This is a genomic window from Mesorhizobium sp. USDA 4132, from assembly GCF_056279545.1.
Genome location: NZ_JBWCCP010000002.1, coordinates 1,477,682 through 1,590,222 on the forward strand (window position 1 = coordinate 1,477,682; position 112,541 = coordinate 1,590,222).

The 112,541-nt window shown below is 59.7% G+C and carries 106 protein-coding genes, 1 tRNA gene and 5 pseudogenes (2 of these 112 running past the window's edge); 51 read left to right on the forward strand and 61 right to left on the reverse strand.

The window, feature by feature from the left end; translation table 11 throughout:
* On the reverse strand, window positions 1-1,452 hold the 5' portion of the coding sequence (gene pdxR, locus ACZ9IU_RS29680; RefSeq protein WP_065814810.1) for a MocR-like pyridoxine biosynthesis transcription factor PdxR. 57 nt of this gene lie to the left of the window's left edge; the window shows 1,452 of its 1,509 coding nt (coding positions 1-1,452); the start codon lies at window positions 1,450-1,452; its stop codon lies beyond the left edge, outside the window.
* Window positions 1,453-1,580: 128 nt separating this feature from the next.
* Here pdxR and ACZ9IU_RS29685 point away from each other — a divergent pair, with 128 nt between their 5' ends.
* Both ACZ9IU_RS29685 and ACZ9IU_RS29690 read left to right on the forward strand, forming a co-directional pair.
* The gene (locus ACZ9IU_RS29685) at window positions 1,581-2,219 is read left to right on the forward strand and encodes a LysE family translocator (RefSeq protein ID WP_040124238.1); all 639 of its coding nucleotides are present in this window, start codon (window positions 1,581-1,583) and stop codon (window positions 2,217-2,219) included.
* A gap of 17 nt (window positions 2,220-2,236) precedes the next feature.
* Window positions 2,237-3,145, forward strand: coding sequence for a dihydrodipicolinate synthase family protein (locus ACZ9IU_RS29690; protein WP_040124236.1), 909 nt, complete (start codon window positions 2,237-2,239; stop codon window positions 3,143-3,145).
* Window positions 3,146-3,327: 182 nt separating this feature from the next.
* Here the strand turns inward: ACZ9IU_RS29690 and ACZ9IU_RS29695 are convergent, their stop codons facing one another.
* Complete coding sequence (locus ACZ9IU_RS29695; RefSeq protein WP_040124235.1) at window positions 3,328-3,861, reverse strand: hypothetical protein; 534 nt, start codon at window positions 3,859-3,861, stop codon at window positions 3,328-3,330.
* A gap of 377 nt (window positions 3,862-4,238) precedes the next feature.
* Here ACZ9IU_RS29695 and ACZ9IU_RS29700 point away from each other — a divergent pair, with 377 nt between their 5' ends.
* The 7 genes from ACZ9IU_RS29700 to ACZ9IU_RS29730 all read left to right on the forward strand — a co-directional run bounded on the left by ACZ9IU_RS29700 (window position 4,239) and on the right by ACZ9IU_RS29730 (window position 12,794).
* Complete coding sequence (locus ACZ9IU_RS29700) at window positions 4,239-5,249, forward strand: LacI family DNA-binding transcriptional regulator (protein ID WP_040124234.1); 1,011 nt, start codon at window positions 4,239-4,241, stop codon at window positions 5,247-5,249.
* A gap of 6 nt (window positions 5,250-5,255) precedes the next feature.
* Window positions 5,256-6,566 (forward strand): ABC transporter substrate-binding protein, encoded by a 1,311-nt coding sequence (locus ACZ9IU_RS29705; protein WP_437179071.1) that lies wholly within the window; start codon window positions 5,256-5,258, stop codon window positions 6,564-6,566.
* Window positions 6,567-6,748: 182 nt separating this feature from the next.
* Window positions 6,749-7,600 carry a carbohydrate ABC transporter permease gene (locus ACZ9IU_RS29710; protein ID WP_040124232.1) on the forward strand — a complete coding sequence of 284 codons (852 nt, stop codon included), beginning with the start codon at window positions 6,749-6,751 and terminating at the stop codon, window positions 7,598-7,600.
* Window positions 7,597-8,454, forward strand: a complete 858-nt coding sequence (locus tag ACZ9IU_RS29715; RefSeq protein WP_040124231.1) for a carbohydrate ABC transporter permease — start codon at window positions 7,597-7,599, stop codon at window positions 8,452-8,454. The genes ACZ9IU_RS29710 and ACZ9IU_RS29715 overlap by 4 nt, the downstream gene beginning before the upstream one ends.
* 13 nt (window positions 8,455-8,467) lie before the next feature.
* Complete coding sequence (locus tag ACZ9IU_RS29720; RefSeq protein WP_040124229.1) at window positions 8,468-9,526, forward strand: ABC transporter ATP-binding protein; 1,059 nt, start codon at window positions 8,468-8,470, stop codon at window positions 9,524-9,526.
* A 19-nt stretch (window positions 9,527-9,545) separates the two neighbouring features.
* On the forward strand, window positions 9,546-10,802 hold the full coding sequence (locus ACZ9IU_RS29725) for an MGH1-like glycoside hydrolase domain-containing protein (RefSeq protein WP_040124227.1): 1,257 nt from the start codon (window positions 9,546-9,548) through the stop codon (window positions 10,800-10,802).
* Window positions 10,803-11,228: 426 nt separating this feature from the next.
* On the forward strand, window positions 11,229-12,794 hold the full coding sequence (locus ACZ9IU_RS29730; protein WP_040124226.1) for a sensor domain-containing diguanylate cyclase: 1,566 nt from the start codon (window positions 11,229-11,231) through the stop codon (window positions 12,792-12,794).
* 85 nt (window positions 12,795-12,879) lie between these two features.
* On the opposite strand, the gene ACZ9IU_RS29735 is transcribed toward ACZ9IU_RS29730, so the two are convergent.
* Window positions 12,880-13,539: a TetR/AcrR family transcriptional regulator gene (locus tag ACZ9IU_RS29735; RefSeq protein WP_040124224.1), complete on the reverse strand. Its 660-nt coding sequence runs from the start codon at window positions 13,537-13,539 to the stop codon at window positions 12,880-12,882.
* A gap of 163 nt (window positions 13,540-13,702) precedes the next feature.
* Between ACZ9IU_RS29735 and ACZ9IU_RS29740 the strand changes: the two genes are divergently transcribed.
* The 3 genes from ACZ9IU_RS29740 (at window position 13,703) to ACZ9IU_RS29750 (ending at window position 15,734) form a co-directional block, all read left to right on the forward strand.
* A complete protein-coding gene (locus ACZ9IU_RS29740) occupies window positions 13,703-14,392 on the forward strand; it encodes a hypothetical protein (RefSeq protein WP_244447592.1) in 690 nt (229 codons plus the stop codon).
* Between the two features lie 250 nt (window positions 14,393-14,642).
* Window positions 14,643-15,101 (forward strand): hypothetical protein, encoded by a 459-nt coding sequence (locus tag ACZ9IU_RS29745; RefSeq protein ID WP_040124223.1) that lies wholly within the window; start codon window positions 14,643-14,645, stop codon window positions 15,099-15,101.
* A gap of 102 nt (window positions 15,102-15,203) precedes the next feature.
* Window positions 15,204-15,734: an imm11 family protein gene (locus tag ACZ9IU_RS29750; protein ID WP_040124222.1), complete on the forward strand. Its 531-nt coding sequence runs from the start codon at window positions 15,204-15,206 to the stop codon at window positions 15,732-15,734.
* 88 nt (window positions 15,735-15,822) lie between these two features.
* Here the strand turns inward: ACZ9IU_RS29750 and ACZ9IU_RS29755 are convergent, their stop codons facing one another.
* Both ACZ9IU_RS29755 and ACZ9IU_RS29760 read right to left on the reverse strand, forming a co-directional pair.
* Window positions 15,823-16,155 carry a YciI family protein gene (locus ACZ9IU_RS29755; protein ID WP_040124220.1) on the reverse strand — a complete coding sequence of 111 codons (333 nt, stop codon included), beginning with the start codon at window positions 16,153-16,155 and terminating at the stop codon, window positions 15,823-15,825.
* A 95-nt stretch (window positions 16,156-16,250) separates the two neighbouring features.
* Complete coding sequence (locus ACZ9IU_RS29760; RefSeq protein WP_051900318.1) at window positions 16,251-16,796, reverse strand: GNAT family N-acetyltransferase; 546 nt, start codon at window positions 16,794-16,796, stop codon at window positions 16,251-16,253.
* 709 nt (window positions 16,797-17,505) lie between these two features.
* On the opposite strand from ACZ9IU_RS29760, the gene ACZ9IU_RS29765 reads away from it, so the two are divergent.
* The gene (locus tag ACZ9IU_RS29765) at window positions 17,506-17,964 is read left to right on the forward strand and encodes a mobile mystery protein A (RefSeq protein ID WP_040124219.1); all 459 of its coding nucleotides are present in this window, start codon (window positions 17,506-17,508) and stop codon (window positions 17,962-17,964) included.
* On the forward strand, window positions 17,961-18,563 hold the full coding sequence (locus ACZ9IU_RS29770; protein ID WP_040124217.1) for a mobile mystery protein B: 603 nt from the start codon (window positions 17,961-17,963) through the stop codon (window positions 18,561-18,563). The genes ACZ9IU_RS29765 and ACZ9IU_RS29770 overlap by 4 nt, the downstream gene beginning before the upstream one ends.
* A 138-nt stretch (window positions 18,564-18,701) precedes the next feature.
* Here the strand turns inward: ACZ9IU_RS29770 and ACZ9IU_RS29775 are convergent.
* Window positions 18,702-18,896 (reverse strand): annotated as a pseudogene (locus tag ACZ9IU_RS29775) (ATP-binding protein); the annotation flags it as partial.
* 243 nt (window positions 18,897-19,139) lie between these two features.
* Here ACZ9IU_RS29775 and ACZ9IU_RS29780 point away from each other — a divergent pair.
* Window positions 19,140-20,045 carry a LysR substrate-binding domain-containing protein gene (locus tag ACZ9IU_RS29780; RefSeq protein WP_040124214.1) on the forward strand — a complete coding sequence of 302 codons (906 nt, stop codon included), beginning with the start codon at window positions 19,140-19,142 and terminating at the stop codon, window positions 20,043-20,045.
* Between the two features lie 58 nt (window positions 20,046-20,103).
* On the opposite strand, the gene ACZ9IU_RS29785 is transcribed toward ACZ9IU_RS29780, so the two are convergent.
* From ACZ9IU_RS29785 to ACZ9IU_RS29870, 18 genes are all read right to left on the reverse strand, one after another.
* Window positions 20,104-21,384 (reverse strand): TRAP transporter large permease, encoded by a 1,281-nt coding sequence (locus tag ACZ9IU_RS29785; protein WP_040124213.1) that lies wholly within the window; start codon window positions 21,382-21,384, stop codon window positions 20,104-20,106.
* Entirely contained in the window at window positions 21,381-21,938 is a 558-nt protein-coding gene (locus ACZ9IU_RS29790) for a TRAP transporter small permease (protein ID WP_040124211.1), read from the reverse strand. Before ACZ9IU_RS29790 ends, ACZ9IU_RS29785 begins: the two co-directional genes overlap by 4 nt.
* Window positions 21,939-21,992: 54 nt before the next feature.
* On the reverse strand, window positions 21,993-22,988 hold the full coding sequence (locus ACZ9IU_RS29795) for a DctP family TRAP transporter solute-binding subunit (protein ID WP_040124210.1): 996 nt from the start codon (window positions 22,986-22,988) through the stop codon (window positions 21,993-21,995).
* Window positions 22,989-23,032: 44 nt separating this feature from the next.
* A complete protein-coding gene (locus ACZ9IU_RS29800) occupies window positions 23,033-23,923 on the reverse strand; it encodes an NAD(P)-dependent oxidoreductase (protein WP_040124208.1) in 891 nt (296 codons plus the stop codon).
* A gap of 17 nt (window positions 23,924-23,940) precedes the next feature.
* Window positions 23,941-24,246 (reverse strand): putative quinol monooxygenase, encoded by a 306-nt coding sequence (locus ACZ9IU_RS29805; RefSeq protein WP_040124207.1) that lies wholly within the window; start codon window positions 24,244-24,246, stop codon window positions 23,941-23,943.
* Between the two features lie 14 nt (window positions 24,247-24,260).
* On the reverse strand, window positions 24,261-25,619 hold the full coding sequence (locus ACZ9IU_RS29810) for an NAD(P)H-dependent oxidoreductase (RefSeq protein WP_040124206.1): 1,359 nt from the start codon (window positions 25,617-25,619) through the stop codon (window positions 24,261-24,263).
* A gap of 425 nt (window positions 25,620-26,044) precedes the next feature.
* The gene (locus tag ACZ9IU_RS29815) at window positions 26,045-26,935 is read right to left on the reverse strand and encodes a ribokinase (RefSeq protein WP_040124204.1); all 891 of its coding nucleotides are present in this window, start codon (window positions 26,933-26,935) and stop codon (window positions 26,045-26,047) included.
* Window positions 26,932-27,807, reverse strand: a complete 876-nt coding sequence (locus ACZ9IU_RS29820; RefSeq protein WP_040124202.1) for a MurR/RpiR family transcriptional regulator — start codon at window positions 27,805-27,807, stop codon at window positions 26,932-26,934. The genes ACZ9IU_RS29815 and ACZ9IU_RS29820 overlap by 4 nt, the downstream gene beginning before the upstream one ends.
* Window positions 27,804-28,778, reverse strand: a complete 975-nt coding sequence (locus tag ACZ9IU_RS29825; protein ID WP_040124200.1) for an ABC transporter permease — start codon at window positions 28,776-28,778, stop codon at window positions 27,804-27,806. The genes ACZ9IU_RS29820 and ACZ9IU_RS29825 overlap by 4 nt, the downstream gene beginning before the upstream one ends.
* A gap of 17 nt (window positions 28,779-28,795) precedes the next feature.
* Entirely contained in the window at window positions 28,796-30,322 is a 1,527-nt protein-coding gene (locus ACZ9IU_RS29830; protein WP_040124199.1) for a sugar ABC transporter ATP-binding protein, read from the reverse strand.
* A gap of 63 nt (window positions 30,323-30,385) precedes the next feature.
* Entirely contained in the window at window positions 30,386-31,450 is a 1,065-nt protein-coding gene (locus ACZ9IU_RS29835; protein ID WP_040124198.1) for a sugar ABC transporter substrate-binding protein, read from the reverse strand.
* Window positions 31,451-31,542: 92 nt separating this feature from the next.
* Window positions 31,543-32,523, reverse strand: coding sequence for a TIM barrel protein (locus ACZ9IU_RS29840; RefSeq protein ID WP_040124197.1), 981 nt, complete (start codon window positions 32,521-32,523; stop codon window positions 31,543-31,545).
* Window positions 32,524-32,767: 244 nt separating this feature from the next.
* Window positions 32,768-33,688, reverse strand: coding sequence for a ribokinase (rbsK, locus tag ACZ9IU_RS29845; protein ID WP_040124196.1), 921 nt, complete (start codon window positions 33,686-33,688; stop codon window positions 32,768-32,770).
* A gap of 9 nt (window positions 33,689-33,697) precedes the next feature.
* A complete protein-coding gene (locus tag ACZ9IU_RS29850; RefSeq protein WP_040124194.1) occupies window positions 33,698-34,153 on the reverse strand; it encodes an RbsD/FucU family protein in 456 nt (151 codons plus the stop codon).
* Window positions 34,154-34,173: 20 nt separating this feature from the next.
* The gene (locus tag ACZ9IU_RS29855; protein WP_040124192.1) at window positions 34,174-35,097 is read right to left on the reverse strand and encodes a carbohydrate ABC transporter permease; all 924 of its coding nucleotides are present in this window, start codon (window positions 35,095-35,097) and stop codon (window positions 34,174-34,176) included.
* A gap of 10 nt (window positions 35,098-35,107) precedes the next feature.
* Window positions 35,108-36,217, reverse strand: coding sequence for a carbohydrate ABC transporter permease (locus ACZ9IU_RS29860; protein WP_040124190.1), 1,110 nt, complete (start codon window positions 36,215-36,217; stop codon window positions 35,108-35,110).
* A gap of 111 nt (window positions 36,218-36,328) precedes the next feature.
* The gene (locus ACZ9IU_RS29865) at window positions 36,329-37,990 is read right to left on the reverse strand and encodes an ABC transporter substrate-binding protein (RefSeq protein ID WP_040124189.1); all 1,662 of its coding nucleotides are present in this window, start codon (window positions 37,988-37,990) and stop codon (window positions 36,329-36,331) included.
* A gap of 76 nt (window positions 37,991-38,066) precedes the next feature.
* Entirely contained in the window at window positions 38,067-39,128 is a 1,062-nt protein-coding gene (locus tag ACZ9IU_RS29870; protein WP_040124187.1) for an ABC transporter ATP-binding protein, read from the reverse strand.
* Window positions 39,129-39,492: 364 nt separating this feature from the next.
* Here ACZ9IU_RS29870 and ACZ9IU_RS29875 point away from each other — a divergent pair, with 364 nt between their 5' ends.
* The 3 genes from ACZ9IU_RS29875 (at window position 39,493) to ACZ9IU_RS29885 (ending at window position 40,708) form a co-directional block, all read left to right on the forward strand.
* Window positions 39,493-39,933 carry an RbsD/FucU family protein gene (locus ACZ9IU_RS29875; RefSeq protein ID WP_040124186.1) on the forward strand — a complete coding sequence of 147 codons (441 nt, stop codon included), beginning with the start codon at window positions 39,493-39,495 and terminating at the stop codon, window positions 39,931-39,933.
* Window positions 39,934-40,022: 89 nt separating this feature from the next.
* Window positions 40,023-40,289, forward strand: a complete 267-nt coding sequence (locus tag ACZ9IU_RS29880) for a type II toxin-antitoxin system Phd/YefM family antitoxin (protein ID WP_040124185.1) — start codon at window positions 40,023-40,025, stop codon at window positions 40,287-40,289.
* Window positions 40,286-40,708 (forward strand): type II toxin-antitoxin system VapC family toxin, encoded by a 423-nt coding sequence (locus tag ACZ9IU_RS29885; protein WP_040124183.1) that lies wholly within the window; start codon window positions 40,286-40,288, stop codon window positions 40,706-40,708. The genes ACZ9IU_RS29880 and ACZ9IU_RS29885 overlap by 4 nt, the downstream gene beginning before the upstream one ends.
* A 331-nt stretch (window positions 40,709-41,039) precedes the next feature.
* Here ACZ9IU_RS29885 and ACZ9IU_RS29890 read toward each other — a convergent pair whose 3' ends face one another.
* Entirely contained in the window at window positions 41,040-41,762 is a 723-nt protein-coding gene (locus tag ACZ9IU_RS29890; protein WP_040124182.1) for a ribonuclease activity regulator RraA, read from the reverse strand.
* Between the two features lie 72 nt (window positions 41,763-41,834).
* Window positions 41,835-42,620, reverse strand: a complete 786-nt coding sequence (locus ACZ9IU_RS29895) for an IclR family transcriptional regulator (RefSeq protein ID WP_040125697.1) — start codon at window positions 42,618-42,620, stop codon at window positions 41,835-41,837.
* A 211-nt stretch (window positions 42,621-42,831) separates the two neighbouring features.
* Here ACZ9IU_RS29895 and ACZ9IU_RS29900 point away from each other — a divergent pair, with 211 nt between their 5' ends.
* The 5 genes from ACZ9IU_RS29900 to ACZ9IU_RS29920 are packed head-to-tail and all read left to right on the forward strand — an operon-like array spanning window position 42,832 to window position 48,194.
* The gene (locus ACZ9IU_RS29900) at window positions 42,832-44,352 is read left to right on the forward strand and encodes an ABC transporter substrate-binding protein (protein ID WP_040124180.1); all 1,521 of its coding nucleotides are present in this window, start codon (window positions 42,832-42,834) and stop codon (window positions 44,350-44,352) included.
* A 41-nt stretch (window positions 44,353-44,393) separates the two neighbouring features.
* Window positions 44,394-45,314, forward strand: a complete 921-nt coding sequence (locus ACZ9IU_RS29905; protein ID WP_040124178.1) for an ABC transporter permease — start codon at window positions 44,394-44,396, stop codon at window positions 45,312-45,314.
* Window positions 45,311-46,228, forward strand: coding sequence for an ABC transporter permease (locus ACZ9IU_RS29910; protein ID WP_040124176.1), 918 nt, complete (start codon window positions 45,311-45,313; stop codon window positions 46,226-46,228). Before ACZ9IU_RS29905 ends, ACZ9IU_RS29910 begins: the two co-directional genes overlap by 4 nt.
* On the forward strand, window positions 46,228-47,199 hold the full coding sequence (locus tag ACZ9IU_RS29915; RefSeq protein ID WP_040124174.1) for an ABC transporter ATP-binding protein: 972 nt from the start codon (window positions 46,228-46,230) through the stop codon (window positions 47,197-47,199). Before ACZ9IU_RS29910 ends, ACZ9IU_RS29915 begins: the two co-directional genes overlap by 1 nt.
* Window positions 47,196-48,194 carry an ABC transporter ATP-binding protein gene (locus ACZ9IU_RS29920; protein ID WP_040124173.1) on the forward strand — a complete coding sequence of 333 codons (999 nt, stop codon included), beginning with the start codon at window positions 47,196-47,198 and terminating at the stop codon, window positions 48,192-48,194. The genes ACZ9IU_RS29915 and ACZ9IU_RS29920 overlap by 4 nt, the downstream gene beginning before the upstream one ends.
* Here the strand turns inward: ACZ9IU_RS29920 and ACZ9IU_RS29925 are convergent.
* Window positions 48,152-48,292, reverse strand: a pseudogene (locus tag ACZ9IU_RS29925) (L-idonate 5-dehydrogenase); the annotation flags it as partial. The gene ACZ9IU_RS29920 and the pseudogene ACZ9IU_RS29925 sit on opposite strands and share 43 nt — an antisense overlap.
* A gap of 176 nt (window positions 48,293-48,468) precedes the next feature.
* Here ACZ9IU_RS29925 and ACZ9IU_RS29930 point away from each other — a divergent pair.
* From ACZ9IU_RS29930 to ACZ9IU_RS29965, 8 genes are all read left to right on the forward strand, one after another.
* Window positions 48,469-49,404 carry a helix-turn-helix domain-containing protein gene (locus ACZ9IU_RS29930; RefSeq protein ID WP_498957840.1) on the forward strand — a complete coding sequence of 312 codons (936 nt, stop codon included), beginning with the start codon at window positions 48,469-48,471 and terminating at the stop codon, window positions 49,402-49,404.
* 138 nt (window positions 49,405-49,542) lie between these two features.
* The gene (gene adh, locus ACZ9IU_RS29935; RefSeq protein WP_498957853.1) at window positions 49,543-51,054 is read left to right on the forward strand and encodes an aldehyde dehydrogenase; all 1,512 of its coding nucleotides are present in this window, start codon (window positions 49,543-49,545) and stop codon (window positions 51,052-51,054) included.
* A 553-nt stretch (window positions 51,055-51,607) separates the two neighbouring features.
* Window positions 51,608-52,540, forward strand: coding sequence for a LacI family DNA-binding transcriptional regulator (locus tag ACZ9IU_RS29940; RefSeq protein ID WP_477489908.1), 933 nt, complete (start codon window positions 51,608-51,610; stop codon window positions 52,538-52,540).
* A 42-nt stretch (window positions 52,541-52,582) separates the two neighbouring features.
* A complete protein-coding gene (locus ACZ9IU_RS29945) occupies window positions 52,583-53,821 on the forward strand; it encodes an ABC transporter substrate-binding protein (RefSeq protein ID WP_040124168.1) in 1,239 nt (412 codons plus the stop codon).
* A 78-nt stretch (window positions 53,822-53,899) separates the two neighbouring features.
* Window positions 53,900-54,817 carry a carbohydrate ABC transporter permease gene (locus tag ACZ9IU_RS29950; RefSeq protein ID WP_040124167.1) on the forward strand — a complete coding sequence of 306 codons (918 nt, stop codon included), beginning with the start codon at window positions 53,900-53,902 and terminating at the stop codon, window positions 54,815-54,817.
* Entirely contained in the window at window positions 54,814-55,692 is an 879-nt protein-coding gene (locus ACZ9IU_RS29955) for a carbohydrate ABC transporter permease (RefSeq protein WP_040124165.1), read from the forward strand. The genes ACZ9IU_RS29950 and ACZ9IU_RS29955 overlap by 4 nt, the downstream gene beginning before the upstream one ends.
* Window positions 55,693-55,713: 21 nt before the next feature.
* Window positions 55,714-57,642: a glycoside hydrolase family 127 protein gene (locus ACZ9IU_RS29960; protein WP_040124164.1), complete on the forward strand. Its 1,929-nt coding sequence runs from the start codon at window positions 55,714-55,716 to the stop codon at window positions 57,640-57,642.
* Window positions 57,635-58,768: an ABC transporter ATP-binding protein gene (locus tag ACZ9IU_RS29965; RefSeq protein ID WP_051900314.1), complete on the forward strand. Its 1,134-nt coding sequence runs from the start codon at window positions 57,635-57,637 to the stop codon at window positions 58,766-58,768. Before ACZ9IU_RS29960 ends, ACZ9IU_RS29965 begins: the two co-directional genes overlap by 8 nt.
* A 336-nt stretch (window positions 58,769-59,104) precedes the next feature.
* On the opposite strand, the gene ACZ9IU_RS29970 is transcribed toward ACZ9IU_RS29965, so the two are convergent.
* The gene (locus tag ACZ9IU_RS29970; RefSeq protein WP_040124163.1) at window positions 59,105-59,821 is read right to left on the reverse strand and encodes a FadR/GntR family transcriptional regulator; all 717 of its coding nucleotides are present in this window, start codon (window positions 59,819-59,821) and stop codon (window positions 59,105-59,107) included.
* Between the two features lie 622 nt (window positions 59,822-60,443).
* Between ACZ9IU_RS29970 and ACZ9IU_RS29975 the strand changes: the two genes are divergently transcribed.
* The 6 genes from ACZ9IU_RS29975 to ACZ9IU_RS30000 all read left to right on the forward strand — a co-directional run bounded on the left by ACZ9IU_RS29975 (window position 60,444) and on the right by ACZ9IU_RS30000 (window position 66,758).
* On the forward strand, window positions 60,444-62,027 hold the full coding sequence (locus ACZ9IU_RS29975) for an ABC transporter substrate-binding protein (RefSeq protein WP_244447613.1): 1,584 nt from the start codon (window positions 60,444-60,446) through the stop codon (window positions 62,025-62,027).
* Window positions 62,028-62,034: 7 nt separating this feature from the next.
* On the forward strand, window positions 62,035-63,147 hold the full coding sequence (locus ACZ9IU_RS29980) for an ABC transporter permease (RefSeq protein ID WP_040124159.1): 1,113 nt from the start codon (window positions 62,035-62,037) through the stop codon (window positions 63,145-63,147).
* A 5-nt stretch (window positions 63,148-63,152) separates the two neighbouring features.
* Window positions 63,153-64,085, forward strand: a complete 933-nt coding sequence (locus ACZ9IU_RS29985) for an ABC transporter permease (RefSeq protein ID WP_051900311.1) — start codon at window positions 63,153-63,155, stop codon at window positions 64,083-64,085.
* Window positions 64,082-64,939, forward strand: a complete 858-nt coding sequence (locus ACZ9IU_RS29990) for an ABC transporter ATP-binding protein (protein WP_040124157.1) — start codon at window positions 64,082-64,084, stop codon at window positions 64,937-64,939. The genes ACZ9IU_RS29985 and ACZ9IU_RS29990 overlap by 4 nt, the downstream gene beginning before the upstream one ends.
* Entirely contained in the window at window positions 64,936-65,712 is a 777-nt protein-coding gene (locus ACZ9IU_RS29995) for an ABC transporter ATP-binding protein (RefSeq protein ID WP_040124156.1), read from the forward strand. The genes ACZ9IU_RS29990 and ACZ9IU_RS29995 overlap by 4 nt, the downstream gene beginning before the upstream one ends.
* Before the next feature lie 86 nt (window positions 65,713-65,798).
* Window positions 65,799-66,758: a dihydrodipicolinate synthase family protein gene (locus tag ACZ9IU_RS30000; RefSeq protein WP_051900684.1), complete on the forward strand. Its 960-nt coding sequence runs from the start codon at window positions 65,799-65,801 to the stop codon at window positions 66,756-66,758.
* 111 nt (window positions 66,759-66,869) lie between these two features.
* On the opposite strand, the gene ACZ9IU_RS30005 is transcribed toward ACZ9IU_RS30000, so the two are convergent.
* From ACZ9IU_RS30005 to ACZ9IU_RS30035, 7 genes are read right to left on the reverse strand one after another with little or no spacing between them, the layout of a single operon-like run.
* A complete protein-coding gene (locus ACZ9IU_RS30005; protein ID WP_040124154.1) occupies window positions 66,870-68,675 on the reverse strand; it encodes an ABC transporter ATP-binding protein in 1,806 nt (601 codons plus the stop codon).
* Between the two features lie 3 nt (window positions 68,676-68,678).
* On the reverse strand, window positions 68,679-69,617 hold the full coding sequence (locus ACZ9IU_RS30010; protein WP_040124152.1) for an ABC transporter permease: 939 nt from the start codon (window positions 69,615-69,617) through the stop codon (window positions 68,679-68,681).
* Entirely contained in the window at window positions 69,617-70,591 is a 975-nt protein-coding gene (locus ACZ9IU_RS30015) for an ABC transporter permease (protein WP_040124151.1), read from the reverse strand. Before ACZ9IU_RS30015 ends, ACZ9IU_RS30010 begins: the two co-directional genes overlap by 1 nt.
* A 5-nt stretch (window positions 70,592-70,596) precedes the next feature.
* On the reverse strand, window positions 70,597-71,571 hold the full coding sequence (locus ACZ9IU_RS30020) for a nucleoside hydrolase (protein ID WP_040124150.1): 975 nt from the start codon (window positions 71,569-71,571) through the stop codon (window positions 70,597-70,599).
* Window positions 71,568-72,527: a nucleoside hydrolase gene (locus ACZ9IU_RS30025; protein ID WP_040124149.1), complete on the reverse strand. Its 960-nt coding sequence runs from the start codon at window positions 72,525-72,527 to the stop codon at window positions 71,568-71,570. Before ACZ9IU_RS30025 ends, ACZ9IU_RS30020 begins: the two co-directional genes overlap by 4 nt.
* A gap of 39 nt (window positions 72,528-72,566) precedes the next feature.
* Entirely contained in the window at window positions 72,567-73,448 is an 882-nt protein-coding gene (locus tag ACZ9IU_RS30030) for a dihydrodipicolinate synthase family protein (RefSeq protein ID WP_040124148.1), read from the reverse strand.
* Between the two features lie 21 nt (window positions 73,449-73,469).
* Window positions 73,470-75,020 (reverse strand): ABC transporter substrate-binding protein, encoded by a 1,551-nt coding sequence (locus ACZ9IU_RS30035; protein WP_040124147.1) that lies wholly within the window; start codon window positions 75,018-75,020, stop codon window positions 73,470-73,472.
* Window positions 75,021-75,155: 135 nt separating this feature from the next.
* Here ACZ9IU_RS30035 and ACZ9IU_RS30040 point away from each other — a divergent pair, with 135 nt between their 5' ends.
* Window positions 75,156-76,052 carry a LysR family transcriptional regulator gene (locus tag ACZ9IU_RS30040; RefSeq protein WP_040124146.1) on the forward strand — a complete coding sequence of 299 codons (897 nt, stop codon included), beginning with the start codon at window positions 75,156-75,158 and terminating at the stop codon, window positions 76,050-76,052.
* A 126-nt stretch (window positions 76,053-76,178) separates the two neighbouring features.
* Here the strand turns inward: ACZ9IU_RS30040 and ACZ9IU_RS30045 are convergent, their stop codons facing one another.
* Entirely contained in the window at window positions 76,179-77,273 is a 1,095-nt protein-coding gene (locus ACZ9IU_RS30045; RefSeq protein WP_040125693.1) for a nucleotidyltransferase family protein, read from the reverse strand.
* Between the two features lie 60 nt (window positions 77,274-77,333).
* Window positions 77,334-77,459 (reverse strand): annotated as a pseudogene (locus ACZ9IU_RS30050) (IS5/IS1182 family transposase); the annotation flags it as partial.
* Window positions 77,460-77,851: 392 nt separating this feature from the next.
* Between ACZ9IU_RS30050 and ACZ9IU_RS30055 the strand changes: the two are divergent.
* The 4 genes from ACZ9IU_RS30055 (at window position 77,852) to ACZ9IU_RS30070 (ending at window position 80,801) form a co-directional block, all read left to right on the forward strand.
* Window positions 77,852-78,688 (forward strand): alpha/beta fold hydrolase, encoded by an 837-nt coding sequence (locus ACZ9IU_RS30055; RefSeq protein WP_040125692.1) that lies wholly within the window; start codon window positions 77,852-77,854, stop codon window positions 78,686-78,688.
* A gap of 343 nt (window positions 78,689-79,031) precedes the next feature.
* Window positions 79,032-79,967: an AraC family transcriptional regulator gene (locus ACZ9IU_RS30060; protein WP_040124145.1), complete on the forward strand. Its 936-nt coding sequence runs from the start codon at window positions 79,032-79,034 to the stop codon at window positions 79,965-79,967.
* A 280-nt stretch (window positions 79,968-80,247) separates the two neighbouring features.
* Window positions 80,248-80,463 (forward strand): hypothetical protein, encoded by a 216-nt coding sequence (locus tag ACZ9IU_RS30065; RefSeq protein ID WP_157885287.1) that lies wholly within the window; start codon window positions 80,248-80,250, stop codon window positions 80,461-80,463.
* Window positions 80,464-80,552: 89 nt separating this feature from the next.
* A complete protein-coding gene (locus tag ACZ9IU_RS30070) occupies window positions 80,553-80,801 on the forward strand; it encodes a hypothetical protein (RefSeq protein ID WP_040124144.1) in 249 nt (82 codons plus the stop codon).
* A 54-nt stretch (window positions 80,802-80,855) separates the two neighbouring features.
* On the opposite strand, the gene ACZ9IU_RS30075 is transcribed toward ACZ9IU_RS30070, so the two are convergent.
* Window positions 80,856-81,605: an SDR family NAD(P)-dependent oxidoreductase gene (locus ACZ9IU_RS30075; protein WP_040124143.1), complete on the reverse strand. Its 750-nt coding sequence runs from the start codon at window positions 81,603-81,605 to the stop codon at window positions 80,856-80,858.
* Between the two features lie 97 nt (window positions 81,606-81,702).
* Between ACZ9IU_RS30075 and ACZ9IU_RS30080 the strand changes: the two genes are divergently transcribed.
* Entirely contained in the window at window positions 81,703-82,599 is an 897-nt protein-coding gene (locus ACZ9IU_RS30080) for a LysR family transcriptional regulator (RefSeq protein WP_040124141.1), read from the forward strand.
* A gap of 94 nt (window positions 82,600-82,693) precedes the next feature.
* Here the strand turns inward: ACZ9IU_RS30080 and ACZ9IU_RS30085 are convergent, their stop codons facing one another.
* From ACZ9IU_RS30085 to ACZ9IU_RS30165, 17 genes and pseudogenes are all read right to left on the reverse strand, one after another.
* On the reverse strand, window positions 82,694-83,341 hold the full coding sequence (locus tag ACZ9IU_RS30085) for an HD domain-containing protein (protein WP_040124139.1): 648 nt from the start codon (window positions 83,339-83,341) through the stop codon (window positions 82,694-82,696).
* 134 nt (window positions 83,342-83,475) lie between these two features.
* The gene (locus ACZ9IU_RS30090) at window positions 83,476-84,393 is read right to left on the reverse strand and encodes an MBL fold metallo-hydrolase (protein WP_437179070.1); all 918 of its coding nucleotides are present in this window, start codon (window positions 84,391-84,393) and stop codon (window positions 83,476-83,478) included.
* A gap of 397 nt (window positions 84,394-84,790) precedes the next feature.
* Complete coding sequence (locus ACZ9IU_RS30095) at window positions 84,791-85,156, reverse strand: response regulator transcription factor (protein WP_040124136.1); 366 nt, start codon at window positions 85,154-85,156, stop codon at window positions 84,791-84,793.
* A 57-nt stretch (window positions 85,157-85,213) separates the two neighbouring features.
* Window positions 85,214-86,932, reverse strand: a pseudogene (locus ACZ9IU_RS30100) (PAS domain-containing protein); the annotation flags it as partial.
* A gap of 339 nt (window positions 86,933-87,271) precedes the next feature.
* Window positions 87,272-87,862, reverse strand: a pseudogene (locus tag ACZ9IU_RS30105) (PAS domain-containing protein); the annotation flags it as partial.
* Between the two features lie 243 nt (window positions 87,863-88,105).
* Complete coding sequence (locus tag ACZ9IU_RS30110) at window positions 88,106-89,596, reverse strand: mechanosensitive ion channel family protein (protein WP_040124134.1); 1,491 nt, start codon at window positions 89,594-89,596, stop codon at window positions 88,106-88,108.
* 24 nt (window positions 89,597-89,620) lie between these two features.
* The gene (locus ACZ9IU_RS30115; RefSeq protein ID WP_040124133.1) at window positions 89,621-90,052 is read right to left on the reverse strand and encodes a CBS domain-containing protein; all 432 of its coding nucleotides are present in this window, start codon (window positions 90,050-90,052) and stop codon (window positions 89,621-89,623) included.
* 135 nt (window positions 90,053-90,187) lie between these two features.
* Entirely contained in the window at window positions 90,188-90,601 is a 414-nt protein-coding gene (locus ACZ9IU_RS30120) for a cupin domain-containing protein (RefSeq protein WP_040124131.1), read from the reverse strand.
* A gap of 74 nt (window positions 90,602-90,675) precedes the next feature.
* Window positions 90,676-91,434, reverse strand: a complete 759-nt coding sequence (locus tag ACZ9IU_RS30125) for an SDR family oxidoreductase (RefSeq protein ID WP_040124129.1) — start codon at window positions 91,432-91,434, stop codon at window positions 90,676-90,678.
* A gap of 53 nt (window positions 91,435-91,487) precedes the next feature.
* Window positions 91,488-92,273 carry an alpha/beta fold hydrolase gene (locus ACZ9IU_RS30130; protein ID WP_157885286.1) on the reverse strand — a complete coding sequence of 262 codons (786 nt, stop codon included), beginning with the start codon at window positions 92,271-92,273 and terminating at the stop codon, window positions 91,488-91,490.
* Between the two features lie 325 nt (window positions 92,274-92,598).
* Complete coding sequence (locus ACZ9IU_RS30135; protein ID WP_040124127.1) at window positions 92,599-93,249, reverse strand: response regulator transcription factor; 651 nt, start codon at window positions 93,247-93,249, stop codon at window positions 92,599-92,601.
* 223 nt (window positions 93,250-93,472) lie between these two features.
* Window positions 93,473-94,012 (reverse strand): RrF2 family transcriptional regulator, encoded by a 540-nt coding sequence (locus ACZ9IU_RS30140; protein WP_040124126.1) that lies wholly within the window; start codon window positions 94,010-94,012, stop codon window positions 93,473-93,475.
* A gap of 131 nt (window positions 94,013-94,143) precedes the next feature.
* On the reverse strand, window positions 94,144-94,893 hold the full coding sequence (locus ACZ9IU_RS30145) for a sensor histidine kinase (protein ID WP_040124125.1): 750 nt from the start codon (window positions 94,891-94,893) through the stop codon (window positions 94,144-94,146).
* Window positions 94,894-95,579: 686 nt separating this feature from the next.
* Complete coding sequence (locus ACZ9IU_RS30150) at window positions 95,580-96,524, reverse strand: lysozyme inhibitor LprI family protein (protein WP_040124124.1); 945 nt, start codon at window positions 96,522-96,524, stop codon at window positions 95,580-95,582.
* 158 nt (window positions 96,525-96,682) lie between these two features.
* On the reverse strand, window positions 96,683-97,459 hold the full coding sequence (locus tag ACZ9IU_RS30155) for a hypothetical protein (RefSeq protein WP_162182358.1): 777 nt from the start codon (window positions 97,457-97,459) through the stop codon (window positions 96,683-96,685).
* An 856-nt stretch (window positions 97,460-98,315) separates the two neighbouring features.
* Window positions 98,316-98,969 (reverse strand): hypothetical protein, encoded by a 654-nt coding sequence (locus ACZ9IU_RS30160; protein WP_051900308.1) that lies wholly within the window; start codon window positions 98,967-98,969, stop codon window positions 98,316-98,318.
* Window positions 98,970-99,255: 286 nt separating this feature from the next.
* Window positions 99,256-99,651, reverse strand: coding sequence for a hypothetical protein (locus tag ACZ9IU_RS30165; protein WP_040124118.1), 396 nt, complete (start codon window positions 99,649-99,651; stop codon window positions 99,256-99,258).
* Between the two features lie 228 nt (window positions 99,652-99,879).
* Between ACZ9IU_RS30165 and ACZ9IU_RS30170 the strand changes: the two genes are divergently transcribed.
* The gene (locus tag ACZ9IU_RS30170; RefSeq protein WP_040125689.1) at window positions 99,880-100,512 is read left to right on the forward strand and encodes a recombinase family protein; all 633 of its coding nucleotides are present in this window, start codon (window positions 99,880-99,882) and stop codon (window positions 100,510-100,512) included.
* A 304-nt stretch (window positions 100,513-100,816) separates the two neighbouring features.
* Here the strand turns inward: ACZ9IU_RS30170 and ACZ9IU_RS30175 are convergent, their stop codons facing one another.
* Window positions 100,817-101,128: a hypothetical protein gene (locus ACZ9IU_RS30175; protein ID WP_157885284.1), complete on the reverse strand. Its 312-nt coding sequence runs from the start codon at window positions 101,126-101,128 to the stop codon at window positions 100,817-100,819.
* A gap of 1,000 nt (window positions 101,129-102,128) precedes the next feature.
* Between ACZ9IU_RS30175 and ACZ9IU_RS30180 the strand changes: the two genes are divergently transcribed.
* The 5 genes from ACZ9IU_RS30180 (at window position 102,129) to ACZ9IU_RS30200 (ending at window position 106,852) form a co-directional block, all read left to right on the forward strand.
* Window positions 102,129-102,608: a hypothetical protein gene (locus ACZ9IU_RS30180; protein WP_040124115.1), complete on the forward strand. Its 480-nt coding sequence runs from the start codon at window positions 102,129-102,131 to the stop codon at window positions 102,606-102,608.
* A gap of 338 nt (window positions 102,609-102,946) precedes the next feature.
* Window positions 102,947-103,381 carry a hypothetical protein gene (locus ACZ9IU_RS30185; protein ID WP_157885283.1) on the forward strand — a complete coding sequence of 145 codons (435 nt, stop codon included), beginning with the start codon at window positions 102,947-102,949 and terminating at the stop codon, window positions 103,379-103,381.
* 367 nt (window positions 103,382-103,748) lie between these two features.
* Window positions 103,749-104,747, forward strand: coding sequence for a hypothetical protein (locus ACZ9IU_RS30190; protein WP_051900305.1), 999 nt, complete (start codon window positions 103,749-103,751; stop codon window positions 104,745-104,747).
* Between the two features lie 596 nt (window positions 104,748-105,343).
* Window positions 105,344-106,255, forward strand: coding sequence for a COG3904 family protein (locus ACZ9IU_RS30195; RefSeq protein ID WP_040124109.1), 912 nt, complete (start codon window positions 105,344-105,346; stop codon window positions 106,253-106,255).
* 111 nt (window positions 106,256-106,366) lie between these two features.
* Entirely contained in the window at window positions 106,367-106,852 is a 486-nt protein-coding gene (locus ACZ9IU_RS30200) for a CC0125/CC1285 family lipoprotein (RefSeq protein WP_051900303.1), read from the forward strand.
* Window position 106,853: 1 nt separating this feature from the next.
* On the opposite strand, the gene ACZ9IU_RS30205 is transcribed toward ACZ9IU_RS30200, so the two are convergent.
* The 4 genes from ACZ9IU_RS30205 to ACZ9IU_RS30220 form a co-directional block, all read right to left on the reverse strand.
* Window positions 106,854-108,071: an SH3 domain-containing protein gene (locus ACZ9IU_RS30205; protein ID WP_040125686.1), complete on the reverse strand. Its 1,218-nt coding sequence runs from the start codon at window positions 108,069-108,071 to the stop codon at window positions 106,854-106,856.
* A 93-nt stretch (window positions 108,072-108,164) separates the two neighbouring features.
* Window positions 108,165-109,892, reverse strand: coding sequence for a tyrosine-type recombinase/integrase (locus ACZ9IU_RS30210; protein WP_080719317.1), 1,728 nt, complete (start codon window positions 109,890-109,892; stop codon window positions 108,165-108,167).
* Between the two features lie 86 nt (window positions 109,893-109,978).
* Window positions 109,979-110,065 (reverse strand) — tRNA-Leu (locus ACZ9IU_RS30215).
* A 102-nt stretch (window positions 110,066-110,167) separates the two neighbouring features.
* Window positions 110,168-110,470 (reverse strand): Rdx family protein, encoded by a 303-nt coding sequence (locus tag ACZ9IU_RS30220; protein WP_040125684.1) that lies wholly within the window; start codon window positions 110,468-110,470, stop codon window positions 110,168-110,170.
* Window positions 110,471-110,622: 152 nt separating this feature from the next.
* On the opposite strand from ACZ9IU_RS30220, the gene ACZ9IU_RS30225 reads away from it, so the two are divergent.
* Entirely contained in the window at window positions 110,623-111,072 is a 450-nt protein-coding gene (locus tag ACZ9IU_RS30225; protein WP_040124108.1) for a DoxX family protein, read from the forward strand.
* Between the two features lie 30 nt (window positions 111,073-111,102).
* Here the strand turns inward: ACZ9IU_RS30225 and ACZ9IU_RS30230 are convergent, their stop codons facing one another.
* The gene (locus ACZ9IU_RS30230) at window positions 111,103-111,972 is read right to left on the reverse strand and encodes an NAD(P)-dependent oxidoreductase (RefSeq protein ID WP_040124106.1); all 870 of its coding nucleotides are present in this window, start codon (window positions 111,970-111,972) and stop codon (window positions 111,103-111,105) included.
* Window positions 111,973-112,109: 137 nt separating this feature from the next.
* On the opposite strand from ACZ9IU_RS30230, the gene ACZ9IU_RS30235 reads away from it, so the two are divergent.
* Window positions 112,110-112,541: the 5' portion of a GFA family protein gene (locus tag ACZ9IU_RS30235; RefSeq protein WP_040124105.1), read on the forward strand. Its footprint extends 54 nt past the window's final position; only the first 432 of its 486 coding nucleotides appear in the window; its start codon is at window positions 112,110-112,112; the stop codon falls past the right edge of the window.

Here is a 112,541-nt window from a genome sequence, read left to right on the forward strand (position 1 = left end):
TTCGCCGATGAAGCCGAGGTATGCGCGATGCAACCTTTCCACTCCTTTGGCGAGTTGATCGACAGACATGGACGCATAGCCAAAGATATATCCGGCTCGTTCATCGCTCGGCGATGAGAACAGGCGAGCGATAGGATAGATTCCAATGTCGTGGCTTCGGGCAATATCCGCGAAACGCGCCTCTTGTCGGCAGGAGATGGTGTTGAACCAGACGACCACGTGAAGTCCCGCAGTCGTGCCGACAATCTCGATATGGTCCACAAAAGCGCTGGCCATCGACGCTAAAAATACGGCGCGTCGCTCGGCGTTGAGCCTCCGCATCCTGCGGACATGCCGCTCGTAAGCACCGGTCTCGATCAACGCGGCGAGCGCCTCCTGCTCGAACGTGGATGTGTGCCGATCGGCAATCCGCTTGCATTCGATGAAGGCTTCGACGAGTGGATGCGGAAGTATGATGTATCCGAGCCGGAGCGTCGGCGACAGGGTTTTTGAGACCGTTCCGACATAGATGACGCGCCCTTGCCCAGAGAGATAGAGGGGCGGGATGGGGCTGACATCGTACCGATACTCGCTGTCGTAGTCATCCTCGATGACATAAGCGTTCGCCGCCATGGACCACTCCATCAAGGCTTGGCGATGCGCAGCAGGTAAAACTCCTCCCAGGGGAAACTGGTGGCTGGGCGTCACATAGGCGACCGCGATGTCGCTGACCTCGGGAAGTCTGGTGGTGTCTATGCCATGAGCGCCACAAGGCACGGCAACGATGTTTGCTCCGACGGCATGCATCACGTTCCTGGCCATGGCATAGCACGGATCTTCGACCACGACCCCGTCTCCGGGATTGACGAGGACCCGAGCACAGAGGTCCAGCGCCTGCTGCGATCCGTTCACAACGATGATCTGGCCGAGATCGCAGCTGATGCCCCTTGAGCGCCAGACATAGCCCTGCAACGCCTCCCGCAAGGATCGGCTTCCAGCTGGGTCATCGTATCCCAATCTGTCGCGATGCCTGAGGAAAGCGGTATTCAGCGCTTTTCGCCAGGGAGCCTTTGGAAAGTCCTCTGCCGCGATATCGCCGTAGCGGAAATCGAATTTGAGCGGCGGCCTCCCGGCGGTGCTGTTCGGCGGCAGAGCCATCGCTCGAGTTGCATAGGCGGAAAGCCGGCGGGCGGGGATCGCCGAACAGTCGGGCGGAGCAATTTGGCTCACCCGCCCTGCCGAAGCGACACACGCTTTCCGTCCCTGCTGTACCCGGACATACCCCTCCGAAACAAGCTGGTCGAATGCGGCGGTCACCGTCGTCCTCGAAACACCCAGTTCTTCCGCAAGCGAGCGGCTTGAAGGCAGAGCGTCACCGACACCATAGACACCAGCCTCGATCTGGTTGAGCAGTGAATGATAGATACGGCGCGTCGCTCCGGTCCTGCGAGACCCTTCTCCGTACTGGACCAATGAAAATCTCCAAAACTGGCAGTTTAGTTTGTGCCAATGAACTGCAATAGGTCATTTGCAGTCAAGACAATCGTCACCGATAGCAATTGCATCTTTCGATGCTGGATAGGTTTAAAGGGTGTCCAGGAATGAATTCCGACCTGCATCAGTTGCTCATAGTCTATGCCGCATATGTCATCGCCGCTGGTAGCCCCGGCCCGAGCAATATGCGTATCATGGGCGTGGCGATGGCTCGTGGCAGAGGTGCTGCGCTCATGCTCGCCTCCGGCGTTGTCAGCGGCTCGATCTTCTGGGGTCTGATGGCCTCGACGGGCATCTCCGCCTTGTTGGCCAGGTATGCCCAGGCTCTGATCGTTCTCCAGATTTTCGGGGGCTTGTATCTGCTGTTCCTCGCCATCAAGGCCGGACGTTCGGCGCTGACGTCGAACGAGAAGCTGGCGGCACGCATGTCGGCGGATGACGTTGCTCTTTCTCGGGCTGCTCTCTACCGGCGGGGCCTCCTGATGCATTTGGCGAACCCGAAATCCGTGCTGGCATGGATCGCGCTGGTCACGCTGGGCATCGGCCCGAGTTCTTCATGGCAAAGCATCGCCGCCATATTGGCTGGCTGCGCCGTCTTGAGCGTCGTGATCTTCTGTGGCTACGCCATTGTCTTCTCCACAGCGCCGATGGTGGCTCTGTACCGCCGCTGCCGCCGTTGGATCGAAAGCCTGCTGTCGCTGTTCTTTGCGTTCGCGGGGCTACGCATGCTGCTTTCCCGTATTTAGTTTGAAAAGGTTGGATCATGACTTTGTTCAATGGCCTGTCTGCGTTCCCCCTGACCCCGACCGATGCTGAGGGGCGCATTGACGCCGAGGCGCTGGCCCGCTTTCTCGAGCGTATCCATCACGCGGGAGCAGATTCCATCGGGTTGCTCGGCAGCACGGGCGGCTATGCATACCTCACGAAGGAAGAGCGCAGGCGCGCCGTCGCGGTGGCTGTTGAATGTATTGGCGGCAAGACTCCTCTTGTGGTGGGTGTAGGAGCATTGCGCACCGACGACGCTCAGGCTTTGGCGCGCGATGCCAAAGCCGCTGGCGCCGACGGTCTGCTCCTGGCGCCCATGTCATACGTTCCCCTGCACGAGGACGAAGTCTTTCAACACTTTGTCGCTGTGGCCGAGGCGGGGGAATTGCCTTTATGCATCTACAACAATCCAACCACTACGCGCTTCACGTTCAGCGAGGCGTTGATCGCCCGGCTGTCGGCGGTGTCCAACATCGTCGCCGTGAAAATGCCCCTGGTGGCCGGTGGCGATTACGCCGGGGAACTCGCACGCCTGCGACAGGTCACCCCTGACAGGTTCGCAATCGGATATAGCGGCGATTGGGGGGCAGCCGATGCGTTGCTTGCCGGATGTGACACCTGGTACAGCGTTGCGGCAGGCCTGCTGCCGGGCCCGGCGCTTGCGTTGACGCGGGCCGCGCGCGCCGGCGATATTGTCGAGACCGCGCGGTTGAATAAAGCTTTCGAACCCCTCTGGACCTTGTTCAAACGCTATGGCAGCTTCCGCGTTATGTTCGTCATTGCGGACCTTCTGGGTCTGGCGCATGTCCAGCCGCCGCGTCCGATTTTGCCATTGCCGAAGGACGCCGGAGATGACGTCAGGCTGGCATTGGAGATGATCGAGGTCGCGGGCCGGCAGAGGCTTTAGCGCGCCGGGCGCGGTTGGGACATCTTCCATTTATCTACCGCCTTTACTCAGCCAAGGTTCCGAGCCGGAAGAAGGCACGGTCACGGCTCTCGACCTTGCACCTGAAAAGGTACGACGAGCAGAAGGAAGATGGGCAAGGTGAATGCCGGCTCTGCCGGCGGGCGGCTTGAAGGGAACGGCGCTTAGTTCGGAGACACTCCGGAGGAGCCGTCGAATATCTTTCGGCAGATGGCCAGCATATGCCGGTTGTAATCCTGGTTGCGCATGGCGTTTTCAAAAATCCGACGCATGATCGGGTGCTCCCGATACTTGAGCAATGTATTCTCCCAATCGACAATCAGGTCGTCACGATCCTTCTGCGACATGCCGAGATCGATGGCCTGGTTATGGGCAATAAAGACCATGCGCGAAACCTGCCCAAACAGTCGCTTCATGAAAATAAATGCTGCCAGATCCTCGTCCTTCCAGGAAGGGTCGATCTCGGGCGCATAAGCCTGCCTGATAACTGCTGGCGGAGCATTGATGAGCGTTTCCATAGCGCGGTCGAACTGACCTTCTGCCTGCAGGATGAAGTTGACGGCGGCAGTGTCGGATTGTTTTTTTGCCTGCCGGCGAACCAGCCGAAACTGCCGAATGGCAAGAAGTATAGCGATGGGCGTCGAGATGCTCGCGAGTGCCTGCGCCACCATCAACACGGTCTGAAGCGAAAATTGCATGTGATCCTCCAGGAACGGCCTGCGCTTACCACGAAGCTTATGGAGGGACAACGATGGCGGCTCGTCCGACCCCCTCGGAGGCGGACGTAGACATTGGCGCGGACCAACGTTCAGCCGGCCTTAAACTCCTGAGGGAGTAGAACTGGCGACCACTGCCAAAGAGCCGTCTAAATCGTAGAACCCATTGAATAAGCCGCTCAGCTTGTGACTGCCGGCTAATGGCTTTCTTCGAGATTTCCATGAGCAATGCGCCGTCCGACAAAACCTGGCCGTACCGCCGGCTGGGCCGGCGATGGCGCCGGGCTAAGCCTCCAAAACGTTTTGGTTGACTCCCAAAACGTTTTGGAGGATGTTTATTTCAATTCGGGAGGAAGATCTTGGCAAATCTGAAACAGCTGGCACATTCGCTCGGACTGTCGATTACCACTGTGTCCCGAGCACTTGATGGCTATTCCGACGTGTCCGCGGCCACCCGCGAGCGGGTTCGCGAGGCGGCAGAGGCCGCAGGTTATCGGCCGAATGCCTCCGCTCGTCGGTTGCGCAAGCAGCGCGCTGAGCTGGTCGCCGTGACGCTGCCGAGTGACCCTGGCCACGTCGGCCCTCCTCATTTCCTCGACATGTTGTCGGGCTGCGCCGAACATCTCGCCGCGGCCGGTCTCAATCTCGTCATCGCGCCTGTGCCGCGGGGTGTCAGCGAACTTGAAATATGCCAGCGCTTCGTCGATGGGCGCCGCGTCGACGCCATGCTGCTGGTCCGCACCAAACGCCAGGACGAGCGCGTCGAATACCTCCAGTCGCGGGGCATTCCCTTCGTCACCAACGGCCGCACCGAAAGCCAGATCCCCCATCCGTTCATCGACGGCGATGGTTTTGCCGGGTTCCGCGCCGCAACGCTGCGCTTCCATGCAGCGGGGCATCGGCGCATCGGCCATATCGCCGGGCCGCAGGAATATTACTTCGCGCATGTCCGTCGCCGCGGTTGGCAGGCGGCGATGGAGGAGTGCGGGCTTGCGGCCGATCTCTGCGCCGAAGGAGCGCCGCTCGAACAGGGCGGTTATCTCGCAGCCCTGGAACTGCTGCGCCAGCCGTCGCGTCCGACGGCCCTTGTCTGCGCCACCGACGAAATGGCGATCGGCGCGTTGCGGGCACTGCGCGAGGTCGACGGCGGCAACCAGATCAGCATCGTGGGGCATGACGACCTGTCGATGGGCGCCTTCACCAGCCCGCCGCTCTCGACCATGCGCATGACCGGCGAGAACCTCGGCGCGACCTTCGCCTCGTTGCTCCTGCGCGCCATCGCCGGAGAGCCCGCCGAAGACCTTCAGGAGCTTCACGCGATCGAATTTGTCGACCGCGACAGCCACCGCCGCCCACCGGTGGCCGCATAGACAGCCATGCATTTCAAGACGAACAAAATGAAGGAGGAGAAGATGAAACATATCGTGTCACTTACAATTCTGGCTTCGACGGTGGTGGCGTTTGCCTCGCCGGTGCTTGCCCAGACGGTTTTCGTATCCACCCAGCTTCGCCCGATCGAGGAGGCGACCGTGGTCCGGCAGGACCTTTTGAAGGATGCCGGCAAGGTCGATTACGTGGTCGAGGAGCCGCCGCAGTTTGCGGTGCGCATGCAGGCAGAAGCGCAGGCCGGCAAGCACACCGTCAGCCTCGTCGGCGCGCTGCATGGCGAGCTTTCGCCGCTCGCCGACAAGGGCCAGCTCGAACCGCTCGACGAGCTTGCCAAGAAGCTTGCCGCCGGCGGCATGCCGCAATCGGTTCTTGATCTCGGCAAGCTTGGCAAGCCCACGCAGCAGTATATTCCGTGGATGCAGGCGACCTATGTCATGGCCGCCAAGAAGGAAGCCCTGCAATACCTGCCGAAGGGTGTGGATATCAATGCGCTGACCTACGACCAGCTGATCGAATGGGGCAAGAACATGCAAGCTGCCACCGGCCAGCCGCAGATCGGGTTTCCGGCCGGTCCGAAGGGCCTGATGGCGCGTTATTTCCAGGGCTATTTCTATCCGTCCTTCACCGGCGGCGTGGTGCGCACCTTCAAGAATGCGGATGCCGCAGCCGGCTGGGAGAAGCTGAAGGCGCTCTGGGCCTATGTCACTCCGAACTCGACCAATTACGACTTCATGCAGGAGCCGCTGGCCTCGGGCGAAGTCATGGTCGCCTGGGACCATGTCGCCCGCCTGAAGAACGCCATCTCGGCCGCCCCGGATGACTATGTCGTCTTCCCGGCACCGGCCGGCCCGAAGGGGCGTGGCTACATGCCGGTTCTGGCCGGGCTTGCGATCCCGAAGGGCGCACCCGACACGGCAGGGGCCATGAAGGTCATCGAAACGCTGACGACAGAGAAGACCCAGCTGCTGACGGCTTCGAAGGTTGGCTTCTTCCCGACCCTCAACGTCCAGCTGCCGCCCGACCTCGACAAGGGCGTGGCGCTTCTCGCCGGTGCGGTCACCAAGACGCAAGGCTCCAAGGATGCCGTGATCTCGCTTCTCCCGGTCGGTCTCGGCGACAAGGGCGGCGAATTCAACAAGGTCTACATGGACGCCTTCCAGCGCATCGTGCTGCAGAACGAGCCCGTCGCCGACGTGCTCGCCAAGCAGGGTGCCACCATGGCCAAACTGATGACCGACGCCAAGGCGCCTTGCTGGGCCCCGGACGCCAAGAGCGACGGCGCCTGCCCGGTTCAATAAGGCACCATCCGACAAGCCTCCCAAGGCTGATGGCATCCGGGCGCGAATGCCCGGATGCCAAATCCGAAGGAGGCGGGAGCAGCGGACCGCACGGTGCCTGCATTCCGTCGCGATACGGGTGGCGGAGAGAGGAACAAGCCGATGTATGATCAATTCTCAAAGCCCCCTTGCGAGGGCAATCGATGACCCAAAACCGACCCTGGATCCCCTATCTGCTGATCCTGCCGTCAGTCGCCTTTCTGGCGCTGCTCTTTGTCGTGCCGCTGGTGCAGACGATCTGGCTGGCTCTCTCGGACAATGGTGCACCGTCGCTGGCGAATGCCGAGCGCATGGTGACCGACATCAATTTCACCCGCTCGGTCAGGAACACGTTCCTTTTAACGATCGTCGTCGTGCCGGTGCAGATCGCCATCGCCCTCGCCATGGGCACGATGGTCGCCAAGGTCGGCCGCGGCCGCGAGACCATTCTCTGGATCTGGACCATCCCGCTTGGCATTTCCGATCTTGCTGCCGGCCTTGTCTGGCTGTCGATCCTGCAGAATACCGGCTATTTCAACTCGCTCCTCTTCAGTCTCGGTGTGATCGGCCGGCAAGCGAGTTGGCTGTCCTACCAGACGCCGGTGGCGCTTTTCATCGCCATCGCGGTTGCGGAAATCTGGCGCGGCACGGCGATCGTCATGGTCATCATCGTCGCCGGTCTCAACCAGGTGCCGAAGGAATTCAAGGAAGCTGCCGAGATCTTCGGCGCTGGCCCATGGACGCGTTTCTGGCGCATCACCCTGCCGTTGATCCGGCCCGCCCTGCAATCGGCGCTGATCCTGCGTACCGTGCTCGCCTTCGAGGTGTTCGCGGTTGTCTACGCGCTCGGCGGGCGCAATTTCCCGGTCCTCGTCGGCGAGGCCTATAACTGGCAGAACCAGAACCAGAATTACAGCGTCGCGGCGGTCTACGCGGTGCTGATCATGATCATCTCGCTTGCCGCGACACTGATCTATCTGAAGGCCCTGAAAGTCGATCCGGAGCGCCTGCCATGAGTACGGAAACCATGAGCGGGACGGAAACGGCTTCCCGTCCCGCAAGCTTTGCCTCCTCCCGCCGCTGGCTCCTCTGGAGCGGCATCGCGGCGCTCTGCGCCTGGGTTCTGGTGCCGATCTATCTGGTGGCGTTGGGGGCACTCGGCGGTCGCCAAGGTGTCTATATCTGGCCGAAGACGGGCCTGCCGACCGGGATTTCGCTCGAACCCTTCATTCTGTTCCTGAAGACCGAAGGCGTTGTACAGTCCTTCCTCAATTCACTCGGAGCGGCGGGCATCACGGTGGCGCTTTCCATCCTGCTGGGTGCGCCGGCCGGCTATGCTTTGGCCCGCTACGATTTTCGGGGCAAGGACAGCTACCGGCTCCTGGTCCTGCTGACCCGCGCCTTCCCCTTGGCGATCCTGGCGCTGCCGCTTACCGTCTCCTTCATCCGGCTCGGGCTCTATGACACGATCATCGGCGTCGGCCTGATCCACACGGTCCTGGCTCTGCCCTTTGCGGCGCTCGTGACCCAAGGCATATTCCTTGGCGTTCCGAAGGAACTCGAGGAGGCCGCATGGGTGTTCGGCTGCACCCGCGTCCAGGCTTTTTTCAAGGTGGTCGCGCCGCTGGCTTTGCCCGGCATCGTCGCCACGGCCGTGTTCGCCTTCGTCATCTCCTGGAACGAGGTGTTCGCCGCCTCGGTACTGACGGTGCGCAACCGCACGCTCACGGCCTATCTGCTGACGGTGCTGTCGGAAAGCCCGATGCATTACCGCTTTGCCGGCGGGCTTATGCTCATTCTTCCTTCCGTTGTCTTCATCTTCGCGGTCAGGCGTTACCTCTTCGCGATCTGGGGCATTTCCTCCAAATAACGGGACCATTGACATGGCCAATATTGTCATCGACCGCATCCGCAAGAGTTTTGGCGCGTTCCAGGCGCTGAAGGAGGTCTCGCTGACGATCAACGATGGCGAGTTCGTCTCGCTGCTCGGGCCGTCGGGATGCGGCAAGACCACGCTCCTGCGCATTATCGCCGGTCTCGAAACATCGACCTCGGGCGATGTCCGCATCGGCGACAGGTCGATCATCGGGCTGGCGCCCAAGGATCGCGGGCTGGCGATGGTCTTCCAGAACTATGCGGTCTTCCCGCATATGACGGTCTACGAAAACGTCGCCTTCGGCCTGCGCATGCAGAAGGCCGACGATGCGCGGGTGAAGGCGCAGGTGGAGAAGGCGGCCGGCCTGCTGCATATCGAGCCGTATCTCGACCGTTATCCGAACAAGCTTTCGGGCGGCCAGCGCCAGCGCGTGGCGGTCGCCCGCGCGCTGGCTGTCGAGCCGAAGGTGCTGCTGATGGACGAGCCGCTCTCCAATCTCGACGCCCTGCTGCGGCTCGAAATGCGCACCGAACTGAAAACCGTGCTGCAATCGGCCGGTACGACGACGATCTACGTCACCCACGACCAGACCGAGGCGATGGGCCTGTCGGATCGCATCGCGGTCATGCACAACGGCGTCGTCGAGCAGGTCGGTCACCCGGTCGAGATCTACAATCATCCGGCCACACGGTTCGTCGGCGGTTTCATCGGCAATCCTCCAATGAACTTCATCAAGGTGCCGGTCTCGAACGGCCAGGTGGCGGCGGGCGCGGAACAGCTCGCGGTGCCGGAAGATGTCGGCAATGAAATCGTGCTTGGCTTGCGCGGCGAGGCGGTGGAACTCGCGCCGCTGCCGCAGGGGATCGAGATGAAGGTGCGGGTCGCCGAGCCAATGGGATCGCATCTGCTCCTGACCGGCTCGATCCACGACCAGCCGGTGCGGGTCATCCTGCCGGCGTCCGAAACTGTGAAGAGCGGTGACACGATCGGCCTGAAGCTCGACCGCAAGCGCATTACCTGGCTTTCGCCCGAAAGCGGCAAGTCCTTTCCGGCCGTTTCGGCCTGAGCATACCGGAGTACCCGACATGAACGTGCATATCACCGAGGCGAAGCGCATCCTCGTCGCCAACGACCGCGGCGGCTATACGGTGCCGACCGACCGGCTCTACCCATTCCAGTGGAACTGGGATTCCGCCTTCGTCGCGATGGGTTTCGCGCTTTATGATACCGACCGAGCCTATCGCGAACTGGAGCGGCTGATCGAGGGGCAGTGGGCGGACGGCATGATCCCGCATATCGTTTTCCACCAGCCGAGCGACACCTATTTCCCCGGTCCGAACGTCTGGCGCACCCGTCACACGATCCCGACCTCCGGCATCACCCAACCGCCGGTCTTTGCGATCGCGCTGCGCAAGGTCTTCGAAGCGGCCGGCAGCGGCGCCGAAGCGCGCACCCTGCCGCTCTACGAGGCCGCGCTGAAATGGCATCGCTGGTGGTATTCCGCCCGCGATCCGGAAGGCACCGGTCTGGTCGCCCTGCTGCACCCTTGGGAAAGCGGCAGCGACAACTCGCCGGCCTGGGACATCGCACTCGCGCGTGTACCGACCACCACCGACACGCCGGTCGTGCGCAAGGATACCGGCCATGTGAACGCCTCGATGCGCCCGCGCGACGAGGACTATAACCGCTTCATATACCTGGTCGACACCTATGCCGCCTGCGGCTGGGATCCCGCGAAGCAATGGGAAAAGGCACCGTTCAAGGTGGCCGAGATCCAGACCACCGCCATCCTGCTGAAGGCCGGCGAGGACCTTGAACATCTCGCCCGCGAATTCGGCCGGATGGAGGACGCCGCCGAGATCGCCGCCTTCAACGACCTCACCCGCAAGGCGATACTCGCGCAGTGGCGCCCGGCCCTGTCACGCTTCGTATCGCGCGACCTGATCTCCGGCGAGGATGTCGAAGCCGCGACACAGGCAGGCTTCATCCCCCTCCTGTCGCTCGACCTGGAAAAGAATATCGCCGACGCGCTGGTCGACGAGATGAAAGCCTGGTCGAAGGATCTCAAGGTCGCCTTTCCGACCACCAAACCGGGCATCGCAGGCTGGGAACCGAAACGCTACTGGCGCGGCCCGGCCTGGGCGATCATCAACTGGCTGCTGATCGACGGCTTCAAGCGCAACGGTCATCCGGAAGCGGCGGAAGAGCTGCGCAGATCGACGGTCGCGGCGATCGAGACGGAAGGTTTTGCCGAATATTTCGACCCAGTAACGGGCGAAGGCTGCGGCGGCCTCGGCTTTTCCTGGACCGCCGCCGCTTATATGTGGCTTGCGTGGACATAAGATCAGCGGAAAGCGGCAGATTGCGACATAGTCGAACGACTCGAGTGCTTGTTGCCTGACATGCGCACCAGGCAAGATAAAAAATTCCAGTGCCCGTCTGATGCCAGGAGACGCCCGATGGAAAGGAATTGCCCCGACGGAAAAGGAGTCACGCAACGCCGGAACTCAACACCGGCAGGCGGCAGGCTTTTTCCACAGAATATACTGACCCGTTTGGAGCAAAAGCATTTCCATTTTTTCAGCCTCTTGCGTCCGGATGCATAAAAATCTTTCTATAAATTTAGAGCAATATTAAGGGCCGCGCCGATCGTTGGGTCGACAGTGTTTCCGCGGCATAGCCATAATCCCCGATCGTGAGTCCCTTTTATCTCGAGTGAGACATGGCTCCCGCTCAGCAGTCGATTTCAGCCAGTAGCGGAGTTTCACATGTTCATTCGTGTACTCGATTGCATCAGCACCGATCATAATCCGACGCTTGTCGTCCTGGCGATTGTTGTCGCGCTCTTTTCGGGCTTTGCACTGTTCACCATCCTCGACCATGCCAGAGCGCGACATGGACGTATGAAGACCGTTTGGGCATTTGTGGCTGCTTTCGCGGCGGGTGGCGGAATTTGGTCGACGCACTTCATCGCCATGCTGGGTTTTCAACCTGCTGCGTTTGTGAGCTACGATGTAGGTCTCACGGCAATGTCGGCCTTTTTTGCAATTGCCTTTGCCGCAGCTGCGACGCCCCTGTTACTGTCGCCTGGTCTTGTCAACGCTCTCGCGGGCGGTCTTCTTCTCAGCGGCGCAATTGGCACCATGCACTTCATCGGCATGAGGGCTTTGCTATTTGCCGGCACTCTCGAGTGGCATTTGCCTCTCGTTGCGCTTTCGCTCTGCGCGGGCAGCTTACTGGTGATCGCGGCTACATTCGCTGGACGACGACGTGCTTCGGTCGGATCTCGCCTTGCTGCGGGAACCTTATTCGGTGCAGCTATCTGCACACTGCATTTCACCGCCATGAGTGCCGCCCTTCTTAAGACAGACCCATCTCTTCGAGTTGCGGATGGGAACCTGTCGGAATTTCTCCTCGGGCTCTCCGTTGCCGTGGTCACAACATTGATCGTGGTCTTCAGTCTGGTGACGGTTATGTTTGATCGACGTGCTCACGACGCGACCGCCGATGCCCAACAGATGCGATCCATTCTTGAGGCCGCACAGATCGGCATCCTTGTTTGTCAGGATGATGAGGTCATCTCGGCAAACAAGGCATTCGAGCGGCTCGTGGGCTGTGAAGGGTCGAGTATCGAAGGTCGTGCCGTTGCCGACTTTTTTGAACTCCCGGCATGCGTCAATCCTCACACACCTCGCCTTTACGAGACCGAAGGGCAACTAAGGACGGCCAATGGGGTGCGGGTGGACGTTGCGCTCAACACAACACCGATCCTGTCCGGAGACACGTTGCGACATCTCGTCGAAGTTCGCGATATTGGCGATCATAAACGCGCTCGCGATCGCTTGGACTACCTCGCCAACCATGACGAGTTGACGGGACTTCCAAATCGCAGGCTGTTAAATGCCGAGCTGCGAAAAGAGGCGCTGTCCAATCAGGAGTTTGGGCTACTCTGGGTCGATCTCGATCGTTTCAAGGAGATTAACGACACGCATGGGCATGCGATCGGAGATGCTCTTCTCCACGCGGTGGCGCAACGCTTCCGCTCGGTTCTGGACGAGCGGCATTTGCTTGCGCGTGTCGGTGGAGATGAGTTTGTCGTTCTGTTCAAGCACTCATCAAGACAACGCGATCCCGCCAGCGCGGCTGAAAGCCTGTTGAAGGCAATGGTCAATCCGGTTGTCGTCGACGGCCAAATGCTGGAGGTCGGGATTTCTATCGGTCTGGCAAGATACCCCCATGACGCGAAGTCGACAGACGCTTTGATGCGCCGAGCCGATCTTGCTCTTTATGAGGCAAAAAAGACCGGCCGCAGCCGCTACGCCGCCGCATCGTGAGCCTTGCGTTGTCGGTTAGGTGGCGATACTGCCATGGCTCCTTCGCTGTTGCGCATCCACGGCCACCACCATCGCCAGTTGGCGATCAGATCGTCTCCTCTGGCAGTGTGATCGGGGCTCTCCTGATTGACGAAATATAGTTCTTTAGGACCGTCTGGACGGTATCTTCTGCCGTCTGTCCAGGTATCGCCCATTGCGCGAAATGACCATCGATGTACATACGGGCAAGCCCGTAAACGAGCGCCCTTGCGGCAATTTGTGTTTCCATGATGTCGTTTGACTGAAGCAAATTTCGCCGCCTGGCCTCCAGCATCGCTGCTTCGACAAGCAGACGCACGGCGTCGTTGTCCCGGCGTAGAGGTTCAGAATTTTCCCAATCAATCAGGCTCCGCGTCGAGATGATCTGGAAGTGTGTCGGGTTTCGAATCGCCCATCGCAGATAGGCCACTCCCACCGCTGCAAACCGATCGACCGGATCGTCAGTGATAACAGCCTCCACCGCGTTGACGATCTCCAGCCTAAAACGCGCCATCGCCTGCTCAGCAACAGCTGTCATCAAAGCGGTCTTGTTGCTGAAGTGCCGGAAAGGGGCACCTGGGGAAACGCCAGCCCGTTTTGCGACTTCTCGAACACTGACGTTGGCGGGGCCGTCCTCCTCGACAAGTTGAACAGCCGCATTGATCAGCGCCTGCCGGAGATTTCCGTGATGATAGCTTGGGCGATCTTTGCCCTGGTCTTCGCTCATAGGTGTTTCCGTTCGGTTGGATGGCATTTGATATCACGACGAAGCGAGAAATGTAATCACTGTTTACACACCCGACAAATGAATGTAATCAGTGATTACCGGCGGGAACTGGAACACCTTGCGATCCTCGCAACTCTCTACTTTCCCGGATGGAGGAACCATCATGCTCGCGAAAAACGCCCCTGCTTTATCGCCTACGCCATCCAGCAACCTCGCAGTCTCCAGCTCCAGCACAAGGTTTCGGCCAATTTCGGCGATGGCCGGCGCTTCGGACGGTATCCTTTACCGTGTCGCAGCTGTCTGTGGAGTAGGAAGTGCAATCATACTGCTGATCAATGCGGCCAAGCGTAGCGGACTGATCGCGACCTCCAATCTCACCCAAATTCTCGCACCCCTTGCCGAAATTCTGGCGCTTGGACTGATCGTCGGTTTGTTTCTATCCGTCGGCCGCCGTACCGGCCTGTTTGGGCTGATTGCCTTCGTTCTCAACTTCGCGGCCCTTGCGAGCCTGGAAGGGGTGGAAGTCGTCATCAATCTGGTATTTTCCAAACTTCCAATGGCAACCATTGTTGAGCTTCAGGCGGGACCGCTCGGGTTGGTCCTCGTGGCGAGTTCATTGCTGTTTCTCTTCGGGACGTGCGCGTTTGTAATCTCGCTTGTGATCGCAAAGGACGTACCCCGGATTCCACTTGCGCTTTATTTCCTAAGTGCGATGCCGATTGCCCTTCGCGCTTTCGTACCGGAACTAGCACTTGACCTCGGCCTGGCAGGCCTGGCAGCCGCGTTGATTTGTCTTTCGACGTGGCTATGGACGCGCGCAAGCACATTCGCCCAGCCGGCCTACGAAGTGTAGCCTCTGTGCGCTCACGCCGAAGCGATTGGCTTATGAGTGTGGCACGGCGCTGCGTTTATCGCCCTGGCGATCGGCGCTGTTCTCCTCCATCCTGCCGACCTTCCCCGCGAAAGCGTGCTCGTCGCCCTCCGGACATGCTTTCGCGACCGCCTTCCTCAAATGCGTCAATTCCTTCCATTGCGTTGCATCTGCTTCAAGCCTACGTAGGGGCAATGAAGACAATCATCAGCCACAACGTGCAGAGGCCATAATGGGTTGGCTGATCGGCGGCGCGATAGTTTTGATAACTTTCTTGTTTTCGCGCAGAGCTGGCGCTGTTGTGGTCGCTTCGCTCGCCGTTGCCTGGGTCGGACTTTGGCTCGTCACGGATCGTAAAAGCGAGCAGGAGCCCTCGAACCAATCCGTCTCTATCAATGCGAACCCCGATCCCCAGCTGTGTCCAAATCCGGATATGCCGATCTCGGTCCGGATTACCAATCATGCGGACACGGCCCTTCAGACTGTCTCATTCAGCCTAGTTGCCAAACAACGCAAATCGATCGTTTACAGGGCGTCCCATACGAGTGATGAAGTCATCGCGCCGGGAGAGACCTTCTCGACGTGCTACGGACTAAACCCTCTTTCCTTTGCGATCCGCACTGTCCGTTATGAGCCGCGAGAACTGGATTGGGTGGGCGAAACTTCCCTAACCCGGTTTGCGAGCTCGTAAGCCGCGCTGCACGCCCGTGCACGACCTTCGACATTGGTCGCGCCAGCCTTCGCGCTGCCTGATCGGCCAGTTCTGACCATTGACCGCCAGGAGAAACGCGCGATGCCGCCGACAGTCTACAAGTTCGAGGTCATCGAAGGTCAGGAGTGGATATTCCCGGCCGATGATGACGACTATGAGACCTTCTCTGCGATGGATGGGCGCGTCATTCAGGATTGGATCGCTCCTGTCATGAAACTGGACACGGCGGATCGGACCTATTCCGATTTCCCCTGGTTAGGCGAGCACGCGCCGATCCTGAAAAGACCCGCAGTCGACGCACTGGCGCCGGTTCTCGCAGAGCATGGGCAGCTTCTGCCCATGAAGGGGGAAGAGGTTTGGCTTTTCAACACCACGACGGTCCTCGACGCCCTCGATCATGAACAGTCACGCATCGCCTATTTCGACAACGGAGACATTCTCGATATCGAGCGTCATATCTTCAGGAGGGAGAAAATTGGAGCCGCACAGCTCTTCAAACTGCCGATGCGGGCTTCGGCTGTCTATGTCACCGATAGTTTCGTGGAACAGGTCAGCAGCGCTGGACTTCGCGGTGTCTCGTTCATCCGCGTGTGGACGTCGGCAGAGAAATGAGCGGGCGCGCCAGGCTGGCTGAGCCCATAAATCTGCCGTTCGAGATTCGACATATCCAATCTCCTGTATCTTGAATAATGAGCTCTGATCAGGGTACTTCTTTCAGGGGCCAAACTTCAACGACGCCGTGTGCAATCGCGCACGGTACGTGGGAAACCTTCTCTATGGCGTCGGCCAGGTCGGTGGCCTCGATGACGGCAAATCCCGCAATCGGGAGGGCTGACGACATGAACGGTCCATCACGGGTTTCCACCCCGCGCGCCTCGGGATTGCGGACCTGCACCGGTGTGCCGGCGATCCCGATCACGGCGCCCTCGGACCGCAGTTTTGCGTCCTGGGCATGTGCTACGTCTTTGACGGGTCCGGGCGTGCGATCATAGCCAGCCGGGTCGCCATATCCGATTGTGATAAACTTCGGCATGGTCTCGTCTCCTTTCCTTTCAGTGGTATGCGGCGGGCCGGCCACAACGGCGTCAGGTGCGGCTGCAGACCGTCTGGCGGTCAGTAGCCAGGCGCCTATCCGGCGTCCTTGAGTGGCAGGGCGTACGCTATGATCTTCTGATCGGTCAGACCGGGACTGAACCCGAGAACATTCGACGCCGTCACGTCGTGCGAAGGGCATCTGCGAAAACCAAGGCCCTCATACAGTTTGCACGCCGCCATCATGAACTCGGCGGTGTGCAGCGTGAGAGCACGTGCTCCATCTTGTTGGGCGCGTCCTATGCACCACAAACAAAGTGCCCGACCGTAGCCACGTCCGTGAGCGGAGGGCGCGACGGCCAATGTTCGAAGCCCCGCAACACCGGAAGGCCACCCCATTCCCTCGCGCGACGCCTCTGCGTAATAGGTGACCGTTCCAACGAGCCGCCCTTGCATCTCAAGCACCGCAATATCCGCCTGCCCCCACCGGCTCGTGAAGTCGCGCGAGTCTCTCAAATAGGGATCGAAGATGTGGGCGGGCAAAACTCCGCGATATTGCGCGAAAGCGTCGGTGACGAGAGCGGCCGTGGCGCCAAGTTCCCGAGGCTCCGCAAGGCGAACCCTATATTCAGTGTCGATCATTCCGTGTCCTCGTCCAAGGTGAAGGAAAAAGACTGTTTCCCTCAAGGCTCGCGGCGCTCAACCTTTGGCGATCTCCCATAGTCCGGAGCAAGGCCGGCCAGGCTTGCATAATCGCGCACGACCTATGATGAGAAGATAGCGCGCCAACGTCCGGCGCTCCGATCTGCATTACAGCCATCGCCAAGGTATCGAACGAGTCTTGTGGCGGGAATGACAAAAAGATTGCATTTTCTGCCAATGCCTGGCGTTACCGTCATTGTCTCTTCAATATGATGATCAGCCTGATAACCCGCCCCATGGCATTCTGCTCTTCATCAGATAGCGGCAACGCCGGGCGCGAGGGAGCTAAGGCAGTCATGCCTGGGACAGCATACGCCGCAGGATCTCCGCAGCGTCCGGATAGGCAAGCACGGCTCGCCAGGCGCTCGATCGCCACCACGCAGGAGCACGCGAAAAATTCGCCGGGAAGCCGCCACCGCCATGATCGCGATCGCTTCGCTTGGAAAAGCCTCGTTCAATTCAGCGATCGCCTCGCAGGTCAGCAGCGAGACGGGGCGACTGCCAACGAGGAAGAACAGCTTGGTCGTCTCCAGTGAAGGCCATTATAAGTGACGCACCAAGAGCGTCAATAAATATATTGACATTTTGTCACAGATTGTATAGCTTTTTATTGACGAGATGATTTAATCCGTCAATATACGAGTCTCCAATGAGCGTGAAGCAAACCGTACGTCGGCAGTATCAGGCGATTGTAGATACGGCGCATGGAAACGATATCGAGAGACCCGCTGAAGGCTGGATCCGAACCGTGCGCAGAGCTTTGGGCATGTCGGGCGCGCAACTCGCCAAGAAAATGGGCGTCACGCGCTCGCGCATCGCGCAGGCCGAAAAAGCCGAGCTTGATGGCGGTGTGACCTTGAAGTCCATGGAGGCGATCGCAGAAGCGATGGGTTGCCGCTTCGTCTACGCCTTTGTCCCACCTCAGACGATCGAAAATGTCATTATCGCCCAGGCCAGGAAAAAAGCACAAGCGATCGTCGGTAGGGCCGCAAAGCATATGGCGTTGGAAGACCAAACTGTTTCGCACAGCCTGACCCAGCAGGAAGTCGCGCGCCTGATGAACGAGCTGATGTACCAGATGCCCTCCGATTTCTGGGAGGATAAGTGACCTTTGAGTTCGTATATCCCGATGGTGCGACCCCTCTCGACCCAAACGAAATCGGCGGGCTGAAATTTAAGCATCTTAAAACGCAGAGTGAGCTGGACGAGCTCGAACAGGCGAACATCGCTTCTGGACTGCGCTGGATTTCTCGTATGCGCCGAAAAGATATTCTGACCGATGACTTTGCAATCGAGCTTCATCGGCGCCTTTTTGGCGATGTTTGGGATTGGGCGGGCGCATTTCGCAAAACGGGGAAAAACATTGGTATCGATCCCGTGCAGATAGGAGTCCAACTGCGGGGGCTCATGGATGATGCCCGGTATTGGGCTGATAACAACACGTACTCTGCGATCGAGGTGGCTGTCCGGCTACATCATAAGCTGGTATTCATTCATCCGTTTCCGAACGGTAATGGCCGGCATGCGCGCATCATGGCGGATGTCGTTCTTGAAAAGATATATGGAGCCGAACCTATCGATTGGACGTCGGGCTCCAATCTTCAAAAGATGAGCGAGAGACGCGCCGCCTATATCGCGGCGCTGAAAGCGGCAGATAATTACGATTTGGAACCGCTGCTGGCTTTTGTGGCGCCCGAGGTCTCTTGACTTCCTGCGACGCATTTCACGTCGACGCCAAGGCGGTCGCCGGGCGATGACAGGCTTCCTGGTGATGCCGTGCACGACATCTCCAACTGTCTCGACGGAATATTCCAATCCCACGATGAACTCCTCGATCAAAACATCCCGGGCCGTTCCCTCGCCGCCGCTCGACAGCAGATGGGCCACCTGCTCTCCAACATCTCGACCGTCCAGACAAAAACGCACGCCCGTGCTTCCACTTCCGACCACCGGCTTGACGATCACCGGAAAGCCGATCCGGATCGCTGCTTCGACAGCGGGCGGGACATTGTGGACCAGTTCATAAGCCGGGGCGAGCAATCCGGCATTCTTGAGCGTTCCCCGCTGGCTCTGCTGGTGGCTAGTTCCTGATCACCTATGTCCCGGACCTGGTGCTTTGGCTCCCGCGTTTGGCCGGTGCGATGCTATGACGATGGGAAAAGCCGGCTTGACGTCGCCTTCTTCTTATTGTCCATTTGCTCAACGAAATTAAGGCCATTCGTGATTACAGCATTCTCTGAACGACGAACACCGCTTCAGCGCCGTCGTCAGCGCAGGTAGAAAATGCAGCTTCCGATCAAGGCCATCCTGGTTTTTCACGCCGCAGCTCGTGCCGGCAGCATTTCACGCGCAGCCGCTGAACTGAGCGTGACGCCATCGGCGGTCAGCCAGCAGATCCAGTTGCTGGAGGTTCAACTTGGCATCTCCCTGCTTGCCAAAGCCGGCCGAGGCGTCGTGTTGACGGAGGCCGGCGAACGTTATTTCTCGATGATCTCCGAGCAGATCGAGCGCATCGAGGAAGCAACCGGCACGATCCAAGGGTTTCGCTCGGTCACGACGCTGACTGTTCGCGCTACCCCCACGTTGTCCAACAAGTGGCTGCTGCCACGGCTCGGCAAGCTGCTCGACCAGCACCCCGATCTCGAAGTTCGCCTTGACGGCACCAATGAGCCTACCGATTTTAACCAGGAACTGGTGGACATTGAACTCCGCCACGGCAATGGACGCTGGCCGGGACTGTTCGTGGAAGGTATCGCCGACGAACAGTTCATGCCGGTCTGCTCGCCCGGTTATGCCGCAGCAGGCAGCCTCCAGCCGCAGGACCTGCTCGATCACCGCCTGATCCATTCGGTCAAGTCACAGGCGCAATGGACGACCTGGTTTCAGCTGACCGAGGTTGCGCCGCAGGAGCGCTGGTCACGGATTCTCTTTGACCGCAGCCATATGGCGATCGACGCCGCGATACGCGGCATGGGCATTGCCCTGGAGAGCACGCTGATGATGGGCGACGAATTGAAGAGCGGGCGGCTGGTCTGCCCGGTCGCAGCGCCACCGGAAATCCGCATTGTCACACAGTGGATCGTCTGCCCGCGGGACCATCTGCGTCAGAAGAAAGTGCGGATCTTTCTCGATTGGCTGCGTGCCGAGCGGGATGTCTGGCAGGCTGCCCAGCGCGACGCTGTCTCCTGACGGCAGATCCCGTAAGGGCCGAGGGCCGCCACGGGATCGCTCGTATTTCGCTGCCGCTTCAGTAGAGGCCCAGCAGCCGGATGGGCGTCAGCGTCAGCTGCGGGAACAGCACCAGTGCGAGAATGGCCCCGACCAGGATGGACATTGGTGCAAGCGAGCCCTTGATCACATCCTCGATCGACATCTTCGCCACTTGCGCCACGGCAAACAGGCAAACCCCGACCGGCGGCGTCACCAGACCAAGCGTCAGGGTGATGACCATGACGATCAGGAAGTGAATCGGATCGACCCCGAGGGAGACGGCCGACGGCATCAGCACCGGGATCAGGATGAACATGGCGGCGATGGCATCCATGAACATGCCCACGACGATCAGGAACAGAAAGATCAGGACGAGAACCATGGTCGGACCGGTGCTGATCGCGGCGAGGAACGTCGCCACCTGCGCCGGCAGACCGTCGAAAGTGAAGACCCAGGCGGCCAATTTGGCGGTGGCGGCAATGAAGAGGATCGTGCCCGAGGTCCGTGCCGTTTCGATGAAGATCGTGGGCAGTTCACGCGGCGAAATTGTGCGGTAAAGGATGACCGATAGAAACAGGGTATAGAGCACGGCGATACCGGCTGCTTCCGTTGGCGTGAAATAGCCATCGACGATACCGATCAGCAGAATGACGGGCGTCAGCATCGGCAGGATGGCCGCGATGCCCGTCGTCACCACCAGGCGCATGTTGAACGGCTTGGACGGGTTGTAGCCGTACCTTACCGCGTAAAAATGGTTAAACACCATGAACATCAGCGCGATAAACAGGCCGGGTATGAGGCCCGCGACCAGCAGCGTGCCGATGGAGGCATTGGCGATCGATCCCGCAATCACAATCAGGATTGACGGCGGAATGATCGACGAGAGGGTGGAGGTACAGAGCGTCATCCCCACGGCATAACCCTTGGGAAATCCATGGCGCTCCATCGCCTTGATCTCGATTGCGCCGATGGAAGCAATATCGGCAACAGACGACCCGGACACGCCGCCGAAAATGACGGACGACGCCACGTTCACATGGCCGAGTCCGCCCGGCAGCCAGCCGACGATGGCTTCAGCAAAGTCGAAGAGCTTTTCGGCAACGTGGCCGCGCTCCATCAGCACCCCGACCAGAATGAACAGCGGCACCGCGACCAGCAGGAACGAATTCATCGCCGAGAACATGCTTTGCGCCAGAAGATCGATCGGCGTCGAGGTAAAGACCACGATGGCCAGCACGCTGGCGAGGCCTAGAGCAACGGCAAGCGGAACGCCAAACGCACTCATCACCAGGAAAAGGACAAGAAGAACGAGGCTCATGGCTGCTTCTCCGGTTTGGGCAGTACAGTTTCGGCGAGCGTGATTTCCGGCATGCCTTGGGCGGGATCGGAAATTTCAATGAGGTCGCGGCGTGTCCGTAAGGATTCGGAGATGGCAAGTACTGCCAAGACGGAGCTAAGAGGCATGATGAGGCCGATCACCCACATGGGCACGATCAGCGTGGCCGTGGTTTCGTTCATCATGAACTGCTGCTTGACCAGATGATAACCGGTCCATCCGGTCAGGACGAAGAAGATGACCGATGTCGTCACATAGATCGGCACCGAGAGCCGCTGGACCGCGCGCGGCAGCATCGCCAGAAAGACAACCACGCGCGCGGTTTCCACCGTGCGAAAGCCCGCCGCCAGTCCCAGGAAGATCATCCACACGAAAAGATAACGCGTAGCCTCCTCGGTCCATGAGACCGGAACGCCGAGAAGACGGCTTGCGACCTGGAGAAGGACGACGATCAGCACACCGAACACGGCGATGCCGGCGACGACATCGGTCATGCCCTTGATGATCTTGTTTAAGAGAGAACTGTTTTTAACCATGGCTTATTCTCCTGTCCGGACCGGTGCTGTACCGGTCCGGCTTGGGACGAAGGATCAGTTCTTTCCGACGAAGGCGATGGTCTTGTCGAAGAAGGCCTGGTCTTTCACCAGTCCGGCAAAGACCGGGTAAAGGCCCTTCGAGATCGCCACGAACGCCTTTTGCTGCTCGGGCGTCAGGCGGTTGATTTCCATACCGTGCTTCTGCAACTCCGCGATGGTAGTCTCCGCCGTTGCGGCGTCGTTTGCGACCTTCCAGGCCTCCGCTTCCTTGCCCGCCTCCGCAAGCGCCTTCTTATGCGCTTCGCTCAATCCCTCGAATTTCGCCGGATTGATGCCCAGCACCCAGCCGTCACCCATGTGATTGGTGATCGAAGCATATTTCTGCACCTCGTAGAACTTGGCGCTGAGCGGCACGTTGATCGGGTTTTCCTGGCCGTCGACGACCTTCAGCTGCAGGGCGTTGTAAACCTCCGCGAAAGCAAGGGGCGTCGGCGCAGCACCCATCTTCTTGAAGAATTCGACCCAGAGCGGATTGTTAGGCACGCGGAACTTCAGCCCCGACAGATCCTGAGGCTTCGTGATCGCAAGCTTGGAATTGGTCATCTGGCGGAACGGACGCGGCCAGAGATTGATACCCTTGATGCCGATCTTTTCGAGATCAGTGATCAGCTCCTGGCCCGGCGCGCCCGAGAGATAGCTGCGCAGCTGCGCCTCGTTGTCGAAGACGTAGGGGATGGAGATCGCCGAGAACTTCGGATTGAAGTTGGCATAGAGCGAGGTTGCAAGGAGCAGCATATCGAGCGAACCGCCGGCCAGCTGCTTTACGGCGCCGGAGGGATCGCCGCCATAGAGCGTGCCGTTCGGAAAGACCTTGACGGTCAGTTGGCCGTTGGTCTTGGCGGCCACGAGTTCAGCGAATTTGTTGGCGGCAACGGTGATTTCGGAATTGTCTGGATCGGGCGTAGACAAGGTCAGCGTCGCAGCCTGGACGATCGAGGCGGTCAGCATGGTAGCGGCGGCCAACAGGCTGCGAAGTGCGAAGTGTTTCATTTTCATTCCTCCCTTTTGATAGTCTCAACTGGATGTCAGGCGGACTAGCCTCCGCCCGGGTTCATGCGTTGCAATTGAAGAATGACGCCGCTGTGATCGAGATCGCCGTCACCATCGTCCACCATGGCTTGAAAAAGCCGATCAACCTCCTCGCTGACCGGAAGTATCAACCCACGGCTGCGCGCAAAGGCCAGCGCCGTCGATGTGTCCTTCACCTGATATTTCGCTGGCCCACCGGGCTGGAAATTGCCTTCCACCATGCGCAGGCCGTGCTGGCGGAACACCGTGGAGTCGGCGAACCCACCGAGCAGAGCCTCGCGCACCTTGACCGGATCGGCGCCGCCACGCTTGGCGAGCGTCAGCGCTTCGGCCACCGCGCAGATGGTCGAGGCGACGATCAACTGATTGGCAAGCTTGGTCAGCGCGCCGCTGCCCGCCGGGCCGACATGGGTCACCCGCCCGAGAGGAGCGAAGACCGGATGCAGCCGATCGACGACTGCGGCATCCCCGCCAGCCATGATCGCAAGCGTTCCTTCCCTGGCACCCTTCTCGCCACCCGAAACCGGCGCATCGACACAAGCCACACCGTGATCGGCGGCCACCTTGGCCAGGGCCACGGCGGTCTCCACCGGAATGGAGCTCATGACGGCAAGGATCGCTCCCGGCCGCATGGCGGAGATGACGCCATGTTCGCCCATCAGCACCGTTTCGCAGACGGGGCCGGAACTCAGCATGCAGATCACCACGTCGGCGTCCGCTGCGGCAGCGACGGCATCCGGTGCCGTGACCACGCCGCGGCCGGTCAATGCCGCCGCCTTTTCCGGCGTCCGGTTCCAGGCCGAGACCACAAAACCTGCCTCGGCCAGACGCCCGGCCATGGGACCGCCCATGATACCGGTGCCGATGACGGCAATGCGCTGTATGCTCTCGGTCATTTGTCCGTCTCCCGCCATCACGGATAATCCCGGCGTGAAAAGCGAACCGGCCGCTCCTCGACGATCAGCGGCGGGAAAGCCTGCCGGAAACGCTCGAGATGCGGCGTTTCCAGATGAGCGTCGAAGGCGGCCCTGCTATCATAGACCTCGTAGAACACCGCGGTATCTTCCGATCCTTCAGGGCAGATCACGTCGAACTGCCGGCAACCAGGCTCATCTGCGGTAGAGTGCCTGGCGTCATCCCGCGCAGCTTCCAGGAAAGCCGGCATCTTGCCGGGCTTCACCTGGAATTCCGCGATCACGACAAAGGCTGGCGCGCTCATCTGGTCACCCGTGCTCACGCTGCCGCGCTCTTGGCCGGGCGGAAGCTACCTTCCATTTCCTGGCGCAGCTTCACCACGTCGAGGTCATTGACGATCTCGACGTCGTCGAACGAGACGATCTGGTCCTTCTTGATCGGCCGCTTGAGCTTGACGTTATGGGCAAGGCCGATCGGCAGGGCCTTGAGATCAAGGCTGCGGGTTGCCGGAATGGCGTTGGCCCAGACGGCATAACCGCCCTCGCCATCCAGCATTTCGCCGGGCTGCATGTCCTTCTTGGCGGTCGCGACCGCATCGCCGCGGAATTCCTTGGAGCAACCGGTCGGCTCGTTGCGCAGCACGGCGGACAGGACGCTGATCGAGGTCTCCAGGCCGATGATGTGGAACGGACGCCACATCGAGGCATACCAGCCCGACGGATCGGTCAGCAGGCCATATTGCTTGAAGCAGGACCGGGCATATTCGTTATGCGCCTTGAAGGTGACGAACACGCCGTAGCGGATGTTGTTGAACACCTCGCGGCCGTCCGGCTCCTGGCTGGCGGCAATGTCGACCAGACCCGAACGCGCCATGCGGCCACCGTCGGATGCCGGGCGGAAGACGCGGGCGAGATCGTGGAGGCCAGCGGGCGGGAAGGCCAGGCCATCATCCGGGCAATCCAGGCCGGTGCCATTGGCGACCGCAGCCATTTCGATCGCGGCCTTGGTGCCGTCGGTGAAGGAATTGTAGAGCTTCGGGTTGAGGTTGTCCGCGGCGACCTGTTCCTCCGTCCAGCCGAACAGACCCCAGACCGTATCCGGTGTGGAATAACGATAGCGCGGCTCGAAATTCATGCCCTTGCCGGCGGCGGTAATCTCGAAGCCGGTGGCGCGTGCCCAGTCGACCAGTTCGCAGATCAGCGCCGGCTGATCGCCGTAGGCCATGGAATAAATGAGCCCCTTGGCGCGAGCCTTCTCGGCCAGGATCGGGCCGACCATGACGTCGGCTTCGACATTGACCATCACCACATGCTTGTTGTGCTCGATCGCGCCCAGCGCATGGCGGGTGCCGGCAATCGGATGGCCTGTCGCCTCGATGACGCATTCGATCTCGCCGCATTCGAACAGCGCCTTGACATCATCGGTGATGAAGGTCGTGCCGTTCTTGACGGCATCGCCAGCGCTGGTCGCGCTGTAGCGTTCCTTGGCCCAGCCAACCCGCTGCATGGATTCCTTGGCCTTTCCGACATCGAGATCGGCCACGGCAACCATGTGCAGGCCGGCAATGCGCTGGGCCTGGGCGAGCACCATCGACCCGAACTTGCCGGCACCGATCAGGCCGACCCTGACCGGACGTCCATCGGCGGCACGAAGCGAAAGCAGTGAATACAGATTCATTTCAACATCCTCGGCTGGGGAATATCTTTTGCACAGAGCCCGGCCGGAGACCGATCGATAACAACCGCTCCCGGATTGCGGGGCATGGCTGCCCCTCCGGCGAATGCGGTTCCAGCGATGATAAAGTCTCCTCCCGGAGAACGCGGCAACCTGCCTGCGCCCCTCTCGGCCGCCTCCCACAAACGGCTTGTAACCAGACAGTAGGAGTGAAAAGCGGTTAGCTCAATTTAGAAGATTGGGAATATGCGTTAGATTTTCTAAGCATTCCTGGCGAGCTGAGTTCAGGTTGCGTACCAGCTGACCAACACCGGCGGCCATGTGTTTCTTGGGATTACCGGTGCAAAGCGTCGCTGGAAGCGGTGGGCGATCATCGAGCCGTACGACAGGCAAGCTTGAACGGTGCCGGAGGCCTTCACCTGCTGATTTTACCCAAGACGGTCCGCTTCAGGTGTGCCAACCAGTTTTGCCGCGTCCATGTTCGCCTTTCGAAGCGCGTCGTTCATCGTTTTGCCAGACGCGATTTCCGCCGCAAGGACGCCGATAAATTCGTCTCCCGCCCCATGCGTGCTTTCAACGTTCACCCTCACAGCCGCAATGACGATCTCTTTTCCATCGCGGTTCGCGTAGGCGACACCCGAACCTCCAGCGGTGACGACAACCTCGGGAAAGAGCCGCACAAGTTTCCGTGCGGCCTCAAGGGCGCCGTCGAGCGTTTCAACGACCGGGACGCCGGCCAGCATTTCGGCCTCGATGGCATTGACGACGATGATATCGATGAGGGGTTGCAGCTCGTTTGACAAAGCGCGTGCCGGGGCTGCATTGATCAACACGCACCCGCCTGCCTGCTTGACGGTCCTTGCCGCCGCAACGTTGGCGGCATCGGGAATCTCATTTTGCAGAACGAGAATTGTTGTCCGGCTGAGCAGATCGCGAGCCGCCAGGACATCATCTTCGCCAAGCGTCAGGTTGCTACCCGACACGATAACCGCACCATAGTCGCCCTCGTCATCGAAAATAGCGACGCTCATGCCGGTCGATTGCGAGGCGTCGCGCCGAACGAATGTGTGATCGACATTCCGACGGTCGAGATTCGAGATGAGAAATCGCCCGAAGTCGTCATCGGCGACCGCCCCGATCATGGAGGTAGCAATCCCTGTACGCGCAGCCGAAACCGCCTGATTGCCTCCCTTGCCGCCGCTTTTCGGATGCCAGGACGTCCCCGTTACTGTCTCGCCCTTGCGGGGCCGTGCCGGGCCGAAAACGGCGATATCGTAGTGAAGGCTGCCGAAAACGGTGACAACGGGCGAAGATGTCATAGGAGGCGATCTTTTCGTTTGGACGTTACGGCGGACATGGTGCGTTCAAGATTGCGTTCGGCTGCCCGATAGTCACGCTGGGCGACGGCGACGAAGATAGCGTCAAGGATGTTGAGCTGAGCAATGCGTGCCGCAGCATTTTCGCCCATCAGCGGCGACCCTTGCGCGGTAGAACACAGAACCACATCGGCGGACTGGGCGAGCGCCGAAGAACCGTAATTGGTGATGGCAATGGTGCGCGCGCCGTTCCTGCGCGCGAGCTGGATCGCCTCGATCACCGCGATCGTGTTGCCGGAATGGGAGAAGCCGATGGCGATATCGCCCTCCGCCAGCAGCGAGGCCGACATCAGCATCATGTGCGAATCGTCGAACACGCTGGCGCGCACGCCGATCCTTAAGAACTTGTGAGCCACGTCGCGGGCAATCTGCGCCGAGCCGCCGACGCCGTAGAAATCGCGCGTCGCTGCCTTATGGATCAGATCCGCCGCCCGGTCGAATGCTGCCATGTCGAGAATAGCGAGCGTTTCCTCGAGCGCGTGGATCGAGGTGCGAAACACCTTCTGGACGATTTCCAAGGACGTATCGTCCACGGACAGTTCCTGGTGCATCTCCGCCGTCGGCTGCCGGTTGTACTGGCTAACGGCGGAGCGGAAGTCGCGAAAGCCGGAGAAGCCGAGCTTCTTGGTTATCTTGACCACCATGGCTTCGGAAACGCCGGCGTTCTCCGCGATCTGCTTGAGCGACGTCTCGTCGCTGAAATCCCGCATGGCGAAAACGGTATCGACGACCTTTGCTTCGAGCGGCGTCAAGAGCGGCATCATCATGCGGATGCGTGGTCCCACGGCCTTCATGTCGAAGCTTTCACCGTTCATCCCCGTCCCCTTGTCGCGCGATCGATTATCATTGCGGCGAGGATTATAAGGCCGGTGGCGAGCAGTTGATAGAAGGCTTGGACATTCATCAGGGTCAAACCGTTGCGCATCGCCCCAAGGATGATCGCGCCGAGGATCGTGCCGAGAATGCTTCCCTTGCCGCCCATCAGGGAAGCGCCGCCGATGGCCGCAGCGGCAATCGCGTCCAGTTCCCATAGATTGCCGAGGATAGGCTCGGCAGCCCCAAGACGCCCGATCAGGATCAGCGAAGCCAGCGCTGCCAGCCCGCCCGAAATGACATAGGCTGTGATCTTGGTGCGCGCAATCGGAACGCCAGCTACATAGGCTGCCTCTTCATTGCCACCGACAGCCATCAGATATTCGCCGATCGGTGTCTTCTTGAGCAGGATCCAGGCGGCAATCGCCACGACCGCGACGATAATGACTGGCGTCGGAACGCCGAAGAGATTGCCGTTGAAGAGCGAGCGGAAGCCCGAGGGAATGCCGAGGACGGGATTGCCGCCGGTATAGATGAGCGCGATGGCCCGGTAGGTACTGAGCGTGCCGAGTGTGACGATGAACGGCTGCAGGCCGACATAGGCGACGAGCGCGCCGTTGATGAAGCCGCAGACGATGCCCACGCCGAGACCCGCGAGGATCGCCAGGGGTATCGGCGTGCCGGCGAGCAGCAGGGTCGCGGTGATGACGGCGGAGATCGCTGCCATCGGGCCGACCGACAGATCGATGCCCCCCGAAATGATCACCAGCGTCATCCCAAGCGCCAGGCACGCATTGATGCTCGACTGCTGAAGGATGTTGACGAGGTTTCGCTCGGACAGGAATCCCGGGACGAGCGCGGCGAATACCGCCATGATGACGATGAGGCCGATCAGCGTTCCCGCGTCGCGCAGCGAAAACGAGAAGCGGCGGAAGGCCGGTGTTGACTCTGCAGCGTTCGACGAACTGGTCATTGTATGTCCTATCTGGTTCACGCGGTCTGGGCGGCACGTGTATCCGCCGCACCGGCATTCGCCCCCGGAATGGCGTGCGCAACGATCGCGCTTTCTGTCAGCTGGTCGCGTGGAATACTGGCAGCGACCCGACCTTCCCGCATGACAAGCACGCGATCGGAGAGCCGGATAATCTCCGGCAATTCCGAGGACACGACGATGATCGAATGGCCTTCGCGGGCGAGATCCTCGATCAGGTGATAGATCTCGGACTTGGCGCCGACATCGATGCCGCGGGTGGGCTCGTCGAACAGCAGGATCTGCGATTTGGCCGCCAGCCATCGGGCGATGATCGCCTTCTGCTGGTTGCCTCCGCTGAATAGCCGGATCGGCCGATCCAGTTGGAACGGTCTCAGGTTGACGCGCTTCAACAAATCCTGCGCGGTCGCACGAAGCTTGCCCGTGCTGATCATGCCGCCCGCGGACAAGTTCGAGAGCGAAGCGAGCGCCATGTTGGTGCTCACGGGACGCAGAGGAATGATCCCTTCCCGCTTGCGTTCTTCCGGCACAAGACCGATGCCGGCTGCAATCGCCTCGCGTGGCGTGGCGAAGCGCACTGCCTTTCCGTCGATGGCGATCGATCCGGCGCTCAGACGGTCGGCGCCGGCCAAAAGCCGCAGCAGTTCCGTTCGGCCTGAGCCCACGAGCCCGGCAATGCCGAGCACTTCGCCCTTGAGTAGCGTGAAGGACACATCGCGGATCTTCGTTGCCGACGAGAGGTTCTTCGCCTCGAGCTTGACCGTATCGGTCACGAAGGAATTGTGTTCCTCCTGCATCAATTGACGACCCACCATCATCGCGATGACGTCCTTTTCCGACGCAGTCTTGAGATCGATCTTGCCGACCAGCTTGCCGTCGCGCATGACGCTGGCGCGTTGGCAGATGCGGAAAACCTCGTCCATCTTGTGGGAGACATAGATGATCGAGACGCCTCTCGCCGAGAGGCTGGCGATCACCTCCGCCAGGCGGTCGAACTCGGTCGGCGTCAAGCTGGAGGTCGGCTCGTCCATGGCGACGACCCTCGCGTTGTCCAGCAGCGCACGGCCGATCTCGACAATCTGGCGCTGCGCCACCTTAAGGGAGGAGATTGGAGCGGCAGGATCGATGCTCCTGTCGATCATCGATAACGCTTCAGCGGCGCGCGCCTCCTGCTGGCGGCGTGAGACGAACAGGCCCCCCATGCGGGTCAGCGAATGACCGAGGAACATATTCTGGGCGACACTCAGATGCGGCACCTGCTGCAATTCCTGGTGAATCATCGCGATGCCGGCCCCGCGGGCATCCATCGGCTTCTTGAAGGCAACGCCCTGGCCATCGATCAAGACCATTCCGGAGGTCGGGCGAAACACGCCGGAGAGTATCCGCAGAAGGGTGGATTTGCCGGCGCCGTTTTCGCCAAGGAGCCCGTGGATCTCGCCGGGTGCAACGTCGAACGACACGTCGGTGAGGGCGTTCACACCGGGAAAGCTCTTGGAGATCGTCTCGAATCTCAATCGGGGGATCATCGTTCCACCTCGTTCACTAAACCCGGATGCCGGCCTTGACGGCCGGCATCCATTCGACGTTCGTTACTTGGCCGTCTTGGCATCTTCCATCAGCACCGCGCGGACATCGACGTTCGCACCCTGGTAGCGGCTGAGATTGTCGGCGGTGATGAGGGCCTGCGGCGTGGCGACGACGCGGGGCAGCTTCTGGCCGGCGACAAGGCGGAGCGCGGTTTCGAGCGCGACTTCGCCTGTCAAGACCGGAAAGCTGTCGACCGTGCCGGTCAGTTCACCTGCCTTGATCGAGGAATAGGCATCGGAAATTCCGTCGGTACCGAACACTGCGACCTTGCCTGCAAGGCCGGCGGCCTTGACGGCTTCCACGATGCCGAGCGCCATGCCGTCATTGTTGGCATAGAAACCGACGAGATCTGGATGCTGGTTGAGAATGTTGGTAGCGGCATCGTAGGACGTCTGACGGTCCCAGTTTCCGGGAACGCTGGCGACGACTTTAAACTTGCCGCCTTCGCTGATGGTCGACTTGAAGCCGTCGGTGCGCTGGACGGCAGCGTAGACACCGGCCTGACCTTCGACAATCGCCACCTTGCCGCCCTGGGGACGGTTTTTAATGAACCACTTGGCGACGCGGACGCCATTGTCGCGCTGGACGTTACCGACATAGTGCTCGGCCTGGGAGATGACCGCGTCGTTGACGTTGACGACCGGAATCTTGGCGGCCTTGGCCTGTTCGATCACCGGCTGCAGGTTGGCGTCCGTCTGCGGCGAGACCAGCAGGACGTTATAGCCTTGCGTGATCATACCTTCGGCGATCGTCAGCTGGCCGAGCTGGTCGCCCTCGCTCTGGGCGGCCTGATAGACGACGGGCACGTGGACCTTCTTGCCGAGGGACACATAGCCTTCGCCGAGCGACCGCCAGTATTCGTTGGTCAGCGTCTTGGAAACGGCTCCGGCCTTCGTGCCCTCGGGCAGTTTGGGGAATGGGCCGAGCTTGGCTTCAAGCTCCGACCAGTCCATGCGATTCTTTTCGGTATCGGAATTCAGCGGTGCGAGATCCTGCGCAACGGCTGCGCTGAACAGGAAGCTGGCGGCGACGCCGGCAGCAAGGGTCGTCTTCATAAAGGTCTTCATCGGTTCCTCCCGGATGGTGTCGATTGGCACGCCTTCGGCATGCCTTGGGTTCAAGGTTCTTAAGGTTTCAAGAAATTCAGCGTTCGGGCGGCTCAGCCGAGCATCAGTTCTTGGACAACGGCCTGCGCAGATACGGCATCCTGTCGGTCAATCGCCCCGGAAAGGCGGTTGTCCTGCTCGAGGCGATCCACCACCGTCAGCATCCGCTTGACGGTCTGGATGTTTACCTCGCATTCGTGGACCGGATCGAGACCGGTCATATCGGGAAACGTGTCGAAATAAATCGCGCCGTCATAGCCGTCCTTACGGATCTGACACAGAAGCTCGATCGTCTGCTGGGCATGCACCGCGCCGACCATCAGGCCGTCGTCGCGCTTGGCATAGCCGTCGTTGAGATGAACGCCGAGGAGCCGGCTGTATCGGGCGATGAGAGCAGCGGCAAAGGCCGGCTGCTCGTCGGCATAGAGCACATGGGCGAAATCCAGCGTCACGCCCAGATTAGGCATATCGACGTCCTTGATCGCAAGAAGCGTGGTCGCGCAATCGGGCATCAGGCTGTAGGAGCGTGGCTCGTTCGGTTTGTATTCGATGCTGATCTGGCAGTCGGGATCATGGGCGCAAACTTCACGAATTCCATCTACTTCGTGTTGCCACAACATATGATAGTTGGCCTGAAAGGCATAATCGAAACCATCCTGTCCGAGCCAGAGCGTCATCAGGTTGCTGCCGGCGGCGCGCGCCGCGTCGATGCCTTTCTTCGTCAAGTCGATCGCCTCGCGGCGAACCGCCGGATCGGGGTTGGTGAAGGCACCGATCTTGAAGGCCGGATTGGTATAATAACGCATGGCGAAGCCGTTGATCGCCAGGCCGAGATCGCCGATCATACCTGCCAGAAGCGACGGATCGTCGGCAACATGGTCAGGATAGTTGAGATCGAGATCCGTCAGACCTTCGACCTTGGCTGCGCGCGTCGCCATCTGCATCATTGTCGGCTTGCCCGAAAGATCGGGCCATTCGGCCTTCGGCTTCGAGGCAAAAGAATTCAGTCGGGTGGCAAATCTCGGTTCTGGCACGGGTCTGGCTCACTTCAATCACTACAGATGCAACTTCACAAGATTATTATTATTTGTAAAGTTATAATTGTTGTGCAGCGCACCAATTCGTAATGACGAACGCGAGAGAGACCGGTTCCCGGCCTTTCCCCCGATGTACGAACGCGCGCGTAAGCGTCCAGCCGGGTTCGTCCAGCCATGGCTGGCCGAACCTCGAAACCGGCCTTGGAAAGTTTCAGTCGACTGCACCGGCAGGACTTCGGCGTCAGCCCGCCATCACCGCCTCAATCTCGGCAAGCGTGGGCATTGCGGGGGCCGTTCCGCGCCTCGTGACGGCGATGCCGGCGGTGGTGCAGCCGAAGCGGACGGCATCGAGCGGTGCCGCGCCCCGCGCAAGCGCTGCAGCAAAGCCGCCGACGAAAGCATCGCCAGCACCGGTCGTATCAATGACCGGGCCGCAGGAGACGGCGGGCACATGAGTGGATTGCCCAGCATTGTGGAACAAGACGCCCTGCCCGCCGAGCGTGATGACCGCCGTACCGACACCATGCGACAAAAGCACATCGCCGGCGCGCTTTGCATCCTCCAGGGTTTCGAGCGGAAATCCGACCAACGCTGCGGCTTCTGTCTCGTTGGGGACGATATAGTCGCAGAGCCCGTAGATCTTCGCTGGAAAGGCGCCCGCGGGTGCGGGGTTGAAGATCGTGGTAACACCGGCCTGCCTTGCGATTTCGAGCGCCCGATGGGCGGCCGGTGCAGGCTGTTCTAGCTGGGTGATGAACACGGCGGATAGCTCGATAGTACCCCGCGCTGCCTCGACATCCTCGAGGCCGATCGTGCCGGCCGCTCCGGCATAAACGATGATCGCGTTGTCGCCGGTACGGTCGTTGACATAGATGAAGGCAGCGCCGGTCGGCTGGTCGTCCATGACGGTCAGCTTCGCCGTCACGCCGGCCTGCTCATAGGTCTTGAGCGCCAGATCACCGAATGTATCGCGGCCGATCTTCGAGATGAAGGACACGTCAGCCCCTGCCCGCGCGGCAGCCACCGCCTGATTGGATCCCTTGCCGCCCGGCCCGACGGAAAAGCCGCTGCCGGCGATGGTCTCACCCACGGTCGGCATGCGTGGCGCGAGATAGGCCGTATCGGCGACGAAAATGCCGAGAATGGAAATTCCGGTTCCCATGCCGAAACCTCACACGCCTGCAGGTGGGATGACACCCTTGGTGAACAGGAAGCAGCCATAAAAGCGGGTTTCACCGGTCGAGATCACGCAATAGGCCTTCTTGGCCAAATCGTAGAAAGCGAAGCGCTCGATGCCGTACATGGGCGAATGCCTGCCTTCCGCTCGGTCGATCTCCGCCTGCACCTCGCTTTGCACCGTCGGAATTTCGCCCGGCGCGCCCATAACTTCCATGCGACCGGCAGAATTCTGGAGCGGCGTGTCGAGCGGCAGCACCGAGAGAATGGCACGGATCGCGTCACGAGCCGAGAGATTGGCAATGCTGAGCGGCCGGCCGACGACCGTCTGTCGGGCGACGCTGTCGCTCGGGAAGTTGGTGTCGGAGACGACCAGCGTGTCGCCATGCCCCATGGAGCGAAGCGCGTGCAGCACGTCGGCGTTCAGCGCCGGATGAATATTCTTGAGCAAAATGTCCTCCTCAATACGATTTATTTGACGGCGCCCGCCGTCAGCCCCTTGACGATATAGCGCTCCAGAAAGATTCCGACGAGGACCAGCGGCATGATCGCGGCCGTGGCGATGGCGGCCATCGACCACCAGTTGATCCCCTGCGACCCCGTCTGGCTGGCCACCATCACCGGCAGTGTCTTGGCATTCGAACTCGTCAGCAGCGCAGCAAAGAAATATTCGTTCCAGCACAGAATGACCGAAAGGATGAAAGCTGCCACCATGCCGGGCAGCGCGATCGGCAGAACGATCCGCAGATAAGCGCCCCAGATCGAGCAGCCATCCATCAATGCCGCCTGTTCCAGCTCGACCGGAATCGTGTCGAACTGGTCGCGCATGATCCAGATCACGATTGGCAGTACCATGAGCGTATAGACGAGGATCAGACCGATCAGTGTATCGAGCAGCAGCAGGTTTTTGTAGAGAACCAGGAACGGCATGGCGAGCACGACCGGCGGCAGGATCAACTGCGACAGGAAGAAGAAGGAAATGTCCTTGTTCGCCATCCAAAGGAACTTGTAGGTGAACCGGCTGAGCCCGTAGGCCGCCAGCGACCCAATGAGCACCGCCAGGAACGAGGCCCCGGCGGACGCCACGATACTGTTGAAAAACCGGCGGAGGAACTCGTCCCGCACGGTTGATGGCGTAAGGATCGTATCCGGCGAGAGGCCGAGCGAACGCCAGCCTCTCCAGTCCGGCGTGAAGTCCACGAACGGGATCAGATGCCCCTGCGTGACGTTGACCGCTGTCTTGAACGAGGTCGTGATCGTCCAGTAGATCGGAAAGAGCGAGACGAAGGCCCAGAAGACCAAAGCCGCATAGATCAGCAGGCTGGTGGTCAGGAATTGCGGGCGCCGCGACCAAAGGCTTCCCGGCTTATCGGATGGTTCAGCGGTGATCGCCATGGGCTTCGCCTCAATTTTCACGTTGCATCCATCGGCTCGCCCCTTTGAGGATGAGCGCGACGAAGATGATGATGATGACGAGATAGAATTCCGCAAGCATGGTCCCGTAGCCGACATTGGAACGGTCACGATATTCCCGGAAGATGAAGCTCGACACGGTATCCGTCGCCCCGCCCGGTCCGCCGGCGGTGACGTTGATGACGATATCGGCGAGCTTCAGCTGGAAGATAATGCGCAGGATGACCGCCGTCATGCTGACCGGAAGCATCAGCGGAAAGGTAATCTCCTTGAAACTCTGCCAGCCGGACGCACCGTCGACTTTTGCCGCCTCCTTGATTTCGGAAGGAAGTGCCTGAAGGCCGGCAAGCAGCAGGATCATCATGAACGGGATCGATACCCAGGCATCCATCGCCATGATCGCGGTGCGCGCAAGCCAGGGCGTTGAGAAAAAGGCCGGATTGTCCCAGCCGAGATGGCGCGCGAGCGTCGCGGCCGGGCCGAACCGGTACTCCATCAGCGACTTGCCGATCATCCAGCTGACCGCCACCGGGCTCAGCATCAGCGGCAGGAGAAAGGCGACACGGAAGAATTTTCGGGCCTTGATCTCGGTGTTGAGCAAGAGCGCCAGCCCGAAGGCGATGGCATATTGAACGAGTACGGAGAGAACGTAGTAGACCATGTTCAGGAGCGCGTTCCAGAAATACGCGTCCGCAAACAGCGCTCGTAGATTGTCCAACCCGTTGAAGCGTCGGCCGGCCGCCGCGCTCAGATTCCAATCCGTGAAGGCGATATAAAGCCCGAAGACGGTCGGGAAAACCACCATGGCAACGGTGAAGAGGATGGCTGGAAGGACGAAAACGGCGCGCTGGCCTGCCTCTCCGCGGATCATCACCTGGCTCGCACACAAGGCCACCGCCCAGAAGATATAGGCAAACAGCAGCGATCGCCAGCTGACAAGCCCGAGCGCCGTAACCCCGCCCGCTTCGAGGATCTGAAGAACGAGGACGGCGAATAACAAGATGCTCGCGGCAGAGATCAAAAGCCGGCCGCGTCGGGCGGCAGTGTGCTGGATCGGCGTCCGCTTCACGGGGCTGATGGCTGGCGTAACCGTATGCGACATAGGCAAGACCCTTGGGGCAGAAAGGCGTGCTGAAGCGGGCAGAGGTTCAGGCGCCACGACTCCGCGCCGCCTGAGATCATTGAGGAGACAGCCGAAACTGCCCCGCGGATGTCAGGCCCCGAGCGAGGCCTTGTAGAGCGCGAGCTGCTTGTCGCGGCCGAGCTGATCAGTGATCTTCTCCCACGCCGCAGCAATCGCATCGGCACCGGCCTGGGCAGTCGCCCGTCCAGCGAATACCTTGGCGAGTTCGTCTTCCGCGACGCTGTAATACTGGAAGATGCCCGGAATGCGCGGCTCGATTGCAGCGTTCGGGTGATTGTAGGAATTCGACTGCGAAGCGAGATAGCCTGAGATGAACGCCTCGTCGTAACCGGCCGACACCCATTCCTTGATGTTGAACTGGCTTTTCCGATAGCACTGGAAGCCGGACGGATAGGCGGCCGTCCAGAGCGCCAGGTCCTTGCCGCCAAGATGGGCGGCCGCACTCCATGCCGCCTTCTTCTTTTTCTCGTCTCTATCGACCCGAGCCATCACATAGACGCCCCATCCGAGATAGGCCATGTTCGGCGCATGGTTCGGCCCACTTGCGAGCTTTTCCCATTTGCCGGTCTTGGCGTTGTAGACATCATCCGATCCCGGAAGAATATCGAAGCCGATGGTCTCGCCGACGACGGAGCTATCGCTGGTGCGCGCGCTTGCGCCCACATCCCCCCACCAGGAGACCATGGAACCGGTGCCGGCCAGAAATTGCTGGAAGGCCGTCGTGCCCGGGTCCGCATTGAGCTGGTCGCCCGCTTCCGATGGCAGGGCGTCGGTGATGTCCTGGATCGCGCGGACCCATGCCGGGTTGTTGATCCGCGGCTTCATCGTATCGGTGTCGAATAGCCAGGCCTTGTCATTGGGATGCTTGGCATAGGCGGTGGCGCGGCTGCCGAGGAAGTAGAAGCCGAAACCGCCCCAAGCCTTGGGCGCGTCGAGATAGCCGACCGCTTCCATACCGCCGACGGTCTTGCCCTTGAGGAACTTGGTGACCTCCTGAACCTTCTGCCAGGTCTTTGGAACGCCCCACTCACCCTGGTGCCCTTCGTCCTTCCAGGCTTTTGCGAGGCCGGCATCGGTGAAGTAGTCGGTGCGGTAGTTGAAGTTGTGGCAATCGCCATCGACCGAGACGCGGTAGGTCTTGCCGTCCCAGGTGCCGACCGGCGCCTTGAGGTAGTCGACATAGTCGTCCATGTCGATCTGGGCCTTGACCCAGTCCGGCATCTCCGACGCCAGCCCCTTGCCGCAGACATCGCCCTCGAACGGCGCGCCCATTTCGAGCAGGTCGAAATCGACCGTACCCGTGGCGATCGCCTGCTGCAGGCGTGGACTGTAGTCGGCTTGCGCGAGGTCGATCCACGTGATCCTGGCGCCGGTATAGTCTTCCCAAGGCTTGAGGAAGCCCCGGAACAAGACGTTATGCAGGTTCTGGTTGTTCAGCCCCATGAAAGATAGCTGGACGCCAGCGAACTCGCCCTGTTTCACGCTCTTCTTCGTCGCTTCCAGGCACATCCCGCCGACCTTCTGCCAATCGGCGTCGGTTGGAGACCCTTTGCCGACGCCCGGCACCTGCAGGATCTGGCTGCGCAGCGACGCATCCTGCGCAAAGGCCGCTCCAGGCAAACCGAGCATGCCGCTCGTTGCAGCCACTGCACCGAGGCTTGCACTCGTCTTCAGAATGGCGCGCCGGCTGAGGCCGATCGCCATCATTCTCTCGAAATCACTGACTTTCATGTGGGTCTCCTCCCTTTGATAGAACGCCACCGTTCGTGGCTGCCGACGCCCCCTCCTCGAAGCGCCAGCCAAACTCTCAGTCGAGCCTCAGTCCGCTCTCGGCATCGAACAGATGGACGAGGTTTGCGTTCGGCGTCATCGCGATCACACGGTCCGAAGGTTCCTCGATGCGGTCGCGGAAAACGCCGATGATTTTCTGCTGCCCGAGCCTTGCAAAGACCTGCGTTTCCGATCCGGTCGATTCCACGACCGTCACATGGGCGCTGACCGCGCCGCCGAGCGTGAAATGCTCCGGCCGGATGCCGTAAAAAGCCGGCCGCCCGTCCGAGCCCGCAGGTGCGCGGTCGAGCGGCAGTCGAATGCCCTCATCGGCCTCGAAGAACGGCTCCGCGGCTGCGCGGATATGCCCCTTGATCAGGTTCATCGACGGGGAGCCGATGAAACCGGCAACGAAGGTGTTTGCCGGCGTATCGTAGAGCGTCCGCGGCGAACCGATCTGCTCGACGCGCCCGTCGCGCAGCACCACGATCCGGTCGGCCATGGTCATGGCCTCCACCTGATCGTGCGTCACATAGATCATGGTCGTCGCCAGCCGCCGCTGCAGTTCCTTGATCTCGGCGCGCATCTGTACGCGCAGCTTGGCGTCGAGGTTGGAGAGCGGCTCATCGAACAGGAACACCTTGGGATCGCGCACGATCGCCCTTCCCATCGCCACACGCTGGCGCTGGCCCCCGGAAAGCTGGCGAGGATAACGCGCAAGATACGGCATTAGGTCGAGTATCTCGGCAGCCTTGCGCACGCGCTCGTCAATATCCGCCCTGGTCTCGCCGCGCATCTTCAGGGCGAAACCCATGTTCTCGGCCACCGTTTTATGCGGATAGAGCGCATAGCTCTGAAATACCATGGCGATATCGCGGTCCTTCGGCGGCAGGTCGTTGACCACCTTGCCGTCGATGCGAATGTCTCCGAAAGTTATCGGCTCGAGACCGGCGACCATGCGCAGCAATGTCGATTTTCCGCAACCGGACGGCCCCACCAGGACGACGAATTCGCCGTCGGGAATTTCGACGGAAACCCCATGGATCACCGTCAGGCTTCCATAGGCCTTTCCGACATTGACGATATTCATCGATGCCAAAAGCTGTCCTCCTCCTGCGGCGCCGCGCACTCCTCGCGCCGTTTGATCGATCCTCCTGGAGGGCGGCGACAGGTAAAGCCATCAGCTAGACCTGTCGCCATCCGGCTTATCTTGGGAGGACGTCATCCGTCCCATAGACTTCACATAGCGGCAAAATATTGTAAAGTCTCTCGGTCGAGATTTCTTTGCCATCTGCCGGCGCGCATTCTCAACGGCTTCGCTGAGCCATGAAAAGCTGCAATCGATCCAGATCACCAAGGATAACGGAGAAAAAAATGCACGGAGGACACCGCTGCAGTTACGAACATTACAAACATTCCTTCATTCGTAAAGAATTGACCTGATTCAGAGGGAGAATAACGAGGTGCTGAGGGGAATCGATCCGGTGTTAAATGCTGAACTGATGCATGCTTTGATGCTGATGGGGCACGGCGACCAACTGGTCTTGTGCGACATCAACCATCCCGCCCAGACAATCGCCCGACATACAACCTACAGCCGCCTCATCGACGTTTCCGGCTGCGGCCTCGAGCGTCTTGCGGAAGCTGTTCTGAAACTCTTTCCTCTCGACACCTTCGCCGACGCGCCGGTGAAACGGATGCAAGTTGTCGGTGACGTCGCTGGTCAGGCGCCAATCTTCGCGACGATACAGAAGGTCATAGATCAAGCTGAAGGGCGATCGGTCCAAATGGAGGCTTTGGAGCGTTTCACATTTTATGAAGAAGCAAAAAAATCGTTTGCGATCGTAAGAACCTCCGATCCAGGCCCCTATGGATGCTTCATTTTCAGCAAAGGCGTTATCTAGTTTTTTCAGCGAACGAATTGCTGCGAAGGCTTGCGCTCGAGCTCACCGCCTCATATAGTCATGATGGTCATTATAGTCAGGAGTGAGCAATGCGGCCATCAGCACACGATGATAGGATCTGGACGGTCGCCGGCGCCAAAGCAAAACTCTCCGAGGTCATCGAGCGAGCACAATCAGCGCCCCAGACAATCACGCGGAACGGAAAACCAAGCGTGGTTGTCGTTTCGGCGGAAGAATGGCAGCGGAAAATAGCACGCAAAGGATCACTTGCAGAATTCCTCATGGACTCGCCGCTCCGCGGTGCCGGCTTGGATCTGGATCGTGAACGCGATGAGCCACGTGATCTGCCGCTGTGAAACTGCTCATCGACACCAACGTTCTGTCTGAAGTAACAAAGCCCCATCCCGACGCACGCGTTTTAGAATGGCTTGGCGGGCTCGACGAAGACCGCGCCTATATCAGCGTCATATCAATCGCAGAAATCCGCCGAGGCGTCGCTTTGATGGATAGCGGGCGAAAACGCGACACTCTGGCGGAATGGCTTTCGCATGACCTGCCGCAGCGTTTCGAGGGGCGAGTGATTCCGGTGGAAGAGCCTGTTGCCCTGTCGTGGGGCGATCTCATGGCGCTTGCCAAGCAGAGTGGCCGCGGACTGGCTTCAATGGACGGATTAATCGCCGCCACCGCGATAGCACACCATCTCACCCTCGCGACGCGCAACACCAAAGATTTTGAAGGTTTCGGTATTGATATGATCAATCCGTGGAACGGCTAGGAAGGCCGAAGACGGGCTCCTGATCGGCGAACTCCATCAGTGCTCGCAGCCCCCGCGTCATTCTCGCCCGTGGTCGCTCCATCTTATTGCAAGAGGCTCGCACGCCAGCGCCGCATTCCTGCGATTAAGAAGTGCCAGATGACGCTGATCGTCACGACCACCTCGTCCAGATGCCAGATGTCGCTCAGGCTTGGCGGCTTACGCCGCAAGCTTGACAGGACTCTGGCTCATGACGGCGAGATAGCCGCAAAATCTTTCAGCTGCAGTTAACCTGAACATCACCGCTCAGCAAGTTACCGGGCTGAACCAGCCGGACTGGCGGTTGTAGGCGTCAAACGGCGTCAACACGAGCCTTACGCCAAACCTCGAACCGCTCGAGGGTTTCCCTGTTTGGCGGATAGACGCCAAGTGTCGATTTGCCAGACTCGATCTCCAGCTTCAGGAACTCCTCCTGCTCCTCCATTGCAACGGCTTCGTCAGCGATCTCGTTCACATATTCCCGGGGGATGACGATGACAGCCTCGCTGTCGCCGAAGATGATGTCGTCGGGATAAACCGCGACACCGCCGCAGGCGATCGGCTGGTTCATATCCGAGGCGTGGTGGGCAACCAGATTGGCCGGAGCCGCCGGGCCCATGCAATAGGTCGGGAGCCCGAGCTGGGCGATATCGGTCGTATCGCGAACGCCGCCATCCAGCACAAGGCCAGCGCATCCGCGGTAGACAAGGCGCCGGGCCAGCATCGCGCCAATCCCGGCAATCTCCGCCAGCTCGCGGCAATCGAACACGAGAACGTGCCCCTCGGGCATCGTGTCGATCGCCTTACGCTGCTGATTGGACGGATCGGAACTATAGGTCGAACCGTCGATGTCTTCCCGGGCGGGAATGTAGCGAACGGTGACGGCCGGGCCGATCATCGGCTTGTCGGCGGCGGCCAGCGGTCGCACGCCGCGAACCGCGGTGTTCCTGAGCCCACGCTTCAGCAGCAAGCTACTCAGGGTCGCAGAATTTGTCCGCAAAAGCTTTGCGTAAACCAATGGGTCCAAAGCCGTCATGATAACCTCCGTTTGTCCGGCTGCGAGGTCTAGCACAACGAAACTATAGTTCAATAGAGAATTTTTAGTCTCTTATTTGGACATCGGATGAACGCCGTTGATAGCCTTCATCACCATGGCAGCGGCGTCAAGGACTTCGCGCTTGATTGATCGAGCGCGCTCCGGCGTCGCCTCGCCGATGAACGGCACGCTGACGGTGGCGACCAGGCGACTTGCAGAATCGAATATGGGAGCGGCGAAAGCTCGCAGGCCGAGATTGGATTCCTGATTGTCTTCCGCACTTCCGCTGCGGCGAATTTCAGCGAGCGCTTCCTTCAACGTCTCAGGATCGGTGATCGTATACGGCGTCCGGGCCTCTAGCCCGCCGGCGCAGTAGACCTCGATCTCGTTGTAGTCGGAATAGGCCAGAGCAAGCTTGCCGGCCGCACCGACATGCTTGCGCGAACGCCCGCCGACCTTGATGAACAGGGCGTAGTCGCCAGGGCTGGAAGCCGCAAATATCGTCATCATTTCATTACCTTCGGGTGCCGCCAGCCTGAAGGATTCGTAGATCCTGTCGGCCGCAGCTGCCAGGATCGGCCTCGCCGCCTCGATCAACGTCACCCTATCCGCGCCGGGCGAAATACGCCGCGCGAGCTGCACGAATTTCGGCCCCAGCTCGTAGGAAGCTCCGCCATTCACCCGAGCCACAAGCCCATGCGCGGTCAGTGAATTGAGGATGCGATACACGGTCGAACGAGGCACTCCGAGCTGATCGACCAATGCGCCGAGCGAAATTCCGGTCCTCGCATCGGCGACCGCCTCAAGCAGATGCGCCGTCTTTTCCACCACCGGAGACCCATGCTTTGGTTCAATCATGAACTTCAAATTCCATATGCGGATTGCCTGCCTTGACTTCTTGAGATCGAACGAGCATGTTGGGGTCGCAAGTGTCATATTTGACACTACGCACTTGCAGGAGGAAGTAAAGCCATTTGAGCGCGGGCTGTCCCCGCGGACCCGGATGACTTTGAGGAAGAGATCACCGAAGCGCCGTATGCGGTTCGATTGGATTTGGAGGAGGGCTCTCATGAAGAAGATCACGGCTATCCATGCGTTGAGCATGGGGCTTGCAATGTCGTTGGCGGCAAGCGTCGCAATTCCCGCTCGCGCGGCCCCGGACAAGCTGACGGTCGTGGTGACGGACGAGCCGAAATCGCTCGACCCGTGCGATACAGACCTCTCGGGCAATTCACGCATTCTGCACAACAACATCACCGAAGCGCTCGTCAATCTCAGCCCCAAGGATGGTTCTGTCGTCCCGAGCCTCGCCACCAGCTGGCGGCAGGTCGATAGCCTGACCTGGGAGTTCAAGCTGCGCCAAGGCGTGACCTTCCACGACGGCAAGGCGTTCGATGCCAATGCGGTCATCGCGGCTCTGAAGCGGGCCCAGGATCCGGCCCTCGCCTGCGAAGTGGGACAAGCCACGCTCAAGGGCATCAAACTCAATGCAGAAGCCGTGAACCCAACGACCCTCCTCGTAAAGACGGACGTTGTCGAGCCGATCCTCCCGAACAAACTGTCCGCCCTGGACATCGGTTCGCCGGCAACCCCGGGCGACGCCAAGACGCGCAACCCAGCTGGAACCGGACCTTACAAGCTGGTCGCGTGGACGCCCGGCCAGTCGGTCGGTCTCGCGGCCTATGAAGGCTATTGGGGCGACAAGCCGGCAATTCCCAAAGCGACGATCATCTGGCGCTCCGAGTCCGCGGTGCGGGCCGCGATGGTCGACACCGGCGAAGCGCAGATCGCCTATGAAATCGCACCCCAGGACGGCACCACCGGACAGGATCATGCCTTCCCAAACGCCGAAACCTCGCTGTTGAGGATCGATGCGCAGATTGCACCCCTCAACGACAAGCGCGTTCGCGAAGCACTCAACCTTGCGATCGACAGGGATGGCCTCATCGGAACGATCTTCCACAAGGACGCTCAAAAGGCGATGCAGGTCGTGCCACCGTCGGTCTTCGGCTTCAATCCTGACATTCCCGTTTGGAACTACGATCCGGAAAAGGCGAAGTCCCTGCTTGCGGCCGCCAAGGCGGATGGCGTGCCGGTCGACAAGGAAATCGTCATCTACGGCCGCATCGGCATCTATCCGAACTCGTCCGAAAGCCTGGAGGCTATTCAGGCCATGTTGGCGGATGCCGGTTTCAACGCTCGGCTTGAAATGCTCGAGACAAGCCCGTGGCTGAAGCGGCTGCTGAAGCCGTGGAACAAGGATCGCCCGCCCTCGATCCTGCAGACGCAGATCGACAATGCCGAGGGCGATGCCGTGTTCACGCTGCCGAACCGCTTTACCACGGATGGCAACCAGTCGACCATCACGGACGCCGGTCTCGACAAGCTGATCGCCGATGCCTCGAAGGCGACCGGTGACGAGCGCAAGAAGTTGTTCCAGCAAGCCTTCAAGTACATCGCCGTCGATACGGTCAACATCGCACCGCTCTTTCACATGGTCACAATCGCCCGTGTCGCCAAGAACGTGAACTATATGCCTGATGTGCAGGCCGGCAACGAGATCAAGCTGAAGTCGATCAGTTACCGTTGATCTGCCCGACCGACGGCTTGTATGTCGCTTGAGGAGAGCGGATGTCCTTCACCTATTTCCTGAAACGTGCGGCCTTCGCGGCGCTCGCGCTTGCGGCGCTGATGACATCCGCTTTCTTCCTCGTGCGGTTGACGGGCGATCCCGTCAATCTCTACCTGCCGGTCGACGCTTCGGATGCGGCGCGCGAAGCCATGCGCATCCGCCTTGGGCTCGATCGCTCGCTCCTGGCCCAGTTCTTCGATTGGGGTTGGGATATTCTCAGCCTCGATTTCGGAATGTCTCTCTGGCACAATCGCCCGGCCATGGACGTGGTGCTGGAGGCGCTGCCGAACACGCTGGCACTTGGCGCCATCGCCTTGGCTCTGGCCTTCACCGCCGCGATCGTCATGGGATCCATTGCTGCCGTGAATGCCGGTGGCTGGATCGACCGGGGCGTCAATGTCCTGTCGCAGGCAGCTGCAAGCGTGCCGGATTTCTGGCTCGGCCTGATGGGCGTGCTTCTGTTTGCGGTCACCTTCCGCATTCTGCCGACGTCAGGCTTCGGCGGCCCGATTTACTGGGTGCTACCCGTCGCCTGCCTGTTTGCCCGACCTTTCGGAACTCTGGTGCAGATCGTCCGCGGCTCGATGATTGAAGCGCTGAATGCGACATTCGTCCGGACGGCGCGGGCCAAGGGCGCGCGTGACGGACGGGTCACCTTCGTGCACGCGCTTCGGAATGCTCTCCTTCCCGCAGTCACGGTGACTGGCGACCTTGCCGCCCAGTTTGCCGGCGGTGGCGGCGTCGTCGAGGTGGTCTTCGGGTTTCCCGGCATCGGCAAACTCCTGATCGACGGCATTCTGAAACGCGACTTCGCGATCGTCCAGGCATCGATCTTTGCCGTCGCTGTCGTGATCTTCGTCATCAATATCCTGGTCGACATGCTTTATGCCTCGATCGATCCGCGCGTGAGGGTCGAATGACAGACACGTCTGCCGAATTCCTCCCGGCCCGCGAGCGCCGCAGCCGCCGCATCCTCTGGCTCCTGCGTGCGCTCGCGGGTGACTCGATGGCCGTCGCCGCGGCGATCTGGCTGCTGATCGTCGTGCTCGCCATCCTCACCGATTCTCTGTCGCTCCTGGGCGACAACCGCATTTCGCTGAAGGCGCGCAACCTGCCGCCGTTCGACTTCGGCCAGTCCTGGACCTTGTGGCTGGGTGCCGACGCACTCGGACGGCCGCTCCTCGTCCGCCTCATCCAGGCGGCTTCAACCACGATCGGCATCGCCGTGGTGACCGTGCTGACAAGCCTGATCGGCGGAACGCTGCTGGGCGTGATCGCCGGGTATTTCGGCGGCATCGTCGGAAACGTCATCATGAGGATCTGCGATATCATCCTCGGTTTCCCGACCCTGCTGGTGGCACTCTTCGGCCTCTATCTGTTCGGTCCGAGCGTCAGCAACCTCGTGATCGTGCTCGCCGTCACTCGAATGCCGGCCTATATCCGCGTCGCAAGAGCGGAAACGCTCGAGGTCCGCGAACGACTTTTCGTCGATGCGGCGCGCGTCTTCGGTGGCGGACCGACCTGGATCCTGCGCACCCACATCCTCCCTAGCGTCGCACCCACCATGCTGACGCTCGCCTCGGTCAATCTCGCCATGGTCATGTTGTTCGAATCCGGCCTCAGCTATCTCGGCCTCGGCATTCAGCCGCCTTCGGTGAGTTGGGGCCTGATGGTCGCCCAGGGCCAGGGCTATCTGTCGTCCGCCTGGTGGCTCGGCTTTTTCCCCGGCCTCGCCGTCATGCTCACCACCATGTCCTTCAACCTGCTCGCCAACTGGTTCCGGATCGTCAACGATCCGTCGCAGCACTGGCGCCTTGTAAGCCGGAGGCGCTGATGGCCCTTCTCGAAGTCGAGGATCTGCAAGTCAGTTTTGATACGGCGTCCGGCCGCATATTCGCACTCAATGGCGTCTCCTTCTCGCTGGAACGCGGTGAAGTCCTGGCCCTTCTTGGCGAAAGCGGCTCCGGCAAGTCTGTGACTGCATCTGCCATCATGGACCTCGTTCCCAACCCTCCGGGCGCGATCGACCGGGGGTCGATCCGCTTCGACGGGGCGGAACTGTTGAAGCTTTCGCGCAACGAGCGGCGAGATCTGTGCGGCAACCGCATCGCCCTCATCTTTCAGGATGCGCTTGCGGCACTCAATCCCGTCTATCCCGTCGGCTGGCAGATCGCGGAGATGTACCGTATCCACGGCCGCAACCCCGAGGGCGGGGTCGAGAAGGCCGTGATCGACCTCCTGACGGCAATCGGCATTCCCGATCCTGAACGTCGGGCGCGCCAATATCCGCACGAATTTTCCGGTGGCATGCGCCAGCGCATCATGATCGCCATGGCCGTAGCACTCGAACCGGATGTCATCATCGCCGACGAGCCAACGACGGCGCTCGACGTCACGATCCAGGCGCAGGTGGTTGATCTTCTGGCCACAATCCGCAAACGCTGCGATGCAGGAATGATCTTCATCACCCACGATCTGGGCGTGGTGGCCGAACTCGCGGACCGCGTCGCCGTCATGTATGCCGGCCGGATCGTCGAGACCGCAAATGTCTTCGAACTTTTCGAGGATGCACGACATCCCTACAGCGTCGGCCTGCTCGCCTCGCAGCCGCGCGTCGATACCGATGAGGACGAACTGGTGCCGATCCCCGGCTCAGCGCCCAATCCGGTCGCCCTTCCTTCGGGCTGCGCGTTCAGGACGCGCTGTCCGCGCGCTGAAGGGCTCTGCGCCGAGGTCGTCCCTCCCCTTGAAACCGTGGGGCCGGGCCGCCAGGCCGCCTGCCATTTCCCGGTATCGCCAGCATGAACCAGCCTCTTCTCAAAGTCGAAAACCTTTCCCGGCACTTCGGCAGCGGCGCGACGCCGGTGCGCGCAGTCGACGACGTCAGCTTCGAGATCGCCCGCGGAGAGACGCTCGGCCTTGTCGGCGAAAGCGGTTGCGGCAAGACTTCCCTGGTCAGGACGCTCCTGAAGCTCGGGCCGGCTACCAGCGGCAGCGCCGTTCTCGATGGCGTGGAAATCACCAAAGCGAGCGGAAGGGAGTTGCATGAATTGCGCCGCAAGATGCAGGTCGTCTTCCAGGACCCATACCAGTCACTTAATCCGCGCATGCGGGTCGACCGGCTGATCTCCGAACCGTGGGCGCTGCATCCGGGCGCCATGCCAAAGGCCCGCTGGCGGGAAGAAACGGTCAAGCTGCTTGAATCCGTGGGGCTGCGTGCGGAACATGCGGACCGCTATCCTTCCGAATTTTCAGGCGGCCAGCGGCAGCGGCTTGGAATCGCGCGCGCCCTGACACTCAACCCGACGCTCCTCGTCTGCGACGAACCCGTCTCGGCCCTCGACGTCTCGGTTCAGGCACAGGTCGTCAATCTGCTCGCCAGGCTGAGGCGCGAGCGCAATCTGGCGATGCTTTTCGTCGCGCACGACCTTGCCGTCGTGCGGCACGTCGCGGATCGTGTGATGGTCATGTATCTCGGCAAGATCATCGAGACCGGGCCGAAGCAATCGATCTTCAGCGCGCCGGCACATCCCTATACGCAGGCCCTGATGTCGGCCGTTCCGACGCCGGACCCAAGGCTTCGTGGTCATCGCAAGCGCATCGTGCTGCAAGGTGATCTTCCAAGCCCTGCCAATCCCCCGAGCGGATGCCGATTTCGGACGCGCTGCTGGAAGGCCACTTCGATCTGCGCGGAACAGGAGCCCGGACTGACGGCAAGGACGGCTGCCCCGGGATTGCTGACCGCCTGCCACCATGCAGAGGCCGCCTCGAATGCCATGCCGGCGTCTTCGAGGGGATAGGTTCCGGTGAGCAGCGGCTTCAGGTCGACGCTTTTCCTTTCAATCAGGTCGACCGCCAGGCCGAATTCATCGTGGAAGCGGAAAGTGCCCTTCGCCTGGCCGCCTAACCAGCCATTCCAGCGGTGCACACTCGCGCCTCTAGCGCGGAACGTCCAGGCCAGATTACCTGTTTAAGCGAAGACAGGGCTGCCGGCGGGATTCATATTGCCGCAGCCCAAGGAGGTGGTAAGCTTACCGCCAGGGAGGACGTATCATCCGCGGCGAAACCGATCACGTGAACAGGGTTGCAAAGGTTATCGCGTCCGCATCGGACGCGGCGCGGAGTCCGCTTGCTGCTTCCTGGCGACGATCAATGGAACATCACCGGCTGGATCCGGCGGCGCGCCGACCGAACGATCGGGTCGAGGAGGCGGAACTCGACCACCGACGAGCTTGCCTGGATCGCTTCATGAGGGTTGCAACAGCAAGGCTTGACCATCTCTTTGGCCTGGTGGGTGCATCAGGGTGCGGTGTTCTTCTGACCGATTGCGATGGTGTGATCCTGGATCAGCGCTGCAAGGATTCCGATCTGACAGTCTTCCGGGAATGGGGCCTATGGCCCGGCGCGGACTGGAGCGAGGCCAGCGAAGGCACCAACGGAATAGGCACCTGCCTGACCGAGAAAAGAAGCGTCACTATCCACCGCGACGAACACTTCTTCGCCCGCAATACTGGGATGAGTTGCATGGATGCTCCGGTCTTCGGTGCCGATGGCGGCATCATCGCCGCGCTCGATGTGTCTTCTGCCCGGGTCGACCAGACGGAAGGATTCAATCGGCTCATCTCGGCGATGGTGGGGCAGACCGCGCGGTCCATCGAGGCCGATTACTTCCGCGCTACATTTCCAAATTCCCGCATCGTGGTGGCACATACGGACGACGCCGAGATGTCGGTGCTTTTGGCTGTGGATGCCGACGACCTTGTCGTCGGGGCAACACGGGGCGCACGTCGGGTATTCAGATTGGAGCCCACGGGTTTGCTTAAACCCCGCCCTGCGTCGGACCTCTTCGGCGAGGGAGACGAGTGCTTGGGGTTCGACGCTGCGGAACGAGCCGCCGTGATGCGTGCCCTTGCTCGTGCCGAGGGCAACGTGTCGGAGGCCGCTCGGCGATTGGGGATCGGTCGAGCAACCCTTTACCGGCGCATGAGACGGCTGCATATCGGCGAATAGCGCGCCCACCTGTCTCAGATTTGGGACGTTTTGGACCCCTGACCCTCTCCCCCAGGCTGACCAGCCGACCTTTCTGGCGCATCTAGATGTGATCGGGTGGAGGATCCGATCACACGGAGGAGTATTTCCATGAACATCATGACCAAGTCGGCGAGCATCTATGTCTCGCCCTTCAAGGACCGCTATGACAATTTCATCGGCGGCAAGTTCGTTCCCCCAGTCCACGGCCGATATTTCGACAACATCACCCCGATCACTGGCGCAAAGGTCTGCGAAGTTGCTCGATCGGATGGGGCCGACGTTGAGCTGGCGCTGGATGCGGCCCACGATGCCAAGGAGGCCTGGGGCCGGACCTCAGCAAGCGAACGCGCCAACATCCTCTTGAAGATCGCCGACCGGTTGGAAGACAATCTCCAGCTTCTGGCGCAGGCTGAGACGTGGGACAACGGCAAGCCGATCCGCGAAACCACCGCGGCAGATATCCCGCTTTCAGTCGACCACTTCCGCTATTTCGCTTCTGTGTTGCGTGCCCAGGAAGGCACCATGTCCGAAATCGACGCCGACACGGTCGCCTATCACTATCACGAGCCGCTGGGCGTCGTCGGGCAGATCATCCCGTGGAACTTTTCAATCCTGATGGCCGCCTGGAAGCTGGCCCCCGCACTTGCCGCCGGCAACTGCGTTGTACTGAAGCCTGCCGAACAGACACCAGCGGCCATCATGGTGCTGATGGAACTGATCGCCGACCTCCTGCCGGACGGCGTCCTGAACATCGTCAACGGGATGGGGGCCGAGGTGGGAGGCCCACTGGCCAGATCCCCCCGCATTGCAAAGATCGCCTTCACCGGCTCCACCGAGACCGGGCGCATCATCATGCAGGCGGCAACCGAAAACCTGATCCCGGTAACCCTGGAATTGGGCGGCAAGTCCCCGAACATCTTCTTCTCCGATGTGATGGCAGAGGATGACGCGTTCCTTGACAAGGCCGTCGAAGGGTTCGTCCTATTTGCCTTCAACCAGGGCGAGGTCTGCACTTGCCCCAGTCGTGCGCTTATCCAGGAAGACATCTACGAGGCGTTCATCGCACGCTGCATCGAGCGGGTGCGCGCGATCAAACAGGGTGACCCTCGCGACATGCAGACGATGGTGGGAGCACAGGCGAGCCAGGAACAGCAGGACAAGATCCTATCCTATCTGACGATCGGCGTGGAAGAAGGCGCAGAAGTACTGATCGGAGGGGATGCCGCGCGCCTTGACGGGGACCTTTCCAGTGGCTTTTACGTTCAACCAACAATCCTGAAGGGCCACAACAAGATGCGGGTCTTCCAGGAAGAGATCTTCGGCCCAGTGGTTTCTGTCACGACGTTCAAGAATGAGACGGAGGCGCTGCAAATCGCTAATGACACCATATACGGCCTTGGGGCCGGCGTGTGGAGCCGCGACGCCAACCGTTGCTACCGCTTCGGTCGCTCAATCCAGGCCGGCCGCGTCTGGATCAACAATTATCACGCCTATCCGGCCCACGCCGCGTTCGGTGGATACAAGCAGTCGGGCTTTGGGCGCGAGACGCACAAGATGATGCTCGACCACTATCAGCAGACCAAGAACATGCTGGTCAGCTACAACCCAAACAAACTTGGGTTCTTCTGAGCCGAGGATTGCCAAGGGGTGGGTCTTTACGAGCCCACCCCTGATGTTTTCATCCGCTCTTTTCGCCCATATGCCGAGCTAGCTGGATGCGGTATGCCATGCTCGGCCAATTTGCGATCAACGAGTGGGCCATAGACGTGCCGGAGGTAATCCATACCGCCTCGATTGGCACCGGTTCGGCCAACGTTGCCAACCGCCGCTCCGGCCACCAGGTCGTGCTATCACCTCGGTCACGAGTGTCCAGTCGACTGGGTCGAGTACGGCGGCGACGTCTTCCGAAGTCATTGTGATGATCTCTCCTTTCCATGCTTTCGCCCATTTATGTGGGGCGAGAAGGCAAAATTCCATTTTTGCCTGAGGGGTTCGCGGAATCTTGAAACCTCGGCCCACTGAATTGAGAAAACCTTTTCTCACTTGACAATTTCCCTGGTAAAAGGTTTTCTCACCGCAACAGGAGGACAAGAGGCTGGATACGGGGAGGAATAAGAAACGCATTACGATTCATGACGTTGCAGCCGCAGCGGCGGTCAGCATTTCGACTGCGTCGAAAGCTCTGAACAACACCGGCCGCATGGGAGACGAGACACGCGAACGGGTCAAACGGGTGGCCACCGATATCGGTTTTCGTCCGAACGCCCTTGCGCGTGGCCTGCTCAGCAAGCGCAGCTTCACGATCGGGCTTCTCACCAACGACACCTACGGCCGATTCACCTTGCCGGTAATGGCTGGCGTATCGGAGGCACTGGTCGATCACGGCGTTTCGGTTTTCCTCTGCGCCATCGAAGACGACCCGGCGCTTGGGCAGATCCATGTCGAAGCAATGCTCGACAAGCAGGTGGACGGCATCATCGCCACCGGCAAGCGGATGGACAGGAGTTTGCCGGTCGATCTCTCGAACCTGTCGGTTCCGGTCGTCTATGCCTTCACCGAAGGGACGCCGAACAGCGTCATCTTCCGGTCGGACGATGCATATGGCGCAACCCTTGCGGTCGAGTGGCTGCAGTCGATCGGGCGGCGCCGGATCGTCCATGTCACCGGCCCGAAGGACTTTTTCTCGGTGCGCGAACGCGCCGATGCCTACAGCATCGCAGCGGGCGAATGCCAACAGGTGCTTTATGGCGTCTGGTCGGAAAGCTGGGGCCATGAGGCGGTCGGCCTGCTCTGGGAGCGCGCCGGCGACAAGCCGGATGCCTTGTTCTGCGGCAACGACCAGATCGCCCGCGGCACGGTGGATGCCCTGCGCGAACGCGGCATCAAGGTGCCGGAAGATGTTTCGGTGATCGGCTTCGACAATTGGGAGATTGTCGCGGCCCAGACCCGGCCACCGCTGACGACGGTGGACATGGAACTGAAGGAACTGGGGCGGCAGGCGGGATTAACCGTCCTGGCGCTCGCCGAAGGACGGTCCGTCGAGCCGGGCGTGCGGAAACTGCCATGCCGGCTGGTCGTCCGGCAATCGTGCGGGGGTGAAACCCCAAGGGAATGAACAAAGCGCCAGGGAGAATGGCGTCAAATTGGGAGGAGTATCATGATTAAGCGTTTATTGGCTGCGACCAGCGTCGCAACCCTATGCCTGGTAGCCAGCGCATCGGCGGCCGAAAAGGTCGAAATGTGGGTTCGCACCGGTGTCGGCGATGCCTTCAAGAAAACCGTAGAAGCCTATAATTCCAGCCACGAGAGCCAGGTCGCGATGACCGAGGTGCCGTTCTCGGAACTGGTACAGAAATATGCGACGGCGATTGCAGGCGGACAGGCGCCTGACGCGCTGTCGATGGACCTGATCTACAATCCCGCCTTTGCGGCGGCAGGCCAGCTCGAAGACCTGACGGACTGGGCGAAGTCCCTGCCCTATTTCAACTCGCTGTCGCCGTCCCATGTCAAGCTCGGTAGCTATCATGGTCGCATCTACGGGCTGCCATTGTCGGTCGAGACCTCGGTCTTCGCCTGGAACAAGGACCTCTACAAGAAGGCCGGTCTCAACCCGGAAAAGGCGCCGGCAAGCTGGGACGAAATCACCGCCAATGCCGAAAAAATCCGCGCCTTGGGTGACGATACCTATGGCTTCTACTTTTCCGGCGGCGGTTGCGGCGGCTGCATGATCTTCACCTTCACCCCGCTTGTCTGGGGCTCGGGGGCCGACATCCTGTCGGCCGATGGCAAGGCGGCGACCCTCGATACGCCGCAAATGCGCCAGGCCATCAATATCTACCGCAACATGGTCAAGAAGGACCTCGTGCCGGCGGGCGCCGCCAGCGACAATGGGGTGAACTTCCTCTCGTTCACCAACGGCAAGATCGGCCAGCAGAGCCTTGGTGCCTTTGCCATCGGCTCGCTGGTGACCGAGCATCCGGATATCAATTTCGGCGTAACGCTGATCCCCGGCGCGACAGGCGGTACGTCGTCCTTTGCCGGCGGCGACAATTTTGTCGTCACCAAGGGGACGCCGAAGATCGCCGCCGTCAAGAAATTTCTGGAATATATCTATTCCGAGGACGGCCAGAAGATCATGGCCAAATACGGAAGCCTGCCGACACGGGGCGATATTGCCGAAAAGGTCCTGCAAGGTCTCGATCCACGCCTGCAGGTTGGCATAGACGCGATCGCGGTCGCAAAGACCCCTTACACGCTGCAATTCAACGACCTGATCAACAGCGCGAACGGCCCCTGGGCGAGCTTCACCAACGCCGCCATTTTCGGTGACGACGTCGATGGCGCCTTTGCCAATGCGCAAAGCGAAATGCAGTCGATCATCGACAGCGGCCAGTAATCTCCCCAAGGCTGCTGCGACCGGAAGGCGAAAACCCACCTTCCGGTCACCTTTCCACCGTCTCTGCGGAGCACCTGGATGACTGTTTCCGGCTCAAAGACCCTGTTGCCCAGACGCCGGCGCGCCCGCAGAACCGGCTTGCGCGGGCTGGTCTACATCGCGCCGGCGATGGCACTCGTCATCGCCTTCTTCATCATCCCGGTGATCTTCACCGGCTGGATGAGCCTGCACAACTGGCCGCTGATGGGTGGCACGCGCTGGATCGGGTTCAGGAACTACGTCCGCATGTTCCACGACGCCCGCTTCATGTCTGCGCTGCAGTTCACCGCCTACTATACCGTCATCGTCACCATCGCGATCTTCGCCGTCGCCTTTCCGCTGGCGATCTTCGTCGAGAAGCAGCGGCGCTTCGTCAGCGCCTACCGCACCATCATCTTCCTGCCGGTCGTCGTTGGTCTTGCCACGGCTTCGCTGCTCTGGGTGTGGCTTGCCAATGTCGACAGCGGCTTCATCGGTCCGGCGCTGAAAGCACTCGGATTGGTGGACAAGAGCCCGAACCTGCTCGCCACCTTCGACAGCGCCTTCCTCACTATTATCGTCATGGTCGTCTGGAAGATCGCCGGCTTTACGATGATCATTCTGCTCACGGGTCTTCAGGCCATTCCGGCCGAACTGACGGAGGCGGCCCGGATCGATGGCGCAAGCCGCTGGCAGCGTTTCCGGCACCTGACGCTGCCCTTGATGCGCAAAACCATCGCCCTGGCACTGATCATCTCCGTGACCGGCTCGATCCTCGCCTTCGACCAGTTCTACATCATGACGTCGGGTGGGCCGCAGAACCGGATGATCTCGGTAGTCTACTACATATTCAACCAATCCTTCGTGTCCTTCAATCTCGGCTATGGCGCAGCTTTGTCGATAGCACTTCTCGCCATTCTGGTTGCCATCAGCATCATCCAACTCTGGCTGCTTCGCGTCCGGGAGGAAAAACCGTGACACCTGTAAATACGACACCCGCCAAGCAGCGCCGTGCGCGCAAGGCCGTCCGATCAAACGGCGCCTATCATGCCACCGGGATCGCCATTTCGCTGTTCTTCTTGGCGCCCTTCGCCATTGCGTTTCTGGCCTCGTTTCGCCATGGCGCGGAAGCCCGCCTGCCGCCTCTGCCGCCATGGCCGACCAATGGTTTCAGCCTCGATGCCTATGGATCGCTGGACGGTTTCGGCGCCGGAATCTGGCAGCACACGATCAATTCGCTGCTGGTGTCGCTCGCAACCGTTGTGCTGACCGTAGCGGTCAGCCTACTTGCTGGTTACGGCTTCTCCCGCTACCGGTTTCCGCTAAAGAACGTGCTGTTCGTTTTGATCATTGCCACGCTGATGATCCCGTTCCAATCGATCCTGACCCCGCTGTTCATCATTCTTGCTAAGCTCGGGCTGAACAATTCGCTGTTCGGGCTGACGCTTATCTACGTCACGCTGCAGCTGCCCTTCTCGGTCTTCATGATGCGAAACGCCTTCGACGCCGTGCCGAAGGAGATCGAGGAGGCGGCGCGCATCGACGGCGCGCGGGACCTGCGATTGCTGGTGCGCGTCCTGCTGCCACTGGTGCTGCCGGGCGTCGCAACGGTGGCGATCTTCGCCTTCCTCAATGCCTGGAACGAATTTCTCGCAGCCCTGATCCTCCTCGCCAGCAACGAGAAATACACCCTGCCCGTCCTGATGATGGCAGTGCGCGCCGGCCGTCTCGGCGCGGTCAACTGGGGCGCGGTACAGGCCGGCGTCGCGGTCATGACGATCCCCTGCCTGATCGTCTTCCTGCTTTTGCAACGCTATTACATGCGCGGGCTGATGGCCGGTGCGGTGAAATGATCCCAAGAAACGGATGAAGCGATGAACACCATGAAAAGAGACCGCCAGTTCCGCCCGCTGCCCGTACCCAGCGTCGATATCCACGGCCTATTCGGCGACCGCCAGGAAGCGATCTGCGACACCACGGCGGAGATGCTGCTCGACCGCTGCGTCGAGGCTGGCATGCTTGATGCCATCGACACCAGCAAGCCGAGCCCCGGCATCGTCATCCCGATCCAACCCTGGGGCGGCACCACGCAGATGTTCTGGGACTCGGACCTCGGCAAGTCGATCGAGACGGTGGCCTATTCGCTCTATCGGCGGAAGAACCCGAAGCTCGAAGCCCGTGTCGACGAGATCATCGACATGTACGGCAAGATGCAGGATGAGGACGGTTACCTGAACGCCTGGTTCCAGCGCGTCCAGCCGGATCGCCGATGGACCAACCTGCGCGACCATCATGAACTCTATTGCGCCGGGCATTTGATCGAAGGAGCGGTCGCTTATTTTCAGGCAACCGGCAAGCGCAAGCTTCTCGATATCATGTGCCGTTATGCCGATTACCTGATCAAGACCTTCGGCCGTGGCGAGGGCCAATTGCGCGGCTATTGCGGCCATGAGGAAATCGAGCTGGCACTAGTGAAGCTGGCGCGTGTGACGGGACAAAAGAAATATCTCGACCTCTGCAAATTCTTCATCGACGAGCGCGGCACCGAACCGCATTATTTCACGGAGGAAGCGATCCGCGACGGCCGCGATCCCGCCAATTTCATCCAGAAAACCTATGAATACAGCCAGTCGCATCAGCCGGTGCGCGAACAGACAAAGGTCGTCGGTCATGCCGTGCGCGCCATGTATCTTTATTGCGGCATGGCCGATATCGCCACCGAATACAATGACGACAGCCTGACGGCGGCGCTCGATACGCTTTGGGACGATCTGATCACCAAGCAGATGTATCTCACCGGCGGCATCGGGCCTGCCGTTTCCAATGAAGGGTTCACCGACTATTACGACCTGCCGAACGAAAGCGCCTATGCCGAAACCTGCGCTTCCGTCGGTCTCGTCTTCTGGGCGAGCCGCATGCTCGGGCGCGGTCCGAACCGGCGCTATGCCGACATCATGGAACAGGCGCTCTACAATGGCGCCATGTCCGGCCTGTCGCTCGACGGCAAAACCTTCTTCTATGAAAACCCTCTGGAAAGCGCCGGCAAGCATCACCGCTGGATCTGGCATCCCTGCCCCTGCTGCCCACCCAATATCGCCCGTCTGCTCGCGTCGATCGGCTCGTATATGTATGCGGTGTCGGACGACGAGATTGCCGTCCATCTTTACGGCGAAAGCCAGGCCCGATTCGATATCGGTGGGGCCAAGGTGCGGCTGGCCGAAAAGACGCATTATCCCTGGGACGGCGCGATCGGATTCGATGTAACGACGGACAGGACGACACGCTTTGCGATCTCACTGCGCATCCCCGAATGGGCGGATGGCGTAACGCTGAAGGTCAATGGCGAAACGATCGATCTCGCCTCGGCCACGGTCGACGGCTATGCCCGCATCGATCGGGACTGGACGAGCGGCGATCATATCGATCTCGATATTCCCTTGGCGCCGCGCGCGCTGTTTGCCAATCCGCTGGTGCGGCACGATGCGGGCCGCACGGCGCTGATGCGCGGGCCGATGGTCTATTGCGTCGAGGCGACCGACAATGGCGACGGTTTGAACGGCATCAGGCTGACAAGCGGCGTTTCGCAGGCAACGACGGCTGACTTAAAAGATCTCGGCGGCGCCGTGGCGCTCGATGTTCCCGCAAGCCGCGACAAGGCTGATTGGGGTGACGCGCTCTATCGCACCAGGCCGCCTGAGACGGAGGAAGCGACGGTACGGTTCGTACCCTATCCTTTCTGGGACAACAGGTCGCCAGGTGAAATGCTGGTCTGGGTCAGAGCGGGCGAACGCAACGATGCGTGATGAGATAGCCAGAACCGGGGTCGTGCTTACCGATATCCGCAAGAGTTTCGGCAACCTGGAGGTCATTCATGGCATCAACCTCCAGATCACCGAAGGATCCTTTGTCGTCTTCGTCGGTCCGTCCGGCTGCGGAAAATCGACGCTGCTGCGGATGATCGCCGGGCTCGAGGAGGTCACTGACGGCGAAATCGAGATCAAGGGGCGCGATGTCACCGATCTCGATCCATCCGAGCGCGGCATCGCTATGGTGTTCCAGTCCTATGCGCTGTACCCGCATATGAGCGTGCGCGACAATCTGGCGTTCGGTCTGAAAATGGCGCGGACGCCAGAGGCGGAAATCGAAGCGCGGGTCAGGGCAGCCTCTGCGATCCTGAAAATCGATCCGCTGCTGGATCGCCGCCCCGGCCAGCTGTCCGGCGGCCAACGCCAGCGGGTGGCGATCGGCCGCGCAATCGTGCGCAAACCCGAGGTGTTTCTCTTCGACGAGCCGTTGTCCAATCTCGATGCAGAATTGCGGGTGTCGATGCGCATCGAGATCGCAAGGCTGCACCGGGAACTGCGCAATACGATGATCTACGTCACCCACGACCAGACGGAAGCGATGACGCTGGCCGACATGATAGTGGTCCTTCGCGACGGGCGGATAGAGCAGACCGGCAGCCCGCGTGAGGTCTACGAAAAACCGGCCAACATTTTCGTTGCCGGGTTCATCGGCTCTCCGCGCATGAACTTTCTGGAAGCGAAATGGGCGGAAGATGGATCGGTATTGCTCGGCGGCAGCCGGATTCCGGTATCACTGGACGCACAGGCATTGTCGCCGGGCGAAAAGATCACGCTGGGCATTCGCCCCGAACATCTGTTCGTGTCGACCGCCGGCGAAGCGATGCTGCAGGCCAGGGTGGATTTCTCGGAATATCTAGGCGGGACCCAATTTCTATACTGCCAGACGGACGAAGGGCAGGCCATCATCGCAGAACACCGGTCACCGGTTCCTGTTGACGCCGGCGATACCGTCCATTTTTCGTGGGACGGCCCGCACCTGCGCTTTTTCGATAACGCTGGGATGCGAATCGAACAAACCGCACTGACGGATACGCTGGCTCCTAATGACAATTTAACGGTTTAAGGATGCCAAAGTAAGGATTGAGGGCTGATTTTGAAGATCTGCGGTGGCGTCGCGATGCTTCGGGACAATCAATGAAAACGGATGAATAGCTTTGACCCGCGAAATGTCTGCCGGCAAGGCACCAAAAGTCTCTCGCAGGCCTCGAGAAGATTAAGAGAAAAGAAGGCCCGGCAGCGAAATCACCGGAAAGCCGACATACATCATGTCCACCCAGAAAACTGTCCACGCCGACCATATCCGGCGAGGCAGTGTCTTATGCCGATTTCCGAATGGTCACGTTCCTTCCCTTCAACGACGTCGCTCTCCTCCCGCCGTCGTGGCAACATATCGCCCTCGTCAGGGATCGCGTTGCGCGTCGGTAATCCGCTCGCGGGCGCGCACCAGATGGTAGCGCATATAGAGCGCCGCGTGCTCCCCGTTTCTCGCCCGGATCGCTTCGACGATCTGCTGGTGCTCGCGCAGCACGGCGATGCGTCGCTCGTCCGAGCCTAGTTTCGTCAGGTTGAGCGCCACGCCCATGGAGCCGCTGATCTCTCCGCGCAGGTGCTCGAAGAGCGATACGAACAGGTCGTTGCCGCTCGCGACGGCGACCTCGCGATGAAAATTGAAATCCGCCTCGCTGGGAGACTGGCCGTTCATGATTTTTTCGCGCAGCAGCTCGTTGGCTTCGTCGAGATTGTGAAGGTTCTGGCTGGAGCGGCGCTCCGCCGCCAGCGACGCTGCCGCAGCCTCCAGCGCGAAACGAACCTCGAAGGACTTCAGATAACCCGCGACATTGGACGGCAGCACGAAGCGGGTAATGGCCGAGGGCGGCACGGCGCGCACGAATGTGCCGGAACCGCGCCGCGAATAGACAAGGCCATCAGCCTGCAACCGGATCAAGGCCTGGCGAACCACCGGGCGCGATACGGAGAAAGCAGAGCAGATATCGTTCTCCGCCGGCAGCCGATCGCCTTCCTTGAAGGCGCCGTTCAGAATCTGCTCCAGGATCTGGCCGTATAGTTTGTCCGCCAGCCTCTCCTTGCGCGGCGGCGTCAATTGCAGTTCCGCCATTCAACATCTCCCCTTAGCTCCCAAACCCCTCGTCCCGGCGGCCCTCCCGGCGCGCGATATGGCAGTCCCGACCATGGCGCGGGCCTGCATATCTATCGATAGGCGCAATTTCAAAGATGTCATCAAAAATTACTTCTTTTGCGGCTTTTTTTACAAAATTTGAAATGAGAGTTGACAACTTAGGTGACCGTGTTAGCGTATTCGAAATTGTCGAAGTGCATTCGGCGTCTCAGGGAGGAGATATTCAGATGCAGCACACGGCGCGAATCGGCCATCATCGCTGCCGCGAGAAACGCAGCTGAGGTCGCAAAGCCAAACTTCAACGTCATTTCTGTCGCACCCTGGGCCGTAAGCCACGAAGCTTCGGCAACAGGGAGTTTTTGCCCGCTTCAGGCATCGGTCGACAGTACATTTCTTCAAGCCCGGCACGCCAGCGCGTCGGCTCGCTCATTCATGCCTTTTCCGACAGAGGAACACTGCCGCACATCCTCGAATATTTCTACGAACAGATCAAAGGCGAGGACCCGCGACGGATCGAATTCCTGATGCTGAACACGACAAGCAGAACGAACTGAAGAGCTCGAAGATTTCAATTGGGAGGTTGAACATGATGAAACATCTTATGGCGGCGACATTTCTGGTCGCTGCAGCGCTGACGGTCCCGCAGGGCGCAGCGCTCGCCGCATCGCCGCCGAACATGCTGGTGATCGGCACGAACCTGACCGGCATCCGTACTCTGGACCCGGCGGACAACAATGCCCGCACGGTTTCGGAGCTGATTTCCAATATCTACGACAACCTCGTCCAGCTGCCGCAGAACGATCTGCAGAAGCTGCAGCCGATGCTCGCGACCAAGTGGAGCGCCTCGGCCGACGGCAAGCTGATCACCATCACGCTGCGCAGCGACGCCACGTTCCAGAGCGGCAATCCGGTGACCGCCGAAGATGCCGCCTGGTCGATCCAGCGCGTCATCAAGCGTGGTCAGGTCGGCTCGACCGATATTGCGCTCTGGGGCTTTACAGCCGACAATGTCGAAAAGCTGGTGCGCGCCAAGGATGCGCAGACGCTGGAAATCGAGCTGCCGATCCAGGTCAGCACCGATCTCGTGCTTTATTCGCTCGCCAGCTCCTCGCTTGGCATCGTCGACAAGAAGACCGCCATGTCGCATGAGGCGAACGGCGATTTCGGCGCCGCCTGGCTTGCCGCCAACTCCGCCGGCAGCGGTCCTTTCACGCTTTCGCAATGGCGTCCGAACGACATCGCCGTCTTCGAAGCCAACAAGAAATACTGGGGCGGTGTCCCGGCCATGGTCCGCGTCATCACCCGGCATATCCCCGAATCCGGTAACCTGCGCCTTCAGCTGCAGGCCGGCGACGTGGATGTCGGCCAGTATCTCGCAAGCGGCGACCTGGATGCGCTGGCGAACGACAAGAAGATGGTGATCGACAATGTTCCGGGTCTCGGCTTCTATTATATCGCGCTGAACCAGAAAGACCCCGATCTGCAGAAGCCTCTGGTCCGCGAAGCATTCCAGCATGCTTTCGACTGGAAGGCGATCTCCGGCAATATCATGCGCTATACCGGCTTCCCCTGGCAGTCCGTCGTGCCGAAGGGCATGATCGGCGCACCGACCGACACTACATCCCGTTACGACTACGACCCGGCCAAGGCCAAGGCCTTGCTGGCGCAGGCCGGTTATCCGAATGGCCTCAAGAAGGTGCTGAACCCGTCGGGTGCCGCAACATTGCCGTTCACCGAAGCCCTGCAGGCAAGCGCCCGTGCGGCCGGCTTCGACCTTAACCTGGTGCCCGGCGAATACACACCAGCCTTCCGCGAGCGCAAATACGAAATCCTGCTCGGCAATTCCGGTGCCCGCCTGCCCGATCCGTTCGCGGTCGCCACCCAATATGCCTACAACCCGGACAATCGCGACGAGGCCCGTCTCGGCAGCTATTACCTGTGGCGCACCGCCATGCAGGTTCCGGAGCTGAACACCCTTGTCGATCAGTCGATGAAGGAACGCGATACGGCCAAGCGCACGGAAATGTTCAAGAAGATCGATGAGATCTACAAGGGCATGAACCCGCCGCTGATCGTCTTCTTCCAGCGCACCGACCCCTATGTCATTCGCGCCAATGTCAAGGGTTATCAGGGACATACGACCTGGTCGACCCGTTGGCACGACGTGACGAAAACCAAGGAGTAGGATTGACGTGGCCAGCGTGGACATGACGACACGAGACAACTCGCCCGTACCGACCACGACTGGTCCCGCCACCAATGGTCCGGTCGATGACATGCCGGATGATGGCATCAAGCTTGCCGTCCGTCGCTTCACCGGTCGCGTCGTCGCTGTGGTGACGACGCTGCTGGGGCTGCTCTTCCTGACCTTCTCGATGGGACGCCTGCTGCCGGCCGATCCGGTTCTGGCGATCACCGGACCCGAGGTCAGCAAGGAAGTCTACGACCGGGTTTTCAAGCAACTCGGGCTCGACCAGCCCGTCTACATCCAGTTCCTGAGCTATGTGAAAAGAGTGGTGACCGGCGATCTCGGCGTCTCCGCGATCACCGGCCAGCCCATCGTCACCGACCTGCTGTCGATCTTTCCGGCGACGATCGAACTGACCCTGGTGGCGATGATCGTCGGCACCATCGTTGGCGTGCCACTCGGCATCACGGCTGCGGTTCATCGCGGCAAGCCGATCGACCATGTCGCCCGTATCATCGGTCTTGCAGGCCATTCGATCCCGACCTTCTGGATGGGTCTGATGGCGCTTTTCATCTTCTATGCCAAGCTGCAATGGGTCGGCGCATCGGGCCGCGTCGATGTCTATTACGAAGGCATCGTCACGCCGGTGACCGGCTTCCTGCTGCTCGATTCCGCCATGGAAGGCAATTGGGATGTCTTCCAGAATGCGCTCGGCCACATCATCCTACCCGGCTCGATCCTTGGTTATTATTCCGTCGCCTATATCAGCCGCATGTCGCGCAGCTTCATGCTGGAGCAGCTCGGCCAGGAATACATCATCACGGCGCGCGCCAAGGGGCTGGCGTCCCGCCAGGTGATCTGGCGCCATGCCTTCCGCAACATCCGCGTCCAGCTCCTGACCATCATAGCGCTGACGCTCGGCGGCCTGCTTGAAGGCGCGGTGCTGATCGAGACCGTCTTTGCCTGGCCGGGGCTCGGCCAGTATCTCACCCGCGGCCTGCAGATGAACGACATGAATGTCGTCATGGGCGCGGTTCTCACCATCGGGATCGTCTTCCTGATCATCAACATCACGTCGGATGTGCTCTACCGCATCCTCGACCCGAGAACACGGTGATAGATATGGCGATACCCGTTTCCCAATCTCGCCCCACGCCTCCCGGCATTCGCGGCTGGCTTCTCGCCCCTGAACCCAAGGGTACGCTGCATGCGTCTCTGCAGCAATTCTACCAGGGCTGGCTGAAATTCCGTGAACATCCGCTCGGCATCGTCGGCCTGGTGGTTATCCTGATCCTGATCTTCACCGCCGCCGCCGCCCCGCTTCTGACGCAATACGATCCGGTCGCCCAGAATATGGCGATCCGCCTGTCGCCCCCATCCTGGGACCACATTCTCGGAACCGACAATTTCGGTCGCGACGTCTTCGCCCGCATCATTTACGGCGCACGCACGACGCTCGACATCATCATCCTCGTGACGATCATCGTCGCACCGATCGGCCTCTTGATCGGCACCTGCTCCGGTTATTTCGGCGGCATTGTCGATGAGGTGCTGATGCGCATCACGGATATCTTCCTGTCCTTCCCCGGTCTCGTATTGGCGCTCGGCTTTGCGGCAGCTCTCGGTCCCGGCATCACCAATGCGATCATCGCGATCTCGCTGACTGCCTGGCCGCCGATCGCCCGCCTCGCCCGCGCCGAAACGCTGAGCCTCAGGCAAATGGACTATATCGCCGCGGTGCGGCTGCAAGGCGCATCCTCGGCCGCCGTGATCACGCGCCATATCCTGCCGATGTGCGTTCCCTCCGTCATCGTCCGCGTGACGCTCAACATGGCCGGCATCATCCTGACCGCCGCCGGCCTCGGCTTCCTCGGGCTTGGCGCCCAGCCGCCATGGCCGGAATGGGGCGCGATGGCCGCCACCGGCCGCGAGTTCATGCTCGACAGCCCCTGGGTTATCGCCGCACCCGGCATTGCAATCGCAGTCGTCAGCCTTGCTTTCAACCTCGTCGGCGATGCCCTGCGCGACGTACTCGACCCCAGAGGTGGCGAATGACCGAACCGCTCATCGATGTCAGAAATATGGAAATCTCCTTCGCCCACGGCTTCGTGAAAGCCGTGCGCGGCGTGAGCTTCCAACTCGGCCGCGAAAAGCTCGGCATCGTCGGCGAATCCGGCTCCGGCAAATCGACCGTCGGCCGGGCCATCATGCGGCTCCTGCCGCCGACCGCAACGGTCACCGCCGACCGGATGACGTTCAAAGGCACCGATATTCTGGCCGCCAGTGAAAAGCAGATGATGGATATCCGCGGCAAGCAGATCGGCCTCATCCTGCAGGACCCGAAATATTCGCTAAACCCGGTCATGCGCGTCGGCGAGCAGATCGCCGAGACCTATCGGCTGCATTATCCGAAAGCCGGCAGGAAGGCCGCTGAGAAGAAGGTGCTGGAAATGCTGGAAGCGGTAAAGATCCGCGATCCGCAGCGCGTCTTCCGGCTCTATCCGCACGAAGTCTCCGGCGGCATGGGCCAGCGCATCATGATCGCCATGATGCTGATCGCCGAGCCGGAAGTGCTGATCGCCGACGAACCCACGTCGGCGCTCGACGTGACCGTGCGGCTCGACGTTCTGGCGCTGCTCGACGAACTGATCGCCCGGCGCAACCTCGGCCTGATCTTCATCAGCCACGATTTGAACCTGATCCGTAAATTCTGCGACCGGGTGCTGATCATGTATGCGGGACGCGTCGTCGAAGTGCTGAAGGCGTCCGAACTCGACAATGCCCAGCACCCCTATACCCAAGGGCTGCTCGCCTCGCTGCCGTCCATCGAAAACCCGCCGGCACGCCTGCCGACGCTGACGCGCGATCCGTCCTGGCTGACGCAACCCACGATCGGAGTGCCGTCATGATCGACGTCGAAAACCTCACCGTCCGGTTTGGCCCGCGCACGCCGCTCATTGTGAAGGGCATCAGCTTCACCGTCGAACGCGGGAAATCCTTCGGCCTCGTCGGCGAATCCGGCTGCGGCAAATCCACCGTGCTCCGGGCGATCTCCGGCCTCAACCGCAATTACGGCGGACGGATTTCGCTGGATGGCAAGCCGCTGGAGCCGGAACGGAGCAAAGCCTTCTTCCGCGACGTCCAGATGGTCTTCCAGGACCCCTACGGCTCGCTGCATCCGCGCAAGACGGTTCGCTCGCAGTTGATCGAACCACTGCGCAATCAGAACCTGCCGATCAAGGAAAACGCTGTTTCCGACGTGCTGAAAGCAGTCGGTCTCGATCCTGGCCTCGGCTATCGGTTCCCACATCAGCTTTCCGGCGGCCAGCGGCAGCGCGTCGCGATCGCCCGCGCATTGATCCTCGACCCGCCTGTCCTGCTGCTCGACGAGCCGACCTCGGCACTCGACGTTTCCGTGCAGGCGGAAATCCTCAACCTGCTCGCCGACCTGCAGAAGGAACGCGGGTTGACCTACCTGCTGGTGAGCCACGACATGGCCGTCATCGCGCATCTCTGCAGCCGCGTCGCGATCATGAACGGCGGCGAGATCGTCGAGGAAACCGGCATCGAGCAGATCCGCTCGGGCCATGTCCAGCATCCCTATTCCCAACGGCTTCTTTCCGCCAGCCGCGCTTACGGCAAGCAGGAAATGCGCCCGGTCGAGGTCATGAACTCGGCCTGATTCCAACGGGCGCCCAGCGCCTGGACGCTGGGCAAGACCGTTCCTCAATGCTTTTCCACTCACCCCTGAACCGGGAGCCTGAAGCCATGGCCAATTTTTCCGTGACACCCGAAATGCTTGCGAAATCGGTCCTCTCCGTGCCGCCCCTGGCACGCAAGGCCGACTACACGCTCGACCGCGAAGGCAACCGCCAGATTCTGGCGCATCTGGCGCAAGGCGGCGTGACGACAGCGCTTTATGGCGGCAACGCCAACCTCTACAACATCTCCGTCCGCGAATTCGCGGAGATGGTCGACATGCTGAAGGAGATCGCCCCCTCCGGCACCTGGCTTATCCCTTCGGTCGGTCCGGACTACGGCAAGTCGCTGGACCAGATCGCAATTCTCAAGGACCACGACCTGCCGACAGCGATGGTCCTGCCCCTGAATTTCCCGGTGACTTCGGCCGGCGTCGCAACCGGCCTTCGCCGTATCGCCGACGCCTACGGGCGGCCGATCATCGCCTATGTGAAATCGCTCGACTACATTTCGGCGGCCGATCTCGCGGCCGTCGTTGCGGATGGGGCGATCTGCACGATCAAATACGCAGTCGTCCGGCAGAACCCGAAGGAAGATACCTACCTCTCCGAACTCGTCCAGAAGGTCGATCGCAAGATCATCATCTCCGGCATCGGCGAGCGGCCGGCGATCAGCCACCTGATGGATTTCGGTCTGCAGGGCTTCACGTCCGGCTCCGTCTGCGTCGCACCCGCCATGTCCACCGGTATCCTGAAAGCACTGAAGGCCGGCAACGTCGCCGAGGCGGAACGGCTGCGGGCCTTCTTCATGGGGCTGGAAGACCTGCGCGACGGCGTATCGCCGCTCCGCGTCCTGCATGAAGCGATCGCGACAGCCGGCATTGCGGATACCGGCCCGATGCTGCCGTTTCTGAAGAATATCACCGATGCCAAGGTGCTCTCCGCCATAACGGAAACTTCGCAGAAACTGCTGGCGGCGGACCGGGCATATCAATCCGGTCAGGTCGAGAAGCAGGTTGAGCGGGCCTAGGAAGTGCATCCCTGCCCATTAAATAAACCGCCTGAGCTCGCCGCCACCGACCTGGAACCGATCATCATAAGCTTGGCGGAACGGTTTCAAAGTGCCTTATCAGGCCTGACCTTATGCGACCTGTACGAAGTGGCCTTCGCCGGCCTGGCTGTAGGACCGCTTCGGCGGCACGTAATCCGCAGCACGGAACGGGCTCTTGATCTCGTCGTTCGATATCCGGCGCGTCTGACGACGCGACGGATCTGCGATCGGGACCGCCGCCATCAGCCGTTTCGTGTATTCATGCTGCGGGTTTTCGAACACGGCCTGGCGCGGGCCGATCTCGACGATCTCGCCCAGATACATGACCGCGACGCGGTGACTGATCCGCTCCACCACCGCCATGTCGTGGCTGATGAACAGGTAGCCGAGACCGTATTTCTCCTGCAGGTCGAGCATCAGGTTGATCACCTGCGCCTTGACTGAAACGTCGAGTGCTGAAACGGATTCGTCCGCGATGATCAGCTTCGGCTCCAGAGCAAGGGCGCGGGCGATGCAGACGCGCTGACGCTGGCCGCCGGAGAATTCATGCGGGAAGCGGTCTGCCATCGATGCTGAAAGGCCGACGCGTTCGAGCAGCTCGGCCACCCGTTCCTTCGCTTCAGCCGCACCGGCCAGCCCATGGGTGACGATCGGCTCGGCGATCGCATTGCCGATACGGATGCGCGGATTGAGGCTTTCGGACGGATCCTGGAAGATCATCTGCGCCTCCCGGCGGATGTCCGCCAGTTGGGATTTGCCGGCTCCCAGGACGTTCTGGCCGTCGATCTCTATTGTGCCGGACTTCGCATCCGTCAGCCGGATGATCGAACGACCGGTTGTGGATTTGCCGCAGCCGGATTCGCCGACGAGCGAAAGCGTCTCGCCCTGCTGCAACTGCAGTGAAACGCCCTCGACGGCGTGAATGCGGCCGACTGTCTTGCGCAAGAAGCCCTTCTTGATGTCGAACCGGGTCACCAGGTCGTTGACCTTTAGGATCGGCGCGGCATCGCGCCTCACCGTATCCGCTGTGGGTTCGGGGGGCTGGATGTCGCCGGTCACCATATCGACCTGGGGAAAACGCAGCGGCCGGTCAATCCCGGTCATGGAACCGAGCTGCGGCACGGCGGCGAGAAGCGCCCGCGTATAAGGATGCTTTGCCCCGGCGAAAATCTCGCGCGTCGTGCCGGTCTCGACAGCATCGCCGCGATACATGACCACGGTGCGGTCGGAGATTTCCGCCACCACGCCCATGTCATGGGTGATGAAGAGGACGGACATGCCTTCCTCTTCCTGCAGGGCCTTGAGGAGTTCCAGGATCTGCGCCTGGATGGTGACGTCCAGCGCCGTCGTCGGCTCGTCGGCGATCAGGAGTTTCGGATCGCAGGCAAGCGCAATGGCGATGACGACGCGCTGCCGCATGCCACCGGAGAAGTTCATGGGATATTCGTTGAGGCGTGACCTCGCCGACGGGATACGCACCTTATCCAGGAGCCTGACGGCCTCCGCCTCGGCCTGCGTATTCGACATGCCGCGATGATGGACGAGGACTTCGGTGATCTGCTGACCGATTTTCAGCACCGGATTGAGGCTGGTCATCGGCTCCTGAAAGATCATGCCGATGCGGTTGCCCCGGATGGACTGCATTTCGTCGAGTGGCAGGTCGAGCAGGTTCCTGCCCTCGAAATCGATGCGACCGGTGACGCGCGAATTGCCGGGCGACAGAAGCCGCATGATCGACATGGCCGTGACGCTCTTGCCGGAGCCGGATTCGCCGACCACGGCGACGGTCTCCTTCGCGCCTATGTCGAAGCTGACGTCGTTCACGACATTGCGCCATTCGCCGCCGACACGGAATGCAGTGTTGAGGTTTGAAATCGAAAGGATCGGATGGGTCATGTCTCAGCCTTCCCGCCGGGGATTGAGAATGTCGCGCAGGCTATCGCCGATCAGGTTGATGCCGACGATGAGCAACAGAAGGACCAGACCGGGGAAGAAGCTGATCCAGTAGTCGCCTGAGAGCAGGTATTCGAACCCGTTCGAGATCAGCAGGCCGAGCGACGGCTCGGTTACCGGCAGGCCGATGCCAAGGAAAGAAAGCGTCGCCTCCAGCATGATCGCATAAGCGACGCGCATGGTCGCGACGACGATCAGTGGCGGCAGGCAGTTCGGCAGGATGTGCCTGAAGAGGATGTGCCGGCCGGGAAGTGCCATGGACCGGGCCGCATCCACGTAGGCGCGTTTGCGCTCCACCAGTGCCGAGCCTCGAATCGTGCGGGCGTAATAGGCCCATTGGGTGACGATCAGCGCCAGGATGATCTTGTCGACCCCTTGCCCCAGGACGGCGAGAAAGATCAGCGCGATCAGGATCGCCGGGAAGCTGAGCTGGATGTCGACGACGCGCATCAGGAACGAATCCAGCCGGCCACCGGCATAGGCGCTGACGAGACCGAGGGAGGCGCCGATCACCAATGCGATCGCCGCACTCGATATGCCGACGAGTATACTGGTCCTCAGCCCGTAAAGGACGGCGCTCAGGAGATCACGGCCCTGGTCGTCGGTGCCGATCAGGTACACCATCCCGTTCATGCTCTGCGAGCCGGGAGGCAGCCGACCGTCGAGGATATCAAGCTGCGACAGATCATACGGGTTCTGCGGCGCGATCAGGGGCGCAAGAACGGCAGCCAGAATGAAGACCAGCACCAGAAGGATGCCGACAAGCGCCAGCTTGTCGTGCAGGAGGGCGACAACCATCTGACGGAACGGCGAGCGCGAGCGGCGTGCCTGACCGTCGGCGTTGCCGACATGGACCGAACCGGCAGTATTGGTGTCCCGGCTCATCACGAATTCCCTTCAAGACGAACGCGCGGGTCGACGATCGAATAGAGGATGTCGACGAGGAGGTTGATGATGCTGAACATCACGACGGTAATCATCAGGTAGGCGAGGATCACCGGACGATCGAGAACGGCGATGGCGTCGATGATGAGCTTGCCCATGCCCGGCCAGGCGAAGATCGTTTCGGTGACGACCGCGAACGCGATCAGCGAACCGAGTTCGAGCCCGATGACCGTGATCAGCGGAATGAGCGTGTTCTTCAGCACATGCACGGTGACGATCCGGCGTTCCGGCAGGCCCTTGGCGCGCGCGAAACGAACGAAATCGAGCTGCATTGTTTCGAGCACGCCGGCGCGCGTGAGACGGATGATGAGGGAAATCTTGAACAGCGCCAGGTTCAACGCCGGCAGAAGAAGATGAGACAGGCCATCCAGCGTGAAGAGGCTGATGGGAACGCCGAACACCGGCACCGTCTCGCCTCGCCCGGATGCCGGCAGCCACCCCAGCTGGACGCTGAACAGCATGACCATCACCAGGCCGATCCAGAAGGTCGGCAGGCTGAAGCCGAGGATCGAGAAGGTCATCACCGATTTGGAGAGCAGGCTCTTCGGCTTCAGGCCCGCGTAGACGCCGAGCGGAATTCCGAAGACGAGACCGAGGACGAGCGCCACGAACGCGAGTTCAAGCGTCGCCGGCATGCGTTTGAGGATCAGCGTCAGCGCCGGCTGGTTAAAGACGAAGGAATTGCCGAGGTCGCCGGACAAGGCGCGGGTGAGGAACAACCAATATTGCTCCCACACAGGCTTATCGAGCCCGAAGGACTGGATGACCTGCAGGCGTTCGGTCGGCGTCGCCGTGGAGCTCAAGAGCACATCGACCGGATTGCCGACGAGATAAAGGCCCACGAAAACCAGAACCGACATCACAAATAGCGTCAGAACCGTCTGGATCGACCGGCTTAAGAGATAACCGCTCATAGATTTCAGCCTCCCGGCGTTTTGGGACCGGGCGCAGCGCTTCCGTAAAGCGAAATGCGCTCGATCAACAGATTGATGAACCCCGCCTCGTCCACATCGGTCACCACGGTGGCGTTTGGGGTGCGGTCCATCTTTTGGTAGAAGTCGGCATAGGTATAGCCCATCGTGAGCCCGGTGACCTGCGTGCCGACGGTTGCCTTGCGGCTGGTGAAAAGCTCCGGCCTGATCAGCCACGCGATCGTCGTCGCGTCGTGGATCGGCCCGCCCGGCCGTCCGAAGCGCGGCATGTCACTGCGATCGAAGGTCGAGAAGAGATTGTAGAGCGCGCGCCCCGCGGCCCCGCCGCGAGCGCTAAAGCTCTTGAAGTGTTCGGCAGTGAACAGCGCCTGGAAGGTCATGTCGAGCGGCATCACCACGATCGGAACGCCGGAACGATAGACGATCTCTGCCGCGTGCGGGTCCGCAAGCACGTTGAACTCGGCCCAGGGAGTGCGATGGCCGAGCGCAGTAAAGGCGCCGCCCATCGACACGATCTGCCGTATGCCGCGCGCCACATCAGGGTGCTGGATGAGGGCAAGCGCAAGATTGGTCATCGGCCCGATGGCGCAGATGGTCACCGGCTTGCCGGCCACGGCCGCTTCGCGCGCCGACCTGACGATGAAACGTACCGCATGTTCTTCCGACGGCGTGATGTCGCTGCGTACAACGAGGTCATCGCTGAAAGCGCCGACCCTCGCATATTTTCCGAACACCTGCTCCCGGACCAGCGGACCGGCCGCGCCAGCGTAAACGGGCACATCGGTGCGGCCGGAAACGCCGACGATCTTGCAGGCGTTCGCTACCGTATCCTGCAAAGGGACATTGCCAGCGACGATCGACAGGCCGAGCACGTCGAGCTCCGGCGATGCCAGCGCCATGAGGATGGCCGCCGCGTCATCCAGGCCGGGGTCCGCATCGATGATGATCGGTTGGCGGCTCATGCGACGGCCTTTTCGACGTAACGCGAAAGGCGATCGAGGAAGAAGGCGATGATGCCCTCTGCATCCACCTTGGTCACGATATCCGCATTGGGTTCGAGACCGCTCTTGCCGTACCAGTCGGCGATGGTCTGGCCCATGCAAAGCTCACTCTCGTGCTCGACGAACACCCGGGCGCGCTCGGTCGTAAAGAGATGCGGCGCCAGAAGGTAAGCGATCACCAGCGGATCATGGAGGGGCCCGCCGCGCGAGCCGTAGCGGCGCACGTCGTTACGGTCCCAGAAGGCCATGAGTTCGGCAAGCGTGTGTGAAATGCGGCCGCTGACATTCGAAAACTCTGCGACGTGCTCCGGCTTCAGCATGACCTGATGCGTCGCATCGAGTGCCAGCGCGACGATCGGGATGCTGCTCGAAAACACGACATGCGCGGCATGTGGATCGGCCAGCACGTTGAATTCCGCGGTCATCGTCCGGTTGCCGGGCTCGCGATAGGCACCGCCCATCATCACGATACGCTCGATGCCCTCGGCGACCTGCGGGTTCATCCGCAGCGCTACAGCAAGATTCGTCATCGGACCGAGGCAACAGACGGTGATCCGTTTTTTTTCCTGAGCTGCGGCGGTCAGGGTGTCGATCAGGAAATCGACGGCCGACTTGGGCTCGACCGCCTTCACCGGTTCCGGCAGCACCGTGTTGCCCAGCCCGGTCTTGCCGTGGAACTGGCCGAAGATCGGCTCGCGCAGCATCGGCCGGAAGCAGCCGGCATAGACCGGAATATCCGTCCTCCGGCCCAGTTCGCAGACCTGCAGGGCATTGCGCACCGTGCGTTCGAGCGGCTGGTTACCGCAGACGGGCGTGATGCCGAGGATTTCGAGTTCCGGCGAAACGAAAGCAGTCAGAAGCGCGATCGTGTCGTCTATCCCCGGATCGCAATCCACGATGATCGGAATTGGTGTCATTTCGAATTTGCCCTTGAATTATCGGTTGAATGCCGGCGCTCAGAGCGCTCCGACATCACGCAGAACCGCACCGATCTCGGCACGGGCCGCGTCTGCGAGCGGCACCTGCGGCGCCATCGGCGCGCCGACCGGAAAGCCCTGAAGCTCGAGCGCCGTCTTGATGCAGGCGGCGATCGAATATTTCGCGAAGATCTCGTTGACACGCCAAAGCGGACGCTGCAATTCCATCGCCTTTGCCCAGTCGCCCGCCTTCGCCGCTTGGTAAAGGGAAATGCTCTGGTGCGGCACGATGCAGGCCGGGCCTGCCATCCAGCCAACCCCGCCGATCATCATCACGCAGACCGGAATATGCGCGGAGGCGGCAAACACTTCCATCCGGCCGCGGGTCCGCTCGATGATGGAGAGCAAGCGCCCGGTATTGGTCGAGGCATCCTTGATGTAGCGGATGTTCTCGACATGGCTCAGACGCTCGATCACGGGGAGAGTGAGATCGGAACGCTGGAACTGCGGATTGGTGTAGAGAACGACCGGCCGCCCCCTGGCCGCCCTGGCGATCGCCGTGAAATAGGCTTCGACGCCCTCATCGCTGACCGGGAAATAGGCCTCAAGAATAGCCAATATGCCGTCGGCTCCCGCCTCGACCATGTATTCCGTCTGAGCAACGGCATCGCTGGTCGACGTAGACGCCACGCCGGCGACAACGGGCACCCGGCCGCGATTGGCCGAGATTACGGTGTCGACGACGTGACGCCGCTGCTCTTGGGAGAGATAGGCAAATTCACCGGTGCTGCCGAGCGGCGTCAATCCATGGACGCCAGCGTCGATCAGATGATCCACGAGATCCGTCAGCACGCCTTCCATGACCGCGCCCGACTGGTCGATCGGCGAAACAAGGTAGGGAAAAACACCGCTGAAAGACATGACGGATCACCGCTTTCCGGATCAGTTCGGCTTCACATAATAGGGAAGCGTGTAGGCATCCGACCGGCCTTCATAGGAAAGGCCGTTCTTCAGAGCCCAGGTGTTGGCGAGGTAAAAGACCGGGATGACACCGAGATCGGTCATGGCGATCTCGGTCGCCTTCTTCAGGAGCGCCTCACGCTTGGCATCATCGAGCGTACCACGGGCTTCGCTCAGCGCCTTGTCGAACTCCGGATTGGAGTAGCGGCCGCGATTGCCCTGCCCTGCCTTCTCGCCATAGGTCTCGAGGATCGGGCCGAGCACACCGGAGGCTTCGCCGGTTTCGACGGCGGCACCGCCCATGATGAAGCTGAACTCCAGATTGGAAGCGCGGGTGAAGTAGACGCTGCCCGGCAGCGTCACGACCTCCGTTTTGATGCCGATGCGGCTGAAGAACTGGCCAATCGCCTGCGCCACCTTGGAGTCGTTCGGATAACGGTCGTTCGATGCGTGGAAGGTCAACGAGAAACCGTCTGGATAACCCGCCTTGGCCAGCATTTCCTTAGCCTTGTTCGGGTCGTAGGCATCGACCTTGATGGCCGGGTCATAACCGAAATAACCTTCCGGAACGACCTGCCCGGCCGGCACGCCCTGGCCGTCCATGATGCGGTCGACGAGCGCCTCACGGTTGATCGAGAGAGAAAGCGCGCGACGTACTTCCGGCTTCAGCAGCGGGTTCTTGCCGTCCGGACCCTTGGCGAAGGGCGATTCCTCGCGGCCCTGATCCATGTGCAGATACATGATGCGGTTGCCCGCAACGTTGACGACCTTCAGCTTGTCGGACGCCTGGAGCTTGCGCGTGTCGGCAGTCGGAATGCTCTCGATCATGTCGACATCGCCGGAAAGCATGGCGGCGACACGGGCGCTGCTGTTCTTGAACACCCGGAACGTCACCTTGTCCCAGGCAGCCTTCTCGCCCCAGTAGCCGTCGTTGCGCGCGACGACAACGTTGTCGTCCGGCGTCCAGGAGACGAACTTGAACGGACCGGTGCCGATGACGCCCTTGCCCGAGTTCATGTCTTCGGTGGTCGTCTTTTCCATCTCGGCCGGCAGGATGGCAATGCGGCTGAGGTTGTTCAGAAGGAGCGGCGTCGGACCGTCCGTCTTGATGCGCACCGTGAGCGGATCGACGGCGGTGACATCGGTGATCGCCTTCACATAGGCTGCGAACGAGCTTGGACTGTTCTTCGAGGCGAGCGGCACGCGTTTGATGCTGGCGACGACGTCGTCAGCCGTGAAGTCGCTGCCGTCGTGAAACTTGACGTTCGGCCGCAGCTTGAACTCCCAGGTCGTATCGCCGATCGTCTTCCAAGACGCGGCGAGTGCCGGCTGGATCTGCTGCTTGGCATCCTGATTGACGAGACCGTCGAAGATGTTGCGCGCCATGGCGCTGTTCGGGCCGACGACATAGAACTGCGGATCCATGGATGTGGTCGAGGCGGCCAGACCAACGGTGAGATCCTTCGCATGGGCTGCGAGCGGTGCGGCAAAAACTGACGCTGCCAGTGCGGCTGCGATCGTAAGGAATTTCATGATGGAGCTCCTCCGGGGTTTCCGAAATCCGCGCTCTCCCAGCGGATTAGAGATGGCATTAAAGCCTCGGGCCAGAAAAGAAAAATTGCATTTGGTATTCCGTTCATGTCCTAATGTTATGGGAGAGCCAAGCGCATGCGATTGAAACCACGGCAGGTCGAAGCCTTCAGAAGCGTGATGATGACGGGCGGCATTACCGCCGCCGCCGAGGCGATGAACGTCACTCAGCCTGCCGTCAGCCGCCTCATCCGCGACTTGGAGGAAATCGTTGAGATCAGGCTGTTCGAACGGGTCGGAACCCGGTTGATGCCGACAGCCGAGGCGACGCAGCTCTTCCGGGAGGTCGAGCGGCTTTATCTCGGCCTCGACCAGATCGCCCAGGCCGCCGACGATATCCGCCGGCACAAGAACATCGTGCTGAGGATCGCCAGCGTCACCTCACTGGTCCGGCCCTACCTGCATCAGGCGATCATCGATGTTGTCGGCAAACGTTTGGACATCCCACTGGTGATCGATGTCGAAAACAGCCGCCATATCTGGGACATGGTCGAGAAAAACCGCTATGATCTCGGCTTCGTCTTCAGCTCGCCGCGCATGGCCGACAAGAATGCCGTCCTGCTGCACGGTTCGCATGCGGTCGCCGCCATGGCGCCCGGCCACCGGCTGGCGTCTCGCAAGGTTATCACGCCCGCCGACCTTCTGGACGAGCGCGTCCTGATCCCGGGCCGCAATTCGCCGCTCAGGCTGGCGCTGGACCGCGCCTTTTCGAATGAAGACCATCAACCGATCAGCACGATGGAAACCTCGATGCTGAACTGCTGCTATTTCGCGGCATCGGGAATGGGTGTCGGCATCGTCGATCACACCAGCCTTCGGTCCGCCAGCGCCGACATCATCGCCATTCCGTTCGAGCCGAAGATCGAAGTCTCCTATTTCGCCATCCGTCCGTCAGGCGGGCAGCGCATTGCAGTGCTGGACGACATCGTAAGGCGGATGCAGGATATGATGTGTGCTATCAACAATACCAGATGAAGTATGCTTGGGGCGGTCGATCAGTGGAAGTCGGTGCTATTGAGTGGACATGAACTCTCGACACCATATTTGTCTTCGCCACTTTCGAATTAAATCAACTGCTTGGCTTTCGAGGTGGAAGACAGCCTACTCTCCAAACGGAAGTTCAATTTCTTCGCGGTTCTTTTTCGCGCCCTCGATCAGGACGGTGCGGAGCCGCTCGGCATCTTGTGGAGGCAGCATTCCCGCCCCGGTTCGAATAGCTTCTTGCCACGCAGGCCCGCGCTCCCATGCTTCGTTGTAGACGAGCGCCAAGTCGGCAGATCGCCTTGTCTGCTGCAGGGCCTCAAGGAGCAGCGCAGCTTGACGAACGTCCTTCTCTCGCTTCGCCGGGCCCTGCCCATCAGTGTGTCGGCGACTAGCGACTATGAGCTTGTGGACCGCATACCGGGACGGATCGGGGACGACGACTGGGACGCCGCTTCGGTGGAGCAGCATTGTCCTGACGGGTTCCCTTATGAGGAAGTCGAGAAAGCGTAATGGATCCGCGCTGGCGCCACCAAGGGCGGGCATCTTCGCCGGCTGGTCGACGTAGTCATCCGAACCACGGTTCGACGTCAGGAATTCAACCCTGTAGCCGTCGGCATTCTGAAACGCCGACGAGGCCGCGGATCCCGATCGATGTGGAATTGGCCGGAAGCTGGCGTCGACGCCCTGCAACAGCTCAACGATCGGAGGCAGACTGTCTTCAACCTCCTGACTGATGGCATAGTCCTGGGCGATGTCCGCATCGCCGGTCAGAATCGCAGCCATAGGAAGGCGGACGCCCAGCAGTCCTGAATAGCACTGAAAGGCCACCGTGCCGATGAGAATACCCCGGAGCCGGAAGAGACCGCCATCGGCAAGAGCCTCGACAATGTCGCCCGATATGGCGTCAGGGGCGACCATCCCGCCTTCGCGGGTCAGGGTATTTACCAAGCGCCTGCGAGCGCGTAGATCGTCCTTGTCCCGTTTATGATCAGCTACGCGCTGCGCGATATCCGGATCATCAGCAGAACCGACGTAACGACGTTTCGTACCACCATGTCCATCTGGAATGTCGAAGTACCAGTATTTGCGCCCCTTGATGTTCGCCGGGGTGAACCGACCCTTCGGAGGGAAATCGGCCGTCCAAGCGGCGTCGAGCGAGCGCTGACCTAGCTCGGCGAGCATCGTCTGATACATGAGGTCGATAGACTTCATAAGCTCGACTCCGATGTTATACTGTTTTTCAAAAACAGTATAACGGTCGAGAGGATAGGTCGCAAGATAGGATGCCACGAACGGTAAGATCTTCCGAGACCGTCGCAGAACCGGGATAGCACGATCGCGATTCTGAACGTCGGCCGGTTGAGGATCAAGCACGAGAGCACGTCGTCCATCCATATCGGCCGCCCCGGGACATCATCGAGAAGAGGCATCAACCGGCCTTGGCTTGGGATGCGTCACGTCGCCCGAAGAGAGTTCAAAACCTTCTGGAGCCGCGCCGTGAAAAGGACAGCAACTCCGCTACACGCAGCGCAATTCTGAAAGGTCATGGGTTTTCGCAATTGGGTAAAACCTCTCTCGTGGATGCATCAAACACGGAGAAAATCATGATCGGAAACTCTTTCCCGAATTCGTCGAATACAAGCGAACATCTTTTCGAGCCACCGCAAGCGTTCCGGCGCAACGTGCTGATTGCCGGTCTTTCCGCTTCGGTTCTGGCGGCAATGCCCGCCGGCGCCGCAGCCAAGAGCACCGCCTCCAAAAGCCGTCAGACCAACAAGGAAAGCAGTGACGTGAACTACGTAACCACTCCCGATGGCGTCGAGATCTTCTACAAGGACTGGGGCCCAAAGACCGCTCAGCCGCTCGTCTTTCATCATGGCTGGCCGCTTTCCGCCGACGACTGGGACACCCAGATGCTTTTTTTCCTCGGCAAGGGATATCGTGTGATCGCCCACGACCGGCGGGGCCACGGCCGCTCGAGCCAGGTCAGCGACGGCCACGATATGGATCATTATGCGGCCGATTTTGCTGCAGTCGCCAAGCACCTCGATCTTCGCAACGCCATTCATATCGGGCACTCGACCGGTGGCGGCGAGGCCACGCGCTATGTCGCCAGGCACGGCCAGCCTGACGGACGCGTCGCAAAGCTGGTACTGATCGGCGCCGTGCCACCGATCATGGTCAAGACCAAGGCAAATCCCGGCGGATTGCCGATCGAAGTCTTCGACGGCCTGCGTTCACAACTTGCCGCAAACCGCGGACAATTTTACCATGATCTCGCAAGCGGTCCCTTCTATGGCTTCAATCAGGAAGGCACCAAAAAGATCGAAACGATCGTCCAGAACTGGTGGCGCCAGTCGATGATGGGTGGTGCCAACGCGCAATATCTCGGCATCAGGGCGTTTTCAGAAACGGATTTCACCGAAGATCTCAAAAAGATCACCGTGCCGACGCTTGTGATGCATGGCGATGACGACCAGATCGTGCCGATCGCCGACTCCGCGCTGCTCTCGGCCCAGCTTCTAAGGGACTCCACCCTTAAGATTTATCCCAACCTGCCGCACGGAATGTGCACGACGCATGCCGAAATCGTCAACGCCGACCTGCTCGCCTTTATCGAGCGGTAGTCGGCTGGGAAGCGGCGCTATCCGCCGCCAGCGCCGCTTCCCGGTTCTTTTTATGACATTTTCAAAAGCAAGCGGACAGCGACTCCAGTTGAAGAGTGACATTATAATTCCCGAGCTGACGCGGCCAATGCCGATGTTGGCGCCAGCAAATGCTTTGATTGTGAACGCTATCCCTGAGCACAGGATGTTTCCTCAGATAGTCGGCGTTAAGCACGGCATTTGCTAAGGACTGTCCATTCGCCGGAACAGATCGGCATACTCCAGTGGCCAATATCGTCAGCGGTAGCTGCATTCTATCTTCCTTTCACGTTCTCGACGACGAGTTCGCTGGAGGGATTGAAGCATGGCTCCTTTCAAATTTCAGGCGCTTCCTCCTGATGTGATGGCAGATGACAGACCGCAGGAGGGACATGTGTCACCGGACCGCGAAATGGAGCGTGTCCTGCGCACTGCCCCGGTGGAATCCTTCCGTATCGACGATCCCTTTGATACCCGGCTCGCCCGATGGAAACACAACCCGTTCCACGACGTCGTGCACCCCATGTCGGATCACGTGATCATGACCTATCTCGGCGCTATGCAGCGGCTGGAGCGCCGGTCCGGGAAGGCATATGCGACAGGTATGGGACGCCAAGGCAGCATAACCTTCATCCCGGCAGGATCGACGTCACGTTGGGATATTCACGGGCCAATGGACATCGTGCAGCTCTATCTCTCCCCGGATCTCCTTGACCGGGTTGCCCGAGAATGCCCCGGGGAAGGTCGATCGTTGGTCGAGAGTACAGCGCAGCAGGACAACGTGATGGCGACCCTGCTTACGATGGCGCATCAGTCGTCCAATGGTATCAGCAGCCTGGACGGGCTCTATCGCCAGCAGCTTGCAAGCCTGATCGCCATCCATCTGGTGAAAACCCATGCAGGCGTCTGTGAGGCGTTAGAAAAAGCCTCGGGCGGCCTGGCGCCGGGGATTTTGCGGATGTCCCTCGAGCGGCTGTCGTCTGAAAAGGAGGAGGATCTTTCGCTCGGCGCGCTCGCCGAAGCGGCCAACCTTTCCCGCTTTCACTTCTGCCGCGCGTTTAAGAAAAGCACCGGCATGACACCCTCCGAATGGTTGCGCCAGAGGCGGATGGAACAGGCCATGGCCATGCTGCGGGATCCCATGATGCAGATCACGGATATCGCAGGCGTGCTGGGCTACGGGACCCTCACCGCCTTCTGTGTGGCCTTCAAGCGCCATACGGGCCTGACCCCCGGCGAATGGCGGCGGGCGGCCCTATAGACCGCAATCCCTCAACATTCCGAGCAACTCTGAAATGTCTTCAGCGTCTCCTTTGCGATATTCTTTGAAGATCGACAGTCACAGTTAAGGAGAAGCAATGATCAAGAAAAATTAGTGACCCAATAGCGATTGTTTAAGTCAATGACATACCTTTCGTGAAGGCGTCTATGCTATTTATTTCCGAAAGTGATCAGACGTTACTTCTGTTATCGACGTAGCATCATGATCAGGAATGGACCCCGTCACTGGAATACGAATGTAAACCCATAAGGAGAATGACATGCTGAGAGAAGCCACTCTCTACGCTCTGTCCGGACTGCTTGTTTCGTCGGCCCTCGTCGGAACGCCGGCCGATTTCGGAAAGGAGCATCGTGAACCTTCTGGACGGTCGGCGGTCACGACCGCTGCAGTCGCTTATAACTCTGGAAAACCGGACGTAATTCGTCCTCGCACGTCTCGCGACAACCGAAAACCGGGCGACGAAGACATCAACTAACTCCGTCCCGCAGTTCATGCAATCCACCGAAACATTCCGCAGGTGAGGTCGCAACCCAGCACCTCGGACAACTCTGAAGGAGATCAACCATGACAAACATCAAGACCGCTTTCGCGCTCGTACTGATTGCCGCAGCAGGCTCTGCCAGCGTTACCTATGCAGAGGGAGATTATTACGAAGGTGCCCAGAAGAATACCGTCAGGCAACAGTCCCGCCCGCCGGTTAGCCGGGACTATACCGGTTCGGTGTCGCACACAGCTCCCGCGTACGGCCGTCTCCTGGATGAGAAGGCCATCGATAGCGGCGATTATTATGAAGGAATCCAGCGTCCAAACTGACGAAGTATAATCGCCCGAAGCAGCCAACCCGTAGGGATTGGCTGCTTCGATCCTTTAGGCCAGCGTCATGCCGCCATCGACATGCAATTCGACACCATTGACGAAGCTTCCCGCTGCCGAAGCGAGGAACAGTGCCGCGCGGGCGACTTCCTCCGGACGCCCCATCCGCCCAGCAGGGATAAGGGATGCCATGTAGTCCTCGAACGCCGGGCGATCGGCCTCCGAAACGCCCAGCTTGCCGAGGATGGCGGTTTCCACCGGTCCGGGGCTGAGGATATTGACGCGGATCTTCCGCGGCTTGAACTCGATCGCCCAGTTCTTCGCGAACGCGGCAACAGCCGCTTTGGAGCCGGCATAAACGATGTGATTTGGCAGAACCTTGGTGGCGGCGAGCGAGCTCGTAACGATGATGTTGCCGCCGACCCGGATCAGCGGCGCGATCGCCTGCACGCCAAGGAAAACACCGCGGGTATTGGTGGCAAAGTGCCGGTCGTAGTCCTCCAGTGTAACGGTGTCAGAGGCGGTAAGGTTGATGACGCCGGCATTAGCCACATAGATGTCCAGCCCGCCAAAGCGCGTCTTCACCACGTCCGCAAGCTTTTGATGATGCTCCGGATCGGCGACGTCGCCGACGAGGCCAAGTGCGCCATGGCCGATCTCGCCAACCGCCCGATCAACGATGTCCTGACGCCGGCCGGTGATAACGACCTGAGCGCCTTCCTCTGCGAACAGTCGGGCGGTCGCCTTACCGATACCGCTATTGCCGCCTGTGATTACGGCGACCTTGTCTGCAAGATGCTGCATTTTGTTTATCTCCTTTTCTTTCGGGGATGAGATAAATGCTAGCGGTGCGAGCTATTAGCCCCCTGTCGGGCACATGATCTGTGCCATGGAGATGTAAATGCCGAACCTGCTGGATGAAACGTCAGGTTTGATGGCGTTCGTAAGGACCATGGAAGCGGGATCGTTCACGGCGGCGGCGCGCGATCTCAGCACGACACCATCGGCGGTTTCGAAAAGCGTGGCACGGCTGGAGAAGAAGATCGGTGCGCGGCTTTTCCTGCGCTCGACTCGAGCGCTGACCCTGACGCAGGATGGGCAGGCATTCTTTGAGCGCGTCGCTCCGCTGCTGCGCGAACTCGATGCGAGCGATGAAGCCATCCGGCCAGAAGCGGCTCCCTCCGGCAGGCTGCGGATCAGCATGCCCGGCGAGCTTGCACCGCTGCTACTCCCCCGCCTGTTCGGTACGTTTGCGAAGGATTATCCGGACCTCCAGCTCGATATCGGGCTGACCGATCGTTTCGTCAATCTAGTTCGTGAGGACTACGATGTCGTCCTGCGCGCCGGCTCGCCAATGCAGGAGGACCTGATCGTCCGCCGCCTGGCGGATCTACCGATGGCGATCGTCGCCTCCCCGGCTCTTCTTGAATTAACCGGACGTCCAAGATCAGTGGATGACCTCCCAGGTTTACCTTTTGCGCGCTACACCATGGATGGTGCCGTACAACCTGTCAGGCTTGCGGACGGCACGACTTTCATTCCAAGGGGACGGGTCGATTGCGACACGGGCTCGGCCCTGATCCAGGCTGCATTGAGCGGGCTTGGCGCGGCCTTTCTTCTGCGATGCCTGGTCGCAGACGACGTGCGAGCCGGCACGCTCGTCGATCTCGCGCCGAAAATCGCACTTCCGAAGCTCCCCCTTAATATACTGCATGCTTATGGGCGGACTGTTCCGGCACGTGTAAGACTATTTTGCGATTACATGGCCGGCGAGGCCAGAACCCTCGCCGACCTGTAACTTGGGTGGGTGATAACCAATATCCTGCCTGGTTCTTCGTCGCCGTCCCAGATGGGCGAGGTACCGTTCTGCACCGGGCCGTAAAGTATGCCCATCACTCGTCGAAGGGAGCACCTGCAACAAGATCGACCGAGGAAGGAACCGTATAGCCCGGAACGAAACGCTCGCCGAAGTCCCGCACGAAATTGTCATAGGTGGTTTCCGGCTGCGTTTTCGCGATATGGCAGAAACAGGAGGTCATTTTCCGCTTCATTCCGAGCCGCGGGAATTCGGCAACGATCGCCCGCACGTCAGATGACGGGATGAAGCTATATTTCAGACCGACCACATCAAAACAAATGCCGGTAGTACAAAGGGCCACTTCAGCCTCCTTGTAGAGCCCGATCGACGGTGTCGAATTGAGCGCAACGCTGTCCCAGATCAACTGGGCGCGCCGTCCGTTGAGCCCCGCTTCCGTCGCGAAATCTCGGGCAAGGTCGGCTGCTTCCACTTCGAAGCGGCGGGGCCCCGCAAATCGATCGTTGAGGGTTATGTCATGCAGCAGCGCGCCGATGGCAAGCACTTCGGCGTCATGGGCTATGTTCTGCAGCTCAGCGAGCTTTACCGCAAAAAGCCAGGAACGCATGACATGATTGAAGAGATAGGGCTCGTAGGCATGGTGCGCGTGCTCTATCGCGCGGTCTATGAGCCGGTTGTGAGGAACTGAAATACCGGCGACTATGCGCATTTCCATCGCAGTCATGTCATCACCTTTTCTGGGGCTTTAGTGCTAGTATTGACGATCGCGCGAGCCGAAATCCGCTGACGCGAAATTGCCGCGAAAAAACTGCATGCGATCTTCTGAATGTCAGACCGCATGCAGTCGCCTATAGATCGTCAGTAGTCCCAGAAAACCGGAACCCAACGGAAGGCGTCGCCGTCGACTGCGACATGCCCGACCGAAGGGAACGGCATGTGGGTGGCGACCAGCAGTTCGCCTGTCGCCGCCAGCTCCCGCAAAAGCCGAACCCGAACGCGGGCAGCTTCCTCGGGGTCATGCTCAAAACCATTGAACCAGCCGGGATGCTCGAAGCCGACCGCAAAGACGGCGTCGCCTGCAAACATCAGCCGGTCTTTTCCGGAAGCGACGCGGACCACGCTATGTCCGGGCGTATGGCCACCGGTGCGGGAGACGACGACGCCCGGAGCCACCTCTTGTTCCTCGTCGAAAAGGCGCAGCTGGTTGTGGTATTCCTCGGCGAACCGTTTGGCCGCCGCCCGAAGCGCATCCGGGAAACCGGGAGGCATGTTTACACGCGTGAAATCAGGCGCTTCCCAGAATTTAACCTCGGCTGCGGCAACGTGAATCCGCAGGTCGGGACGTAGCCGCTCCTTCACGCCATCGACGATGAGCCCGCCGACGTGGTCCATGTGCATATGGGTCAGCACCACGTCGGTCACCGATCCGAGATCGATGCCGGCGCTCTCCAATCGCTTGACCAGCTGGCCGGCCCGCGGGAGGTTCAATTCCGGATCCAGCCCCAGACCGGCGTCGATCAGGATAACCTGTGCGCCGCTACGCACAACAACCGCGTTCAGCGCCCAGTCGAAAGCTTCCTGCGGCAGGAACATACTGTCCAGCCAGGTGGCACGTTCTGCCGCATCGGCATTGTGGCCCAACATCTTGGTCGGAAGGGGCAGCACGCCATCGCTGATTACCAACACTTCGATCTCGCCAATGTTCACCGCATAACGCGACGGAACCAGTTCTTCAGTTGCCGGCCTGCCGGAGCGTGAAGTGTTCTCGATATTCATTTTTGTCTCCTGCTGACCCATCATGGGGGGATTTGCTTCTGCCTGCGTCATAACGCGCTCCTGTTCTGCGGGATTGGAACGTGCGGGGCACGAACCATGCGACGGAGTGTATTGGCGCGCTTTTTGGCGGTCGATTGGGCCGAGGGAGAGGGAGGGCTACACCCAAGAACAGGTAGGTTCTCCCGTTCGTTTACGAGAACGAGGATTAAGTTATGGCCCCGCCCTTATTGAGGATGGAGACGCTGATATCTTGAGGATAGGTCCTGGACGAACGGTGAATCGCTGGTTCATCAATACAGGCGCTCCAAGCCGATGCTTGGCCAATCGAACCGATCACGTCTGCGATGAAACAGCCGTGATCTCGTGACCAGGAAAAGCGATGGAAACTCAGGAGCGCTCAGTCTTGCCGCTTGCCTAGCGCATCACGAACGGCCGCAAGCAGAGCATGTCCGTCAAAGGGTTTTCGCAGAAAACCGCCGGCGCCACGGGCTCGGTCCTGATCGGCTATCTCATGCCGCCCGGTGATCAGGAATACGGGAAGTTGCGGGTTCTCCCGCCTGGCAAGGTCGCGAAGTTCAAACCCATCGACCCCAGGCATGCCGATATCGGTGATCAACACATCGACGCCCGCAAGCCCGCGGGCGAGCAGCAATTCTGCAGAAGAGAAGCTGCGGATCAAATATCCGGCCGACTCCAGCAATTCTTCCAATGATGCAAGAACCCTTGGATCGTCATCGACAACCGCCACCACGGGCTTGCTCATGTTATGCTTCCTCCTGGCCGGTGCGAGTTAGTTTCCGACATATCCGACAACCCGCGATCATGAACCTGCACCTCCATCCGCCGGTAGCGTGAATATGAACTTGGTGCCTCGCGGTTCGTTCCCTTCCGCCCAAAGCTGCCCCCCATGTGCCTCGACGATCGAGCGCGAGATCGCGAGCCCCATGCCCATTCCCTGATCTTTTGTCGTGAAGAAAGGCTCGAATATCTTGTCGGGGAACTGGATGCCGCGTCCCCGGTCGCTAACCTCGATGCGAGCCATGTCGCCCATTCGATGGGCCCGAACCTGAAGGATCCTGTCTTTCGGAACGGAAGCCATGGCGTCCATGCCATTGCGCATGAGATTGACCAGGACCTGCTGGATCTGGACCCGATCGAACGGGACGAGCCTAATGCCGCTTTCGCCCTCGACATCGATGCGGATGCGGCGCCGCGATGCCTCTTCGGCAAGCAGATCGCGGGCCTCGAACACGACGCCGCCAAGCGCCACGCAATCCCTCTTGGCAGGGGTTTGCTTGAACAGGGCACGGATGCGGCCGACGACGTCGGCAGCAGAGTTCGCGCTATGGACGATACGATCCAGCGTTTTCTGTGCCCTTTCGATATTCGGCGGTTCAGCATTGAGCCAGCGCTGGCAGGCACTCGAATAGTTCATCACCGCCGACAGAGGTTGATTGACCTCGTGGGCAATGGATGCCGAAAGCTCGGCAAGGCTGGCAGCCTGGCTTGCGCGCGCAAGGTTCTCCTGGGCCAGGCGCAGTTCCTCCTGCGCGCGCACTTGATCCTCGATATCGAAGCAAATGCCATTCCACTGCACGATCGTGCCCTCACCGTTGCGCATCGCCGCTGCGCGCGTTTCCACCCAGCGATACACGCCGTCGAACCGCCTCAGGCGATGCCTCTGTGCATACGGTTCGCCGGTCGATAGCGAATGGCCATATCGTTCTTTGATGGTCGGCAGGTCATCCGGGTGGATTACGGCTTCGAGTGTGCCATCCAGCCGAGGCTTTCCTGCCTCATCCTTGTCTTCGAGATTGAATCCGAGGTATTCGCGAAGTTTTTGACTGCGATATATCGGTTTGCCATCCGGCATGGCGCAATAAATCAATGCGGGCAGCGTTTCGACGAGCTGTTGAAGATGCCGTTCGCTCACGCGCACCGCCTCCTCGGCCATCACCAGATCGTGGATGTCGGAACTCACGCCGTACCATTGGAGGATGATGCCGGTCTCGTCCCGTAAGGGTTCCGCCCGGGTCTCCGTCCAGCGATAACTGCCATCGGCACGGCGCTGACGATATCTCTGGATATACGGAGCGCCCGTGGCGAATGAATGCCGGACGGCCTGGCGCACCAATTCCCGACTATCCGGGTGTACGACGCTCAGTGAAGGCGACCCATCCGGTGCTGTGATATCCTTGAGAGTGGCGCCCGTCACTTCGGTAAAAGGTTTGTTGACATAAGTCGGCGTTCCGTCGGCCGTTGTGCTCCAGATCAGCGCGGGCACGGTGTCAATAAGTTGTTGCAGTTGCCTTTCACGCTCGCGTAGGGCCGCTTCCGTTCTTTTGTAGACGTCGATATCCAGTGTCGCACCGTACCATCCTGTGATGCGTTCCTGACTGTCGCGTGTCGGCCGGGCCGCGGCGCGATGCCAGACATAGGCTCCATTGGCGCGTAGTACCCGATATTCGACATTCCAGTGTTCACCCGTCCTCAGGGCCTGGCGCAACGACTCGCCGACCCGTTTGCGATCCTCCGGATGCGTACCTCGCTGCCAACCCTGCTCGCCGCCTTCCAGGAATGGTTTGCCCTCCAGCAGCTCGTTCAGGTCCTCGAGCGTCATCGCTATAGAGGTCTGCGCAGTCGGCGTTGCGTAGGTGAACTGCCCGGACGCGTCCATCGCCCATGCGCCGCCATAGAGGTTCTCGATGGCAAGCGCAGCCCGCACCGCTTCACCGGTCTCACCGAAAGAGCTCGCGGTCGTCCACCGCTTATCCTGCCTTGCCACCGCCGGATCCACATCGACGCTGATGCCGTATTCGGGTTCCACCCGAAACTCGACCCAGCGGTAGTTCCCATCGGCTTGAAGCTGCCGGTAGCTGCTGACCTGAGGAACGCCGTGAAAGAACGCCCGCGCAGTTGCCTGCTCCACCGTTGGCCGGTCGTGCGGGTGAACGGCGTCCATCGACAAGAACGCTTCGGGTGTGGTGTTGTTGAGCGCGCGGGCGACGCCGACAATACGGTCGCGCCGCGGCGACGGCGTATCGGTATCGATCACCGTACCATACCACCCGGTAATGGTACCGTCGTCGTTGCGTACCGGATGCCCGGTGCTGCGCGTCCAACCCCACATACCGTCCGCACGCAGCATGCGATGTTCCACGTTGTAATGTTCGCCAGTCTGCAGGCAACGCTGCCACATGGCGGCCGCGCCTTCGTAGTCCTCTGGATGGACGACCCGGCTCCAGCCCAAAGTATTGTCGTCCAGTGGCGAGTTGAGGTCTTCCAAAGCGAGACCGAAAAAGGCGAGTGCGGCCGGCGTCACATAGATAAAATTGCCGCCGGCATCGGTTGCCCAGCCATTGCCGGTGATCCGCTCGACGACCTTTGCCGCCTGTACGGCATCAATATCGGGTGACCTTACCGATCCCCCACCACTACCCATCCCCGAAGCTCCGGCGGACTTCGACATGCCTCAACCCGATCCCATTTCATTTGAGATCGCCATGGTGCGCTTAAATCGAAACTACGCCACGGCCTCTCCACAAAAGACGGTATACGGGAGCTTGCGACAAAAACACCTGTTCCGAAGGATAGGGCGAAGATTCGCGAGGCAATTCAGCTTTCGATCGTAGCAAGCGCCAGCAGATATCCGATCCAAGCGCGGCGCAAAGAGGCAATGCCGGGATCGTGCGGCCCGCTTTGCCCTCCATATTCAGCTGCTGAAGATCGTCCGGATTGACTTCAGAAAAGCGGTGGCAGTCCGCTCGTGTTTCTCTTCTGCAAGTCGTAGATCGCGGATGCCGCCAGAGCCCGAGGACAGCATTGCCGCGATCTCCTCGGCTATTGCCGGTCGTTCGGCGATCAGCTGCGCAAAACTCTTCTGGTCGATCTCGTAAGCAGTGACTCGCGTTAGGGCTTGCAGCGTGTAGGCTTCCTCCGTTCCCGCCAGAAGGCCGGTTCCCCCAAAGAAGTCGCCCGAGGAAAGGCGTCTTTTTTCCTGTTCGTCGTGCTGCATCGATACGACGCCGGTGCGGATGATCATCATCCAAGGTAGCGCCTGCCCCTGGGCGACGATGACGTCACCCTTGCGATATTCGCGCTCGATGCCAGACTGAGCCAATTTTTCTCTTTCGGATTGCGTCAGCCCGGAGAGGATCGGGTTCTCATCGATAACCTCCTGCAGCATCGCTTCAGGCGGTCGAGGTGTTTCTTTCAAGTAAGTTCCGTCCGCGATGGCGATCGCCGAGGGTGGCATCGCAAGGTGCAGCCCGGACGATCGGCAATGACGGTAGAATCGATCGATCACCTCGTTCTGAGCCGTTATTCTCAGCAGTGGATTGCTCACGCGGAAAAACAGACGGATTTCCAGCGCGGTGGCATCGAGGCCGCTGAACGAGACCAGTGGCGGTGGCTCGCGCATGATCGAATTGCAGCCGGCCAGAACCGTCAACATGGCCTCCTCGACAATCGAGGGTGCGTGCGTCGGGACCAGCCGTACCGTCATCTTTAGGAGATGCGTTTCGTCGGGCCGGCTGACATTGGTCAGCTTCAGCTTGGCAAGGACACTGTTAGGCAGCACGACGATATTGTTGGCGCCCGTCAGAATTTGCGTCGAACGCCAGGTGCTTGCGGTAACTCGTCCTTCCGTGCCGTCCTCAAGGAGAATCCAGTCGCCTAGCGCATAAGTATGCCCGAGATTGAGGGCGACACCGGAGAAGACGTCGCCGAGTGTATTCTGAAGGGCAAGACCAAGTGCAATGGCGATGACGCCGGACGTCGCGATCAGCGTTCCGACAGGAGCGCCGAAAACGAAAGCCAGGGCGGCGAGCGTGACGCACATATAGACGACGCCGACGACAATATCCTGCAGCAGGCGGGCCTCGCGAGGCCTACCTTCCAAAACCAGATAGATACGCACGAACCCGATGACGGCCCAGGAGAGATGGAGCCACCACAACAATTGGCCGAAGACGATGAATACGGCACGCTCGTCGCCGATCCGCAGGCCTTGGGATTGACCGAGCGGAATATCTTCGAAAACGAGGACGGAGGTCATGGCCGTGAAAAAGACGATCTGCACCACGAGCCGCAGATTGGAGCGCAACGGGCCGATGAGCTTCCAAACGGCCATCCCGGTCAAACCTAGAATGATCAGCCATGCGAGCGGTTCGGCGGCGATTTCACCCAGATATGCCTGAAGCATGATGATCGTCCCGGTGTTCGGAGGTCAGTAGCCGATGCCGGCGACGTAGTTCGCCAGCATGTGTTCCTGCAACTGCTCCTGCTCGAAGAGAACCTTTAGGGCGTCGCGGATATCGAGAACGCCGAGAGGCTTTGCATCCGCCCCGAGGACCGGCATGTTCTGGATGCTGTTTTCCACCATGACCTGCCATGTCGCCTGTAGTTCATCTGCCGGGCTGCAGGAAATGATGTTGCGGCTCATCAGCGCCTCGACGCTTGCATTCGCCTCGCGGTCAGCCAGATGGCGAATAAGATCGGATTTGCTGAGTACCCCGGCTGCCTTTCCGTGTCGCTCGCTGACGACGACAAGTCCAATGCCCGGATTGGAAAGTGTTAGGGCGGCGGCCTGCAGTGTAGCGGCGACATCGATCACCATCAGGCGGGCCGATGTCATGGGATAGAGTTTTTCGATGCGCATGGTTTTCCTCCTGACGGCGCTCGCGGGCACGGCCGGGCATGTCGGTATTGATTGCAATCGGAACCGGAATGGCGCCGGCCAGAGGGCGCCATTCCGTCATTGATGTCAGGCGAGAACCGCCTTTCCCGTTCGAGCTTACTTTTCGTAGGTCGTCAGATTGGTTTCATTCGTGTCGACCACGAACACGGCAAGGAGGCGAGCACGCTCCGTCTTGCTTGCATTTTCGCTCACGGCGTGATGGTCGCCGGGAAACTCGGAAAAGTTCTCGCCGGCATGGTAGACGGTCACCGGCCCGCCATTGACCTTGCTGGTTATCGCTCCTTCCAGAACCGTCGCATAAATGAAGGCGGATTTGGGATGCGTGTGAGCGGGCGAGGTGCCGCCGGGCGCATATTCGACGAGCACGCCCTTCATGCTCTTACCGGGCACGTTGGGCAGTGGCTGGTCGTAGACCACCGTTACCTTTTCATCGCTGTGGTCATCATCCGCCGAAACCGCAGCCGCGGAGGCAAATACGAGAGCCGCCGCGCAAAGAAATATCCTGATCATCTTCGTCTCCTGGTAAATAAGGCTTGCCAACCCGAAAGACCGGTGAAGCCGGGAGGAATTTGCGAGGGAGTCGCTTACTTTTTCTGGGCGGCAGGGGACTGGAGCCAGTCCTCGAAGCGAATCGCGCCAAGGCGGGCGCCGGCATCCGGAACCAGTGTCCGGTCGTCGATCTCGACCTCGAAATAACGGGCATGCGGATCGGCGAGGATGGTACGCGGATCGTGGGTGGCCTTGAGGTAACGCCCGATGAATTCATTCATCGGTGCGCGCTCGGGGCCGGCGATCTCGATCATACCGTTCGCCGGTTCGGCTAGAGCGGCATCAGCCATGGCGTCGGCAACGTTGTCTGCTGCGATCGGCTGAAAAGCGCCCGTCGGAACGCGAATATTCGTTCCTTCGGTTGCCGACTGGGCGATGGCACCCACGAACTCGAAGAACTGGGTGGCATGGACGATTGTGTAGGGCACTCCTGAGCTGCGGATATGCTCTTCCTGACGCAGCTTGGCGCGGAAATATCCCATCGCCTGCATACGGTCCGTGCCGACGACCGACAACGCGACATGATGACGAACGCCTGCGGTCTTTTCCGCCGCAAAGAGGTTGCGACCAGCTGCATCGAAAAATTCCATGGCGGCTTTCTCGTCGAAGGACGGCGAGTTCGCCAGGTCGATAACCACCTCGGCACCGATCAGAGCTCCGGCAAGACCTTCTCCAGTCACTGTGTTCACACCCGAATTTGGAGATGCGGCAAGCACCTCATGTCCCTTCTTGCGAAGCCGTTCGACGGTTTTCGAACCAATGAGGCCCGTGCCTCCAATAACGACGATCTTCATGTCCTATCTCCTGGTTTCAAGTTTGATATTGAGTTGCGGGTCTGCTGCCGGCGTTATTCCGCCGAGGCTGCTTCCTCGATCAAAGAGACTATTTCCTTGGGATGTGAAACCGTCAGGGCATGCGAACCGCCCTCGATGACGATGGTCTTCACCGCATGCGCTCGCTTCGCCATGAAGCTCATCACGGCTGGCGGGATGTTGCGATCGGCGGAACCGTAAATCGCGTAGGAAGGCAGCGTCTTCCAGGAGGCGGCGCCCGACGGTTCGGCCAATGCGGCCTGCGCGATTGGGCGCTGGGTGGCCGCCATCAGCCGCGCCGCGTCTTCGGGCACGTCGGCGGCAAACTGATCGTGGAACCGGTCCGGCCGGATGTAAAGATCTTGGCCGCCGCCCGGCAGCGCAGTCGTCGTCAACGCGTCCCCCAGCGTGCTGCCGGGAAATTTTCCCGAAAGGCTCGCGCTGGATTCACCGGTCTCCGGAGCAAAGGCGGCGACGTAGACCAAGGCCTTCACATTCGAATTTCCGTTCGCCGCTTCGGTGATGACCGGCCCGCCGTATGAATGACCGACCAGCACCACCGGTCCCGAAATCGAGCGGAGGACGCTTGCGACAGTCGCGGCATCGCTGGCAACGCTGCGGAGCGGATTGCCAGCGGCGATCGCCGTATAGCCGTCCTTGGCGAGCGCACCGATCACGCCGTTCCAGCTCGACGACTCGGCGAATGCGCCGTGCACCAGCACGATCGTCGGCTTGGCTCGCGGTTCCGCGGCCTGTGCGAATGCCGCAACTGCCGTGCCCACCGTTGCGGCGAGCGTCAGAGTTTTGATGATATCGCGCATCTTATGTCTCCTGTTAGAGCCTCTTCGACCGGTCAGGAGAATGCGTCACGGCGGGCCGCCAGCCTATCGAACAGAGGCATCGACCATCTAGTCCCAGAGTACAGGTAGGATAGATCGGGTGATTAGATTATCCTGCCTGAACTCAGGACAATCGCTCCCGCGGCGAGCGAGGGGCTCATGCTTTGCCGATGATCGGCGGCTAAAGCTCGAAGACATTCCCCAGCCTTCAGGGCCCTGTGGCGAAGGAAGAGGCGTCCGGCGCTTATGCGCCAAGACTAGTCGCTTCGGGGGCAGCTTTTGGTTGTGAGGATAGTATTGCGCAGACTCAAGCCTGCGGCGTCTCGCGAACACTGGAGGGTAATGAATCCCAGGCGCGAATGAGTTCGCCGATGGAAATAGCCCGCATCTTGCGCATTACATTGCTGCGGTGGAGTTTAACGGTGATCTCGCTGATCCCGAGTTCGAAAGCGATCTGTTTGTTGAGGCGGCCGCGCGCAACTTCACGAAGTACCTGACGTTCGCGCGGCGTCAGCGTCGCGAACCGGCTGGAATGCTGATGGATGTTCTCCGCCTGCGCCCTCTGCTCCACGTCCCGCTGAATGCCTGCAATCACGGCGTCCAACAACGTCTGGTCGCGCACCGGTTTCGTCAGGAAATCGACGGCGCCGGCCTTCATGGCTTGCACCGTCATCGGAATGTCGCCGTATCCCGTGAGAAAGACGATGGGTTTCGTAATTCCGCGCGCCGAGAGTTGATGCTGCAAGTCAAGACCACTCGCGCCGGGCATTCGGACATCCAGCACCAGGCAGCCGGGCCGATCGGGGAGACCGGCGCTCAACAGTTCCCTGGGCGACGGGAAACAGGCGACGTCGAGGCCGACGGATTCCATAAGCTCCTGAAGGGAGTTGCGAACGTCTTCATCATCATCGACGACGAGAACCAGCGGATTATCTGCAACGACAGCTGAGGTTGCCATCTGATCATCTCCCGAGAAGGCAGATTATAGGTGCTACCATGCGCAGCGCGCTCGCCTTACCGCCCTGCGACCGAACGCACCCCGACAAGTGAAGGGCGCCGTTGCCGGCCAAGATAAATATATCCTTCATCAATCTGGGTCCCCTATCTGCCGGAGCGGCAGCATCTCAACTCCGCCTGGCTGCAATTGCCAGCCGCAATCCATGTCACGCGTCCCCAGCCCGTCAGGACAACGCTCTGTCTTCTGTTGCACCGCTTCGGGTCCGGCCCTTTGTTCTATCCGCAAGCCATTTGCGGACGTCGTCGGAGAATTCCGGCGGCGCCTTTCCACCGAGGTCGCCGGCAATATCGGCCAGCGTCTGGCTCGCAAGCGAATCCCGCATCGCCTTCTCCGCGCGCAGCATCACCGCGTGGATTGCGCATACACCTTTCGTTGCCCATGACGGCGGCCGCTCCCGATATACGGCGCAGCGGCCGCGAATCTCCTGGCAGTCGAACAAGGGTTTCTTACCTTCGATCGCATCGATAACCTCCAGAACCGTGATATCTCCGGGCTGCCTTGCGAGCAGATATCCCCCGTTGATGCCCTCGGAGGCGGACACGATCCCCGCCTTTTCCAGCTTCGGAAATACCTTCGCCAGAAAACTCCGGGAAATTCCCTGAAAATCCGCCAGGTCGCGGCTGCTGAGCGGCGTTCCGGGCGAACTCGCCAACCACAGGAGACAATGCAGCCCGTATTCCACACCTGCCGTCATATGCGCCATAACTCGGACTATAGTTGTCTGAGTTATGGTTAGCAAGCACTAATTTGAACTGCCCAGCGAAGCGCAACATTCGCTGCACGGAAATCAGCCGCCGCCGGAGACGGTAACGTCTTTCACTTCCGCTTAAGCCGTCATCGGCGTTCGGCAATCGGCAGATACAGGGTGACCTGCGTGCCGGCATTGAGTTTGCTTTCGACGGCGATATGTCCTCCCACGTCCTCGACGAACCGCTTGACCACCGGCAAGCCGAAGCCGCCAAGCCCCGTCGCTCTTGTTGTGAAGAAGGGTTCGAAGGCACGCTGCAGCGTGTCCGGGCTCATGCCGAGGCCGTTGTCCACGATCTCTATCTCGACGGCCGCCGCATATCCGCCTTTTCCCGCGCTTCGCGCGGCAAGTGCGATAGTCCCTCCATCCGGCATGGCATCGCGCGCATTCGTCAGCAGGTTCATGATGGCGCCCTGCAAGTTGATCCGACTGCAGGTCAGGGGCGGCAGATTCGGCTCCACCTGCAGGTCGAGCCGGATTTCGGGCTGCCAGATGGTTTCGACCAACTCCCTAAGCTCCGTCAGGCAGCCAGCGACGCTGACGGCTTCCACCGAGGTCTCTCCCTCGCGTGCCCGGCGGAGGGTCTGCTCCACAAGCGCTCCGGCGCGTCCGAGAGACATTCTCGCACTGGCAACGATGGGCGGCAGACTCGGGTCCGCTGCCAGATGAGCGTTGCGGGAGAGGATGTTCAATGCGGATACCGCAACCTGTATGAGATTGCCCAGATCATGAACCGTGCCAGGCATGGAATCCGGCAGGCGACCCGTAGCCGCGGCACCGGCAACAGAAGGTGGAAAGCCTTTTTGGGCTTGTAGGCCTATTTCGGTATGCGACATGAGATCCTCCATGGGCGCGGAACAAGCCCAAAATCGGTCAGCAATGCAGCACAACCTAAGGGATGGCAGGGTTGGGATCGATCAAGCCAAGGATGGGACATGCCCATACCGAAGGATAGGTTTCACGCGGGTGGTTTTGTCCCGCGCAGGAGGACGACGGCAAAATCAAGCATGAGCACAGTGCGAGACCCTGGGCGCGACCACATAGAAAAATGGCGAGCAAAGCATCGGATTGTCGCCTTCTATGAGGGCGAGGAGCCGTTCCTAATACTGCCCCTCCGTTGCAAATCCGAGCATAGGCAAAGGCGGTAACGGCGAATTCCACAACCTCCTCGCCCAGCGGAATGACCAGCTTTCGGCCGACGAGGACGTCTCGGATATCTGACGGGTATCCGCTTTACGAAATGCGGATTCGATGAGCCTTTCGTAACTATCGGGCGGACAAGCCTGAAGCGCATTGTTACAGGCCTTTGTTACAAGGTAGCCAATGCGCAATTGTTTGGAAAGGCGTTAAGTATTTGATCTTGGTAGGGATCAAATCGGAATGGTGCCCAGAAGAGGACTGCGCATTTTCGCCATCTTCTCATTGATTTTGTTACATTATTTTCGTGCCCTGTCAATACTTGTTACATAGGCATGTTTCTGTTCTTGGAGCTAAGCCCGTCAACCCGAGAGGAGATCAACTTTTACATCTCGCCTTCTGCTCTTTCTGCCCACCAGCGAACGGTTTCCACTCGGCGGATTGTTTCCTCCTCCATAGCTGCGGCCCATACCATCGAAGCCATGGACCCTCCCGCGACAAGAGATGCATGCAAATCGGCTTCTTTTGTCGCATAGGCTACCCAAGCTTCTTGGGCTTCACTCAGCAAGCCGGCATCAATCTCTCCACGCTTTTTGACGCAGCCGATAATCTCCTCCATCTCTTTGGTTAGGCGATCAAGAGAAGCTCCAGCTTGAGAATTCATCTCCGCCTGCGTTCGAGGGACTGCGCCTCGCAACATTTCAACGAGTACCCAATCGGTTGCCTCAATAAATTCGGTGGCCGCCGTCAGGAAGCCGTCAATCTCCGAGGGATGAAATGCTGGCTCGCTAGGCAGCTCATGGGTAATAATGTGACGCACTGTGAATAGGCGCGAAAGCCTCGCCATCATCTTGGCATAGTCGGGAATGATTAGAGCCAATGGCCAGCCTGCTCGCTCCTCTATCCATCTTGGATGAGAAGCTTTAAGCCGCAAAACAAATTCCGGAATTAGCTCTGCGAGGCAGGCAACGATCCGCGTCGGCTCATTAAGGGAAACCGTGTGAGCGATGAGATCGCCGAGAGAAACCTTGCGTCCTTGGAGGCTAGCAAGCAGCGCGAAATCTAGCTTTGCGTTCTTGGCTAGTCCTTCTGCCTTCTCAAGATACGGAGATCCGGCGTCAACTAGCTCACGGATCGCCTCCCGAATGAAGACTTCAATGATCGTTACGAGGCGAATCGGAATAAAGTCTGTGAAATCTTTGGCGTCTTCTCCCTTCGCTTTCCACAACTCATCCAGCCGTCTCAGCTCATCTGCTAGGGTAAAGGTCGCTCCGGACTGTCCGCGCCGCTTTTTCCAATCCAACATGTTTTGGATATCGGACTTCGCCATATCGGTCGCTCCAATGTGTTAGCAACAGGCGGCCCTGGATTGCCGCAGCTCGTGGTCTCTGTATCGCCCGGCATATTGCTCTTGGCAGTAGAGACACAGCGGCTCAGGTCCTGCGCAGAGTGACTGACTTTGGGTTGACATCGAGAATTCCGATGGTGTCATTTTGGCGTAATTAGACCGAGGAAGGCGCGAGCAACCCAGATGTTGGTCATTAGCCCCAGGGCAGTATGTTCGCTGATCAGATGCTCACCATACTGCGCCTCGGGGTAAATCGCCGCGTTGTACATCCCGGTCAACCACCACCGATTTTGGTCGAATACGACGATAGGAGCGCCCGACATCGCCGGAGCTCCAATTCCGTCCAACAGCATGGTTATAGGATGACGGCGATTTGACGCAATGCTCCGCTTTAGAAACACTGGATCCGGCGTGTCGATATCTACCGTGCTATAGCCATAAGGATATCCGACGATAACTATGTCGCTTCCTGCTTGTAGCTGGCCAGTGTGGAGATCAGCTTCTGTAAATGAAATGATACTCTTGGTTGGTTCCGAGATATCGAACGGTATCCTCACCAAATCGGCAAGCAAAGGCAGGGTGATGCCGATGCTTTCCAAATCTGGATGTGGACGAGTATTTGGCTCTTGCTGCCAACCGCGCTCTAAGCCATTTGGATAAAGATCCACTTCGACAAATGCGTTTCCGCCGATGCGAGTAACTCCTTCTTGAGGTGTACTTACACCTTGATGATAGGCCTTCAGATAGCGCCTGCGCTCTGGTGGAACTTTGGGGCGAGGATCAAGGAAGTTTATTCCAGTCACCACGTGCCAACACGTATAAATATAAGAATTACCGCCATCAATAACTATAAACCCACTAGCACGCGAAATTAGTCTTCTTTCGTCTGAATAAATTTCAAGTCTGATCGATTTCATCCCAACCAAAGTGCTATTGGATAGCTCGTGTAACATTGTTGCGCAGTTCCCATCGAAGTGCATCTTAGCGCCGCTTTGGCGATATCTTGCCGGTCAGGTTTATCGGTCCGGCTACATTATCTAATGTTTTGCAGGCCGCGGAGTTTCGAACCCGGGGGTACATTGGGGCTACGACTAATGAAGCTTATTCTCACAGCGGAGGTGCATCCCATCCTCTGTCACGCTGACGGAATGCAACTGCTGTCGATGTGGCCGGAGAAGTTGGGGCTTGCGTAATGCATCCACGCGCCTGCTCCTCCGCTATGGCATTCTCGATGTTCTTGATGATCGACTCGGCCTGCGGAACAAATCCCGATGCCGTAGCTCGCCATTCGATGGACCGCCTGAGTCCCGCCTCCCAATTCGTCCAAGCGCCGGCCTTTTGGATCAGCCGCTTGTTGGTCTCTGCTTGCTCGTAAATCTGTTCGCACTGAGACTGCATCGCGGTCAGGCATTCGGTCGCCCCTTTGTAGGCATGCGGCTGCCCCGGATAGAGGGCTTGAAGCCTGCGCGTTAAGTCTACTGCCGCAGTTGCCAGTATGCCGACGGACCTTGGCGGCATCTTCACGCCCCCACCCGAAGACCGCCAGTATGATCGACAACCAGTCCATCCGCCCTGCCTCCCCCAAGGCAACTAGAGATATAGCATGAAGCCGGCAGGTTGCGTGGTCAAGATGGAGAAACTGGCGGCTCGGCTCAAAGTCCCCGACTAGAATTTGGGGTCAAATATCTGAGGGTAACCACGTAGCAGCGGCGGCGAGGTTTCCCCCGGTGTGGTGGATGGGACCCAAATGCAGAAATTGGTGTGCCCTGCTGACTAACTTTCGGCGTAAGGCGTCTCACTGTAAAGCGCTTCAATGTCTGCCATCTCTGCCAACAAGCTGAGCTCTGACGTCGCAACAAACATGTCGTATCGACTTTCTGAACCTTGCATGATGACAACTAGCCCAGTTCGTAACAACGCATATGCGTGTTGAGCCGTCTTATGGAACTCAAGTCCGAACTCGCTCTGCAGAGCCAAGCAGCAGTTGTTCCAATATCGGTCAGCCTCATAGCCCAGGAAATCAGTTTTACTCGCTACGCGATACATCACTCCAAGCACTAAAATCTCTTCTCGTCTCAGCGTTGACAGTGTGTCGGCCCAGCGGAGAAAATCGTTTGCGAAGACACCCGGCTTCGATGGCTGAGCCGATATCACAGCCGCGAGAAGCTTAAGGTTTAATCGTGCCGCTCCCTCCTCCGCTGCCCTCATATATCTGAAAAGAACTGCGGCGATTTCCTCCTCGGGAATGTCCAAACGCGAAGCCTTACCCTTTGAAAGCGCATCGATCAGAATGTCACGCGCCGCGTTCCTTCGATTCCGTAGAATTTTTTCCAGTGCCGACGCTGCGATAGTGCCTGTTGTTGAGGCGGCGAAAACACCTTGGCTGTTTAAGTAATCTCCTGCAAAGGCAGAGAAAAGTTCCAGCATCAACTGACGCTCCTTACGCGCCGCACATACCTCGAAGGAGCATCTCCAGAGGCGTTTCATTGAAGTGAGATCAAAGGGAGCCCATTCACCCGGCCCCGATAACCGTCGCACAAACGCTAGCTCAGACTAGATCCGAACTACCTTATAGAGTCTAAGGACTGCTTGAAATATGGGGCAGACTTGCGCGAGGTCATCTACGTGACAGCGGAAGCGCGTTTCCCCCCGTGCCCCCTCGATGGGACCCAAGCGGCTTGATGGCCAATTCGACAGGTACCTCCCTTGACTGCTACAACCTTGGAACGGAAGTTATTAAGCCCCGCACCACGAGGTCATTGTCCACCTTAATCTTACAGACCGCTTCAAACCGCTCGCCAGGCCATTCGCGCTCCTTCATGAAAGCCGCGACCTGATTATTCTCCTCGGCAACAGGGGGAGAACAGAATGACCAAGCATCCTCAAGATAGAACGGGACCTTCATCGAGTAGCCGAAATAACGCCTGGTTTTCTTCTCGTTCGGCACATCTACCAAGATGGCTCGCAGGCCCTGCTTGAAGGATATCGAGAAAGCACCTTCAGGCATTTCCGGCCTGTTGAAAAGACCAGCACGATACCCGTCATAAGCAACGTAACCAGCGCCCAAAATCAACGCGATAAAGAATAGTCGCTTTGTCCACTTCCACATCGCCAACCCCCGGATGCAAATCGGATATCCTCGTACGGATAATTGTGCGCGAATTCAATCCTTGGTCTGCAGTAGCTCGCCATTCCGGTGCCTATATTCGTCCAATAGGGTATACCCATGCGGACAACGCAACGTGCAAATACTTGTCGTCCGTAAGGGTTGACATGAAGCTTTCGGACGCATATTTAAATGGACATCACCCTTTCGGTCATCTTGGAGCTTCGTCTGATGTCCACCTTCCTTTATGCCAGAGTGTCCACCTCTGAACAGACCCTCGCCCATCAGCAGATTCAAGCTGAAAAGGCGGGCTTCGCGTTCGACCACGTGATTGCGGATGAAGGGGTCAGCGGCGTGTCGGTGAGCATGAGGGAGCGCCCTCAAGGAAAGCGCCTATTCGACATGCTGCGGGCCGGCGACGTGCTTGTGGTCCGCTGGGTAGATCGGCTCGGAAGAAACTATAGCGATGTCACCGAGACCATCAGGGAATTCATCAAGCGTGGCGTGGTTATCCAAACCATCATCAACGGGATCACGTTCGATGGCAGCACCAAGGACCCCATGCAGATGGCCGTGAGAGATGCTCTTATCGGCTTCCTCGCTGCCACCGCCCAGGCCCAAGCCGAGGCCACAAGGGAAGCGCAGAAGGCCGGCATCGCTCATGCCAAGGCCAAGGAGGATGCGTATAGGGGCCGCAAGCCGAGCTTCACGCGGCAACAACTTGAAACGGTACGTAACCTCCTGACCACGGAAACGCGGATCGCTGAGGTTGCGCGGGTTAGCGGATTGTCCCGCCAAACAGTCTACCGCATACAGGCCGACCCCGAGGGCACCGAAAAGTCATTGGCGCTCTGGGATGCATGAAGGGAGTATGTCAGCGATTCCGATAATGGCCGCAATGTGCCTTATCATTTAGGCAAGGACCTACTAGTCACGCGGTGGATCGCTCCACGGTCCGCATGTTGGCCGCTTTGCGATTTCTACCGTGCATGCCGAAACGCGGCCAGTTTGGGTATCGACACGTCCGACGAAAAGGTTGCTCCCGCCAGCGATCTGATAGCGGCCGGGGCGTTCGGCTAAGACCCATATCAATACGCCGGCCAAAACGGCAACAGCCAATATGATTGCAAGGTGCGTTGGATGGAACGAGCCGTTATGCGGCGTATTATTACTTTCCAACGGACTGCTCCGGGTCATGACTGCAAGCCGCTTCGAAAGCCTCCATCGTCCAGTTAGCTTTCATGACAAGGTCGGTACACCGTTGCAGGCTTTCTAAGCCGGCCTTAGCGTCCAGTATGCCATCGTGCTCGCATTTGTCATAACTCCAGCCGTTCTGGAAATCGCGGACACAGGCTGACCGATACGACTTTTGGCTGTCAGCCGCTTCCCTTCGTTTCGCTTGGTCCGCAAAGTCCCACGATACGTAAGTGGCAAATGCACCCACAGCGAGACCAAGTAGTAGTTCCTTCAGGCCTTCCATGATGTGGTTTCCCCATTTTGGAGTTCGCCTGCGGTTCGCCCCCGCAAGCATATGCTCCATGACCCCTTGATCGGGGAGTTGGAAAACCGAGTTTAGTCGGTCCCTGAGGCCTTTAGTTCGGAGAACCTGGACATACGCCACAGGCTCCCCGACCAACTTAAAGGTCAAGGATCGGCTCCCTTCCGGTGGTGCCGTACCGCTAAACTCAGGGTTTCCACGCCCCGGAGCGCCGCGTCTGCGCTCTGCTTTCTCATTAGCGCAGTTGTTGTCGCGTGCCAATGCACGGGTCGCACCATGACGGGGAAGGCGTAGCCGATAAGGCTCCAGCGTAGGAGCTGCGCCCGATGGTCACCCTTGGTGGCATGCCGTATCGAAGCGCTGTCGGATCCATCGAGCCCAAGACGTGGGCGCCACCCTCGTAGCACTTTGGGTACGCCACCCAGGCACTACCTGGGAGGGTACGCGGCGGGTGGCATCAGCAGCTACCGGGAATACCAGTGCTTACACATGGCATCCACACTAGGGCTACTCTCCAGCCACCCTTGATGACCGCATGGGCAGCACGATGGGTCGCACCTACTCGCCGCAAGCTTGAACCAAGGCAATCGACAAGGCGACCACATGGTCATCATCAAGGGCAACAGCATGGACAGCAAGCAACAAGCAACATACCAACGCATGCCTTATGCTTCCCTATGTCGTGGAAGAGACTATGCATGACCATGAGGACCGTGACCACCATCACCTACAGCATACCAATAGCCTAACCCCTCGACATATGCCTTAGATACTGGATCAACCAACCACCATTCCCGTTACAAGCTTGGATCAACTGCAAATAGAAATAAAAGTCAATTTAGCATAGCGTTTTATATTGCCGACGTTGGCATTTTCAGATATATGTGTAAGCGTAATGGAAAGCATACCAACCTCAGCCCACTGTGCAGCGAGTGACCCCGAGTTAGTCACCGCCTTCCGCTCAGCAAATCGCGAGCGACCAATGCAAAAGCTCTTCCTTTCGTGCGCCGGGATCACAAAATGCGCATTCAACCAGCCTGAGGGCTTGACCATCTGGCGACTAGAGCATGCTGATGGTCAATTGATTGCGACGAATGAGAACGCGCCGCCCAACATTCAGAACTGCAATCCGAACGCTAGTCTCTATTTGGCAATTGATGCGGCAAAGTTGCATATCGCAGATCGGGCGGATGTAATGCTGTTCTTCCCACAAGATGAACTGCTGCACGTATACAATGGAGATATCGCTTCCCGGATACGTGGCGGTTATCGCAAAACTGACAAGAAACCCTACGCCCACGCTGATGCAATCAGAACAATCGATAAATCTTTGGACCCGAGAGGCATAGAGTTGCTTGCGAGGAAACCGGAGAGCAAAGAAGAATTCGAATCGTTATATCGAGTTCAAGATGCTGCTCGTCGAATATACGCCGAAGAAACTGAGCGGCGGCTCGAACGGTGATGCTCGAACCAGAGAGGGAGCGTCGTCGCAAGGCGGCGCTTTCTCGTCCGTTAGACCGTACAGGGGACGCTTTGCCTCGCTGTTGCGTCTTGGAATGTCGGAGGTTGCCATCAATTCGATCCGGTAACGGCATATCGCAGCTTTATTGTCGTTATCACACCCAGCATAAAGCCCGGCATGGGTCCCATTGGCACGGAACATATCGTGCGGCCGAGATCGCCCCCTATGTCAAAGCTGCGTCTCAATGGCTGCGTGAAAATCGCACCATGGTCGCAGTAGGCGCCGTCCGATGGGACATTGAGCATCAGCTAAACCGCATAAGCCGCGTGGCGCCCGCTATGAACCTACGCGGCCTGTCTGCCGAGCGGCGTGCCAGCATTGCATTTGCTCGCCTCCGGGCGGCTGACGTTGCGCCAGAACGGATCTTGGCGATATTCCTCGGCGTCTCGGCACTGATTGAAGATGACTGGAAGAGCCATAATGTGCGCGAATTCCGAATTGTCCAAGCCGCCAAGGCAATGCACCGTCTAGCCAGCGGTACGCACCGCCACTGGGATGTCTGGAACCCTCGAACCGGCGGCACCCTGCCCTACGATATGCATGCCTATCCACGGTCTTCAGGCATCGTGCTGCGGAAGATGGGGGAGATCGTTGAGAAGGCGTGCGGTAACCTGTCTAAGACAGCTGTGCCGGAAATCATCGCGCTGAAAACACAGCGCTTCGGGCTGCACCCGTCGCACCCACCACCGAGCCCGCAAGAAACCCGGCCCTAACGAAATCGCGTCACCCATCTTCGTGCTAGCATGTGGCGGGGGTGGGGACGCACATGTTCCCCACAGTGGCAGTCGCGACATGTCTCCAATGCAATCTATCTCGTTCCTTTCCGAAGAAGCCTCTGACGATACCAAGACGCTCCACTTTGATGCGTGGCTGAGGCCGCGTTCATTGGCGCTGGCCGGTTGCGTAAACGAGCTATTCGCTGAACTCCCACTTCCTGAGATTACAGCCGGGCGCAGCCATCGGAAAGACTCCCTTCAAAGGCGTATGGAATGCTTGGCAGCTTTGACTACAAACGTTGCCCTTCTCTCCTTGTCTCCTGCCCAATACGACGGACTGGCCGTACCTCTGAAGAACTCAAAAATGAACAGATATCAGCCCAAGGCTTTCAACGCAGACATTCTCCGTTCTGTGGTCGCCGGCCTAGGGAAGCTTGGCTTGGTCGTTCATGACAGTTCGGTTTACAAACAGAGGCGTACCGTCCTCCATCCTACCGATGCATTTCGGAAGCGCCTGAAGAGCTACGGGGTGACAATCAGCGCTATCGGCAGGACGGCAGGTCGCGAAACCATTGAGCTCTCAGTTGATCGATACGGCCCGCAAAGTAAGGAGACGACGGATTATTCCGACACCGAGCAAACCATCAAGCTGAGAGGTGAGATGGCGGCGATCAACAGGATGCTCGCCAAAACCGAAATACGCTACGATGGCGACATGCTGCCTCCCGGCTTCATGGTCCGGAAATTCCAACTACATTCGCAAGAGGCCCCTCCGACATTCGATCTACATGGGCGGCTTTACGGCGGCACATGGCAAAACCTACCTAAGGAGAAACGCTATCTGTTGTCCGTGAATGGCGAAAGCTTGGCTGACCTGGATTACTCCTCGATGTTCATCCAGCTCGCCTACCATGTCGCGGGACAATGTGCTCCGCAGGGTGACCTATATGCAATTCCAGGACTGGAGCTTCACCGAAAAGCCGTCAAGTCGGCCCTAGTGTCTCTGCTATTCCGCAAAACACCGGCAGCTAGGCTCCCAACCGAGGTCAGAAAGCAATTACCACTCGACTGGGACATGCCAAGATTTAAGGCCGCTGCCGCTGTTCACCATGCGCCTATTGCTCATCTGTTTGATACAAACGTCGGGCACCGGCTAATGGCGCTGGAGGGCAACATCTTGGTGGACGTGTTGCTGCGTCTCACGAACATGGACGTGCCCGCGTTGCCAATGCACGACGGCATCATGGTCCCACAGAGCCGAAAGCACGAAGCGCAGCGCGTGATGGAAGAAGTCAGTGCAGAACACCTGGGCCGAGCTCTACCTGTCGTGGAAAAGCCGATACGGAAGCCGCCATCCAAATAACTCCCCCCTATGGCCTCCTGGTGCCCCAATGGGAGTTACAGGGCGGCGCAAGTTGACTTCCAACCCGAGGCTCTGAGTTCGTAGCATATAGGTGCCGGCCGGGACTCGATGTAGCCACAAACGTTTCAACGGGGATAGTGACCCTCTCATCCACTCACAGCACCATGAAGCTACATGGACCTTCATGTCGACCGAACAGCGGCCAAGTTTTTGACCGGCATTATGTCAATCTCCGCTGCCAGCATCTGGAGGCTACCGATCATCGTTGGTCTGTATGGAAGCTTCGAGGACAGCGTCATAGTCGGCCTACCGTCTGCACTCAAGGTAACCAACCTGCTACCTATGATGACTTGCCCGATGGTTTCCCTGCCGCCCCCAGCGATGTAGTGGTCATGCCAGCGCAGCACCCCTTAGCTCAACGAGCGGATCATGGTGGAGATGGAATCACGACGCGATGGATCGCTGCGGCATTCAATTTTATTAGCGGCATTCAATTTTATTACCTATTGCTGAACGAGCAGACACGCTCTAGCTCGCCTTGCGAAGGTCGAAGGACCTGATATTCATGACTTGACTTGAGGCCTCAAGGAACTCTCATGCGTGTCTTCCTCTCCGCCGTACTCACAATTTCTATTTCAACATTCGCGTCATCGGCCGAGATCAACCGAGCGCCGGGGGCGGACGGCGCCGATCTGATTTCAATCCGAGGGACCCTGTCCGAAGGCGATGACCTAACATTCCGGAAGGTAGCCGCAAGTTCAGAGAAAGCGATCGTCGTGCTCGACAGCCAAGGCGGCGCAGTGATGGCAGGACTGGAAATCGGCCGTGCTATTCGTCTAAGAGGGTTCGCCACCGCTGTTGCGCCGGAAGCGCTCTGTGCATCCGCATGTGCTCTTACATGGCTCGCAGGCTCTCCTCGGTTCATTAGTAGCTCTTCCAGGCTGGGATTCCATGCAGCATATCGGGTTGTTGCAGGTAAGGCAGCCGAGAGTGGCGTTGGCAATGCACTTGTGGGAGCTTACCTCAGCCAAATCGGGATGACAGAATCTGCGATCATCTACGTAACATCCGCTCCGCCCGAGGGGATCGACTGGCTCACACCTGAGAAAGCGGAAAAAGTTGGCATCTCATACGCACTGATGCGGTCGCAGGCCCAGCGAACCGTCACCTTGACGGCCACGACCGAACCGTATGATCCGATGTCGGCGGCGACAAGGTTTTATGGCGCACTTTCCAGCGCGGATGGTGAAGCGGCTGCGGCTTTGGTCGTCCCGGAGAAGCGGGGTCGAGGTCCTTTCAACGAGGCGAGTATCCACTCGTTTTACTCCGCGATGTCCACGCCCCTGACCCTCAAATCCACCGACAGGTTATCCGAGAATGTTGTTAGAGTAAGCTACCATTACATCACGACCGTAGGGCGGACCTGCTCGGGTCGCGCCGATGTGCAGACTGTCCACGCATATGGCAGGACATTGATTTCGCGTATCAAAGCGCTCGATGGGTGCTAATGTATTGCTAATGCCATAGATGCGCAGCAATTGCGTCACCTGAGAATTTCAACTTTTGCTCGACTCCTCCCGAAAACTTTGCTTCGTTGTCGAAGGGCAAGGGGAAAATTCATGTTCAGAAAAATCGCTGTGATTGTGGCGCTTGCAGGAATGCTGGCTGGCTGTCAGACGCAGTACCAAGAGATGAGCTTCACAGGCGGTGTTTCAGCGATGCCGATCACTGGCGACACATACCGTATCGTGTCCCGAGGCAACGGCTACACTGATGCAACGACGGTGCAGGATTACTCTCTTTTGAAGGCGGCTGAGACCACCCTCAGCACCGGGAACACCCACTTCTTGATGCTCACGGGGAACGACGCAACCCGTACTTCTGTTGGTCAGACTTCTGGCTACATGCAAACTCACGTCTACGGGAACACCGCATACAGCACCTATACACCAGGCATGACTTACAACATTGTTAAGCCCGGTCAGGATCTAATCATCAAGCTATTCAACACCAGCAAAGGTCCCGTGCCGCCGGGAGCCTTCGCAGCCCAAGAGGTTTTCAACAACATCAGTCCTCGGGTAGTCCGGCCTAAGAAAGGTTCGTAGACTATCGCGAACAGCAGACCTTTCGGACGAAAGCGTTCCCGTATGTCGCCATGGAATCGTCGGGAACTGCCTTGCTCTGCTTAAGTTCATCCGTCAGCCGGGCTGCGAACTGGCCATCTGTAAACGTGCGGTCGAGCGTTATGGCAAACCATCCGTTGGTCGCGAGATAGGCGGAAAGAGGCAGCGTAGAGTTTCGGATATAGTCCCTCGTTTCCGAAAGGTTGTCAAAACTCTTCACCTGCACGAACGCGGTGCCGAACGGAGCGGCTTCGAACTGCGTGACCCAGACCCATGAGTGGTGTAGATAGCCGACCTTTCCGACCACCGATACCTTAAACCATTTCTCGGTATCTGCGAGGATTGTGACGGCAGCGCCATTCGCGACCTGGGTGATTGTCCTCGAACTCCCCGCCGGGCCGGCTTTCAGCGTCACCGATCCTTTCGGATGCTGCACGCGACCACTCTGCGCGGGCGGGATGAGTAGCGATGGTTCCGGCGGTGCCTCCATGGGCTGTGTCAGGCTCGTGACGGTAGGATTGCCCGTAGGAGCATAGGCCTGGGGTGCTGGCGGCAATGTTGGCGACGGTGCCGGTGAGGGCATTAGGCTTTGCTGCGGCTGGGCAGTTTCGGCCGTAGGGAAATTCATGGCCACCCGAAGTTTGAGCATCTCGCTGCCAGATAAGTACCTAATGTCATTGCTGTCGTACTGCAGGGCGAGCGTCAACAGCGCTGGGTCAACGCCCATCTCCATGATGTAGGTCATCACCTCGGCGGTAAGCTGTTGCACGGTCGAGACAGCTTCCTCGACTGTCAGGCCGCTGGTATCCGCGAAGGAGGACTTGTGGACGCCTATCGAACCGGGCTGAGCATAACGTTCAATGCCACCGAGAAATGCAAGAGAACAGGCGGAGGCGCACTCATCTCCGCGAAGCTGCACAGTGGTCATCTTGAGCAGCCGGATTGCTCTGCCGAGCTCCATGGCTTTCTTTACGTTCCCGCCTGTCGAATTGAAAAAGATAACCGTTGCGCCCGATGCCCGAACGGCAGTGACGAAGTCTTGAATGTTATCCGTGAGGTCGAACGCTCCACGCACTACGAGGTAGTGAGTCCCCTTGTCGGTCTGCTGCGAAGTATAGGAAAGCCGAGCTTCCGCTCCGTCGCAAAGCCCAAGCATCCCCAATAGCAGAAAAATATATGCACCCCGACAACGTAAACGCATAGCGACAGCCCCCACAGCGGCTTCAACTATTGCGCGGTTTCGCACGTCCTTCAAGCTTCGTTTTAATAGATCGTTAATGTCTTCAGCTGGATGTTATTCCTGCTCGGCCAGCGGGCGCTGTAATTTCGGATCGACCGCGTAGCGTGGGAATTGTGCTAGGGCATCTACTTTGGTTTTGAGGGTGACGCTGCCATAAGACCGCCCTACCGATGTCGGCGCATGACCACACAGCGCATCCAGTACCTTTTCCTGTATACCTGCCTCGAAGCCCTTGGATTTGAAGGTATGCCGCCAGCCATGATTAGGTGCTACGTTAGGGTCCTTCACATGCTCACGCACAAACTCCGATAGCCGGTTCTTCTTGCTCTGCCAGACCCCCTCAAAGACGGCGTCCGGCTTCAGGTCCATGAAGAGATACTCGCCTTTAGCCTCCCGCACATAGTCGATGAAGCCCAGTTCTAGCAGATGCTCATGAATCGGGATGTCGCGATATTCCTTGCCCTTTACCGTCCCAGCCTCTGGGGTCACCTGCATAATCCACGCCTTGCCCTCTTGACGAAAGTCCGCCTTACGGAGTTGCACAAGCTCCCCTACGCGGGACCCAGAGTACGCACAGAGCCACGGAACCCATCGCTTCATTTGGCGCGTCTTAAAGGACCTACGAGGTTCCGCATCAAGGTCTACCGCATTGGCGGCTGAGAGGATGAGATTGGCCTCACCATCCGTGAAGTCACGCTCTCGCAGCTTGATCTTCTTGCCAAGTTTGACGGTGACGCCCACGGCAGGGTTCTTTGGCAGGCGCCGGTTCGATACGGCCCAGTCAAATACGCTCTTAAAGGCCGTTAGATCGCTCGCCTTAACGGTCTTTGGCGAGGCAGGTTTCCCCGTCCTGGGGTTGACGGATGTGAGCCGATGGTCCTTGAAATCCACGATGTTTTCGGGGCTGACCCGCTTGGCGTCGTCATGACCGAGAAACCGAGAGAGGAGCGTAAAGCTGTTCTTGTAGCTCTCGTAGGTGCTAGACGATTTTCCGAGCACCTTGGCCTCAGACCACCACGCATCGACAAGGCCAATGAGAGAAACGGCTTGGTCGTTGCTCTTCGGCTGGCGTGCTTCATGAGTCTTCGTAGCTGGGGTAGGAGGCTCCCATTGTGGAAGCCTTTCTAAAAGGGGATCACCAGAGTAATCGCCAGCCGCGATTCGTGAACTCGTCGCAAGGCTCTTAGTCAGATAGGTGCTGAACGTGTCTATCAATCGCTCTCGGCTACTTGGCGTCACGCTCGGCACATTCCGTTGAGCGAGGATGCGGTCAACAAGTGGCCCATAGGTTCTGCGACGGTATTCCGTGCCGCCTTGCTCCGCCTTGTCAGCAAGTTGCTGGCTTACTGCAGCGAGAAGCTCGGCCTCGTCGTCATCGGCCCATGGCCCCTCAATGACCTCACCGGTTGATGGAACCACCGTAAGCGACTTCATCCCATCAGGGCCTTGCGACCATGCTCGATAGAAGTCTCCAGCTAGAGCATGAAGCTGGCGATGCGATAGCTCCACAGGCCGATGGGATCTAAGCGCTTCAAAATATTGCTCCAGATACGAGATCGCCTCAGCCAGCCTCACTTTTGCAACGGTGGGGTCAGATGTTCGCAGAGAGAAACGAATGCTTTGGGTGCTCTGGGTAACCGCGAATTCCACAACTTCCTCGCCCACCGGAATGACAAGCTTTCGGCCGACGAGAACGTCTCGGATATCTGACGGAATCCGCTTTACGAAATGCGGTGTAGATGAGCCTTTCGTAACCATCGGGCGGACAAGCCTCAGGCGCATTGTTACAGACCTTTGTTACAAGGTAGCCAATGCGCAATTGTTTGGAAAGGCGTAAGTATTTGATCTTGGTAGGGATCAAATCGGAATGGTGCCCAGAAGAGGACTCGAACCTCCACACCCTTTCGGGTACCAGCACCTGAAGCTGGCGCGTCTACCAATTCCGCCATCTGGGCGACGGAGAGCCATGTACGGGTGTGACCTTCCCCTGTCAACTGGCTTTTTGAAGTTTCCGCGCCCGTCGCCAAAAAACCTTCACGGATCTGTCACGGGCTGTCTCAGCTGCCGCCGTCTTCGGTCGCCTTGCGGTCCAGGTGGCCGAGATCGCGGTCCGGGTCGATCATGTCGCGCACCCGCTGCTTTAACTCCTTCGGACCAGGAAACCCGCCGTCGCGCTTGCGCTCCCAGATCAGCGTCCCGTTCACCTGGATCTCGAAATTGCCGCCGGTGCCGGGGATCAGCGCCACCTCGCCGAGCGCGTCGCCAAAGGTCTGCAAAAGCTCCTGCGCCATCCAGCCGGCCCTGAGCAGCCAGTTGCACTGGGTGCAATAGAGAATCGTAATGCGCGGTTTTTCCATGATGTTTTGCCTTCTACCCAAGTCAATTCGGTCTCACGATATTGTCAACCGGAACGGTCAAGTTTTTGAACGCGCATATCTCGACAGAAAGGGCGCGAACGTCAATTTGGAGCTCCAGCGACGATGGTCGCGTCGTTTTCAAAGAAAGAGGTCCCATGGCTCTTCAATCCACCACCCGCTCCCGGCTGATCATTCCGGCGCTCGCTCCTGTCTATACCTCCGGCCATGAGATCGTCGAGACGATCCTGCGCGTCGCAGCCGGCGTGCTGCTGGTCACCCACGGTTTCGGCAAGATCACCAACCCGTTCGGCGCGGTCGGCATGGTCGAAAGCCTCGGTTTTTATCCGGGCGTCTTCTGGTCGCCGCTGCTTTCCGCCACCGAATTCTTCGGCGGCATTCTCGTCACCATCGGCCTCTTCACCCGTCCCGCCTCCTTCGCGGCGATGATCGTGCTTCTGGTGACCGTCTATTTCCACGGCATTGCCCAGAACCAGGGTCTCGCCGGCGCCGAAAAGTCTATCCTCTGGGCAGCGATCTTCCTGTTCTTCGCCCTGCGCGGCGGCAATAGCCACTCGGTCGACGCCCGCCTCGGCCGGACGCTCTGAACTTCAGGAAAGGCTGGGCCGCTCCCGGGCTCAGCCTTTGCCTTCGAGTGCCAGCCGCACCACGGTGGCGAGATCGGCTTCGCCATATCCGAGCGCCGCGGCTTTCTCGAAACTGGCGCGCGCTGCCTCGATGGCCGGTGTCGCGACGCCAAGACCGCGGGCAAGATCAAGAACCACGCCCATATCCTTCAGCACGCCGGAGACCGGAAACCCGACCGCCTCGGTCTCGCCGAGAATGACCGGAAGCCGCGACCGCATGGCCGGGCTTGCAGCCGGACTGCCGGACAGGATCTCGATCATCTTGCCGCGCCCGAGCCCAGCCTTGCCGCCGAGCTCGACGGCTTCCTTCATGATCTGCCACAGCCCCATCAGCATCATGTTGTTGACGAGTTTCGCCGATGCCCCGTCGCCCAACCCGCCGACGTGATGGATACGGTTCGAAAGCACGTCGGCCACCGGCAGGAAACGCTGAAAGTCCTTTTCCGCCCCTCCGATATAAAGACCGGCCGTGCCTGCCAGGAGCATTTCCGGCCCGCCGGAAATCGGTGCGTCGAGAAGTGCCGCACCCGCCTTGCCCATCGCATCTTGATGGACACGCAGCGTCTCGGGGCTGACGGTGCTGGTATCGACGACCAGCTTGCCAGCTGGCGCGACGGCGGCGAGTTCATCAAGCACGGCATGCACGGCGGCATCGTCGAGCAGGGCAAGGATGACGATATCCGAAGCGTCGAAAAGCGCCGCCAGGCCCGCTGAAGCGGCAATCCCGAGTGCAGAAGCCTTTTCCGCGGAAAGCCCGCTGCGCGTCCAGCCTGTCACCGCGAAGCCCTGCTTCTGAAGGCGCTCGGCCATGGCACTGCCCATCCGGCCGAGGCCGACGATACCAACCCGCTCTTTCGTCATGCGTTGATCCTGCTCATGTCGTTGCTGCCGGAGTTAAAGCAGAACATGCCGGTCTCGTCTTCTTCATTTTGCATTGCGGGAGGGTTGAAGAATATTTCATATTCGACATGCGTAATCTGAGGGAGCCCGGACGGAAGATGAGCGAAATATTCAAGGGCGGCTGCTTCTGCGGCAACGTGCGTTATCGCATGTATGGGCGACCGATGTTCATCCATTGCTGCCATTGCACCGACTGTCAGCAGCAGACGGGCGGCGCCTTTGCGATCAATGCCCTGATCGAAGCCGATCGGGTGGAGGTGACCGGCACGGAGCCGGTCGCGATCGCCATGAAGACCGATAGCGGTCTGCCCCACGATATCTACCGCTGCCCGGAGTGCCAGACAGCAGTCTGGAGCGATTACGGCCGGCGCAAATGGATGCTGTTCATCCGGGTCCAGACGCTCGAAAGGCGTGGCGAATTCTCACCGGACGTGCATATCTTCACGCGCTCGAAAGTCGCCTGGGTGGGCCTGCCGGAAGGCGCCAATGTGTTCGAGAACTATTACAGCTCCAAGGCGATGTGGCCGGCG

What these genes read in the sequence shown, in the direction of transcription:
- ACZ9IU_RS29685 (WP_040124238.1), top strand. Translation starts at nt 1,581, where the DNA reads ATGAATTCCGACCTGCATCAGTTGCTCATAGTCTATGCCGCATATGTC.
- ACZ9IU_RS29690 (WP_040124236.1), top strand. Translation starts at nt 2,237, where the DNA reads ATGACTTTGTTCAATGGCCTGTCTGCGTTCCCCCTGACCCCGACCGAT.
- ACZ9IU_RS29695 (WP_040124235.1), bottom strand. Translation starts at nt 3,861, where the DNA reads ATGCAATTTTCGCTTCAGACCGTGTTGATGGTGGCGCAGGCACTCGCG.
- ACZ9IU_RS29705 (WP_437179071.1), top strand. Translation starts at nt 5,256, where the DNA reads ATGCATTTCAAGACGAACAAAATGAAGGAGGAGAAGATGAAACATATC.
- ACZ9IU_RS29710 (WP_040124232.1), top strand. Translation starts at nt 6,749, where the DNA reads ATGACCCAAAACCGACCCTGGATCCCCTATCTGCTGATCCTGCCGTCA.
- ACZ9IU_RS29715 (WP_040124231.1), top strand. Translation starts at nt 7,597, where the DNA reads ATGAGTACGGAAACCATGAGCGGGACGGAAACGGCTTCCCGTCCCGCA.
- ACZ9IU_RS29720 (WP_040124229.1), top strand. Translation starts at nt 8,468, where the DNA reads ATGGCCAATATTGTCATCGACCGCATCCGCAAGAGTTTTGGCGCGTTC.
- ACZ9IU_RS29725 (WP_040124227.1), top strand. Translation starts at nt 9,546, where the DNA reads ATGAACGTGCATATCACCGAGGCGAAGCGCATCCTCGTCGCCAACGAC.
- ACZ9IU_RS29730 (WP_040124226.1), top strand. Translation starts at nt 11,229, where the DNA reads ATGTTCATTCGTGTACTCGATTGCATCAGCACCGATCATAATCCGACG.
- ACZ9IU_RS29735 (WP_040124224.1), bottom strand. Translation starts at nt 13,539, where the DNA reads ATGAGCGAAGACCAGGGCAAAGATCGCCCAAGCTATCATCACGGAAAT.
- ACZ9IU_RS29740 (WP_244447592.1), top strand. Translation starts at nt 13,703, where the DNA reads ATGCTCGCGAAAAACGCCCCTGCTTTATCGCCTACGCCATCCAGCAAC.
- ACZ9IU_RS29745 (WP_040124223.1), top strand. Translation starts at nt 14,643, where the DNA reads ATGGGTTGGCTGATCGGCGGCGCGATAGTTTTGATAACTTTCTTGTTT.
- ACZ9IU_RS29750 (WP_040124222.1), top strand. Translation starts at nt 15,204, where the DNA reads ATGCCGCCGACAGTCTACAAGTTCGAGGTCATCGAAGGTCAGGAGTGG.
- ACZ9IU_RS29755 (WP_040124220.1), bottom strand. Translation starts at nt 16,155, where the DNA reads ATGCCGAAGTTTATCACAATCGGATATGGCGACCCGGCTGGCTATGAT.
- ACZ9IU_RS29760 (WP_051900318.1), bottom strand. Translation starts at nt 16,796, where the DNA reads ATGATCGACACTGAATATAGGGTTCGCCTTGCGGAGCCTCGGGAACTT.
- ACZ9IU_RS29765 (WP_040124219.1), top strand. Translation starts at nt 17,506, where the DNA reads ATGAGCGTGAAGCAAACCGTACGTCGGCAGTATCAGGCGATTGTAGAT.
- ACZ9IU_RS29780 (WP_040124214.1), top strand. Translation starts at nt 19,140, where the DNA reads ATGCAGCTTCCGATCAAGGCCATCCTGGTTTTTCACGCCGCAGCTCGT.
- ACZ9IU_RS29785 (WP_040124213.1), bottom strand. Translation starts at nt 21,384, where the DNA reads ATGAGCCTCGTTCTTCTTGTCCTTTTCCTGGTGATGAGTGCGTTTGGC.
- ACZ9IU_RS29790 (WP_040124211.1), bottom strand. Translation starts at nt 21,938, where the DNA reads ATGGTTAAAAACAGTTCTCTCTTAAACAAGATCATCAAGGGCATGACC.
- ACZ9IU_RS29795 (WP_040124210.1), bottom strand. Translation starts at nt 22,988, where the DNA reads ATGAAACACTTCGCACTTCGCAGCCTGTTGGCCGCCGCTACCATGCTG.
- ACZ9IU_RS29800 (WP_040124208.1), bottom strand. Translation starts at nt 23,923, where the DNA reads ATGACCGAGAGCATACAGCGCATTGCCGTCATCGGCACCGGTATCATG.
- ACZ9IU_RS29805 (WP_040124207.1), bottom strand. Translation starts at nt 24,246, where the DNA reads ATGAGCGCGCCAGCCTTTGTCGTGATCGCGGAATTCCAGGTGAAGCCC.
- ACZ9IU_RS29810 (WP_040124206.1), bottom strand. Translation starts at nt 25,619, where the DNA reads ATGAATCTGTATTCACTGCTTTCGCTTCGTGCCGCCGATGGACGTCCG.
- ACZ9IU_RS29815 (WP_040124204.1), bottom strand. Translation starts at nt 26,935, where the DNA reads ATGACATCTTCGCCCGTTGTCACCGTTTTCGGCAGCCTTCACTACGAT.
- ACZ9IU_RS29820 (WP_040124202.1), bottom strand. Translation starts at nt 27,807, where the DNA reads ATGAACGGTGAAAGCTTCGACATGAAGGCCGTGGGACCACGCATCCGC.
- ACZ9IU_RS29825 (WP_040124200.1), bottom strand. Translation starts at nt 28,778, where the DNA reads ATGACCAGTTCGTCGAACGCTGCAGAGTCAACACCGGCCTTCCGCCGC.
- ACZ9IU_RS29830 (WP_040124199.1), bottom strand. Translation starts at nt 30,322, where the DNA reads ATGATCCCCCGATTGAGATTCGAGACGATCTCCAAGAGCTTTCCCGGT.
- ACZ9IU_RS29835 (WP_040124198.1), bottom strand. Translation starts at nt 31,450, where the DNA reads ATGAAGACCTTTATGAAGACGACCCTTGCTGCCGGCGTCGCCGCCAGC.
- rbsK (WP_040124196.1), bottom strand. Translation starts at nt 33,688, where the DNA reads ATGGGAACCGGAATTTCCATTCTCGGCATTTTCGTCGCCGATACGGCC.
- ACZ9IU_RS29855 (WP_040124192.1), bottom strand. Translation starts at nt 35,097, where the DNA reads ATGGCGATCACCGCTGAACCATCCGATAAGCCGGGAAGCCTTTGGTCG.
- ACZ9IU_RS29860 (WP_040124190.1), bottom strand. Translation starts at nt 36,217, where the DNA reads ATGTCGCATACGGTTACGCCAGCCATCAGCCCCGTGAAGCGGACGCCG.
- ACZ9IU_RS29865 (WP_040124189.1), bottom strand. Translation starts at nt 37,990, where the DNA reads ATGAAAGTCAGTGATTTCGAGAGAATGATGGCGATCGGCCTCAGCCGG.
- ACZ9IU_RS29880 (WP_040124185.1), top strand. Translation starts at nt 40,023, where the DNA reads ATGCGGCCATCAGCACACGATGATAGGATCTGGACGGTCGCCGGCGCC.
- ACZ9IU_RS29890 (WP_040124182.1), bottom strand. Translation starts at nt 41,762, where the DNA reads ATGACGGCTTTGGACCCATTGGTTTACGCAAAGCTTTTGCGGACAAAT.
- ACZ9IU_RS29895 (WP_040125697.1), bottom strand. Translation starts at nt 42,620, where the DNA reads ATGATTGAACCAAAGCATGGGTCTCCGGTGGTGGAAAAGACGGCGCAT.
- ACZ9IU_RS29900 (WP_040124180.1), top strand. Translation starts at nt 42,832, where the DNA reads ATGAAGAAGATCACGGCTATCCATGCGTTGAGCATGGGGCTTGCAATG.
- ACZ9IU_RS29905 (WP_040124178.1), top strand. Translation starts at nt 44,394, where the DNA reads ATGTCCTTCACCTATTTCCTGAAACGTGCGGCCTTCGCGGCGCTCGCG.
- ACZ9IU_RS29910 (WP_040124176.1), top strand. Translation starts at nt 45,311, where the DNA reads ATGACAGACACGTCTGCCGAATTCCTCCCGGCCCGCGAGCGCCGCAGC.
- ACZ9IU_RS29915 (WP_040124174.1), top strand. Translation starts at nt 46,228, where the DNA reads ATGGCCCTTCTCGAAGTCGAGGATCTGCAAGTCAGTTTTGATACGGCG.
- ACZ9IU_RS29920 (WP_040124173.1), top strand. Translation starts at nt 47,196, where the DNA reads ATGAACCAGCCTCTTCTCAAAGTCGAAAACCTTTCCCGGCACTTCGGC.
- adh (WP_498957853.1), top strand. Translation starts at nt 49,543, where the DNA reads ATGACCAAGTCGGCGAGCATCTATGTCTCGCCCTTCAAGGACCGCTAT.
- ACZ9IU_RS29945 (WP_040124168.1), top strand. Translation starts at nt 52,583, where the DNA reads ATGATTAAGCGTTTATTGGCTGCGACCAGCGTCGCAACCCTATGCCTG.
- ACZ9IU_RS29950 (WP_040124167.1), top strand. Translation starts at nt 53,900, where the DNA reads ATGACTGTTTCCGGCTCAAAGACCCTGTTGCCCAGACGCCGGCGCGCC.
- ACZ9IU_RS29960 (WP_040124164.1), top strand. Translation starts at nt 55,714, where the DNA reads ATGAACACCATGAAAAGAGACCGCCAGTTCCGCCCGCTGCCCGTACCC.
- ACZ9IU_RS29965 (WP_051900314.1), top strand. Translation starts at nt 57,635, where the DNA reads ATGCGTGATGAGATAGCCAGAACCGGGGTCGTGCTTACCGATATCCGC.
- ACZ9IU_RS29970 (WP_040124163.1), bottom strand. Translation starts at nt 59,821, where the DNA reads ATGGCGGAACTGCAATTGACGCCGCCGCGCAAGGAGAGGCTGGCGGAC.
- ACZ9IU_RS29975 (WP_244447613.1), top strand. Translation starts at nt 60,444, where the DNA reads ATGGCGGCGACATTTCTGGTCGCTGCAGCGCTGACGGTCCCGCAGGGC.
- ACZ9IU_RS29985 (WP_051900311.1), top strand. Translation starts at nt 63,153, where the DNA reads ATGGCGATACCCGTTTCCCAATCTCGCCCCACGCCTCCCGGCATTCGC.
- ACZ9IU_RS29990 (WP_040124157.1), top strand. Translation starts at nt 64,082, where the DNA reads ATGACCGAACCGCTCATCGATGTCAGAAATATGGAAATCTCCTTCGCC.
- ACZ9IU_RS29995 (WP_040124156.1), top strand. Translation starts at nt 64,936, where the DNA reads ATGATCGACGTCGAAAACCTCACCGTCCGGTTTGGCCCGCGCACGCCG.
- ACZ9IU_RS30000 (WP_051900684.1), top strand. Translation starts at nt 65,799, where the DNA reads ATGGCCAATTTTTCCGTGACACCCGAAATGCTTGCGAAATCGGTCCTC.
- ACZ9IU_RS30005 (WP_040124154.1), bottom strand. Translation starts at nt 68,675, where the DNA reads ATGACCCATCCGATCCTTTCGATTTCAAACCTCAACACTGCATTCCGT.
- ACZ9IU_RS30010 (WP_040124152.1), bottom strand. Translation starts at nt 69,617, where the DNA reads ATGAGCCGGGACACCAATACTGCCGGTTCGGTCCATGTCGGCAACGCC.
- ACZ9IU_RS30015 (WP_040124151.1), bottom strand. Translation starts at nt 70,591, where the DNA reads ATGAGCGGTTATCTCTTAAGCCGGTCGATCCAGACGGTTCTGACGCTA.
- ACZ9IU_RS30020 (WP_040124150.1), bottom strand. Translation starts at nt 71,571, where the DNA reads ATGAGCCGCCAACCGATCATCATCGATGCGGACCCCGGCCTGGATGAC.
- ACZ9IU_RS30025 (WP_040124149.1), bottom strand. Translation starts at nt 72,527, where the DNA reads ATGACACCAATTCCGATCATCGTGGATTGCGATCCGGGGATAGACGAC.
- ACZ9IU_RS30030 (WP_040124148.1), bottom strand. Translation starts at nt 73,448, where the DNA reads ATGTCTTTCAGCGGTGTTTTTCCCTACCTTGTTTCGCCGATCGACCAG.
- ACZ9IU_RS30035 (WP_040124147.1), bottom strand. Translation starts at nt 75,020, where the DNA reads ATGAAATTCCTTACGATCGCAGCCGCACTGGCAGCGTCAGTTTTTGCC.
- ACZ9IU_RS30040 (WP_040124146.1), top strand. Translation starts at nt 75,156, where the DNA reads ATGCGATTGAAACCACGGCAGGTCGAAGCCTTCAGAAGCGTGATGATG.
- ACZ9IU_RS30045 (WP_040125693.1), bottom strand. Translation starts at nt 77,273, where the DNA reads ATGAAGTCTATCGACCTCATGTATCAGACGATGCTCGCCGAGCTAGGT.
- ACZ9IU_RS30060 (WP_040124145.1), top strand. Translation starts at nt 79,032, where the DNA reads ATGGCTCCTTTCAAATTTCAGGCGCTTCCTCCTGATGTGATGGCAGAT.
- ACZ9IU_RS30065 (WP_157885287.1), top strand. Translation starts at nt 80,248, where the DNA reads ATGCTGAGAGAAGCCACTCTCTACGCTCTGTCCGGACTGCTTGTTTCG.
- ACZ9IU_RS30070 (WP_040124144.1), top strand. Translation starts at nt 80,553, where the DNA reads ATGACAAACATCAAGACCGCTTTCGCGCTCGTACTGATTGCCGCAGCA.
- ACZ9IU_RS30075 (WP_040124143.1), bottom strand. Translation starts at nt 81,605, where the DNA reads ATGCAGCATCTTGCAGACAAGGTCGCCGTAATCACAGGCGGCAATAGC.
- ACZ9IU_RS30080 (WP_040124141.1), top strand. Translation starts at nt 81,703, where the DNA reads ATGCCGAACCTGCTGGATGAAACGTCAGGTTTGATGGCGTTCGTAAGG.
- ACZ9IU_RS30085 (WP_040124139.1), bottom strand. Translation starts at nt 83,341, where the DNA reads ATGACTGCGATGGAAATGCGCATAGTCGCCGGTATTTCAGTTCCTCAC.
- ACZ9IU_RS30090 (WP_437179070.1), bottom strand. Translation starts at nt 84,393, where the DNA reads ATGAATATCGAGAACACTTCACGCTCCGGCAGGCCGGCAACTGAAGAA.
- ACZ9IU_RS30095 (WP_040124136.1), bottom strand. Translation starts at nt 85,156, where the DNA reads ATGAGCAAGCCCGTGGTGGCGGTTGTCGATGACGATCCAAGGGTTCTT.
- ACZ9IU_RS30110 (WP_040124134.1), bottom strand. Translation starts at nt 89,596, where the DNA reads ATGCTTCAGGCATATCTGGGTGAAATCGCCGCCGAACCGCTCGCATGG.
- ACZ9IU_RS30115 (WP_040124133.1), bottom strand. Translation starts at nt 90,052, where the DNA reads ATGCGCATCGAAAAACTCTATCCCATGACATCGGCCCGCCTGATGGTG.
- ACZ9IU_RS30120 (WP_040124131.1), bottom strand. Translation starts at nt 90,601, where the DNA reads ATGATCAGGATATTTCTTTGCGCGGCGGCTCTCGTATTTGCCTCCGCG.
- ACZ9IU_RS30125 (WP_040124129.1), bottom strand. Translation starts at nt 91,434, where the DNA reads ATGAAGATCGTCGTTATTGGAGGCACGGGCCTCATTGGTTCGAAAACC.
- ACZ9IU_RS30130 (WP_157885286.1), bottom strand. Translation starts at nt 92,273, where the DNA reads ATGCGCGATATCATCAAAACTCTGACGCTCGCCGCAACGGTGGGCACG.
- ACZ9IU_RS30135 (WP_040124127.1), bottom strand. Translation starts at nt 93,249, where the DNA reads ATGGCAACCTCAGCTGTCGTTGCAGATAATCCGCTGGTTCTCGTCGTC.
- ACZ9IU_RS30140 (WP_040124126.1), bottom strand. Translation starts at nt 94,012, where the DNA reads ATGGCGCATATGACGGCAGGTGTGGAATACGGGCTGCATTGTCTCCTG.
- ACZ9IU_RS30145 (WP_040124125.1), bottom strand. Translation starts at nt 94,893, where the DNA reads ATGTCGCATACCGAAATAGGCCTACAAGCCCAAAAAGGCTTTCCACCT.
- ACZ9IU_RS30150 (WP_040124124.1), bottom strand. Translation starts at nt 96,524, where the DNA reads ATGGCGAAGTCCGATATCCAAAACATGTTGGATTGGAAAAAGCGGCGC.
- ACZ9IU_RS30155 (WP_162182358.1), bottom strand. Translation starts at nt 97,459, where the DNA reads ATGAAATCGATCAGACTTGAAATTTATTCAGACGAAAGAAGACTAATT.
- ACZ9IU_RS30160 (WP_051900308.1), bottom strand. Translation starts at nt 98,969, where the DNA reads ATGCTGGAACTTTTCTCTGCCTTTGCAGGAGATTACTTAAACAGCCAA.
- ACZ9IU_RS30165 (WP_040124118.1), bottom strand. Translation starts at nt 99,651, where the DNA reads ATGTGGAAGTGGACAAAGCGACTATTCTTTATCGCGTTGATTTTGGGC.
- ACZ9IU_RS30170 (WP_040125689.1), top strand. Translation starts at nt 99,880, where the DNA reads ATGTCCACCTTCCTTTATGCCAGAGTGTCCACCTCTGAACAGACCCTC.
- ACZ9IU_RS30175 (WP_157885284.1), bottom strand. Translation starts at nt 101,128, where the DNA reads ATGGAAGGCCTGAAGGAACTACTACTTGGTCTCGCTGTGGGTGCATTT.
- ACZ9IU_RS30180 (WP_040124115.1), top strand. Translation starts at nt 102,129, where the DNA reads ATGCAAAAGCTCTTCCTTTCGTGCGCCGGGATCACAAAATGCGCATTC.
- ACZ9IU_RS30185 (WP_157885283.1), top strand. Translation starts at nt 102,947, where the DNA reads ATGAACCTACGCGGCCTGTCTGCCGAGCGGCGTGCCAGCATTGCATTT.
- ACZ9IU_RS30190 (WP_051900305.1), top strand. Translation starts at nt 103,749, where the DNA reads ATGAACAGATATCAGCCCAAGGCTTTCAACGCAGACATTCTCCGTTCT.
- ACZ9IU_RS30195 (WP_040124109.1), top strand. Translation starts at nt 105,344, where the DNA reads ATGCGTGTCTTCCTCTCCGCCGTACTCACAATTTCTATTTCAACATTC.
- ACZ9IU_RS30200 (WP_051900303.1), top strand. Translation starts at nt 106,367, where the DNA reads ATGTTCAGAAAAATCGCTGTGATTGTGGCGCTTGCAGGAATGCTGGCT.
- ACZ9IU_RS30205 (WP_040125686.1), bottom strand. Translation starts at nt 108,071, where the DNA reads ATGCGTTTACGTTGTCGGGGTGCATATATTTTTCTGCTATTGGGGATG.
- ACZ9IU_RS30210 (WP_080719317.1), bottom strand. Translation starts at nt 109,892, where the DNA reads ATGCGCCTGAGGCTTGTCCGCCCGATGGTTACGAAAGGCTCATCTACA.
- ACZ9IU_RS30225 (WP_040124108.1), top strand. Translation starts at nt 110,623, where the DNA reads ATGGCTCTTCAATCCACCACCCGCTCCCGGCTGATCATTCCGGCGCTC.
- ACZ9IU_RS30230 (WP_040124106.1), bottom strand. Translation starts at nt 111,972, where the DNA reads ATGACGAAAGAGCGGGTTGGTATCGTCGGCCTCGGCCGGATGGGCAGT.